The organism is Vannielia litorea, from assembly GCF_900142295.1.
Lineage (GTDB): Bacteria > Pseudomonadota > Alphaproteobacteria > Rhodobacterales > Rhodobacteraceae > Vannielia > Vannielia litorea.
In genome coordinates, this window is sequence record NZ_FSRL01000001.1 from 162,630 (window position 1) to 272,982 (window position 110,353).

The 110,353-nt window shown below is 67.7% G+C and carries 108 protein-coding genes and 2 pseudogenes (2 of these 110 only partly in view); 55 read left to right on the top strand and 55 right to left on the bottom strand.

The features are described from left to right. A protein-coding gene (locus BUR94_RS00860) for a sulfatase family protein (protein WP_074254392.1) crosses the window boundary here: on the bottom strand, nt 1-885 show its 5' portion. It extends 648 nt beyond the left edge of the window; the window shows 885 of its 1,533 coding nt (coding positions 1-885); the start codon lies at nt 883-885; the stop codon falls past the left edge of the window. Between the two features lie 146 nt (nt 886-1,031). Between BUR94_RS00860 and BUR94_RS00865 the strand changes: the two genes are divergently transcribed. The 5 genes from BUR94_RS00865 to BUR94_RS00885 are packed head-to-tail and all read left to right on the top strand — an operon-like array spanning nt 1,032 to nt 5,868. After that, the gene (locus BUR94_RS00865; RefSeq protein ID WP_175570400.1) at nt 1,032-2,219 is read left to right on the top strand and encodes an ABC transporter substrate-binding protein; all 1,188 of its coding nucleotides are present in this window, start codon (nt 1,032-1,034) and stop codon (nt 2,217-2,219) included. 59 nt (nt 2,220-2,278) lie between these two features. Further along, nucleotides 2,279-3,145, top strand: a complete 867-nt coding sequence (locus BUR94_RS00870) for a carbohydrate ABC transporter permease (protein ID WP_074254394.1) — start codon at nt 2,279-2,281, stop codon at nt 3,143-3,145. After that, nucleotides 3,145-4,026, top strand: a complete 882-nt coding sequence (locus BUR94_RS00875) for a carbohydrate ABC transporter permease (RefSeq protein ID WP_217694035.1) — start codon at nt 3,145-3,147, stop codon at nt 4,024-4,026. The genes BUR94_RS00870 and BUR94_RS00875 overlap by 1 nt, the downstream gene beginning before the upstream one ends. Next, on the top strand, nt 4,023-4,790 hold the full coding sequence (locus tag BUR94_RS00880; RefSeq protein ID WP_074254395.1) for an SDR family NAD(P)-dependent oxidoreductase: 768 nt from the start codon (nt 4,023-4,025) through the stop codon (nt 4,788-4,790). The genes BUR94_RS00875 and BUR94_RS00880 overlap by 4 nt, the downstream gene beginning before the upstream one ends. After that, a complete protein-coding gene (locus BUR94_RS00885) occupies nt 4,783-5,868 on the top strand; it encodes an ABC transporter ATP-binding protein (RefSeq protein ID WP_074254396.1) in 1,086 nt (361 codons plus the stop codon). Before BUR94_RS00880 ends, BUR94_RS00885 begins: the two co-directional genes overlap by 8 nt. Here BUR94_RS00885 and BUR94_RS00890 read toward each other — a convergent pair. Then, entirely contained in the window at nt 5,861-6,730 is an 870-nt protein-coding gene (locus BUR94_RS00890; protein ID WP_074254397.1) for an SMP-30/gluconolactonase/LRE family protein, read from the bottom strand. The two genes, BUR94_RS00885 and BUR94_RS00890, sit on opposite strands and share 8 nt — an antisense overlap. A 98-nt stretch (nt 6,731-6,828) precedes the next feature. Here BUR94_RS00890 and BUR94_RS00895 point away from each other — a divergent pair, with 98 nt between their 5' ends. After that, on the top strand, nt 6,829-7,530 hold the full coding sequence (locus BUR94_RS00895) for a GntR family transcriptional regulator (protein ID WP_074254398.1): 702 nt from the start codon (nt 6,829-6,831) through the stop codon (nt 7,528-7,530). 58 nt (nt 7,531-7,588) lie between these two features. Beyond that, on the top strand, nt 7,589-8,464 hold the full coding sequence (locus BUR94_RS00900; RefSeq protein WP_245794314.1) for an SUMF1/EgtB/PvdO family nonheme iron enzyme: 876 nt from the start codon (nt 7,589-7,591) through the stop codon (nt 8,462-8,464). Here the strand turns inward: BUR94_RS00900 and BUR94_RS00905 are convergent, their stop codons facing one another. Continuing rightward, entirely contained in the window at nt 8,465-9,874 is a 1,410-nt protein-coding gene (locus tag BUR94_RS00905) for a sulfatase-like hydrolase/transferase (RefSeq protein WP_074254399.1), read from the bottom strand. 120 nt (nt 9,875-9,994) lie between these two features. Here BUR94_RS00905 and BUR94_RS00910 point away from each other — a divergent pair, with 120 nt between their 5' ends. From BUR94_RS00910 to BUR94_RS00955, 10 genes are all read left to right on the top strand, one after another. Then, nucleotides 9,995-11,203, top strand: a complete 1,209-nt coding sequence (locus BUR94_RS00910; RefSeq protein WP_245794316.1) for a mandelate racemase/muconate lactonizing enzyme family protein — start codon at nt 9,995-9,997, stop codon at nt 11,201-11,203. 29 nt (nt 11,204-11,232) lie between these two features. Next, nucleotides 11,233-13,179, top strand: a complete 1,947-nt coding sequence (locus BUR94_RS00915) for an ABC transporter substrate-binding protein (RefSeq protein ID WP_074254401.1) — start codon at nt 11,233-11,235, stop codon at nt 13,177-13,179. Between the two features lie 66 nt (nt 13,180-13,245). After that, nucleotides 13,246-14,229 carry an ABC transporter permease gene (locus tag BUR94_RS00920; RefSeq protein WP_074254402.1) on the top strand — a complete coding sequence of 328 codons (984 nt, stop codon included), beginning with the start codon at nt 13,246-13,248 and terminating at the stop codon, nt 14,227-14,229. Then, nucleotides 14,226-15,377, top strand: coding sequence for an ABC transporter permease (locus tag BUR94_RS00925; RefSeq protein WP_074254403.1), 1,152 nt, complete (start codon nt 14,226-14,228; stop codon nt 15,375-15,377). The genes BUR94_RS00920 and BUR94_RS00925 overlap by 4 nt, the downstream gene beginning before the upstream one ends. Next, complete coding sequence (locus tag BUR94_RS00930; RefSeq protein ID WP_074254404.1) at nt 15,352-16,377, top strand: ABC transporter ATP-binding protein; 1,026 nt, start codon at nt 15,352-15,354, stop codon at nt 16,375-16,377. Before BUR94_RS00925 ends, BUR94_RS00930 begins: the two co-directional genes overlap by 26 nt. After that, the gene (locus BUR94_RS00935) at nt 16,370-17,350 is read left to right on the top strand and encodes an ABC transporter ATP-binding protein (RefSeq protein ID WP_084192861.1); all 981 of its coding nucleotides are present in this window, start codon (nt 16,370-16,372) and stop codon (nt 17,348-17,350) included. Before BUR94_RS00930 ends, BUR94_RS00935 begins: the two co-directional genes overlap by 8 nt. A gap of 43 nt (nt 17,351-17,393) precedes the next feature. Beyond that, complete coding sequence (locus BUR94_RS00940) at nt 17,394-18,827, top strand: aldehyde dehydrogenase family protein (RefSeq protein WP_074257516.1); 1,434 nt, start codon at nt 17,394-17,396, stop codon at nt 18,825-18,827. Nucleotides 18,828-18,837: 10 nt separating this feature from the next. Next, on the top strand, nt 18,838-20,001 hold the full coding sequence (locus BUR94_RS00945; protein WP_074254406.1) for a mandelate racemase/muconate lactonizing enzyme family protein: 1,164 nt from the start codon (nt 18,838-18,840) through the stop codon (nt 19,999-20,001). Beyond that, complete coding sequence (locus BUR94_RS00950) at nt 19,998-20,900, top strand: 2-dehydro-3-deoxygalactonokinase (protein ID WP_074254407.1); 903 nt, start codon at nt 19,998-20,000, stop codon at nt 20,898-20,900. Before BUR94_RS00945 ends, BUR94_RS00950 begins: the two co-directional genes overlap by 4 nt. Then, nucleotides 20,897-21,511 carry a 2-dehydro-3-deoxy-6-phosphogalactonate aldolase gene (locus BUR94_RS00955; RefSeq protein WP_074254408.1) on the top strand — a complete coding sequence of 205 codons (615 nt, stop codon included), beginning with the start codon at nt 20,897-20,899 and terminating at the stop codon, nt 21,509-21,511. The genes BUR94_RS00950 and BUR94_RS00955 overlap by 4 nt, the downstream gene beginning before the upstream one ends. A 7-nt stretch (nt 21,512-21,518) precedes the next feature. On the opposite strand, the gene BUR94_RS00960 is transcribed toward BUR94_RS00955, so the two are convergent. Next, nucleotides 21,519-22,421, bottom strand: coding sequence for a LysR family transcriptional regulator (locus BUR94_RS00960; protein WP_084192862.1), 903 nt, complete (start codon nt 22,419-22,421; stop codon nt 21,519-21,521). Nucleotides 22,422-22,573: 152 nt separating this feature from the next. Here BUR94_RS00960 and BUR94_RS00965 point away from each other — a divergent pair, with 152 nt between their 5' ends. Beyond that, on the top strand, nt 22,574-24,025 hold the full coding sequence (locus BUR94_RS00965; RefSeq protein ID WP_074254409.1) for a sulfatase family protein: 1,452 nt from the start codon (nt 22,574-22,576) through the stop codon (nt 24,023-24,025). Nucleotides 24,026-24,216: 191 nt separating this feature from the next. Here BUR94_RS00965 and BUR94_RS00970 read toward each other — a convergent pair whose 3' ends face one another. From BUR94_RS00970 to BUR94_RS01015, 10 genes and pseudogenes are all read right to left on the bottom strand, one after another. Continuing rightward, nucleotides 24,217-25,191: a tripartite tricarboxylate transporter substrate binding protein gene (locus tag BUR94_RS00970; RefSeq protein ID WP_175570401.1), complete on the bottom strand. Its 975-nt coding sequence runs from the start codon at nt 25,189-25,191 to the stop codon at nt 24,217-24,219. Nucleotides 25,192-25,228: 37 nt separating this feature from the next. Beyond that, on the bottom strand, nt 25,229-26,728 hold the full coding sequence (locus BUR94_RS00975) for a tripartite tricarboxylate transporter permease (RefSeq protein WP_175570402.1): 1,500 nt from the start codon (nt 26,726-26,728) through the stop codon (nt 25,229-25,231). A gap of 34 nt (nt 26,729-26,762) precedes the next feature. Continuing rightward, entirely contained in the window at nt 26,763-27,335 is a 573-nt protein-coding gene (locus BUR94_RS00980; protein ID WP_074254412.1) for a tripartite tricarboxylate transporter TctB family protein, read from the bottom strand. Nucleotides 27,336-27,525: 190 nt separating this feature from the next. Further along, nucleotides 27,526-27,783 (bottom strand): annotated as a pseudogene (locus BUR94_RS00985) (transposase); the annotation flags it as partial. Nucleotides 27,784-28,007: 224 nt separating this feature from the next. After that, the gene (locus tag BUR94_RS00990) at nt 28,008-28,538 is read right to left on the bottom strand and encodes a DUF2478 domain-containing protein (protein ID WP_074254413.1); all 531 of its coding nucleotides are present in this window, start codon (nt 28,536-28,538) and stop codon (nt 28,008-28,010) included. Nucleotides 28,539-28,604: 66 nt separating this feature from the next. Then, nucleotides 28,605-31,067 carry an arsenate reductase (azurin) large subunit gene (locus BUR94_RS00995; RefSeq protein WP_074254414.1) on the bottom strand — a complete coding sequence of 821 codons (2,463 nt, stop codon included), beginning with the start codon at nt 31,065-31,067 and terminating at the stop codon, nt 28,605-28,607. Between the two features lie 14 nt (nt 31,068-31,081). Then, nucleotides 31,082-31,516 (bottom strand): arsenate reductase (azurin) small subunit, encoded by a 435-nt coding sequence (locus BUR94_RS01000; protein ID WP_245794318.1) that lies wholly within the window; start codon nt 31,514-31,516, stop codon nt 31,082-31,084. A 237-nt stretch (nt 31,517-31,753) separates the two neighbouring features. Beyond that, complete coding sequence (locus BUR94_RS01005) at nt 31,754-32,968, bottom strand: sigma-54-dependent transcriptional regulator (protein WP_074254416.1); 1,215 nt, start codon at nt 32,966-32,968, stop codon at nt 31,754-31,756. Beyond that, nucleotides 32,962-34,392 carry a sensor histidine kinase gene (locus BUR94_RS01010; RefSeq protein ID WP_074254417.1) on the bottom strand — a complete coding sequence of 477 codons (1,431 nt, stop codon included), beginning with the start codon at nt 34,390-34,392 and terminating at the stop codon, nt 32,962-32,964. The genes BUR94_RS01005 and BUR94_RS01010 overlap by 7 nt, the downstream gene beginning before the upstream one ends. Then, on the bottom strand, nt 34,389-35,237 hold the full coding sequence (locus BUR94_RS01015; protein ID WP_074254418.1) for a substrate-binding domain-containing protein: 849 nt from the start codon (nt 35,235-35,237) through the stop codon (nt 34,389-34,391). The genes BUR94_RS01010 and BUR94_RS01015 overlap by 4 nt, the downstream gene beginning before the upstream one ends. A gap of 207 nt (nt 35,238-35,444) precedes the next feature. On the opposite strand from BUR94_RS01015, the gene phnD reads away from it, so the two are divergent. The 5 genes from phnD (at nt 35,445) to BUR94_RS01040 (ending at nt 39,295) form a co-directional block, all read left to right on the top strand. After that, entirely contained in the window at nt 35,445-36,395 is a 951-nt protein-coding gene (gene phnD, locus BUR94_RS01020; protein ID WP_074254419.1) for a phosphate/phosphite/phosphonate ABC transporter substrate-binding protein, read from the top strand. Nucleotides 36,396-36,466: 71 nt separating this feature from the next. Further along, a complete protein-coding gene (gene phnC / locus BUR94_RS01025; RefSeq protein ID WP_074254420.1) occupies nt 36,467-37,288 on the top strand; it encodes a phosphonate ABC transporter ATP-binding protein in 822 nt (273 codons plus the stop codon). After that, nucleotides 37,285-38,091, top strand: a complete 807-nt coding sequence (phnE, locus tag BUR94_RS01030) for a phosphonate ABC transporter, permease protein PhnE (protein ID WP_074254421.1) — start codon at nt 37,285-37,287, stop codon at nt 38,089-38,091. The genes phnC and phnE (BUR94_RS01030) overlap by 4 nt, the downstream gene beginning before the upstream one ends. Beyond that, nucleotides 38,088-38,900, top strand: coding sequence for a phosphonate ABC transporter, permease protein PhnE (gene phnE, locus BUR94_RS01035; RefSeq protein ID WP_074254422.1), 813 nt, complete (start codon nt 38,088-38,090; stop codon nt 38,898-38,900). The genes phnE (BUR94_RS01030) and phnE (BUR94_RS01035) overlap by 4 nt, the downstream gene beginning before the upstream one ends. A 50-nt stretch (nt 38,901-38,950) precedes the next feature. Further along, nucleotides 38,951-39,295, top strand: coding sequence for an ABC transporter permease subunit (locus BUR94_RS01040; RefSeq protein WP_245794320.1), 345 nt, complete (start codon nt 38,951-38,953; stop codon nt 39,293-39,295). Between the two features lie 49 nt (nt 39,296-39,344). On the opposite strand, the gene BUR94_RS01045 is transcribed toward BUR94_RS01040, so the two are convergent. From BUR94_RS01045 to arsB, 4 genes are read right to left on the bottom strand one after another with little or no spacing between them, the layout of a single operon-like run. Next, nucleotides 39,345-40,634, bottom strand: coding sequence for an MFS transporter (locus BUR94_RS01045; protein WP_084192865.1), 1,290 nt, complete (start codon nt 40,632-40,634; stop codon nt 39,345-39,347). Then, nucleotides 40,634-41,347 carry an arsenical resistance protein ArsH gene (arsH, locus tag BUR94_RS01050; RefSeq protein WP_074254424.1) on the bottom strand — a complete coding sequence of 238 codons (714 nt, stop codon included), beginning with the start codon at nt 41,345-41,347 and terminating at the stop codon, nt 40,634-40,636. Before arsH ends, BUR94_RS01045 begins: the two co-directional genes overlap by 1 nt. Beyond that, the gene (arsC, locus tag BUR94_RS01055) at nt 41,344-41,760 is read right to left on the bottom strand and encodes an arsenate reductase (glutaredoxin) (protein ID WP_074254425.1); all 417 of its coding nucleotides are present in this window, start codon (nt 41,758-41,760) and stop codon (nt 41,344-41,346) included. Before arsC ends, arsH begins: the two co-directional genes overlap by 4 nt. A 4-nt stretch (nt 41,761-41,764) precedes the next feature. Then, nucleotides 41,765-42,817: an ACR3 family arsenite efflux transporter gene (arsB, locus tag BUR94_RS01060; RefSeq protein ID WP_425445229.1), complete on the bottom strand. Its 1,053-nt coding sequence runs from the start codon at nt 42,815-42,817 to the stop codon at nt 41,765-41,767. A gap of 114 nt (nt 42,818-42,931) precedes the next feature. Between arsB and BUR94_RS01065 the strand changes: the two genes are divergently transcribed. Then, nucleotides 42,932-43,249 (top strand): ArsR/SmtB family transcription factor, encoded by a 318-nt coding sequence (locus tag BUR94_RS01065; protein ID WP_074254427.1) that lies wholly within the window; start codon nt 42,932-42,934, stop codon nt 43,247-43,249. A gap of 358 nt (nt 43,250-43,607) precedes the next feature. Here BUR94_RS01065 and BUR94_RS01070 read toward each other — a convergent pair whose 3' ends face one another. From BUR94_RS01070 to BUR94_RS01100, 7 genes are all read right to left on the bottom strand, one after another. Next, nucleotides 43,608-44,501, bottom strand: a complete 894-nt coding sequence (locus BUR94_RS01070) for a GntR family transcriptional regulator (RefSeq protein ID WP_074254428.1) — start codon at nt 44,499-44,501, stop codon at nt 43,608-43,610. Nucleotides 44,502-44,567: 66 nt separating this feature from the next. Continuing rightward, on the bottom strand, nt 44,568-45,233 hold the full coding sequence (locus BUR94_RS01075) for an RraA family protein (RefSeq protein WP_074254429.1): 666 nt from the start codon (nt 45,231-45,233) through the stop codon (nt 44,568-44,570). A gap of 3 nt (nt 45,234-45,236) precedes the next feature. Continuing rightward, entirely contained in the window at nt 45,237-46,013 is a 777-nt protein-coding gene (locus BUR94_RS01080) for an SDR family NAD(P)-dependent oxidoreductase (protein ID WP_074254430.1), read from the bottom strand. After that, nucleotides 46,010-47,041 carry a zinc-binding alcohol dehydrogenase family protein gene (locus BUR94_RS01085; protein WP_074254431.1) on the bottom strand — a complete coding sequence of 344 codons (1,032 nt, stop codon included), beginning with the start codon at nt 47,039-47,041 and terminating at the stop codon, nt 46,010-46,012. The genes BUR94_RS01080 and BUR94_RS01085 overlap by 4 nt, the downstream gene beginning before the upstream one ends. Nucleotides 47,042-47,096: 55 nt before the next feature. Further along, nucleotides 47,097-48,008 carry a sugar ABC transporter substrate-binding protein gene (locus BUR94_RS01090; protein WP_074254432.1) on the bottom strand — a complete coding sequence of 304 codons (912 nt, stop codon included), beginning with the start codon at nt 48,006-48,008 and terminating at the stop codon, nt 47,097-47,099. A gap of 60 nt (nt 48,009-48,068) precedes the next feature. After that, nucleotides 48,069-49,058, bottom strand: coding sequence for an ABC transporter permease (locus tag BUR94_RS01095; RefSeq protein WP_175570403.1), 990 nt, complete (start codon nt 49,056-49,058; stop codon nt 48,069-48,071). Then, entirely contained in the window at nt 49,051-49,824 is a 774-nt protein-coding gene (locus BUR94_RS01100; protein ID WP_074254434.1) for an ATP-binding cassette domain-containing protein, read from the bottom strand. Before BUR94_RS01100 ends, BUR94_RS01095 begins: the two co-directional genes overlap by 8 nt. 128 nt (nt 49,825-49,952) lie before the next feature. Between BUR94_RS01100 and BUR94_RS01105 the strand changes: the two genes are divergently transcribed. The 5 genes from BUR94_RS01105 to BUR94_RS01125 are packed head-to-tail and all read left to right on the top strand — an operon-like array spanning nt 49,953 to nt 53,602. Beyond that, nucleotides 49,953-50,267, top strand: a complete 315-nt coding sequence (locus tag BUR94_RS01105) for a UxaA family hydrolase (protein WP_217694036.1) — start codon at nt 49,953-49,955, stop codon at nt 50,265-50,267. Then, nucleotides 50,264-51,463: a UxaA family hydrolase gene (locus BUR94_RS01110; RefSeq protein WP_217694037.1), complete on the top strand. Its 1,200-nt coding sequence runs from the start codon at nt 50,264-50,266 to the stop codon at nt 51,461-51,463. Before BUR94_RS01105 ends, BUR94_RS01110 begins: the two co-directional genes overlap by 4 nt. An 11-nt stretch (nt 51,464-51,474) precedes the next feature. Further along, the gene (locus tag BUR94_RS01115) at nt 51,475-52,422 is read left to right on the top strand and encodes an aldo/keto reductase (protein WP_074254435.1); all 948 of its coding nucleotides are present in this window, start codon (nt 51,475-51,477) and stop codon (nt 52,420-52,422) included. Next, on the top strand, nt 52,419-53,252 hold the full coding sequence (locus tag BUR94_RS01120; RefSeq protein WP_074254436.1) for an amidohydrolase family protein: 834 nt from the start codon (nt 52,419-52,421) through the stop codon (nt 53,250-53,252). The genes BUR94_RS01115 and BUR94_RS01120 overlap by 4 nt, the downstream gene beginning before the upstream one ends. Before the next feature lie 17 nt (nt 53,253-53,269). Then, entirely contained in the window at nt 53,270-53,602 is a 333-nt protein-coding gene (locus tag BUR94_RS01125; RefSeq protein WP_074254437.1) for an L-rhamnose mutarotase, read from the top strand. A gap of 13 nt (nt 53,603-53,615) precedes the next feature. On the opposite strand, the gene BUR94_RS01130 is transcribed toward BUR94_RS01125, so the two are convergent. The 11 genes and pseudogenes from BUR94_RS01130 to rocF all read right to left on the bottom strand — a co-directional run bounded on the left by BUR94_RS01130 (nt 53,616) and on the right by rocF (nt 66,460). Next, entirely contained in the window at nt 53,616-54,776 is a 1,161-nt protein-coding gene (locus BUR94_RS01130; RefSeq protein ID WP_074254438.1) for a mandelate racemase/muconate lactonizing enzyme family protein, read from the bottom strand. Then, nucleotides 54,773-55,867, bottom strand: coding sequence for an ABC transporter ATP-binding protein (locus BUR94_RS01135; protein WP_074254439.1), 1,095 nt, complete (start codon nt 55,865-55,867; stop codon nt 54,773-54,775). The genes BUR94_RS01130 and BUR94_RS01135 overlap by 4 nt, the downstream gene beginning before the upstream one ends. Next, the gene (locus tag BUR94_RS01140; protein WP_074254440.1) at nt 55,854-56,918 is read right to left on the bottom strand and encodes a LacI family DNA-binding transcriptional regulator; all 1,065 of its coding nucleotides are present in this window, start codon (nt 56,916-56,918) and stop codon (nt 55,854-55,856) included. Before BUR94_RS01140 ends, BUR94_RS01135 begins: the two co-directional genes overlap by 14 nt. After that, nucleotides 56,915-58,951, bottom strand: coding sequence for an alpha-amylase family protein (locus BUR94_RS01145; protein ID WP_074254441.1), 2,037 nt, complete (start codon nt 58,949-58,951; stop codon nt 56,915-56,917). Before BUR94_RS01145 ends, BUR94_RS01140 begins: the two co-directional genes overlap by 4 nt. Next, nucleotides 58,948-59,769, bottom strand: a complete 822-nt coding sequence (locus BUR94_RS01150; protein WP_074254442.1) for a carbohydrate ABC transporter permease — start codon at nt 59,767-59,769, stop codon at nt 58,948-58,950. The genes BUR94_RS01145 and BUR94_RS01150 overlap by 4 nt, the downstream gene beginning before the upstream one ends. After that, entirely contained in the window at nt 59,766-60,704 is a 939-nt protein-coding gene (locus tag BUR94_RS01155; protein ID WP_084192867.1) for a carbohydrate ABC transporter permease, read from the bottom strand. Before BUR94_RS01155 ends, BUR94_RS01150 begins: the two co-directional genes overlap by 4 nt. A 1-nt stretch (nt 60,705) precedes the next feature. Further along, on the bottom strand, nt 60,706-62,007 hold the full coding sequence (locus tag BUR94_RS01160; RefSeq protein ID WP_074254443.1) for an ABC transporter substrate-binding protein: 1,302 nt from the start codon (nt 62,005-62,007) through the stop codon (nt 60,706-60,708). A 159-nt stretch (nt 62,008-62,166) separates the two neighbouring features. Then, nucleotides 62,167-63,708: a sulfatase family protein gene (locus tag BUR94_RS01165; RefSeq protein ID WP_074257522.1), complete on the bottom strand. Its 1,542-nt coding sequence runs from the start codon at nt 63,706-63,708 to the stop codon at nt 62,167-62,169. A 243-nt stretch (nt 63,709-63,951) separates the two neighbouring features. Then, nucleotides 63,952-64,165: pseudogene (locus BUR94_RS01170) on the bottom strand (IS5/IS1182 family transposase); the annotation flags it as partial. A gap of 284 nt (nt 64,166-64,449) precedes the next feature. Then, nucleotides 64,450-65,502 carry an ornithine cyclodeaminase gene (locus tag BUR94_RS01175; RefSeq protein WP_074254444.1) on the bottom strand — a complete coding sequence of 351 codons (1,053 nt, stop codon included), beginning with the start codon at nt 65,500-65,502 and terminating at the stop codon, nt 64,450-64,452. A 28-nt stretch (nt 65,503-65,530) separates the two neighbouring features. Beyond that, a complete protein-coding gene (gene rocF / locus BUR94_RS01180; RefSeq protein ID WP_074254445.1) occupies nt 65,531-66,460 on the bottom strand; it encodes an arginase in 930 nt (309 codons plus the stop codon). A gap of 129 nt (nt 66,461-66,589) precedes the next feature. Between rocF and BUR94_RS01185 the strand changes: the two genes are divergently transcribed. Further along, nucleotides 66,590-67,009: an Lrp/AsnC family transcriptional regulator gene (locus tag BUR94_RS01185; protein ID WP_245794322.1), complete on the top strand. Its 420-nt coding sequence runs from the start codon at nt 66,590-66,592 to the stop codon at nt 67,007-67,009. 35 nt (nt 67,010-67,044) lie between these two features. Here the strand turns inward: BUR94_RS01185 and BUR94_RS01190 are convergent, their stop codons facing one another. After that, the gene (locus BUR94_RS01190; RefSeq protein WP_074254447.1) at nt 67,045-68,205 is read right to left on the bottom strand and encodes a cation:proton antiporter; all 1,161 of its coding nucleotides are present in this window, start codon (nt 68,203-68,205) and stop codon (nt 67,045-67,047) included. 18 nt (nt 68,206-68,223) lie between these two features. Continuing rightward, on the bottom strand, nt 68,224-69,396 hold the full coding sequence (locus tag BUR94_RS01195; RefSeq protein WP_074254448.1) for a cytochrome C: 1,173 nt from the start codon (nt 69,394-69,396) through the stop codon (nt 68,224-68,226). Between the two features lie 111 nt (nt 69,397-69,507). Here BUR94_RS01195 and BUR94_RS01200 point away from each other — a divergent pair, with 111 nt between their 5' ends. The 9 genes from BUR94_RS01200 (at nt 69,508) to BUR94_RS01235 (ending at nt 76,366) form a co-directional block, all read left to right on the top strand. Further along, nucleotides 69,508-70,773, top strand: a complete 1,266-nt coding sequence (locus BUR94_RS01200; RefSeq protein ID WP_084192869.1) for a Na(+)-translocating NADH-quinone reductase subunit A — start codon at nt 69,508-69,510, stop codon at nt 70,771-70,773. Then, nucleotides 70,770-71,552, top strand: a complete 783-nt coding sequence (locus BUR94_RS01205) for an RnfABCDGE type electron transport complex subunit D (protein WP_074254450.1) — start codon at nt 70,770-70,772, stop codon at nt 71,550-71,552. Before BUR94_RS01200 ends, BUR94_RS01205 begins: the two co-directional genes overlap by 4 nt. Continuing rightward, nucleotides 71,539-72,333 (top strand): FMN-binding protein, encoded by a 795-nt coding sequence (locus BUR94_RS01210; protein ID WP_074254451.1) that lies wholly within the window; start codon nt 71,539-71,541, stop codon nt 72,331-72,333. The genes BUR94_RS01205 and BUR94_RS01210 overlap by 14 nt, the downstream gene beginning before the upstream one ends. A gap of 3 nt (nt 72,334-72,336) precedes the next feature. Next, entirely contained in the window at nt 72,337-73,002 is a 666-nt protein-coding gene (locus BUR94_RS01215) for an NADH:ubiquinone reductase (Na(+)-transporting) subunit D (protein WP_074254452.1), read from the top strand. Next, nucleotides 72,999-73,613: an NADH:ubiquinone reductase (Na(+)-transporting) subunit E gene (gene nqrE, locus BUR94_RS01220; protein ID WP_074254453.1), complete on the top strand. Its 615-nt coding sequence runs from the start codon at nt 72,999-73,001 to the stop codon at nt 73,611-73,613. Before BUR94_RS01215 ends, nqrE begins: the two co-directional genes overlap by 4 nt. Further along, the gene (gene nqrF / locus BUR94_RS01225; protein WP_074254454.1) at nt 73,610-74,833 is read left to right on the top strand and encodes an NADH:ubiquinone reductase (Na(+)-transporting) subunit F; all 1,224 of its coding nucleotides are present in this window, start codon (nt 73,610-73,612) and stop codon (nt 74,831-74,833) included. The genes nqrE and nqrF overlap by 4 nt, the downstream gene beginning before the upstream one ends. A gap of 50 nt (nt 74,834-74,883) precedes the next feature. Continuing rightward, a complete protein-coding gene (locus BUR94_RS20570) occupies nt 74,884-75,051 on the top strand; it encodes a hypothetical protein (RefSeq protein ID WP_175570404.1) in 168 nt (55 codons plus the stop codon). Beyond that, nucleotides 75,051-75,443, top strand: coding sequence for a CBS domain-containing protein (locus BUR94_RS01230; protein ID WP_074254455.1), 393 nt, complete (start codon nt 75,051-75,053; stop codon nt 75,441-75,443). Before BUR94_RS20570 ends, BUR94_RS01230 begins: the two co-directional genes overlap by 1 nt. A gap of 98 nt (nt 75,444-75,541) precedes the next feature. Then, on the top strand, nt 75,542-76,366 hold the full coding sequence (locus tag BUR94_RS01235) for a universal stress protein (RefSeq protein ID WP_074254456.1): 825 nt from the start codon (nt 75,542-75,544) through the stop codon (nt 76,364-76,366). A 31-nt stretch (nt 76,367-76,397) separates the two neighbouring features. Here the strand turns inward: BUR94_RS01235 and BUR94_RS01240 are convergent, their stop codons facing one another. The 5 genes from BUR94_RS01240 to BUR94_RS01260 all read right to left on the bottom strand — a co-directional run bounded on the left by BUR94_RS01240 (nt 76,398) and on the right by BUR94_RS01260 (nt 81,032). Next, the gene (locus BUR94_RS01240; protein ID WP_074254457.1) at nt 76,398-77,444 is read right to left on the bottom strand and encodes an L-idonate 5-dehydrogenase; all 1,047 of its coding nucleotides are present in this window, start codon (nt 77,442-77,444) and stop codon (nt 76,398-76,400) included. 9 nt (nt 77,445-77,453) lie between these two features. Beyond that, the gene (locus BUR94_RS01245) at nt 77,454-78,731 is read right to left on the bottom strand and encodes a TRAP transporter large permease (protein ID WP_074254458.1); all 1,278 of its coding nucleotides are present in this window, start codon (nt 78,729-78,731) and stop codon (nt 77,454-77,456) included. A 4-nt stretch (nt 78,732-78,735) separates the two neighbouring features. Beyond that, nucleotides 78,736-79,242 carry a TRAP transporter small permease gene (locus BUR94_RS01250; protein ID WP_074254459.1) on the bottom strand — a complete coding sequence of 169 codons (507 nt, stop codon included), beginning with the start codon at nt 79,240-79,242 and terminating at the stop codon, nt 78,736-78,738. 75 nt (nt 79,243-79,317) lie between these two features. Continuing rightward, the gene (locus BUR94_RS01255) at nt 79,318-80,289 is read right to left on the bottom strand and encodes a TRAP transporter substrate-binding protein (RefSeq protein ID WP_074254460.1); all 972 of its coding nucleotides are present in this window, start codon (nt 80,287-80,289) and stop codon (nt 79,318-79,320) included. After that, nucleotides 80,286-81,032 carry a GntR family transcriptional regulator gene (locus BUR94_RS01260; RefSeq protein ID WP_074254461.1) on the bottom strand — a complete coding sequence of 249 codons (747 nt, stop codon included), beginning with the start codon at nt 81,030-81,032 and terminating at the stop codon, nt 80,286-80,288. Before BUR94_RS01260 ends, BUR94_RS01255 begins: the two co-directional genes overlap by 4 nt. A gap of 111 nt (nt 81,033-81,143) precedes the next feature. On the opposite strand from BUR94_RS01260, the gene uxuA reads away from it, so the two are divergent. Both uxuA and BUR94_RS01270 read left to right on the top strand, forming a co-directional pair. Then, nucleotides 81,144-82,352, top strand: coding sequence for a mannonate dehydratase (uxuA, locus tag BUR94_RS01265; RefSeq protein ID WP_074254462.1), 1,209 nt, complete (start codon nt 81,144-81,146; stop codon nt 82,350-82,352). After that, nucleotides 82,349-83,815 (top strand): mannitol dehydrogenase family protein, encoded by a 1,467-nt coding sequence (locus BUR94_RS01270; protein ID WP_074254463.1) that lies wholly within the window; start codon nt 82,349-82,351, stop codon nt 83,813-83,815. Before uxuA ends, BUR94_RS01270 begins: the two co-directional genes overlap by 4 nt. On the opposite strand, the gene BUR94_RS01275 is transcribed toward BUR94_RS01270, so the two are convergent. The 6 genes from BUR94_RS01275 to BUR94_RS01300 are packed head-to-tail and all read right to left on the bottom strand — an operon-like array spanning nt 83,816 to nt 89,481. Beyond that, nucleotides 83,816-84,838 (bottom strand): ABC transporter ATP-binding protein, encoded by a 1,023-nt coding sequence (locus BUR94_RS01275; RefSeq protein WP_074254464.1) that lies wholly within the window; start codon nt 84,836-84,838, stop codon nt 83,816-83,818. 29 nt (nt 84,839-84,867) lie between these two features. Beyond that, nucleotides 84,868-85,716: a carbohydrate ABC transporter permease gene (locus BUR94_RS01280; protein WP_074254465.1), complete on the bottom strand. Its 849-nt coding sequence runs from the start codon at nt 85,714-85,716 to the stop codon at nt 84,868-84,870. Further along, nucleotides 85,716-86,645 carry a carbohydrate ABC transporter permease gene (locus BUR94_RS01285; RefSeq protein ID WP_074254466.1) on the bottom strand — a complete coding sequence of 310 codons (930 nt, stop codon included), beginning with the start codon at nt 86,643-86,645 and terminating at the stop codon, nt 85,716-85,718. Before BUR94_RS01285 ends, BUR94_RS01280 begins: the two co-directional genes overlap by 1 nt. Nucleotides 86,646-86,656: 11 nt before the next feature. After that, complete coding sequence (locus tag BUR94_RS01290) at nt 86,657-87,895, bottom strand: ABC transporter substrate-binding protein (protein ID WP_074254467.1); 1,239 nt, start codon at nt 87,893-87,895, stop codon at nt 86,657-86,659. A gap of 42 nt (nt 87,896-87,937) precedes the next feature. Beyond that, nucleotides 87,938-88,723, bottom strand: coding sequence for an SDR family NAD(P)-dependent oxidoreductase (locus tag BUR94_RS01295; protein WP_074254468.1), 786 nt, complete (start codon nt 88,721-88,723; stop codon nt 87,938-87,940). After that, the gene (locus BUR94_RS01300) at nt 88,720-89,481 is read right to left on the bottom strand and encodes a FadR/GntR family transcriptional regulator (protein ID WP_074254469.1); all 762 of its coding nucleotides are present in this window, start codon (nt 89,479-89,481) and stop codon (nt 88,720-88,722) included. Before BUR94_RS01300 ends, BUR94_RS01295 begins: the two co-directional genes overlap by 4 nt. Before the next feature lie 129 nt (nt 89,482-89,610). Between BUR94_RS01300 and BUR94_RS01305 the strand changes: the two genes are divergently transcribed. The 5 genes from BUR94_RS01305 to BUR94_RS01325 all read left to right on the top strand — a co-directional run bounded on the left by BUR94_RS01305 (nt 89,611) and on the right by BUR94_RS01325 (nt 93,526). After that, on the top strand, nt 89,611-90,738 hold the full coding sequence (locus tag BUR94_RS01305; protein ID WP_074254470.1) for a mandelate racemase/muconate lactonizing enzyme family protein: 1,128 nt from the start codon (nt 89,611-89,613) through the stop codon (nt 90,736-90,738). Continuing rightward, on the top strand, nt 90,735-91,856 hold the full coding sequence (locus BUR94_RS01310; protein ID WP_074254471.1) for a mandelate racemase/muconate lactonizing enzyme family protein: 1,122 nt from the start codon (nt 90,735-90,737) through the stop codon (nt 91,854-91,856). The genes BUR94_RS01305 and BUR94_RS01310 overlap by 4 nt, the downstream gene beginning before the upstream one ends. A 39-nt stretch (nt 91,857-91,895) precedes the next feature. Continuing rightward, on the top strand, nt 91,896-92,780 hold the full coding sequence (locus BUR94_RS01315) for a DUF6772 family protein (protein ID WP_217694038.1): 885 nt from the start codon (nt 91,896-91,898) through the stop codon (nt 92,778-92,780). Then, entirely contained in the window at nt 92,780-93,112 is a 333-nt protein-coding gene (locus tag BUR94_RS01320; protein WP_074254472.1) for a hypothetical protein, read from the top strand. The genes BUR94_RS01315 and BUR94_RS01320 overlap by 1 nt, the downstream gene beginning before the upstream one ends. A gap of 120 nt (nt 93,113-93,232) precedes the next feature. Continuing rightward, on the top strand, nt 93,233-93,526 hold the full coding sequence (locus BUR94_RS01325; protein WP_074254473.1) for a hypothetical protein: 294 nt from the start codon (nt 93,233-93,235) through the stop codon (nt 93,524-93,526). Between the two features lie 16 nt (nt 93,527-93,542). Here the strand turns inward: BUR94_RS01325 and BUR94_RS01330 are convergent, their stop codons facing one another. From BUR94_RS01330 to BUR94_RS01345, 4 genes are all read right to left on the bottom strand, one after another. After that, nucleotides 93,543-94,838, bottom strand: a complete 1,296-nt coding sequence (locus tag BUR94_RS01330; protein WP_074254474.1) for an O-antigen ligase family protein — start codon at nt 94,836-94,838, stop codon at nt 93,543-93,545. Then, nucleotides 94,835-96,274, bottom strand: coding sequence for a GumC domain-containing protein (locus tag BUR94_RS01335; RefSeq protein WP_074254475.1), 1,440 nt, complete (start codon nt 96,272-96,274; stop codon nt 94,835-94,837). Before BUR94_RS01335 ends, BUR94_RS01330 begins: the two co-directional genes overlap by 4 nt. A gap of 157 nt (nt 96,275-96,431) precedes the next feature. Continuing rightward, on the bottom strand, nt 96,432-96,851 hold the full coding sequence (locus BUR94_RS01340; protein WP_217694039.1) for a GFA family protein: 420 nt from the start codon (nt 96,849-96,851) through the stop codon (nt 96,432-96,434). A gap of 74 nt (nt 96,852-96,925) precedes the next feature. Then, nucleotides 96,926-97,543, bottom strand: a complete 618-nt coding sequence (locus BUR94_RS01345; RefSeq protein ID WP_074254476.1) for a LuxR C-terminal-related transcriptional regulator — start codon at nt 97,541-97,543, stop codon at nt 96,926-96,928. A gap of 232 nt (nt 97,544-97,775) precedes the next feature. Between BUR94_RS01345 and BUR94_RS01350 the strand changes: the two genes are divergently transcribed. The 4 genes from BUR94_RS01350 to BUR94_RS01365 all read left to right on the top strand — a co-directional run bounded on the left by BUR94_RS01350 (nt 97,776) and on the right by BUR94_RS01365 (nt 103,304). Next, nucleotides 97,776-99,155 carry a WecB/TagA/CpsF family glycosyltransferase gene (locus BUR94_RS01350; protein WP_074254477.1) on the top strand — a complete coding sequence of 460 codons (1,380 nt, stop codon included), beginning with the start codon at nt 97,776-97,778 and terminating at the stop codon, nt 99,153-99,155. 49 nt (nt 99,156-99,204) lie between these two features. After that, entirely contained in the window at nt 99,205-100,092 is an 888-nt protein-coding gene (locus BUR94_RS01355; RefSeq protein ID WP_074254478.1) for a UTP--glucose-1-phosphate uridylyltransferase, read from the top strand. A 100-nt stretch (nt 100,093-100,192) separates the two neighbouring features. Continuing rightward, nucleotides 100,193-100,699: a putative pterin-binding protein gene (locus BUR94_RS01360; RefSeq protein WP_074257525.1), complete on the top strand. Its 507-nt coding sequence runs from the start codon at nt 100,193-100,195 to the stop codon at nt 100,697-100,699. A gap of 49 nt (nt 100,700-100,748) precedes the next feature. Then, nucleotides 100,749-103,304 carry a PAS domain-containing hybrid sensor histidine kinase/response regulator gene (locus BUR94_RS01365; protein WP_074254479.1) on the top strand — a complete coding sequence of 852 codons (2,556 nt, stop codon included), beginning with the start codon at nt 100,749-100,751 and terminating at the stop codon, nt 103,302-103,304. 6 nt (nt 103,305-103,310) lie between these two features. Here the strand turns inward: BUR94_RS01365 and BUR94_RS01370 are convergent, their stop codons facing one another. Next, nucleotides 103,311-104,510 (bottom strand): polysaccharide biosynthesis/export family protein, encoded by a 1,200-nt coding sequence (locus BUR94_RS01370; protein WP_074254480.1) that lies wholly within the window; start codon nt 104,508-104,510, stop codon nt 103,311-103,313. Between the two features lie 200 nt (nt 104,511-104,710). Between BUR94_RS01370 and BUR94_RS01375 the strand changes: the two genes are divergently transcribed. The 4 genes from BUR94_RS01375 to BUR94_RS01390 are packed head-to-tail and all read left to right on the top strand — an operon-like array spanning nt 104,711 to nt 108,881. Then, on the top strand, nt 104,711-105,949 hold the full coding sequence (locus BUR94_RS01375) for an oligosaccharide flippase family protein (RefSeq protein ID WP_074254481.1): 1,239 nt from the start codon (nt 104,711-104,713) through the stop codon (nt 105,947-105,949). Between the two features lie 3 nt (nt 105,950-105,952). After that, on the top strand, nt 105,953-106,873 hold the full coding sequence (locus tag BUR94_RS01380) for a glycosyltransferase family 2 protein (protein ID WP_074254482.1): 921 nt from the start codon (nt 105,953-105,955) through the stop codon (nt 106,871-106,873). A gap of 23 nt (nt 106,874-106,896) precedes the next feature. Then, nucleotides 106,897-107,871 (top strand): glycosyltransferase family 2 protein, encoded by a 975-nt coding sequence (locus BUR94_RS01385; RefSeq protein ID WP_074254483.1) that lies wholly within the window; start codon nt 106,897-106,899, stop codon nt 107,869-107,871. Further along, on the top strand, nt 107,868-108,881 hold the full coding sequence (locus BUR94_RS01390; RefSeq protein WP_074254484.1) for a glycosyltransferase family 4 protein: 1,014 nt from the start codon (nt 107,868-107,870) through the stop codon (nt 108,879-108,881). The genes BUR94_RS01385 and BUR94_RS01390 overlap by 4 nt, the downstream gene beginning before the upstream one ends. On the opposite strand, the gene BUR94_RS01395 is transcribed toward BUR94_RS01390, so the two are convergent. Beyond that, nucleotides 108,878-110,077 (bottom strand): ROK family transcriptional regulator, encoded by a 1,200-nt coding sequence (locus tag BUR94_RS01395; RefSeq protein WP_074257526.1) that lies wholly within the window; start codon nt 110,075-110,077, stop codon nt 108,878-108,880. The genes BUR94_RS01390 and BUR94_RS01395 overlap by 4 nt on opposite strands. Before the next feature lie 189 nt (nt 110,078-110,266). Here BUR94_RS01395 and BUR94_RS01400 point away from each other — a divergent pair, with 189 nt between their 5' ends. Then, nucleotides 110,267-110,353: the start of a sugar ABC transporter substrate-binding protein gene (locus BUR94_RS01400; protein ID WP_074254485.1), read on the top strand. The gene runs 927 nt beyond the window's last position; only the first 87 of its 1,014 coding nucleotides appear in the window; it begins with the start codon at nt 110,267-110,269; its stop codon lies off the right edge, out of view.

Consider the following 110,353-nt stretch of genomic DNA (forward strand, 5'->3'; position numbering starts at 1 on the left):
CTTCTGGCCCCAGTCGACCCCCCCGGCGTTGTGCTCGGCGCCTTGCTTGATCGGCTTGGCGCGGTCCTCGACGAAGGCCCTGTGCCACCAGGGGCGCCTGTCGAGATCGAGCGTCGGATGCCTGGCGATCGTCACGCTGTCCCGGTCGTGCTGATCACACCATGGGCGCGGGCAGAGGAAGGGCGGGTGCGGATCGGGAAAGGAGACCCATGCCATCAGGGGCGTATCGCCCTTGGCCTCGATCATCTCCACGGCGCGATCGCCGATCCACCGGGTCGAGTGCCACTCGGAGGGAAGCGCCGAGCGCCATGTCTGGAAATGCGCCGTCTCGGGGGGCAGCGCCTCCTTGGCGAGATCCCATCGGGCGCGGCCCTCGCCGCCCTGGTCGAGCCAGTATTCATAGTGCAGTGCTTCGGGGGGCTCGCTCCACTTGGTGTGGTGGTGCGGGCGCAGCATCATCTGGACGTTGTCGAACCCCATGTAGCCGCCGCGCCAGTCGGGGCCGAAGTCGGCGGCGCTGGTGTAGCATTCCGGCCGGCCGGTGGGCTCGAAGGTCTGCTGGCTCGACAGATGCGCCTTGCCGATGAAGTGGGTGTCGTAGCCTGCGCGGCTGAACGTGCCTCCCAAACCTTGGGCCCCGAGGGCCTCGTCGAGATCACGGCCGTTGTCGCGCACGCCGTGGCTGTAGGGCAGCTTGCCGGTGAGGATCGAGGCGCGGGCGGCCTGGCACATCGGGTGGGGCGTGATGCAGGTCGAGAACCGCACGCCCGCCTCGCCCATCCTGTCGATGTTGGGGGTGGAGACGCCCCGGCCTTCCGCGCCGATGCAATCCCCCCGCTGCTGATCGGTGGAGATGAGGAGGAAGTTGGGTTTTCGCTGACGCATTGAGCCCTCCGTAAGGCGTGTGGATGAGGAGGCAAGTATGGGCCCTCAAAAATAATGTACAATACAAAAAAATAATGTACGATATAGCGAGCAAAAGGGAGAGACCTACCATGATTCGTACTTTACTCGGGGCAACTGCGCTCGCGATGGCTTGGTGCGGAGGGGCATCGGCCCAGACCGTGCTGGATGTCGTGGCCTGGAAGGGCAATGAGGCGGAGCCCGCAGGGCTGCCCGAACTGATCGAGAAGTTCGAGGCGGAGAACCCGGATATCGACGTCGACCTGACCTATGTGGCGCGCAAGGACGTTGACAAGGTGATCCCGCCACGCCTGCAATCGGGCAACCCGCCCGACGTGACCATGGTGGACAGCTCGCTGGTCGATCTCTGGGGCGGGGCGGGCTTTCTCTCCGATCTCGGGACCGACAGTGCCTGGTACGCCAGCATGGTGCCTGCGGTCTCCGAGGTGATGACGCGCGACGGCCAGATCATGGTGTTCCCGCTCGAAGTGATCGGCATGGGCAACTTCGTGAACATGGATTTGCTGGCCGAGGCCGGGATCGACGAGGCGCCCTTGACGCTCGAAGAGCTCAAAACCGCCTGCGGGGCACTGGCCGATGCGGGCATCTCGCCGATGATCTTTGCCGGGGGCTTCCCGGCCATGCTCTACGTTGGCGCCAACGGGATCGACCCGGCGGGCATCAGCGCCGCCGAGTACGGCAGCGGCGAACGCAGCTTCGTTGACGACGAGAACTTCAACGCCTCGCTCGACAGCGTGCGCGAGCTGGTCGAGGCGCGCTGCTTCGATCCCGAGTTGCAGGCCGGGCTGGACCCCTGGGCGACGGCGCCGCAGGAGTTTCGGTCCGGCAACGTGGCGATCCTGCCGCAGGGGGCTTGGAACATCGGCAATTTCTCCGATGTCGAGGGGCTGAACTACCAGTTCGCGCCGATGCCCTCGCGGTTCACCGAGGACGGCCTCGCGCTCGACCTCGTGGGGCCTGGCTGGGCGATCCCGAGGGATGCGGCCAACCAGGAAGCAGCACGCAAGTGGGTGGAGTTCTTCGCGGAGGAAGAGAACCTGAACGTGTTCCTCGAGGCAGAAGGGGCTTATAGCCCGTACACGGGCGGCAAGGCCACCATGCCCGAGTTGGCCGCGCCTTACACCGAGGCGCGCGAGAAGGGGAGCCTGATACTTTGGCCCTTCTCCACACTGGAGTTCCCCAAGCCGCTGCAATCCGAGTGGGAAGACAGCCTGACCGGCTTCCTGCTCGATATCGAGGCTCCCAATGAAGACACGCTCCAGCGTTGGGATGATGCCGTCGAAGACAGCCTGTAATCTGACCGGGCCCGGCGCGACCAGTTCGGCGCCGGGCTCATCACCTGGGAGGGGACCGGATGCGCGCGCGCAACTCGCTCTACATCTTTACCATTCCGGCGCTGGCGGTGCTGGTGCTGTTCTTCGTGCACCCGATCATCCTGACGGTGGACATGAGCTTTACCAGCTTCAAGGGGATCGGCGAGGCGAAGGACGTGGGATGGCGCAACTACGAGCGCATCTTCACCCGCGACCGCTACCTGCGCGAGCTCTGGATCACGATCTGGTACACGGTGATCGTGGTGTCCAGCCTCACGGTCACGGGCCTCTTCTTCGCGGCGATGTTGCACCGGATGCCGGCCATCCGGAACTTCAGCCGCGCCGCGCTCTATACCCCGGCCATGATGAGTTTCGTGGTTGTCGGCTACGTCTGGCAGTTTCTCTACTCGCCAATCAACGGGGGCATCAACGTGGCCCTGCGTGACCTGGGGCTTGGTGGTTGGGAGCAGAACTGGCTCGGGGATCCGGCGCTGGCGCTCTACTCGGTGGCCTTCACTCAGATCTGGATGTTCACCGGCTTTACCTGCGCGATCTTCCTGGCAGGGTTTGCGGGCATCCCGGAAGAGATCGGAGAGGCCGGGCGGCTGGAGGGCGCGAGTTCTTGGCAACGCTTCCGGTATCTCGAGCTTCCCCTGCTGGGGCCGTCGATCACGGTGTCGGTGATCCTGACGACGATCGGCACGCTCAAGACTTTCGAGCTGCCCTTCATCCTCACCAAGGGCGGGCCGGACGGCGCAACGCGGATGCTCTCCATCGAGATCATCGACAACCTCTTCGGGCAGTACAAGTTCGGCTTCGCGAGCGCGCTTGCGATCGTCATGCTGATCCTCGTGCTCGCCGTCGCCTTCATTCAGAACAAGGTCCTGCGGGATCGGGAGAGCCACTGATGAGCGCTGAAACCGAAAGTCTCGCCGCGCAACCGCGCAGGACGCTCGACATGAACCTCGTGCGCAAGCGCGCGAGATCCTGGCTCGCGCATGGGGTCGTGCTGGCCCTTGTCGTCATCATGCTGCTGCCGCTGATCTACATGGTGATGATGTCGTTCAAGACCTCGACCGAGATCGCGAACGACCCGCTCGGCCTGCCCGACAGCCTGTACTGGGGCAATTACATGGAGGCGCTGGCCTCGATGGGCTACGTCCGCTCGGTGCTCAACTCGCTGGGCATCACTGTATCGGTCATCCTGGTGGTGGTCTTTGCCGGGGCGATGGCCGCCTATCCGCTGGCGCGCCTGCAGAACCGGCTGAGCCGGGTCATCGTGATGATCATGGCGCTGGGACTGGCGACTCCCAACTTCGTGACGATCACGCCCATCTACGTCATCTTCCGCGATCTCGGCCTTCTCGACAGCTACCTCGGCATCGTGCTGGCCTTCGCGGCCCTCAAGCTGCCGCTTGCGGTGTTCTTCTACACCAGCTTCATCGCGGCCATTCCGATCGAACTGGAAGAGGCCGCGCGACTGGACAACTGCAACAACTGGCAGGTGTTCTGGCATGTCATCCGGCCCTTGCTGACGCCGGTCACCGCGACGCTGTCGCTCTTCGTGATGATCATGGTCTGGAACGACTTCATCTATCCGCTCCTGCTGCTGACGGACAAGGACAAGCTCACCGTGATGATCGCCGTCTACAAGTTCGTCGGCAACACCGGTATCGACCCTACCAAGCTGTTTCCGGCGGCGGTGCTCGGCTCGCTTCCGCTGCTGATCCTCTTCGCGGTGTTCCAGCGCCAGATCATGTCGGGCGCGACGGCGGGAGCGGTGAAATGAACCTTTCAGGGCGCCACGTGATCGTCACCGGGGCCGGGGCCGGGATCGGCCTCGGTATCGCAAGAGCCTGTCGTGCGGCAGGGGCCGAGGTGACCGGTTTCGACAGAAGCACCGAGGGATGCAATCGGCTGGAAGAGACCGGCGCGCGGTTCGTGCAGGTCGACGTGACCGATCTCGATGGTTTCGAGGCGGCAATTTCCGAGGCGCATGCCCGCATGGGGCGGCTCGATGGCATGGTCAATAACGCCGGGGTCACCATAAAGGTGCCGTTCCTCGAGATGACCCGCGACCAGATGGAAACACTCTGGACGGTGAACCAGCGGTCTGTGCTGGTGGGGTGCCAGGCGGCGGGGCGGATCATGGCCGCGGCGGGGCGGGGGGCGATCGTCAACCTGTCGTCCGTGCATGCGAGAGCCACCAACCCCGGCCATGAGGGCTACGCGGGCACCAAGGCCGCCATTGCCGCGATGACCCGCGCGATGGCCTGGTCGCTCGGGCCGGAGGGCGTGCGGGTCAATGCGATCTGTCCGGCGATGACGCGCACCGAGATCGTGGACGAGGCGATGAAGGACCCGACCAAGGACGCGCTGTTCCGGTCCTGGACCGCCGACGGCGAGGTGACGACCGTGGACGAGATCGGAACCTTGGCAGTCTTCCTGCTATCTGACGCCGGCGCGGCGCTCAATGGCTCCGAGGTGGTCGCTGACCGCGCCATGTCGGCGCTACTGGATGTATTCGACGTGAAGGGAAAGAAAGATGGCTGAGCTGGCCCTCGACAATGCGATCAAGCGCTACGGCGCGACCCAAGTGATCCATGGCATCGACCTGAAGGTGGATGACGGCGATTTCTGCGTCTTCGTCGGGCCGTCGGGCTGCGGCAAGTCCACCCTGCTGCGGATGATCGCGGGGCTGGAAGAGACGAGCGACGGGCGTATGACCATCGGTGGCCGGGACGTGACCCACGCGGACCCGGCCAAGCGCGGGGTGGCCATGGTCTTTCAGACCTACGCGCTCTACCCGCACATGACGGTGCGCGAGAACATGAGCTTCGGCCTGAAGATCGGCGGCGAGGACAAGGCCGAGATCAAGCGCAAGGTCGATGCGGCCGCGCAGATCCTGAAGCTCGACGACTACATGGACCGCAAGCCGAAAGCCCTGTCAGGCGGTCAGCGCCAGCGGGTCGCGATTGGCCGGGCCATCGTGCGCAAGCCAGACGTCTTTCTCTTCGACGAGCCGCTTTCGAACCTCGACGCCGAACTGCGGGTGCAGATGCGGCTGGAGATCGCCCGCCTGCACCGGCAGCTTGGCGCGACCATGATCTACGTGACCCATGACCAGGTCGAGGCGATGACCATGGCCGACAAGATCGTGGTGCTGCGCGACGGCCGCATCGAGCAGGCCGGCAAGCCGGTGGAGCTTTACGAGGACCCGGACAACCAGTTCGTGGCCGGGTTCATCGGCAGCCCGCGGATGAACTTCTTCGACGCGACCGTGGCGCGCCGAGAGGGCAACGTGGCGGTGGTCTCGGTCGGGCGGCTTGGTGGGGTCGAGGTGCCGATGCCCCTGAAAGACGCGCCGGCCATGGGGGCAGATGTGGTTCTGGGTCTCAGGCCCGAGCACTTCGAACCCGACGGGCCGATCCGGGCGACGATCAACGTGGACGTTGTCGAGAACCTCGGGGGCGTGTCCTATGCCTATTCCTCCGCCGACGCGGGGGAAACGCCGATCACGGTGGAGTGGCGCGGGCGCACGCGGCCCGATGAGGGCGGCGCCGTCGAGATCGGCTTCGACCCTTCCGCGGCGCTGCTCTTCGATCGGGCCAGCGGCCTGCGGATCAGGTAGATCGGTGCGGCCATCTCGCTTCGAAGCCTTCGACCCCGGGCGTGTCCATGCGGACCGCGAAGAGGCCGCCAGCGAGTGGATTGGCGGCCTTTTCTTCGGCGCTCATGCTGAAAGTGCCGGTGGTTACGTAGAGCGTGCGCAGATCGCTTCCGCCGAAGGCGCAGCTGGTGACGATCTGGCAGGGGATGTCGATGGTCTCCAACAACTTGCCCTCCGGGCTGAGGCCGACGACCTTGCCACGATCGCAGATCGCGACCCAGAGCACACCTTCGGCATCTACGGTCATGCCGTCGGGCTTGCCGAGGGTGTCGTCGAAAACGAGGAGCTCGCGCCAGCTGCCGCTCTCGCACACATGGAGCACGCCCGGCACGCTGTCGATAAAGTAGAGCCGCGCCCCGTCGGGCGACCAGCCGAGGCCGTTCGAAATTGTCGTTCCGGTCATCTCGTGAACCGGGCCCTTGGCGTCATAGCAGTAGAGCGCGCCAGACGAGCGCTTCGCCCCTTCCGACATGGTGCCCGCCCAGAGCCTGCCGTCCGGCCCGGCGATCATGTCGTTCAGGCGGTTGCCGGAAAGTCCCGGCTCGGGGTCGTGCAGGGGCGTGAGCGTGCCTGTGCGGGCATCGAAGGCGCAGATGCCCCGTGCCGAGGCGATCAGCAGCCCGCCGCCCGCCCCCAGCGCGATGGAGCTTATGAGGCAGGGCGCGTCGAAACTGGACTTCTCACCAGAGTGCGGCGCGAAGGCGTGGATCTTCTCGCCCGAGATATCCACCCACCAGAGCTGTCTGGTGCGATGATCCCAGATCGGCCCTTCACCGCATCCGGCCCGGGCTTCCCACACGCAATCCACGGCGCGCTTGCTCATGCTGTCGTCCTTTCTTGTGATATGTGTTCGAGATCGTACATGATACCGTTTGAGAATGACCGGATGGCCCCTGCCTCCGGCGAGCAAGGCAAGTGACCATGGCACCCGCACTCTCCCTGACCGCCCGGCATGACAGCGCGCCGTCCTCCAGCTCGATTTACGAGCAGATCCGGCATGACATCCTGTCGGGGGCGCTTGCCGCCAACGCGCGGCTCAAGGTCTCGGAGCTGGCGAAGGTGCACAACACCTCGACCAATCCGGTGCGTGAGGCGTTGCAGCAGCTCCGGGGCGAGGGGCTGGTGCTCTTCACGCCGAACCAGGGCGCCCGCGTGCGCCCGATCGACATGGAGTTCGTCCGCGACGTCGCCGAGGTGGGCTATCAGCTCGAGCCCTACCTGCTGAAGCTTTTCGTCGAGACCGCGAGTGACGAGGACGTGGCCGAGCTCGAACGTATCCAGGACGAAATCGAGGCTCTGAACTTCAAGGACAAACCCCGCCACACCGACCTCAACAACGCCTTCCATGAAAAGATGTACGAGCGGCATTACAACCGTGTGGCCTTCGGTGTCTGGAAGCAACACCGCGAGATCATGGGCTCGATCAGCACCCGCATCCCGATTGCAATCGGTCGGCAGGAAGCGATCCTGAAGGAGCACCGGGCCTTGATCGAGGCGATACGGGCACAGGATGTCGATCGGGCGACCAAGGTCCTGTCGCAGCATATCGGGGATGCAGGGCGTCATCTGGTGGACCAGCTCAGAATCGAACGGACACGGGCGTCGCGGGCGGCCGGTGTCTGAGACAGGCTGCTGCACTCCGGCACGAACGGCGGGCGGCAACAGGGCGGTGTCGCGGGCTGTGCGCGCCGATGCCGGGCCGCACCTGCGCGATTGTGTTCCGGTGCCGGGGGGCAAGGCCCTGCTCGGCACCGCGCACCCGCTGATCGAGGGAGACGGGGAGGGGCCGCTCGTTGAAAAACGCGTGCGGGACCTCTGGTGGGAACGCGGCGCGACCAGCATCGCCCAGTTTCGCCGCTTCGTGGACGCAACCGGACACGTGACCGAGGCGGAACGATATGGCTGGTCCTTCGTGTTTCACCTTCATGTTCCGGGTGGCGGCGAGGGAACGCTGGGTGTGGAAGGGCTGGAATGGTGGCGCCGGATCGAGGGAGCCTCCTGGGAGCGGCCCGCAGGCCCCGACGCACCGCCGGGAGCCGATGACATGCCGGCCACGCACATCGCCTTCGAGGATGCGCGCGCCTTCGCGGCCTGGGCCGGTGGTCGCCTGCCCAGGGAGGTCGAGTGGGAACACGCGGCGCGCGGCGGGCTGGGTGACGTGCGCTACCCCTGGGGCGACGACGAGCCCGACGACGCGCGGTTTTTGCCCTGCAACATCTGGCAGGGCACGTTCCCGAACCATGACACCGGTGCCGATGGCTTCGCCGGTCCGGCGCCGGTGCATTCCTTCACGCCGAACGGTTACGGATTGCATCACGTGGTGGGTAATGTCTGGGAGTGGACGGCAGAGCCCTTCCGGTTGCGGTCGGGGCGCAAGGCGGCGCGGGCCCTCAACGCGCAGGCACGCGGAAGGCGGCTGCTGAAGGGAGGGTCCTTCCTGTGCCATCGCTCCTACTGCCACCGCTACCGGATCGCCGCCCGAACCGGGAATACGCCGGACAGCAGCAGCTCGCACACCGGATTTCGCGTGGTCTACGATACACCGCCTGCGCATTGATCAGCCCTGCGGATGCTGGTGCTGTTCACCCGCATCCCGGCCATCGACGTAGCTGCCGACGGGCGGGTGGCTCCCGGGACCCGAGAGCCAGTCGTTCTCGCGGGTCATCCAGTCGAAGAGCCGCGCCTTCAGGCGCTGCCCGATGACCTGATGGGTGGGTTCGGACGCGAGATTGCGACGCTCGCCGGGATCGGCGTCAAGGTCGTAGAGCTCCTCTAGGTCATGCGGGCTCCAGGCGTATTTGTAACGGGTCTCGCGAATGCCCCGGAAGCGAAACTGTCGGCCTTGGTAGGCATCATAGGTGTAGAAGGCGGCATCGTTATCCGAACGCCAGTAGCTTCGCTCTCGCTCCGCCGCGTCCAGCAGGGTCTCTGCCCCGGCGCGCTCGATCAGGGTCGGGAAGAGGTCATGGAAGCTCACGAAGTTCCGTCGTGTTTCGCCCCCCGCGACGCCTGGCTGGCGCACCATCATGGGAATGCGCATGACCTCTTCGTAGAAAAACGGGCCCTTGTCGAACCATCCGTGCGCGCCGAGCATCTCGCCGTGGTCGGAGGTGAAGGCGAGCAACGTGCTCTCGTCCAGACCTGCCTCTGTCATTGCGGCGCGAAAGCGGCCGAAGAGGGCGTCGGTGTAGGAGCAGAAGCCCCAGTAGTGCTGTGCCGTGCGACGCCAGTCCTCGGCGCTCATGTGGGCGGTGTCGTGGACCGCGTGCCAAGGGCGGGACTGCGCGAGGGGCTTTCCGGGTTCGGCGAACTGCCTGCACCAGTTCTTCGGTACGTAATCCGCCGGGAGATCGTCGTAGAGCGCGACAAACTCCGCCGGGACGTGGTGCGGAAAATGCGGCGCGTGGAGGGAAACGACCAGGCAGAACGGCTGATCCGAGGCCGCGAGGCGCGGAAGCATCTCGATGGCCCGCGCGACCCGGATGCCGTCGAGCGGTTCGCCATCGGTGATCGTGCCGTAATAGGGCGACTTGCGCGGCTCGGCGAAGCTCACGTCGGAGGCCGCGGTCAGGGGCGTGTCGCCTCCGTCCGAGAGCACCACGTCCTCGATGCCCCGGTCGAGAATCGTCCCGTCTCCGAGATGCCACTTGCCGACGAAGGCCACGTTATAGCCGGCGTCGCGTAGCCGTTCGAGATAAGTGGTCTGCTTCGGGTGCAGCTTGCCATGCGGGTAGAACGACTTGCCCTGCACGTTGTCCGTTGTGCCGTGCTGGTGGGGCAGCCTGCCGGTGAAGAGTGAGGCGCGGGCTGGGGTGCAGAGTGGCACCGTGGTGAAGGCGTTCTCGAAGTTCGTGGCCTCGGCGCGGAAGGCCCGAAGGTTTGGCAGGATCGCCGGGTGGCCTGCCTCGTTGAGCGTGTCCCAGCGCCACTGATCGGTCAGGAAGAGGATGATGTTCTGCCGGGCCATGGTGCGGTCTCCCTGTTCTGGGCGCATGAATACATGAATCGAACAGGATATGCAAAAAATAATGTACGATTATGATTGGATCATGTTATGGCTTCCCAAAAGAAGGACAGGGAGTGAGTCGTGACGGTAGCGCCAGCCAGTGCCTTGAGGGCCGACAGCCTTGATCTTGATCGTGCAGCGGAGATCGCCTCGATCGAGTCGCTCACGGTCCGGGTCGGAGGCAGGAACCAGCTCCTCGTCAGGATCGAGAGCCGTGACGGGCTGGTGGGCTGGGGTGAATCCGGCCTGTCGAGCCGGGAGGCGGCGGTGGCGGCGGTGGTGGACGACTTCGCGCGGTTTCTCGTCGGCTCCGACTCGCGGCAGATTGGCCGGATCTGGCAAGAGAGCTATCGCAGCCAGTACTTCGAGGGTGGGCGGGTTCTGACCGCTGCGATTTCGGCGATCGACATTGCGCTCTACGACCTGCTGGGCAAACGCCTCGGTGTGCCGGTCTATCAGCTTCTGGGCGGCAAGCAGCGCAACGAGATTCCGACCTTTGCCAGCTTCCTTGCAGACGAGGTCGACACCTCCCTGGAAAAGACCCGGACACTGGTGGAGGCAGGCTGGGACTGTGTCCGGATCTACCCCGGCGGCTTCGATGGCGACGGCACTTTCGATCCGCGCAAGTCACTCGCCCGGACGGCCGAAGCTCTGATCGCGATACGGGAGCGGTTCGGGCGCAGCCTTTGCCTCGGCATCGACCTGCACCACCGCTACACGCCGGCCGAGGTCGCGAGCCTGTGTCACATGCTGCCCGCGGGTACGCTGGACTTTCTTGAAGAGCCGATCCGCTCGGAGGCACCGGAAGCCTACGCCATGCTGCGCGGAATGACGGATGTGCCCTTCGCCATTGGCGAGGAATTCGCCTCGAAATGGCAGGCGGCGCCGTTCCTCGAACAGGGGCTGACGCAGTACATGCGGCTCGACATCTGCAACATCGGCGGCTTCACCGAGTCGATGAAGGTGGCCGGCTGGAGCGAGCGGTTCTACGTGGACCTGATGCCGCACAATCCGCTCGGGCCCGTCTGCACGGCTGCGACCGCGCATATGGCAGCGGCCGTCCCCAACCTCAGTTGGGTCGAGACGCGCCAGTCGCCGGTCGAGAATCTCGGTTTTCACGATTCCACGATGTTCCCCGTTCAGGTTGAGCTCGAAGGGGCCGTCTACCCGGTGCCGGATCGGCCCGGGCTGGGCGTCGAGGTCAACGAAGACGCCCTGCGGGCCAGCCCGGCGGTTCACGTCGAATGCCCGCACCTCGCCAGGCCCGATGGGTCGGTCACCAACTGGTGACATCAACAGGAATCTCTTGGGAGGAGATCATGAAAGTACTGAACCTGCACCCCTTCGGCGGTGCGGCCCGGACCGGGCTTGCCGCGGCTCTGGCCGCCCTGCTCGGAACCACTGGCCTTTGGGCCGCCGAGTATGACCAGGCGCCCATGCTGGATGCCCTGGTCGAAAGCGGTGACTTGCCCCCGGTCGAGGACCGCCTGCCCAAAAGCCCACTGATCTTCGAAACGCTGGAGTCGATCGGCGAGTACGGCGGCACGCTGCGCCGGGCCATCCTCGGCGGTGGGGATCAGCACAACATCGTGCGCACGATCGGCCACGAGAACCTCGTCCGCTGGAGTGCAGACTGGACCGAGGTGAAGCCGAACATCGCCGAGAGCTGGACGGTGTCTGAAGATGCCACCACCTTCACCTTCAAGCTGCGCGAGGGCATGCGCTGGTCGGACGGCGCGCCCTTTACCGCCGACGACATCATGTTCTGGTACGAGGTCTTCTCCGATGAACGGCTGACCCCCTCCAAGCACGCGATCTACGTCGGCCCCGAGGGCCCGGTGGAAGTGCGCAAGATTGACGATACGACGGTGGAGTTCAAGTTCGCTTCACCCAACGGGCTGTTCATCCAGAACCTTGCCTATGGCTTCGGCTACTACCCCGTGAACTACCCGAAGCACTACCTCAGCCAGTTCCACGAAGCCTACAACCCCGATGGCATTCAGGCCCTGATCGATGCAGAGCCCGCAGCGGGTGACTGGGTGTCGCTCTTCACCCTCAAGGCCGGGCAGATGCATACGCCCGCCTTCTGGCAGAATGCCGACCGGCCCACGCTGCACCCGTGGAAACTGAAAAACGCCTACGGCTCGTCGGACCGGGTGGTGGCCGAACGCAATCCGTATTTCTGGAAGGTCGACGCGGAGGGCAACCAGCTTCCCTACTTCGACAGCATCACGTGGGATCAGGTCGAAGACCCGGAGACCATCCTGCTGAAAGCCTTCAACGGCGAGATCGACTACATGAACCGCCACCTTGGCCGGCCCGCCAACCGCGCGGTGCTGACCGACAACATGGAGCGCGGCAAGTACCATTTCTTCGACACCAACGACCTGCCGTCGAACGGTGCGATCCTGATGCTGAACCTCAACAACCCTGACCCGGTCAAGAACGAGATCGTCAACAACAAGGATTTCAGGGTGGGCATCAGTCATGCGGTAAACCGGCAGGAGATCATCGACCTGATCTACTTCGGTTCCGGACGCGCCGCCCAGACCGCACCGCAGCCGGTTTCGCCGCTCTACAACGAGCGCATGGCGACCCAGTTTGTGGAGTACGACCCCGACCTGGCCAACGAGTACCTCGACAAGGTGCTGCCGGAGAAGGACGCGGAGGGCTATCGCCTCGATCCCGACGGCAACCGCTTCACCCTGGTCTTTCTCACGGCGGATGTCTTCGGGGCGCAATTTCCCGACGTGATGGAGCTGGTCGCGGCCTATGCGGGCGATGTCGGGCTCGATTTCCAGGTTCGGGTGAGCGACCGCGCGCGCCTTCAGGAGATTGCCGCCGCCTCGGAGCACGACGCCTACATCTGGAACTGCGCCGGTGGCCAGTCCGATGCCTACACCTCGCCCGAGTGCTACCTGCCGTTCGGCCAGGCGGTCTACTGGGCACCCGAATGGGCCAAGTGGGGCGTCGACAAGTCCACCGGCATCGAGCCGCCGGAGCACATCAAGGCACTGTTCACCCAGTACGACCTTGTGAAGTCCGCGGCGACCGACGAGGCGCGCAAGGCGGAAATGGACAAGCTTCTCGAGATGTCGGCGGACCAGTTCCTGACCATCGGCCTGGTGCAGAGCGACCCGGCCTTCGGCGTGGCGCGGAACAACGTGAAGAACGCGCCCGATCCGCTGCCGATCTCCGGCCAGCTCTGGTACCCGTCTCCCTACGTGAGCCAGATGTACTACGAAGGCGGCAAGTCCCTCCCGTGACGCCGCCCTCCCGCGGCCCGGTGCGCCTCCCGCGCCGGGCCGCCACCTCCTGATCCGGACATTCCCATGCTAGGCTTCATCTACCGACGCATCCTCTACATGATCCCCACGGTATTTCTCGTGTCGGTGGTCACCTTCCTCATCGTGCAGCTTCCGCCCGGCGACTACCTCGACACGCTCGCGGCCGAATTGAGCGACAGCGGCGGGCTCGACAGCGGCACCATGCTTCTGCTCCGCGAGCAGTACGGCCTCGGTCAGCCCTTCTACGTACAGTACTGGAAGTGGATCACCGGAATCCTGCTTGAGGGCGACTTCGGACTGTCCTTCGAGAAGAACCTGCCCGTTTCCGAACTGATCTGGGACCGGCTCGGCTGGACCTTCGCCATCTCGCTGATGACGCTCCTGTTCATCTGGATGATCGCCCTGCCGATCGGGATCTATTCCGCCGTCCGCAAGTACTCCTTCGGCGACTACGCGGCCACTTTCTTCGGCTTCATCGGTCTTGCGGTGCCCAATTTCCTGCTCGCGCTGGTGATGATGTACCTGTCGTTCAAGTACTTCGGCCAGAGCGTCGGCGGGCTGGTGAGCCCGGAGTACATCGGCGAGCCCTGGACCTGGGCCAAGGTCGTCGATCTGATGCAGCACATCTGGATGCCGGTCGTCGTTGTCGGGACCTCGGGCGCGGCGGCGCTGATCCGGATCATGCGCGCGAACCTGCTCGACGAGCTCTACCGCCCCTACGTTGTGACCGCGCGGGCCAAGGGCATGTCGGAGTTTCAGCTCCTCATGCGCTACCCGGTGCGCGTGGCGCTCAACCCCTTCATCTCCACTATCGGGTGGATCCTGCCCACGCTGGTCTCCGGCGAGATCATCGTGGCCGTGGTGATGAACCTGCCCACCACCGGACCGATGCTGCTCCGGGCCCTGCTGGTGCAGGACATGTACCTCGCCGGCTCGCTGATCCTGATCGTGAGCCTCCTGACCGTGCTTGGCACGCTGATCTCCGATCTGCTGCTTGCCTGGATTGACCCGAGGATTCGCTACCAATGACCGCGACCCAGACAGACATCGCACAGCCCGAACCCGTGGAAGAGGCAGAGCGCATGCCCGTGCTGCTCGGCCCCTGGGCCATGATGTGGCGCAAGTTCCGCCGGCACAGGGTGGCCTATTTCAGCCTCTGGTTCGTCGGCTTCATCTACGTGATGGCCCTTTTCGGCGAGTTCATCACGACAACCGACATCAACGAAACCAACCGCCGCGCCCCCTTTGCGCCGCCGATGGGTATCTCGCTCCTTGTCGAAGGGACCGACGGGGGCAGGGAGTTTTTGCTGCACGCGAAGGGTCTGAAACTGGAGCTCGACAAGGTCGAGAGGCGCCGCACCTTCGTGGCGGACCCCGACAAGATCATTCCGGTCGGCTTTTTCGTGAAGGGGTACGAGTACGACCTGCTCGGCCTCATCCCGATGAACCGGCATTTCTTCGGCCCGGTGAACCCGCGGGACCGGGTGTACCTGCTGGGGGCCGACCGCCTGGGCCGCGATATCTTCAGCCGCATCGTGATGGGCACGCGCATCTCCATGTCGATCGGTCTTGTCGGCGTTGCGGTCTCTCTTGTGATCGGCGTCGCGCTGGGCGGGATGTCGGGCTATTACGGCGGCTGGATCGACAATGTCATCCAGCGCCTCATCGAGTTCATCCGCTCGATCCCGACCATTCCGCTCTGGATGGGGCTGGCCGCGGCCATTCCGCTGGGCTGGCCACCGTTGCGCACCTACTTCGTCGTCACGGTGATCGTGTCGATGATCGGGTGGACCTCACTGGCGCGAGAAGTGCGGGGCAAGTTCCTGTCGCTCCGCAGAGAGGACTTCATCACCGCGGCCCGGCTCGACGGGCTGAGCGACTGGGAGGTGATCCGCAAGCACATGGTGCCCAGCTTCTCCAGCCACATCATTGCCTCGCTCACACTGGCCGTGCCGCTGATGATCCTCGCCGAAACCTCGCTGTCGTTCCTCGGCATCGGCCTTCAGCCGCCGATCGTCTCCTGGGGGACACTGCTGAAGGAGGCGCAGAACGTGCGCACCATCATCCAGGCGCCCTGGCTGCTGATCGCGCCCGGCTCGATGATCGTCATGGCCGTGCTGGCCCTCAACTTCCTCGGAGATGGACTTCGCGATGCCGCAGACCCCACATCCCACTGAGCCGCTGGTCGAGATCCGCGGGCTCCGGACGCAGTTCTTCACCGAGGATGGCGTGGTGAAGGCCGTGGATGGCGTGGACCTCGACATCCACCCCAACCGGACGCTCTGCGTGCTGGGCGAGAGCGGCTGCGGCAAGTCGATCATGGCGCGCTCGATCCTCCGGATCGTCGACGCGCCGGGGCGGATCGTCGAAGGCTCCATCCAGTACCGCAACGCCGACGGGCGCACGCTCGACCTTGCCAAGGCACGGCACGGGTCGCGCGAGCTCCGCGAGGTGCGGGGCGACGAGATCGCGATGATCTTCCAGGAGCCGATGACCTCGCTCGGGCCGATCCAGAAGATCGGCAAGCAGATCACCGAAACGATCCTGCTGCACCGCCGGGTCTCGAAAGCCGAGGCCAGGGAGATTGCAATCGAGATGCTGGACCGGGTGGGGATTCCGCGCCCTCGAGAACGCTTCGAGGCATACCCTTTCGAGCTGTCGGGCGGCATGCGGCAGAGGGCGATGATTGCCATGGCCCTGTCCTGCCAGCCGCGCCTGCTGATCGCGGACGAGCCGACGACGGCGCTGGATGTGACGACACAGGCCCAGATCCTCGACCTGATCGCCGAGCTCAAGGAGGAGTTCCACATGGGGGTCATGCTCATCACCCACGACCTAGGCGTGGTGGCCGAAGTCGCCGAGGACGTGGTGGTGATGTACATGGGCAAGATCGTGGAGCAGGGCGATGTCTACTCCATCTTCGAGAGCCCGCAGCACCCCTACACCCGGGCGCTGATGAAGTCGGTGCCGCAGCTTGGCAAGGCGCGGCAACGGCGGCTTCCGGCGATCCGGGGCATGGTGCCCCATCCGCTGGCGCGGCCTTCGGGCTGCTCGTTCCGCACGCGGTGCGACCACTTCATGCCGGGTGTCTGCGACCGGGCCGAGCCGCCAATGGTGCCGGCCGGCCGGGGCGCGGCCGCCTGCTTCCTGCATGCGAAGGAGGGGGCCGATGTCTGAGCCGGTTCTGGAGATTCGAGGGTTGAACAAGCAATTTCCCATCGGCGGCGGGTTCTTTCGCAAGCCGACAGAGACGGTGCGGGCCGTGGAGGGCATCAGCTTCGACGTGCACCGGGGCGAAGCCTTCGGGATCGTGGGCGAGTCCGGCAGCGGAAAGACCACACTGGGGCGGTGCATCATGCGGATCCTTGCGCCAAGCGCGGGAGAGATGCGGTTCCGCGACAAGTCGGGCGAGGTGGTGGATCTCGTTTCGGCCGACAACGAGGCTCTGCGCCGGGTCTGGCAAAAGGTGCGCATGGTCTTTCAGGACCCGCAATCCTCCCTCAACCCGCGGCTGCGGGTGATCGACCTCATCGGCCAGTCGCTGAAGAAGAGCGAAGGGCTGACGGGCACGGCTCTGGCCGAGCGCGTGTCTGACTTGCTGGAACAGGTGGGCCTTCGTCGCGAGTTCCTGCACCGCTATCCCAATGCGTTTTCGGGCGGACAACGGCAGCGCCTTGGCATTGCCCGCGCGCTGGCAACATCGCCCGAGGTCATCATTGCCGACGAGGCGGTCTCCGCCCTCGATGTTTCGATCCAGGCCCAGACGCTCAACTTGCTCCAGGACCTGCAGGACGAGCTTGGCCTGACCTATGTCTTCATCGCCCATGACCTCGCAGTGGTGGAGCACTTCTGCGACCGTATCGCGGTGATGTACCGAGGGCAGGTGGTGGAGCTTTCGGAAACCGACGAGCTGTTCGCGCGGCCCAAACATCCATACACGCGGTCACTGCTCGAGGCAGTGCCGATCCCGGATCCGCGCGCGCGGAAGGTGCGGCAGCGCAAGCCGGTGGCGCCATCCCCGATCCCCATGGATGCCTGCCGGTTCTCGCCGCGCTGCCCGCATGCCACCGAGCTGTGCCGCACCAAGGCACCGCCTTCGGCGAAGACCGGCGGAGCGGATGTGCTCTGCCACTACGCAGGGGAGATATAGGGCGATGGATGCACACGCCACCGGCACCCACTCGAGGACAGTGATGAAAGACCTGAAGAGAATGTACATCGGCGGTACGCTTGTCGAAGGCGAAGGCACCGTCGAGGTGATCAGCCCCGCCACCGAGGAACGCGTGGCCACCGTGGCGGCGGCCGGGATGGGCGACGTCGAGGCGGCGCTGCAGGCGGCCAGGGCCGCCGCGCCCGGCTGGGCCGCGACGCCGGTCGCCGAGCGGCAGCGCTGGATGCTGAAGCTGCGGGACGCGGTGGTGGCAAACGAAGAGATGCTCCGCGACTGCATCCACCGCGAGATGGGCAAACCCTGGGGTGGCACCCGGGAAGACTTCGACCTGCTCGAGCGGTCGCTGAAGTTCTATGCCGAAGAGATCCAGCGCGTGCATGACGAAACGCTCCGCGACCTCGACGGCACCCACGAGCACCGCATCGTTTACGAGCCAGTGGGCGTTGTGGTTGCCTACCTCGCCTGGAACTTTCCGCTGCTGAACCTGGCCTACAAGATCGCCCCCGCGATGGCGGCGGGCTGCCCGATCATCATTCGCCCCTCCGCGGCAACGCCGGTCTCGGCCTATGCTGTGGGTGAGCTCTGCCATGAGATCGGCCTGCCGGCCGGCGTGGTGAACATCCTCACCACCGACGGCTATGCGCCATCGGACGCATTGGCCGCCTCCACCATTCCGAACCTCATCACCCTCATCGGCTCCACCAATACGGGCAAGCACCTGATGAAGGTGGGTGCGACCTCCATCAAGAAGTACTCGATGGAGCTTGGCGGCAATGCGCCGGTGCTGGTCTTCGATGATGCCGACCTCGATCTTGCCGCCGATATCGTCACCACCGTCAAGTTCAACAATGCCGGGCAGATCTGCGTGACCCCCAATCGGGTCTTCGTGGAACGCGGGGTGTACGACCGGTTCCGCGACAAGGTCGTCGCGCGGGCCCGCGCCGCAAAGGTGGGGTTCGACCGTGACGCCGACATACTGACCGGTCCTATGATCGACGGGCGCGCCTGGGCCCGCGTGAAGGGGTTGATCGACGATGCCGTCGAAAAGGGGGCCTCCCTGCTCGCGGGAGGCGACCGGCCGGAGGGGTTGGAGCGTGGCCACTTCCTCGCGCCAACCGTGCTGGGAGAGGTCACCCGCGACATGCGGATCTACCAGGACGAGATCTTCGGCCCGGTGGTCAGCCTCATCCCCTTCGACGACCGCGGCACCCTGCTCGACCTGGCCAACGAGGGCGAGGAGGGCGGGCTGGCCTCCTATGTCTTCACCGCCAACCTCGCCCTGGCCGAAGAGATGGCGCGCGGCTTGCGCTACGGCGAGGTGCAGGTCAACGGTGTGAAATACGACATCTACCTGCCGCATGGCGGGATCGGACAATCGGGCATCGGGCATGACTGCTCCCGGCTGGCGCTGAACGACTACCTGGTCGTCAAGCGCATCAGCCGCGGACTGAACTGAAGGGCGAACCATGAAGATCACCGAAATCAAAAGCCATGTCCTGCAATGCGACATGCCCGAGGAACTGGGCTACTCGCAGCAGTACTACGCCAAGCGCACCGCTCACCTCGTCGAGGTCACGACCGATGAAGGGGTGACCGGCTGGGGCGAGTGCTTTGGTCCGGGCAACGTGGCGCTGGCGAACAAGGCAATCGTTGAGCGGGTCATCCAGCCGATGGTTCTGGGAATGGATCCGCTCGATCGCGACGTGATCTGGCACAAGGTCTACAACCTGCTGCGCGACCATGGGCAGAAGGGCATGCCCATGCAGTCTCTCTCGGGCGTGGACATCGCGCTCTGGGACATCGCCGGCAAGGTCGCCGGGCTGCCCATCCACAAGCTCATCGGCGGGGCGCACCGGCGCGAGGTGCGCGCCTATGGCTACGGCATGATGCTGAAACGCGAGAGCGTCGAAGACCACGTCGCCCGGTTCAGGGACGAGGCTGCGGAGATCATCGGCATGGGCTTCACCGCAACCAAGATGAAGACCGGCCTCGGCCCCAAGGCGGATGTGCGGCTCTGCGAGGCGGTAGCCGACGGGGTGGGCGAAGCGCAGTTCATGGTGGATGCCAACCACTGCTACACCACTTCAGACGCCTTTTATGTGGGGCGGGCGCTCGACGAGCTCGGGGCCTATTGGTTCGAGGAACCGGTCGCGCCGGAGGATCACGACGGCTACCGCGAGCTGCGCGCCGGGCTGAAGGTCAACATCTCGGGTGGCGAGGCGGAGTTCGGCCGTTGGGGCTGGCGCCAGATCCTGGAGAATCGCGGGCTCGACATTGCGCAACCCGAGGTCTGCGCGCTGGGCGGGATCACAGAGTACCTGCGCATCCTGGCGCTGGCGCACGCGCATTTCACCCCGGTCATCAACCATGTCTGGGGCAGCGCGATTGCCGTGGCGACCAACCTTCAGCTTCTCGCCGCGATGCCGCCGATGCCGGGTGGGCTGCACCCCTGGGAGCCGATGCTGGAGTTCGACACCACCGAGAACCGCTTCCGTGACCATCTCCTCAGCGACCCCCTCGACATCCAGGGGCAGGTCAAGCGCAACGGCGGAATGGTGAGCATTCCCGACGGGCCCGGGCTTGGCGTGACGCCGGATCCGGAGTTCATCAAGCGGTACGAAATCGAATGACACCCGGCTTTGCGGCGGTCGACTGGGGCACCACCAGTTTTCGGCTATGGCTGATCGACGAGACAGGCGCGGTGCGTGGCCGCAGGTCCGCGCCGACAGGTATGGGTCAACTCGGTGCCGGGGAATACGCGCCGCTGCTCGAAGATCATCTCGACAGCCTGGGTGCCGACCCTTCGCTGCCGGTGGTCATCGCGGGCATGGCCGGTGCGAGGGGCGGCTGGGTCGAGGCACCTTACGCAGATATCACCCATGGAGTGGCCGGGCTTGCTGCCTCTGCCGTGCGCGTTCCGCACCCCCGGCGAGACCTGCGTATCCTGCCGGGTCTCAAGCAGCTGGAGCCTGCCAACGTGATGCGCGGCGAGGAAACCCAGATCGCCGGGTTCCTGGTGGATGCGCCGGAGCATACCGGCGTGCTCTGCCTTCCGGGCACGCACACCAAGTGGGTGCTGGTGGAGGAAGGGCGGCTCCTGCGCTTTGCCACCGCCATGACGGGCGAGCTCTTCGCCCTGCTGGCCAAGACCTCCGTCCTGCGCCATTCCGTGGGCGAGGATGGCTTGGACGATTACACCTTTCGCGCGGCAGTACGGGAAGCCGCCGACGCACCCGGCGGCCCGATGCTCCCGCTCTTCGGCGTGCGTGCCAACGCCCTGCTCCACGATGCCGGGCCGGCTGAGGGCAGAAGCCGCCTGTCGGGCCTGCTCATCGGTGCCGAACTGGCGGCAACCCGCGCCTATTGGTCCGGTCGCCCGGTGGATATCATCGGTGCGCCCGAGCTTGCCCGCAACTACCAGATAGCGCTCGCGGTGATGGGCACTGCGGCGCGTCAGCACGACGCCGAGAAGCTTACGCTTGCGGGGCTGAAGTCAGCCTTCGCAAAGATGAACAGGAGAGAGACATGAGCCGGGACATCATCGCCATCCTTCGCGGGTTGCGCCCCGAAGAGGCTGTCGAAGTCGGAACCGTGATCGTCGAAGCCGGGATTACCACCATCGAGGTGCCGCTCAATTCGCCCGAGCCGCTCAGGAGCATCCGGCTGCTCTCCGACGCCCTGTCGGATCGGGCCACCATCGGCGCCGGAACGGTGTTGACGGTTCGCGAGGCCGAAGAGGTCGCCGGGGCAGGGGGCAGGCTGGTGGTTTCGCCCAATGCCGTGCCCGACGTCATTGCCCGAACCAAGGCGCTGGGCCTGGCCTCCTACCCGGGCGTTCTCACGCCGACAGAGTGCTTCGCCGCCCTCGCCGCGGGCGCCGACGGCCTCAAATTCTTTCCGGCGTCGCTGCTCGGGGTGGATGGGCTGAAGGCCGTCAAGGCGGTTCTGCCGCGGGAAACAAAGACATATGCGGTGGGCGGGGCCGGGCCCTCGAATTTCGATGCCTGGCTGAAGGCCGGGATCACCGGGTTCGGCATTGGCTCCAATCTGTTTTCCGCCGGAATGACGGCAGGGGAGGTCGGCCGGCGCGCGCAAGAAATCGTGTCGGCCTATGACCAGGCTCTGGCGGGCATCAACTGAAACCTGATCAGGCTTGGTGTTTTGCCAGCGCCTTGGCAAAGTCGACCATCTTGCGCGCCGAGTTTGTAAGACGGTCTGGCTGGTAGACCATCTGCAGCTCTGCTGTCTCCGAGGTGTTCCTGATCGGAACGAACCTGACCGAAGGGATCTGCACGCAACTCACGCTCTCGGGAAGGATCCCAAGCCCGGCCCCGGTTCCGACCAGGCCGATGGTCGTATAGACCGTGTTGGCTTCCACCACGACCTTGGGCACGAATCCGCTCTTTGCGAAGATCCTCATCAGCTGGCTGTAGAAGGCCGGCGATCGGTGCTCTGGTGTAAACACAAAATTCTCGTCGCGGAGTGACCTCAGATCGACCGAGTCCTGTCCGGCCATTGCATGAGTGACCGGCACGACAAGGGTGAACCCCTCTCGCACCACCTGGAAGCTCTCCCATTCGGGCATTTCGACAAGCGGTCGAACGATGCCGATATCGATGCTGCCGTCGTGCAGCGCCTCCACCTGCTCGGTCACGGTCATCTCCTCCAGGCAAATCTTGACGAGCGGAAATGCCTTGCGGAAAGGCTCTACGAGTTGCGGCAGGTATCCGAGCGAGGCCGAATGGACAAAGCCCAGGCGTACCTGGCCGATCTCTCCCCGATGCGCCTGAAGCGCCATGTGCTTCGCGTTCTTGGCTGTCGCGAGAATGCTGCGCGCCTCGGGAAGAAAGGCGGCACCCGCCTCGGTCAGGCGGACACGGCGCTTGGTGCGTTCCAGAAGAAGTACGCCGAGTTCTTCCTCCAGTTTCTTGATCTGCAGGCTGAGCGGCGGCTGCGAGACGTTCTCTCGCTGGGCGGCCCTGCCGAAATGCAGCTCTTCAGCGACCGCCACGAAGTATCGTAACTGGTGCATCTCCATCTGGGCGCCCATTCATCCTTATTCGGTATCAGTTCGCTTCCAAAAAAATATTGGAGGTATTTATTCCCAGTGGCTACCCGTAAAGTGACAGGCTGCTGCTGCGCCCTCGCCAACAGCGGGCGCCTGCGTTGAGGCCGGCAGTCCGAACCCAGAGGGAGGAATGGATGGACCCCAAGAACCTGATCGTCATCATGGCCGACGAGCACAGCCGGAAGGCAATCGGCGCTTACGGCAATCCGATCGTGAAGACCCCCAACATCGACGGCCTGGCCCAGCAGGGCACACGCTTCAACAGCGCCTACACGCCGAGCCCCATCTGCGTTCCGGCTCGCGCCAGTTTTGCCACCGGCAAGCCGGTCCGCGAGATCGGCGCCTGGGACAACGCTCACCCCTATACCGGCGCCGTCGAGAGCTGGCATCACCGGCTGCGTCAGGCGGGGCATCATGTGCGCTCCATCGGCAAGCTCCACTTCCGTGGGGCACCGGAAGATGACTACGGGTTCTCTGAGGCCGAGATACCGATGCAGGTCGTCGATGGCATCGGCGACGTGCTCGGCCTTGTCCGCGACCGGACGGTCAAGCGCGGCGCAGCCGACAAGATGGCCGGCATGGCCGGACCGGGCGAGTCCACCTATACAAGATATGATCGCGACATCTCGGCCCGTACGCAGATCTTCTTGCGCGAGGAGGCCCATAAGCACAGCGACAAGCCTTGGGTGCTCTTCGTTTCCTTCGTGTCGCCTCATTTTCCGCTGACGGCGCCGCCGGAATATTACTATATGTACGATCGGGCGGACCTTCCGATGCCCAAGCTCTACGCCAAGGCGGAGCGGCCCGATCATCCCTACCTGCGCGACTACACCGACGCCATCGCCTACGATAGCCATTTCCGGTCAGAGGACGACGTGCGCCGTGCGCTCGCGGGCTACTATGGCCTGTGCAGCTTCATCGACGACCAGGTGGGTCTCATCATGCAGTCTGTCGCGGCTGCGGGGCTGGCGGACGACACGAGGATCGTCTTCACCAGCGACCACGGCGACAACCTCGGCGCGCGGGGGCTCTGGGGCAAGTCGACGATGTACGAGGAGTCCGTCGGCGTGCCGCTCATCGTCTCCGGCCCGGGCATCCCGGAGGGCGCGGTAAACGAGGGCGCTCGCTCGCTGACCGACCTGTCGCGCTTCATCCTCAGTTCCACCGGATGCGACGCGGAGGGCTTTGGCGAGATCGACCTGATGAGCGCGGAGCCCGGCGCGGTAATCTCTGAATATCACGCCACCGGTTCCCGCAAGGCCGCCTTCATGCTGCGCCAGGGGCCATGGAAATACGTGCATTACGAAGACTATCCGCCCCAGCTCTTCAACCTCGAGGAAGACCCCGAGGAGCTGTATGATCTCGCCGGCCGACCCGATCATGCCGATGATCTCCGACGGTGCAGAACAGCCTTGCTTCTGGAGTTGGACCCGTCGCGGGTCCACAACCGGGCACTGGCCGATCAGTCCGCGCTGCTCGAAAAGATGGGCGGTGTGGAGAAGGTGATCGCGCGGGGCGATTTCGGCTTCTCGCCCCCGCCTGGCGTGACCGCGAGCTTTGCTGCCTCCGGCAACGCCAAGGTCTGACGAACCTCCCGGCCGGGTGATCTCCCGCCCGGCACATCGCGAACCGCCGACGGCCTCCGTCGGCGGTTCTTTCGTCTGGGCTGCGGCCCGAAGGGTTACGCAAGACCCCGAAAACGAAACACCCGCCACGAGCAAGGCCACGCAGCGGGTGTCTGAAGTCGGGTGGCCAGTCGGGGGCCGCGACGGCAGCCCTACCGTTCGACGTACTTGCTCAGGACGGTCTTCAGATCCTCGACCTCCTGGGGCAGACGCGCACAGAAGTCGGCGCCTGACATCGCGTGGGCCCCGAAGCCGAAGTTCTCGCCGAAGGCCGTGAAACTCTCGGACTTGATGGCCTGCGAAACCAGTTCGCTCATCTTGGCTTGCACGTCTTCCGGAACTCCGGCGGGCATCCAGATGCCCCGAATAAGCGCCACTTCGATATCGGCGCCCCATTCCTTGATATGCTTGGTCGCGCGGGCCGGCTCGTAGTTGATTTCCGACATGTCACCCGCAGCGGCCAGCACGTTGAGCTCGCCGGCCTGGATCTCCGGAAGAAACACCGGAGCAAGGATGACACCTGCGTCGACCTGGTTGGCCATGACCGCCTTGCGCAGCGGGCCGCCGCCGCCGAAGGGCACGACCTTGAAGTCGGCGCCCGAGGTGCCCTTGACTGTCGAGGCCACAAAATCGGTCGCACTCAGCTTGCCGGTGGTGCCGAGGATCAGCTCGCCCGGCTTTTCCTTCGCGGCCTCGAGAAAATCGCCGAGGTCTTCGTACCCGTTGTCGGCGTGGGAGACGATCCATGCCGGCGTCTTGAAGATGGCCCCGGCGCAGCTGAAGTCTGAAAGCTCGTAAGGCGGTTGATCGCGAAAGGCGAGGGGGGCCGTCACATCCGACGAGCCATTCATCGCGATGGTATAGCCATCGGGTGCGGCATTCTTGAGTGCGAGCATCCCGTTGATCCCTTCGGAGCCTGGGATATTCTCGACCACGACCGCCTGGCCGGACACCTCCTCAAGCGCGGCACCGAAAGCGCGCGTGATCGAGTCCGAGCCGCCGCCGGGCGGGTAGGGGACGATCAGCCGTATGGTGTCGGACGGAAAGTCCTGCGCCGTTGCCGGCCCGGCGAGGGCCAGCCCGGCCATGGCCGCCGTGATGGTGGTCAGAAGGGTTCTGCGTTTCATGTGGGTCTCCTCCATTGGCAGTGATGCTCCACTCTCGTCACGAGGCGGATGATTCCTTTGCTGCGCCGGTGGCGGTGCGCCGGGCACTCGAATTGGATCTGAAGGCGTTCCGAAACTCCTTGAAGAGAAGGAAGGCGATGAAGGCGACGAGAGCCATGCGCGGCCAGGTCGAGACGAAGGTGCTCCACTCGCCGCCATCGAGGGCGAGCGCGAGGCGTACGTTGTACTCGATGATCGGGCCGAGGATCGCGCCAAGCACGATCGTCACCACCGGAAAGCCGCGGCTTTCGAGCAGGAAGCCCATCACCCCGAAGCCGATGGCCACGTAGACCGGGAAGGTCGAGTTACCGGCCGAGAAGGCACCGATCGTTGCCAGCACCAGGATGAACGGGAACAACACGTTGCGCTCTCGCTGGAGCACCCGCACGAAGACCCGGATCGCCCCCATCGCGATCAGGAACATGAAGATCGTCGAGATCAGCAGGGCCGCAAGGAGGCCGTAGACGATATCGGGGTCGTCGTTCATCAGGCCCACGCCGGGGGTCAGCCCGTGCATGATCATCGCGCCCAGCATGATCGCGGTGGATCCATCGCCCGGGATGCCCAGGGTCAACATCGGCACCAGCGCGCCGCCCGTGGTCGCGTTGTTCGAGGATTCCGGCGTGATGATGCCCTCCGGCACGCCGTTGCCGAACGCCTCCGGCGGCGGGTTCTTGGAGCTGTTCTTGACCGTCGCGTAGCTCAGCCAGGTGGAGCCGTCCGCGCCCACGCCCGGGATCGCGCCGATACCGAGGCCATAGGCACTGCCGATCGACCAGGCTCGCCAGCGCGGCAGCAGGTCCTTGAGGCGCGGCACCCGGAGCGACACGTCCTTGGTGAGCAATTCGCTGCCCCGCGCGGTCATCGAGATATCCGAGAAGACAACGGCGAAGCCGAAGATTCCCACGAGTACCGCCTCGAAGGGCAAGCCACTTTCCAGGATCGTCAGGCCGAAGGTATAGCGCATGACCGCATCCTGCTGGTCGATGCCCACCGACGAGATCATCAGCCCGATCAACACGCCCGAGAGGCCTTTCACGATCGAACCGCGCGCAAAGGCCGCTACCATCGTGAGCCCGGCCACGCCGACCAGAGCGATATCGGCGGGCGCGGAGTGCAGGGCCACGCTGGCCAGCAGGGGAATGGCGCAGACCGCGCCGACCCAGCCCAGCACCCCCCCGATGGTCGAGGCCATCGTGGCGTAGCCAAGGGCCAGCCCGGCCTCGCCGCGCAGCGCCATGGGATAGCCATCAAGCGCCGTGCAGGCCGAGGCAGGCGTGCCCGGGGTGCGCAACAGGATCGCCGAGAAAGATCCGCCGAGCTTTGTGCCCACGTAGATGCCGATCATCAGGGCAAAGGCCGGGAGGGTCTCCATCCGGAAGGTGATTGGCAAGAGCACGATGATTGCCATGGGAGAGGACAGGCCCGGAAGTGCGCCCACCAAGAGGCCGAGTGCGGTGCCCAGGAAGATCAGGGTCAGGTTTCCAAGGCTTCCCATTTCCAAGAAGCCCTGTAGCAGTCCGTCGAGCATGTCAGGGTACCAGTATCTTGATGAGGCCGAGCAGGGCCGGGGTCAGCGGGTCGAAGACGTCACCCTTCAGATTCAGCTTCAGGATCGGCACGAAGAGCGTCCAGAGCGCGAGCGCGCCGCAAAGAGAGATGCCTGCATCTCCAAGGATCGGGCCGCGCTTGTAGAGACGAAAGAGCAGGAACAGGAAGGCCGGCGCCACCATGGCGAAGCCCACGACCTTGAGCAGCGACACGAAGCCGAGCAGCAGGCCGAGAGTGCCGACACGTCTGAACAGAACGATCCGCGTTTCAGAATCGACCGGAGCCACCTGCCCGGTGGCCAGGTCGCGGCGAAGCTTTGCGACCGACTGGATGACGTAGATCACCGACAGGGCGGACAGGAGAGCGGCATAGATGAAAGGCAGGGTGCGCCATGTGAGGCCACCCGCGCCGGGATAGATCGACGACCCGTTGGGATTTATGAAGACGAAGCCGCCAATGGCCGCGCAGAGCAGCGCGACAGCCGTGACCAGGTCCTTCCCGCCATCAGTTCGCCACCAGGCGGCCTGCCCGGGTGCAGGTTCGATATTCGACATGTCGCACTCCTCCCTGGTGGCAGGCTATCGGACAGCAAGAAATACCACAAATATATGTTTGAAATCGTTTTATGAGTGAATCAGTATCAGTTTGCCGTCCTTTGAGATGGGATCCCGAGCACACGGTTTGACAGCTTAACCCATCTTCCGGGCTGAATGAGCCGCTAGGCTCCAGACTCGTTAACTTCCAAAGCCAGAAGGTGACAATTGCGGCGAGGGTTATGGCGGGCAGAAAGACCTTCGGGCACCTGTCATAGCGGGTCGCAACGCGTCGCCAGTCCTTGAGCTTGCCGAACATGATCTCGATACGGTTGCGCCGCTTGTAGCGGCGCTTGTCGTATCTGACGGGCCTAAATCGGGACTTCCGGCCAGGGATTCATGGCTTGATGCCCTTGTCCTGCAAGGCTTCGCGATACCAGTCGGTGTAATAGCCCCGATCGGCCATCAGACGGCCGCCCTCTCGGGGCGAAAGCGGGTCAAAGTCATTTACATACATGCCAGGCGAGAAGGACAGCTTGATCCTCGAGTACGCTCGGCCGCAACTGATAGCCTCGTCGAAGCTCGGGGCAAGATTTGGGCCCGACTGTCAGAATAATAGCGTTCTGCAGTCACCTCTCTCTGTTACCCCTTTGTGCGCTCGAGGTGGCGGATGCGCCACGGACGTTGTGCAGGTCAACTGGGCATGGGAAGACCGGCTCGCGCCTTCGCTGAGGTTTGTCTTGCCCAGGTGCGCAGGGTGTCGAGGCTGGGGGGTAGGGAGGTCGCCATACCGTCCGAGAACTCGAGAAAATCGTCGAGGTTCATGGCGTTGACGCCCACCAACACCGGAATGTCTGCATCAAGAGCCTGCGTCATTGCGGGGCAAAGGCCGCGTCCCTGCGCCTCGAGCTTGCCGAACTTGTTGACGATCAGAAGGTCCGTTCGATCAAGGCGCGTTTCGACGTCGGAGGCGATGGCCTCGATGACCCCGCTGTCGAGCCGGCAGCCCCGAGCCCCGGGTCCCAGTGACTGGCTGATACGGTAGTCCGGCCCGTCGGGCAGGATACGCAAGTCCATGTCGCAGGGGTGGCCGGCGGGCGCGGGGGCTGCTGCGCGTACGGTGCCGCACAGGCGCAGCCCGTCCCGCATCAGGGCGTGGGCGGCCTTGGCGATGAAGGCGTCGGTCCGGCCGCGCCCTTTGAGCGTGATGTAGGCAAGCGTCATGAGCCGGTCCCCTGCGCAAGACGGCCGCGGCACCCGGAGAGCCGCGGCCGTTGGATCATGCAAGCCCTAAAGCTCGACTTCCCAGGACTTGAAGCTCTGCTTCTTCGTGGCCGGGGTGGCATCGGCGATCTTGCGGATGTCCGCCCATGTCTGCTTGTAGTTGGGAATGACCAGCTCGTTCACGCCGCCGTTGATCACGTTGCCCTGTGTGCCCGAGGGCGCGCCGAACAGCATGAAGGTTTCGTTCCGGCGGGCAGTGGGCTCGAGGTAGACCATCGCCTGGGTCGCCCCTGCGGTGTTGTAGACCTCCACCAGATCCCCGTTGCCGACGCCGAGCTCGGCGGCGTCCTCGGGGTTGATCTGGATGAAGGGCACCGACCAGCGGTCCATCGCGAAGTCGTTGTCCTGATCGAGGAACCAGTTCTGCCAGTTGAGGTTGGACCGTCCGTTGTTGATGAGGAAGCGGTGGTTGGCGCGTTGCTGCGCCTTGCCGGCGGCCTGCAGGCCGCGCCATGCAGCGTGGCAGAAGAGCGCCTTGCCGTCCTCGCGGCCATGCCGGGTAAAGACGCCGTCGGTGTAGAGGCGGGGCGTGCCGATCAACTCGCCGTTCTCGTAGCCGACGACCGGCTCCTGCACGCCGTTGGTGCCGGCGGCGGAGAGGCGCTCGTAGGTCACCTCTGGATGGGCGGTGTTGTAGCCGTCCATGAAGGCGTCTTCCTCGGTCTCCCAGTCGTAGCCCTGGAACTGGGCCGCATATTCGGCGCGGCCCTCCTCGGTGAGCACGGCTTCCATCGCCTGGGCCAGCTTCGCGGCGATCAGGCAGTCCGGCAGGGCCTGGCCGGGGCCGTCCATGTACTTCTCGGTGAGGCGCAGGCGGCGCTCGCCGTTCATGGAGGTGAGGTTCATCTCGCCGGATTCGACGGCGGGCAGGATGACGTGGGCGGCCTGACCGATCTGGGTGTGGATGATGTCCACGTTGACCGAAAACAGACCGCCCGAGCGGATCGCGCCTTCGATGGCATCCACCAGCTCCTCGCGGGTCGCGCCGATCGCATTGTCCATCGCTTCCTTCACGATATTGGTGCGGCGGTTGTACTCGCGCTTGAAGGCGGAGGCGTTGAGGGTCGTCTTGTAGTGGTCGCAGGCCCAGATGTGGTGCACCGCGCCGCCGCCGTTGATCAGCAGCTCGTCGAAGTAGGGCGCGGGGCGGCCAACGTGGCCGTCACCGGGGCGGAAGTAGCCCTCCTGGTGGCCGCCGAGCCGACACACGCCGCCGCCCTCGCGGCCGATGTTGCCGGTGGCGAGACCGAGGTTCACCAGCGCGCCGATGGTGCGGTAGTTGTCGTTGCCCCAGATGATGCCCTTCTCGTAGGCGATGACCGCCTTGCGGCGCTCGCCTTCAAGCGGCTGGGCATACCACTCGGCGGCCTTGATGATGTCAGCCTCGGCGATGCCGGTGATCTCGGCGGCCTCGGCAGGCGAAAGGCGGATCGCCTCCAGCGCGGCCTCGAAGCTGCCGAGCGCGGCGGGGTGCGTCTCGCTCTGCGGCACCTCGGTGGCGTTCTGGATGGTGGATGCGGCGATGAAGTCGCTGTCCACCCATCCCTGGTCGGCGATGTGGGTGAGGATCGCGTTGAAGAGCGCGAGGTCGGTGCCGGAGTTTGGCTGGAGGTGCAGCACGTTTTCCGCCCCCGCTGCCTGCTCGCAGGCCCGCACGGTTACGGTGCGGCGTGGATCGACGATCACGACCTTCGCGCCGCCCTGCATCCCAGGCATCATGTGGTTGAGGAAGAGGTTGGTCTGGGTCTCGATCGGATTGGCGCCCACGATCATGATGGTGTCGGTGAGCGTGTAGTCCTCGTAGGCATAATTCAGTTCGTCCACGCCCATGTCGCGCGAGGAATGAACCTCGGAGTTATAGGCGGGCCGGTTGTGGATGCGGCAGTTCTTCACCTTCATCGAGCCGAAGTAGAGCTTGCCGGTGCCCCATGTGTTCTCGTAGCCCCCGGCGCTGCCGCCGTGGTCGAACATCGACACGTAGAGCTGATCTTCGTCGTCGGCCTCCACGAAGCGGGCGGTGACGCGGGCCACGAGGTCGAGCGCGTCATCCCAGGTGGTGGGCTGCCAGGTGCCGTAGCGCCAGACGAGCGGGTCGGTCAGGCGCTGCTGCTGGGTGCCGGTGACATCGGAGCGGCGGTTCTCGGCCATGCGGGCGCCGCGGATCGAGCCGAGGCCGGAGTTCACCACGCAGTTCACGTCGGGCTTGATGACGAGGTGCACGTCCGCGCCGTCCTGCTTGACGACGTTGTACATGGACGGCGCATACCAGGCCTCGGTGTCGGTGTACTGCTGCTCGCTCAGGTCGACGCCGAACTTGTTCTGCGAGGGTGCGGTGCCGCCCTGCTTGTTGAGCGGCCAGGTGTAGGCTTTGTAGCCGCAACCGACGATGCAGTAGTGGCAGGTGACGTTGTGCTCCTTGGCGTCCGCCGGGACGATGGGGAGACGGTCGGTGAATCGTTTATAAGCCATCTTTCTCTTCTCCCTCAGCTTTCCAGCACGTTCGACAGGCGCCCGTAGAGCAACTCGTCGACGCCGTGGGCATGGATATCGCCCGCACTGTCCACCGAGAGCTCGAACTGCGGCAGGTTCTGGGTGGCATGGCCCCAGGTTTGCTGGCCGCCTGCCTCGCAGTCGAAGCGGGAGTAATGGCCCGGGCAGTTCAGGGTGCGGTCGCCCGCGTTGTAGCTCAGGTACCAGCCCTTGTGCGGGCAGAGGGTCGAGAAGGCGACGATGTCGCCGTCGGGGCCCACGCCGCCGGGCACCGCCGTGCCGAGCTTGAGCAGGACGCCGGGGCTTTCATCGTCGGGGTAGGTGATGTCGAGCGGCTCGTTTTCCACCAGGTCCGCGATGTTGGCCAGGCGGTTGGGCGGGTATTCGACCCGCGCCAGGCCCTGGGCCTTGGCCTGTTGCGTTGACATGACGGTTGCGGCAGCCGCCCCCGCGGCGCCGGCCAGGCCGCCGCGCAAGAACTGACGCCGCCCGGCATCAACCAGTCGGTTGCATTTCATGGCTAGGTTCCTCCCTCGCTGTATCGAGGCAAGTCTAGGCCAGAGCCGTCGCCTGTTCTGAACTGCCGGGGCGACTTTTCAAGGCTGCAAGGCATTGACAAGAATGAATTTTCTCGCACGTTCGGAAATCCGAACAGAACGGGCGCCTCATATTCCCAGTTTCTGCATCTTTTCCCAGAGCGTCGTGCGGGAGACCTTCAGAACCCGTGCCGCCTCGCTGACCTGCCCGCCTGTCTGGTCCAGCACCTTGATGATCTGCCGCCGTTCCGCGTTTTCCCGGGCCTGCGACAGGGTCTTAACTTCGGCGCCGTGCTCGGTCAGTTCGGGAAACACATCGGCCGGGAAGATCCAGGCGCCCTCTGCGGCCCTCAGCGCCCGCTGCATCCGCGCCCGCAGCTCACGCCCGTTCCCCGGCCAGTCGTGGTCGCGCATCGCCGAGAGGGCCAGGTCGGAGATGCCCCGCAGGGGTGTTTCGCGCCGCGCGTTCATCGTCTGGAAGAACTGCCCCGCGAGCCAGACGGTATCTTCCGGGCGCTGCGCCAGCGACGGCACGACGATCTCGTTGGCGATCAGTGCAAAATGCAGGTCGCCCCGAAAGCCGCCGGCCTCCACCTTCTCGCCGATCCGGGTGCCCGACGTGGCGATCAGCCGGAAGGGTGCACGTTCCAGCCAGTCAAGCAGCAGGTCCTGGCTCTCGGGGGCCAGCCGGCCAACCCCGCTGAGAAAGATCGTGCCCTCGCCCACGTCTGACATCGCCTTCTTCAACGCGGCGTCAGGCGCCTCGTCGCGCAATGCGTTGACCGTGATATAGGGCGCGGCCCGCCTGTCTGAGAGGCCATGGATGCGCTCCGCGAGCAGCGCCTTGCCGAGGCCGCGTTCACCCCGGATGAGCACGGGCGCGTCGCTCGCTCCGGCCTCCGCCACCTGCCGTTCGACCTGGCGCGCCAGCGCCGAGACCCCAACCTGGGGAGGCAGGCTCTGGGGCGTGTCGGGGCGCAGGATGAGCGCCAGCCGGTCGAGGAAGGCGGCAAGTTCGAAGGGTTTGGTCATGTAGTCCGCCGCACCTGCCCGAAGCAGCCGGACGGCTTGGTCGATCTCGCCCTGACCGGTAATGAACAGAAAAGGCGGTGGCGTGATGGAGCCGGTGACGGTGTTGAAGATGTCCTCCCCCGAGCCGTCCGGCAGGCGGATGTCGCAGATCACCGCGTCGACCGGACGGCGCGGCGTGCGTACGGCCGCCACGCCCCGCGTCGCCTGCCGGACCCAGGTGACGTCTGCGCCTTCCAGCTCGAGCCGTTGAAGGAGCGAGTGGCCCATGATGGGGTCATCCTCGATGAGCACGACGTGGCGACCTGTCAGCATGGGGTCTCTTCCATCGCAGGCAGCCGCACCGTGATTTCCGTCTGCGCGCCCACGCGGTCGCTGCTCACCTCGCCACCGAGCCCGGCCACCACATCGCGCACCAGCCGCAAACCGACACCGCCGCCGGGCTCGACCGGCGTTGCCGAGAGGAGCCGCGCCCTGGCTGCTTCCGACAGGCCCGGCCCGTCGTCGGTGACCTTCAGCACGAGGGCGCCGTTCTGCAGGCGGGCGGACAGCCCGACCGCTCCGCCCTGCGGTGCGGCCGATGAGGCGTTCAGAAGCAGGTTCAATGCGATCTGTCGCACAGGGCCCGAGGGAAAACTGCCAAACCGGGCCGCTTCGCCGTCGATCACCCAGTCGAGCCGCTGCTGGCGGTGACTGGTTTCAGGCTCGAAAAGCAGCCGCAGGTCCTCAAAATCGGTGGGCGACAGCATGCGGCTGGACCGGTCGATACGGTTCTCTTCAAGGATCGCCCGGCTCACGTCGCGCAGATGGCGCAGGCCCCGGTCCAGCAGGTCGACCGACCGGTGCACCACCTCCGGGCGGTTGGCATAGGCGCGGATCGTGTCAGTCGCGTTCAGCAGCCCGCCAAGCGGGTTGTTGACCTCATGAGCCAGCGAGGAGGACAGTCGGCCAAGGCTGACAAAGCGCTCGCGTTCGGCCAGTCGCCGTTCGGCCTCGGCCCGGGCGTCGATCGCTCCGGCCATGCCGTTGAAGCTGCGCAGGAGTTGTGCCAGCACCGTATCTGATCGCGGAATAGCCGCCTCCGGGATCGGCCGGGGCTGACCGCCCGCCTCGCCCATGTGCCGCGTGAGGAGCTCGACGGGTTTCAGCATACGCGCCACAACGAACGCCCCCGCAAGCCCCAGGATCAGGGTCGCCAGCGCGTTGCCCGCCAGGAGGGCCAGGGCGGTGGCGCGCCGCTGCGCCAGGAGGTCGCTCACGTCGAGCTCGGTCACGATGCGGCCCACGTCACGGCCCTGCACCGTGAGCGGCGCACGCACCCGCACGACCGAGCTGCCGCTGAGCGCCGTAACCTCACCCACCAGAACCGCGTCGGCTGCAAAGATGCCGATGTCGCTGTCGACCGGTGCGCGGTTCGGATCCGTTGCGGCCAGCACACGGCCATGATCATCGGCCACGACGGTAAACAGAACCCGCCCGCCCGATGCGCTGGTTCGGGCGCGGTCAAGGGTGTCATAGACCTCCCAGACATCGCGGTGCAGAGCGAAGGGCCCCAGCGCCACGGCAAGGCCCTCCACGTGCAGCCGTGCGAACTCCTGCAGCCGGGCGCTCTGCAGGCGCGCGAGGGTGGAGAGCACCTGCTGCGAGGCCACCAGCCCCAGCAGGACCATCAGGCAGGCCGTGGCCAGTGCGACCCGGATGGTGACGGGCCATTTTCCGGGGCGAAGCACCTTGCTCATCGGCCCGGAACATCGGCCATGCGGGCGGCGATGCCATCGAAGAGGGCGGGGCTGCCCGCGTCGATGCGGTCGAGAAAGAGAAGCCGAAGCGCATCGCGTCCGGCCTCTGTATCACCCAGCCCGCGAAGCGCCGCGCCGAAGCGCTGAACCTGGCTGTCCTCGGCCCTGTCGGCCCGCGCGGCAAGCGGCGGAAAGCCCAGCCACTCGGATCGGGTGATGACACGCGTGCGCTCGGTCAGCGCGGGCTCGACGCTGGAGAGAACCTCCCAGACGTATCCATCGACGCTGCCGGAGCGTGTCAGCCCGTCGGCCACCGCGCGCACCACGTTGCGGTGGCCGTAGGTGAACACGGATCGCGCGAAGAACCTTTCGGGCGTCATGCCCATCCGGGCCAGGTCGGAGGCCGTCACGAGGTAGCCAGAGTTGCTGTCGGGGTCCGAAAACGCGTGCACATGCCCGTGCAGGTCCTCGAGCCCTTCGGCCGGGTCGTTCTGCCCGACGATGAGGTAGGACTGGTAGAGGGGCCGACCGCGCCAGACCGGCACACCGAGCAGCGAGAGGGTGTCGCGCTGCTGCAGAAAAGGGTAGCCGCATATCCAAGCCGCATCGACCGATCCGTCGAGAATGGTGGCCGTGATTTCCTGGTAGGTGCGGCGCTGGATCAGCTCCACCGGCTCTCCCATGGCAACCGATAGCGCGGTTCGGATGCGGTCGATCACGATGGCATCGTTGTCGAGAAACACCGGCGTGAGCCCCAGTCGAAAGCTCCGGGCCGCACGCAGGCAAACCGGAGCCCCAAGAACCGCCAGGCTGCTCACTCCCGCGACAAAATGCCTTCGGTCCATGTATCTGCCCTCCCTGCGTGCGATGCGAGCCCCCGCGCGGATAACGACTGGCGTCATCCGCATCCCTCCGACCCGCAGGCACTCTCACGACGACCGAGTGTCCGACGCTGCACGCCGGATGCAAGCAAGGAATATGCCATTTCCATATTTCATGAAATTGTTAGGTTCAGCATCTAGGCACCCGGTGTCTGAACAATGGGAGACGACATGACTATCCGCACCACTCTTGCTGCCGTCGCAGCACTCGCACTCGCCAGCCCCGCCGCCGCCGAATTCGCCCTCGACGAGCGTTTCACCGATGCCGATGGGGACCTGGTCGCCGACATCCCCACCGACGAATCCCAGCTTGTCGATCCCGACACGCTGATCTTCGCCTATACCCCGGTCGAGGATCCGGCGGTCTACGCAGAGGTCTGGCAGGGCTTTCTCGACCACATGTCCGAGGTGACCGGCACGCAGGTGCAGTTCTTCCCGGTCCAGTCCAATGCGGCCCAGATCGAGGCCATGCGGGCCGGGCGTCTGCACGTCGCGGGCTTCAACACCGGCTCCAACCCGCTCGCCGTGGCCTGCGCCGGTTTCCGCCCGTTCACGATGATGGCGGCCGAAGACGGCTCCTTCGGTTACGAGATGGAGATCATCACCTACCCCGACTCCGGCATCGCCGAAGTGGCCGATATCGCGGGTCAGAAGATGGCCTTCACCTCCGAGACCTCCAACTCCGGGTTCAAGGCGCCCTCCGCCATTCTCGCAGCCGACTTCGGCATGAAGGCGGGTGAGGACTTCGAGCCGGTGTTCTCCGGCGCGCATGACAACTCGATCCTGGGCGTGGCCAACAAGGACTACCCCGCCGCCGCCATCGCCAACTCGGTGAAAGGCCGCATGATCGAGCGCGAAGTGGTGACCGAGGATCAGCTGGTCACGCTCTACACCTCGCAGACCTTCCCCACCACGGGCTACGGGATCGCGCATAACCTCACCCCCGACCTGCAGCAGAAGATCCAGGACGCCTTCTTCAGCTTCGACTGGGAAGGCAGCGCGCTGGAAGAAGAATTCAGCAAGTCCGGCGAGGCCAAGTTCATCCCGATCACCTTCCAGAAGGACTGGGAAGTGATCCGCAAGATCGACGATGCCAATGGTGTCGTCTACGACTGCAACTGAGCCTACGGCACTGCCAAGAAACCCGCGGGCGGCCTCGCGCCGCCCGCAACCTCTTTTGAAAGACACCTGCCATGCTGACCCTTTCCGCCCTGTCCAAGACCTACAAGACGGGCGATGCCGCGTTGTCCGATGTCAGCCTGACCGTGCCCGAGGGCCAGATCATGGGGCTGATCGGCCCCTCCGGTGCAGGCAAGTCCACCCTGATCCGCTGCATCAACCGGCTGGTCGAACCCACCGGTGGTGAGGTCCGGCTGGGCGATGTGAACCTTGTCGCCCTCGGCAAGAGGGAACTGCGCCGCCAGCGCCGCCGGATCGGGATGATCTTTCAGGAATACGCCCTCGTCGAGCGGCTCACGGTGATGGAGAACGTGCTGTCGGGGCGGCTGGGCTACGTGCCCTTCTGGCGCAGCTTCCTGCGCAAGTATCCCGGCGAGGATATCGCCCGCGCCTACCAGCTGCTCGACCGGGTCGGGCTCATGGAACATGCCGACAAGCGCGCCGATGCGCTCTCGGGCGGGCAGCGCCAGCGCGTGGGCATCGCGCGGGCGCTGGCGCAGGATCCCGAGCTGCTGCTGGTGGATGAGCCCACCGCCAGCCTCGACCCCAAGACCAGTCGGCAGATCATGCGGCTGCTCACCGAGATCTGTGCCGAGCGCGGGCTGCCGGCCATCGTCAACATCCACGACGTGCCGCTGGCCCAGCAGTTCATGCAGCGCATTGTGGGCCTGCGCGCCGGGCGCGTGGTGTTCGACGGCCCGCCCGAGGAACTGACCGAGGCCGCGCTCACCACGATCTACGGCGAGGAAGACTGGAACGCGATGCGCCGGGGCGACGAGGAACAGGCGGCGGCCGAGGCCGATGCCCGCGACCGGATGGAAGCCCTCGCCCAATGAGCGCGCCGGCCTACCCCACCACCTGGCGCCGCCCGCCCCAGATCATCAAGGACCGCCGCTGGCGTATTGCGGTGCAGGTCGGCATTCTCGTCTACCTCGTGCTCGCGGTCGGTACCGTCGATGTGAACTGGGCCCGCGTCTACGACGGGCTGGAGCGCGGCCAGCGCTTCATCATGGGCTTTCTGCAACCCGATTTCACCAGCCGTTGGAAGGACATCAGCCAGGGCCTCGTCGAGAGCCTGACCATGACGCTCACCTCCACCGTGGTGGGGGTGGCCATCTCGGTGCCGATCGGCATCGGAGCCGCGCGCAATCTCGCGCCGCGCTGGATCTACTACATCTGCCGGGGGATCATCGCCGTCAGCCGGGCGTTGCAGGAGGTGATCATCGCCATCTTCTTCGTGGCGATGTTCGGCTTCGGGCCCTTCGCAGGCTTCGTCACCCTCTCCTTCGCCACCATCGGCTTCATTGCCAAGCTGCTGGCCGACGACATCGAGGAGATCGACCCGACCCAGGCCGAGGCGATCCGCTCTACCGGCGCCTCATGGTTGCAACTCGTCAACTACGCCGTGCAGCCGCAGGTCATGCCCCGGCTCATCGGCCTGTCGCTCTACCGGCTCGACATCAACTTCCGCGAAAGCGCGGTGATCGGCATCGTCGGGGCGGGGGGCATCGGCGCCACGTTGAACACTGCCATCGACCGCTACGAATACGACAGCGCGGGCGCCATCCTGCTGATCGTCATCGCCATCGTCATGGTGGCCGAATACGGCTCCTCCTACCTGCGGAAGTTTCTTCAATGAGCGATCTGTCACATTACAGCCAGGTCTGGACCTATCGCAGCCCGCGCGGTCGGCTGCTGCTCTGGGGTGGCTGGCTGGCGCTCGTGGCGCTCTTCGTCTTCTGCTGGCAGCTGATGACGGAAAACACGATCTGGTTCTTCGTCACCGACGCCCCCAGCCAAGCCGCCGACATCGGCAGCCGAATGTGGCCGCCGCGCTGGAGCTACTTGCCCGAGCTCTGGGGCCCGCTCTGGGACACGATCAACATCGCCACGCTGGGCACTTTGGGCGGGGTCGTCATGGCCGTGCCGGTGGCGTTTTGTGCCGCGCGCAACACAACGCCCTCGGTGCTGGTGCTGCGGCCCGTTGCGCTCTTCATCATCGTCGCCTCCCGCTCGATCAACTCGCTGATCTGGGCGCTGCTGCTGGTGGCGATCATCGGGCCGGGGCTGCTGGCGGGCATCGTTGCCATCGCGCTGCGCTCCATCGGTTTCGTCGGCAAGCTGCTCTACGAGGCCATCGAGGAAACAGACGCCACCCAGATCGAGGCGATCGAGGCCACCGGCGCCAGTGCGGCGCAGGTGCTGAACTACGGCATCGTGCCCCAGATCATGCCCGCCTTCTGGGGGATCACCGTGTTCCGCTGGGATATCAACATCCGCGAAAGCACGATCCTCGGGCTGGTCGGGGCAGGAGGGATCGGCCTCAAGCTGCAAGCCTCGCTCAACACCCTCGCGTGGAGCCAGGTCTCGGTGATCCTGCTTCTGATCCTCGCTACAGTCGTGCTCAGCGAATGGGTCTCTGCAAAGGTCCGCCACGCGCTGATCTGAGCCAGGAGGCGCGCGCACAGCGCGCGGCCGGACAGTCGCTAGGTCTCGACGTGTCGCCCAACACCGCGCTGGCCGCAGTGACGGGTGTGATGCTCATCCCCCTTATGTCGTCCTTCGCCGATGGCGCCATGTCGGCGGTGCCCCAGTCGCTCAAGGACGGTGCCCTGGCGCTCGGTCCCACGCGCGGCGAGACGATGCTGAAGGTGGTCTTCCCCGCGGCCATTCCGGGCATCGTGGGAGGCGTGCTGATGGCTGAGAGCCGCGTGATCGGGGTCACTCAGCCGGTTGTCCCTTCAGGCCGAACTGGACGAGATCGGCGGCGACGACAGGGAGCAAACCGCGGTAGCGAGCCACGTTGCATCAAAGGGTTGAGGCGTCTGTTTCCCGCGCTCTGAGCGGCACGGCGGCGGCGCTCCTCGCACGGCAGGGCCTCCGCCCGGGCCGTCACTCGTCCCGGTGTGCCGCGGCACGCCGTTCCCGCAGGATCAGCAGAGAGAGCGCAGCCAGTGCCAGGGTCGCGAGCCCGAGCGCGACGCTCAACGCAAGGTCGTAGCCGGACATCTGCCAGAGCAGCGCGGCTGCCTGCGGGGCGACGGCCCCGGCAATCAGGAACGGCACCGCCATGAAGCCCGCGATCATGCCAAAGCCACGCCGCCCGAGGATCTCTGCCATGACGACGGGCTTCAGGATGCTGATGACCCCGAAACTCGCCCCGAAAAGCAGGGCGAAGGCAAAACCCGCTTCCGGCATGGATGGGACCAGGAAGAAGAGCACCGCAATCGCGGCCGTCACGCCGACAAAGGACATGGCGGCAACGGTCGAGCCCGACACCCGATGCCCGGCCGCCATCATCGCCAGCCGCCCGGCCACCTGCATCGGCCCGAAGAGCGAGGCCGCCAGAACCGCCTGGCCCAGGCTCAGCCCCCGGTCGGTCAGGATCGGCATGACATGGGTGACGACCATGGCATAGGCGAGGCCGATCAGCGAGAAGGCCGCGAGGATCAGCCAGAACTCCGGCCGTGCGCGCGCGGCGACAAATGCGGCGCGGTCCCCGGCCTTTCGTTCGGGCGTCTCTTGGTCTTCGGGGCAGCACTCGAGCATGGTGGCGCCGGCGAACATCGCAGGCAGCCCGATCAGAACGGCCGCCCCGGCAAAGTACAGAACCGCGCCGCGCCAGCCCAGGGCTTCGGCCAGAAAGGCGCCCGCGGGATAGGCGAGGGTCGAGGCAAAGCCCGCCACCAGCGTGATCCGCGTGATGCCCTTGCGGGCGCGCTCATGGGTGGTGCGGGTGACGAAGGCAAAGCAGGGTTCGTAAAGGCACAGCCCCTCCGCCACACCGAGCCCCAGCCAGGCCAGGAAGAAAACCGCGTAGCTCTGCGACCCGGCCAGCACCAGCAGGGCCCCCGTGCCGATGGCCATCCCCCCGGTCAGCAGCCAGCGCCCCTTGCCCGCATCCACCATGCGGCCGGCAAAGGGCGATACCACGGCGGCCATCAGCGTGGCGCACATGAAGGCGAAGGCCAGCCAGCCCTTGCCGTAGGGCAACGCCTCTTCCCAGGCGAGCAGCAGCGCCGCGAAGATGTAGAAGAACGCGCCATACCCCACGGTCTGCGCCACGCCCAAGAGCCAGAAGGCAAGCCGCTCGGCCCGTTCGGGGTGGGCCTGCGCAAAGCGATGCGGATCGAGCCCGAGGGTCGCGAAGGCCCGGTCGATCCCGGAGGCCAGGCCAGCCATCACACAGCCTTGGCCTGGTTGACCCGCGCCGAGAGGGCTGCGCGGTCCTCGACCCGTTCGGAATAACGATCCACCAGGTGCTCGCGGATATCGCGGGTCAGCAGGGTGAACTTCACCAGCTCCTCCATCACGTCGACGATGCGGTTGTAGTAGGGTGAGGGCTTCATGCGGCCCTCGTCATCGAATTCGTCCCAGGCGCGGGCGACCGAGGACTGGTTGGGAATGGTCAGCAGCCGCATCCAGCGCCCGAGAATGCGCAGCTGGTTCACCGTATTGAAGGATTGCGACCCGCCGCAGACCTGCATCACGGCCAGGGTCTTGCCCTGCGTGGGGCGCACGCCGCCGAGCGACAACGGGATCCAGTCGATCTGGCTCTTCATGATGCCGGTCATCGCGCCGTGCCGTTCGGGCGAGGACCAGACCATGCCTTCGCACCAGTTCACCAGGTCGCGCAACTCGGCCACCTTGGGGTGATCCACGGGGGCGCTGTCGGGAGCGGGCAGGTCGCGAGGATCGTAGATGCGCACCTCGGCCCCGAACCGGCGGAGGATGCGCCCGGCCTCCTCGGCGGCAAAGCGCGAGTAGCTGCGATCGCGGAGGGAGCCGTAGAGGATCAGGATGCGCGGGGCGTGGGTGCTGCGCGCGGTGCCGAAGAGGGCATCCGGGTCGATCGGCGCAAAGGCGGACTCGGTGATCTGCGGTGTGTCTGTCATGTGCGAGCACCTGTCTCGTCGATCACCACCTGTCCGTCCTCCTTGCAAAGCGGCCCCAGTGGCAGCGCGTCCAGCAGGTCGAACACCGTCTCGGACGGGCGGCACAGGCGAGTGCCCCTGGGGGTGCAAACGATGGGCCGGTTCACCAGGACCGGGTGCCCGATCATCGCATCGAGGATCCTTTCGTCGGAGACGTTCTCTTCCATCAGTCCCAGGTCCCGGGCCGGAGATTTCGTTTCACGCAGAGCCTCGCGCGGGCTCAGGCCGGCGGCGGCGAAGAGCCCCAGGAGCTGCGGGCGGGTCCAGCCTTCGGCGAGGTAATCGATCACGACAGGCTCGCAGCCCGCAGTACGCAGAAACGCCAGCACATTGCGCGAAGTGCCGCACTCGGGGTTGTGGTGAATAACGATCACGCGTTCAGGCTCCGTCTTCGGCTTCGGGAAACCCTGCCCTTGTGCGGTTGGCAAAGGCCACGAGGCTCAGCATCACCGGCACCTCCACCAGCACCCCCACCACCGTGGCCAGCGCCGCGCCGGAGTTGAGGCCGAAGAGGCTGATGGCCACCGCCACGGCCAGTTCGAAGAAGTTCGACGTGCCGATCATGGCGCAGGGCGCAGCGATCCGGTGCGGCACCTTCAGCAGGTAGGCCGCGCCATAGGCCAGCGCGAAGATACCGTAGCTCTGGATCAGGATCGGCACGGCGATCAGCGCGATGACACCGGGGCGTGACAGGATGGTATCGCCTTGAAGGCCGAAGAGAATGGCCACCGTCGCGATCAGCCCCATCATCGACAACGGTTTGATCCGCGCGGTGAAGGCGGCAATGGCCGCGTCGGACCCCAGCGCGCGGCGGGTCAGCAGCCCGGCGAACAGCGGCAGCACCACATAGAGCACTGTCGCCAGCACCAGCGTGTTCCAGGGTACCACGATCTCCGTCACGCCCAGTAGCAGCGCCACGATGGGGGCGAAGGCCACAACCATGATCAGGTCATTCACCGAAACCTGCACCAGCGTATAGGTGGCATCCCCCCGGGTCAGCTGGCTCCAGACAAAGACCATCGCCGTGCAGGGCGCCGCGCCAAGCAGGATCAGCCCGGCGATACATTGCGCTGCATCCTCCGGCGCGATCCAGGGGGCGAAGACATGCTCGAAGAACAGCACCGCCAGAAACGCCATGGTAAAGGGCTTGATGAGCCAGTTGACGACCAGCGTGACCAGCAGCCCCTTGGGTTGACGCGCCACCCCGGCCACCGAGCCGAAATCGACGCTGACCATCATCGGGTAGACCATCGCCCAGATCAGCACCGCCACGACAAGGTTGATCGAGGCCACCTCGGCCGCCGCCACGGCGTCAACGAGGCCTGGGGCCACGGTGCCGATGACGATGCCTGCCACCATGGCGATGGCGACCCAGAGGGTCAGCAGGCGTTCGAAGCGGCCCATGGGGGCAGGGGCGGCGGTATCGGACATGGGGCACTCCGGGTCTGTCATGAATTCTTCATTTCGCGTATTCACGAATTGAAGTCTGATTAGGACCGACTCGCCTTGCTTGTCAACACGCCTCATTTCGCGTATTGACGAAATATGGATCAACCCGCCGCCATCGACGCCTTCAGCGCCCTTGCGCATGACACCCGGCTGCAGATCTTCCGCCTGCTGGTGCAGCGCGGCCCGAAGGGCACGCCCGCGATGGAGATCGGCCGCCTGCTCGACATCAAGCCCTCGACCCTGTCAGGCCACCTTGCCACGTTGAAGCGCGCCGGGCTGGTCAATGCCCAGCGTCAGCACCGTGAAATCCAGTATGCACCGCGGTTCGACGCGGTGAACGGGCTGGTCCGCTTTCTTCTCGAAGATTGCTGCGGCGGCGACGAGGACGCCTGCGCGGGCGTCGGATTGCCATAGTTGCCGCTGATGCTCGGGTTGCACTTCAGCCCAGCAACGATTGGAATGAAAGCAACCTCACCCGTCGAGATTTCGTTCACCGCTCCGGAAGACCAGGGTCAGGACCCTTTGATTGGCGGCGGGTGGGGAATGCCTGAGAATACACCGCGCAGCCGTTCAAGGGGAAGTCCCTGCGCAAGTCGGCCCGGATGAGCCATTCGGGCAAGGAGGGCTACACGCTGTGCAAGGGCGGATCGTTCCTTTGCCATCCCAGCTCCTGCCATCGCTACGGGATCGCCGCGCGGACCGGGACCAGCCCGGACAGTTCGACCTCTCACCGGGGTTCAGGCTGGTCTACCGGGCCTGAACGCGGCGCCGGTCACTCCCACAGGGCCGAGGCAACCATCGTGCGCCGGGCATTGCCGAGGTGGGCGCGGAACGCCTCCGAAGCCGCCTGCGTATCGCCCGCCTCCAGCGCCCGGATGATGCGCAGGTGTTCGTGGATTGCGTCGAAGTTGCGTTCCTTCTCGTCCCCCCGGTTCCAGCGGTAGTGGTAGTGAAAGACCATCGCCACGACCTCGAAGAAATCGGTCATGAAGCGGTTGTCGTAGGCCTCGACCAGCGTCCTGTGAAAGCGCTCGTCGAGGCGCGGGAAGGCGAGGTAATCGTCGTCGATCCGCTTCAGGATTGCCTCGTGCTGCGGGGCGAGGGCAATCAGTTCGGTCTGGGCCGGCGATCCCGGGCCGGCCTGAAGCGCCGCCTCGAAGGCGCGCAACTCGAACATCTCGCGCACCTCGAACAGCTCTTCGGCGAAGTCGAGCGTGAAGCCGCGCAGCACCCATGAATGGTTGCGCTCCTTGGTGATGAGGCCGAAGCGCGAGAACTTGATCAGGAACTCGCGGATCACCGAGGAACTGGTGTCGAACCGCTTCTTGAGATCGGATTCATGCAGCGCGCTGCCCGGGGCGAGGTTGCTGTTCAGGACGTATTCCATGAACCGGGACGAGACCTTTGCCGTCGCGGAGGCGGTTTCGGCCTTGCCGAAGTAATCGGACTTCTTCGGGGTCCGCAGGACTCTCTTGCTGCGCCCCTCCCATGCGATGATCCCGGCCTCGTCCAGCCCGCCGAGGATGGCGCGCACCGTGGTGCGCGAGACCGAGAGCGACCCGGACAAGGCGCTTTCCGTAGGCAGGGCGCCGGGCACGCCGATGTCCCGCACCAGATCGAGAGCCTGGTTGTAGCTTTCCTTGAACGTGCTGCTGTCACGCGACATGGCCGGACCCTTCTGATCGTGGCTCGTGTTATCGCAGCCCTGCCTCTGCCAAGTCCAGTGCCGCGCCTACATCACGCCGAAGGTGGCAAAGGCCTCCTGACTGCTCATGCCGCCGCGGATTGCCTCGGCCACCCTGTTTTCCGTGGAGGCCTTTTGGAAGGCGGCGGCGATGGCCTCGTCCTCGACCGCGCGGGGGACGATCAGCACCCCTTCGTCGTCGGCCACGATCATGTCGCCGTCGCATACCTGCACACCGCCGATCGTGATGGGGGTGCGGAAATCGAGCACCTTGCCCCTGACACCCTGATCCTGGGCATAGGCCCCGCGGGAGAACACCGGAAAACCCAGTGCGCGGATTTCGGAGGTATCGCGAACATACCCGTCGAGGATGGCCCCTGCGGCGCCGAGGTGCCGGGCCCGCGTGGACATCAGTCCGCCCCAGAGCGCGAAGTCGAGCGCGGCGCCCGAGGCGATGTAGATCTCGCCGGGCTTGAGGTCGTCCAGCGCCTGGAACATGACGCCGAAGGGCTTGTCCGCGAGCGGGCCGGGGCCGGCGCCTTCGGGGTAGGGGGCCTCGAGCACCGGCATCGCCCGCCCGACGATCCGGGTGCCGGGCTCGAGGGGCAGCAGGCCAGGCGGCAGGAACTGCCGGCGGTATCCCAGCGCGTCGAGCGCGTCGCCGATGACAGCGGTGAAGAGGTCGCGCCGGATGCACTCGAAAAGGTCTGACATGGCTTAAAACCCCGTTGCGCCGCCGCCATCCACGAGGATGACCTGGCCGTTGATGTATTTCGCGGCCGGCGCGGCAAGGAAGGCGCAGGCCCAGCCGATGTCCTCGGTCGTGCCGAGGGTCTGCATCGGGATGCGGCTCATGATCTTCTGCTTGCGGGCTGGATCGCCGTCCGTCGCCCGGCGGAAGATGTCGGTGTCGATCCAGCCGGGGGCGACCCCGTTGACCCGGATGCCCCGCGCCGCGAATTCCGCCGAAAGCCCGCGAATGACCCCGTCGATCGCTGTCTTGGAGATTGTGTAGCCATGCACCAGCGGCTGGCCGATATAGGCGGTCATCGAGGAGATGAAGGTCACGGTGCCCGGCCGTTCTTCGGCCAGCAGCCGCCTGATGACCTGGCGGGTCAGTTCCAGAGCGCCGCGCACGTGCACGTCGAAGACCTGGTCGAAATCGGCCATGTCACTGTCTTCAAAGGGCTTTTTCAGCGTGTTCCCGGCGTTGCTGACCAGCAGGTCGATGGTGCCGAAACGCTCGGCAATCGCGGCCTCGGCGGCGGGCAGGCCGGCGATGTCGGTCACGTCCAGCGGCGCGGCGGCGCAGCCGTGCCCGATCTCGGCCGCCGCGGCCTCCAGCACATCGGCGCGCCGGCCGGCGATGACGACCTTTGCACCGCTCTGGGCGAGGCAGCCCGCGATGGCCTTGCCGATCCCCGACCCGCCGCCGGTAACCAGCGCGGTCCGGCCCTCGAGTCCGTAGGTCCGCGAGAGAATGTCGTTGGTCACAGGTCGTCCTTTCCGAAGTCGATCATGATCTTGAAGGTCTCGTCCCGGTGGGCGGTCCAATGGTCGAACGCCTCGGTCGCCCGATCCCAGGGAAAGACCTTGGAGACCAGAAGGTCGGCAAGGTCCTGATGCAGTTCGAGGTAGGCGATCACCGCGTCGAAATCGGCCCGGGTGGCGTTGCGCGAGCCGCGGATGTCCAGTTCCTTGAGGTTGAAGAACTTGGTCTCGTAGGCGACTTCGGTCTTGGTGTAGCCGATGTAGACGATCCGCCCGGTGAAGGGGGCGAGGTCCACCGCCTGCCGGAAGGTCTGGGCGACGCCGGCGGCCTCGATGATCACATCGGCGCCGCGTCCCCCGGTCAGGTCGTCCAGTCTGGCGGCCAGGTCCTCCTGCATCGGGTTGATCACCGCGGCGGCGCCCAGCTGGCGCAGGACCTCGGACTTGGCTGCCGAAATCTCGCTCACGATGACCCGGGCCCCGCGGGCGAGGGCGCCCAGCACCGCGCCGACGCCGATCATGCCGCCGCCGAGGACAAGCACGGTATCCGCGGCCTCGACCTCGCCGCGGGCGACGGCGTGGAAGCCGACGGAGAGAGGTTCGACAAGGGCGAGCTGCCGCAGGCCGAGGCGATCGTTCGCGATCAGCCGGTCGGCGGGCAGGACGATCCTGTCGCAGAGCCCGCCGTCGCGCTGCACGCCGAGGGTCTGGTTGAACTGGCAGGCGTTGGGACGCCCGCGCCGGCAGGCCGGGCAAGTGCCGCAGGCGGTATAGGGCACGACGACGACATGGTCGCCGGGGCGCAGGTCGCGTTCGACGCCGGCGCCGGTCTCGAGCACCGTGCCGCCGATCTCGTGGCCCGGCACGCGGGGCAGTTCGACGAGCGGGTTGGCCCCGTTGAAGGTGCTCAGGTCGCTGCCGCAGAGCCCCACGATGCGCACGTCGACCAGCACCTCTCCGGGGCCGGGGGTCGGCGCGGGCCGTTCGAGAAAGGTGGTGTGGCCGACCGTGTCGATGGCGAGGCTTTTCATGCGGTGTCCCCCGGGGTGGTTCGGCGGGCGCTGCGTCGCGCCCGCCGGTGTCAGGTCACTGGTATTCGGCGACGTTGTCGGCGGTGATCAGGATACCGTCGATCGGCACCACGGCGGGAGCCTCCTCGCCGTTGATGACGGCCAGCAGGTTGCGGACGGATTCGGTGCCCATCCGGGTATTGTCCTGCTTGATGGTGGCGGACTGTTCGCCCTCGGCGATGGCCACGAGGTTGGCCGGGTTGCCGTCGAAGCCGACGATCACGAGGTCGTCGAGCCGGCCGAGCGCCTTGGCGGCGGAGACGGCGGCAAGCGCGCCCGGATCCCATGCCGAGAAGATGGCGGTGATTTCCGGGTCCGACTGCAGGAAGTTGGTGGTGGTCTCGAAGGCGCAGGCGTCCTGCCAGTCGCAGATCTGGAAGATCACTTCGTGGCCCGCGGCTTCGGCCGCGTTCAGCACGCCGTCGCGGCGCGCGTTGCCGGTCTGGTGCCCGGCGGAGCCGCCGAGGATCAGCACCTTGCCGCCGTCGATCTGGTCCACGATGTAGTCGCCGGCGATCCCGGCGGCGGCGAGGTTGTCGGTCTGCACCAGGCTTGACACATGGGGGTGGTCGATGCCGGTATCCACGGCGACCACCGGGATCCCCTTGGCGGCGGCGGCCTCGAGAGAGGCGTCGAAGGCCCGGTTGTCGACCGATCCGATGATGATCCCGTCGACGCCCATGTCGATGGCGCGGTCCACCGCGTCTCTCTGCGCCGCGCTGTCGGGCGACGAGGCGGTCATGTCGATGAACTCGACGTCCTGCGCCTCGGCCTCGGCGGCGGCGGCATTGGCAACGCCGATCCAGAAGGTGTTGTCGGTGGAATAGCCGGTGTAGGCGATGCGCAGGTCCTGCGCGACCACCGCCGAGCCGGAAGCCAGCGTCAAAGCGCCGGCAGCCAGCGCGGTCTTGAGTTTCGTCAGTTTCATGTCGGGTCTCCTCCCAGGGTGGTTGCGCCCCGTCTTGCGGGGGCTTTCCGTCGCGGCGGTCTACCGCGTGGATCTGCGCCAGACGTCCCAGTAGACGGCAGCGATGATGATGATTCCGATGGCGATGCGCTGGTAGGACGTGCCGACGCCCATGTAGGACAGGCCCACGGTGATGGTCTGCATGATGAGCATGCCGATCAGCGTCTTGCCGACGCCGCCGCGCCCGCCGAAGAGGCTGGTGCCGCCGATGACCACCGCGGCGATGGCGAAGAGCTCGTAGCTCTGCCCGCGCGCCGGCATGGCGAAGTTCAGCTTGGCGACCTCCATGATCGCGGCGAGGGCAGCCAGCAGCCCGCCGAGCATGTAGTAGCAGACCCGGCTGCGCTTGACCGGCACGCCGGCCAGCCGGGCGACCTCTTCGTTGCCGCCGATGGCGAAGGCGCGGATGCCGAGCCGGGTCCGGGTCAGGAACAGGCCGGTCAGAAGGGCGGCGGCGAACATGATCCCCATCGGCACCACGTAGCCGGACCCGAGGGCCTGGAACCCGTCCGGAAAGCGGGACAGGTCGCGCCCGCTGGCGAGGATCTCGGCCACGCCCTTGTAGGCGGTCAGCCCGCCGAGGGTGACGATGAAGGCGGGTACGCCGGTGGCTACCTGCACGATCCCGTTGAGCGCCCCCAGCGCCGCGCCGATCCCCAGCCCGCCGAGGACGGCGAGCCAGACCGGCAGTTCCATCTCGGCCAGGAGGATGCCGACGCAGACGCCGACCACGGCGAAGATCGATCCGACGGACAGGTCGAGCCCGCCCGAGATCAGCACCACCGTCGTGCCGCAGGCCAGCACCGCGAGGATCGCGGCCTGCCCGAAGATCGACAGCAGCGTGTCGAGGCTGCGGAAGGGCGGGGAGAGCAAGAAAAACACAAGATAGATCAGCGCCAGCGCCGCCAGCACCTGCCAAATCTGCATGAATTCGTGCCGCAGCCGGTCGAGGCTGCGCGAGGTGGCGCCGGGGTTGGACACGGCGGTTGAGCTGTTCCGGGTATCAGCCATCCTGTGCATCCCCGTCGATGGTGCCGGTGATGAGGCCGACCAGCGTGTCGCCGTCGACCTCTTCGACCCGGCGCACGGCCGTCAGCCGGCCCAGCCGAAGGACCATCACCCGGTCGCAGTAGTTCAGCACGTGCTGCATGTTGTGGGTGATCATGATGACCGAGAGGCCGTGGTCCTTGAGCGAGCGGACGAGGTCCATCGCCATCTGGCTTTCGCGCACGCCGAGCGCGGCGGTGGGCTCGTCCAGAATGGCGACCCGCTTGCCGAACATCACCGTCTTGGAGAGGGCCACCGCCTGCCGCTGACCCCCGGAAAAGGCCTGCGCGTCGCGGTAGATGTCGGTGATGCGGATGTCGAGCTTGGCAAAGAGCTCGCGGATCTCGCGGTCCATGCGCTTGAAGTCGAGCACGCCGAAGATACGGCCCAGCCAGTCGTCGCGGACGATCTCGCGGCCCAGAAAGACGTTCTGGGTGATCGGGATCTCGTTCACCAGCGCGAGGTCCTGGTAGACCGTTTCGATCCCCGCCGCCTTGGCGTCGGTGGGGCTGTCGATCTGCGCCTCGCGCCCGTCGAAGCGGATGGTGCCGCTGGTCCGGGGGATGGCGCCGGTCAGGGCCTTGATCAGCGTCGACTTGCCGGCGCCGTTGTCACCGACCACAGCAAGGACCTCGCCCTCATTCAGGGTCAGATCGACGTTGTCGAGCGCGACGATGCCGCCGTAGTGCTTGGATATGCCGCGGGCCTCGAGGACCGGATGTGTCGTCATGCCGGTCCTCCCAACCCGCAGTGCGCCCGGCTTCCACGGGCGAAATCTGTCGTAAATCGGTAAAGAACCAATCTACGGCTTGTCAACGGTTTTTTATGCATTTAACACATTCGGCGGGAGGACGGATCATGAGCGACCAGATCGGCATGGCGGCAGGGGGGCTGTTGCACCTGCACCCGGGCGACAACGTGGTGGTGGCGATCCGACCGATCGCCGGCGGAGAGGAGATCGAGGTCGGCGACACAAGGCTGGTGGCGCCCCGAGACCTGGGTCTTGGGCACAAGCTGGCCCTGACCGCCATCGCGGAGGGCGAGGATGTGACCAAATACGGCGCTCCCATAGGCCGCGCCTCCCGCGACATCGCCCCGGGCGAGCATGTGCACCTGCACAACCTCGCCAGCCGCTACACCGTGATCGAGGATATCGAGGGGACAAACGCATGACCGCCGCCACCATGACCGGCTGGCCCCGCGCCGACGGGCGCAAGGGTATCCGCAACGTCGTTCTGGTCGCCTACCTCGTGGAATGCGCCCACCACGTCTGCACCCGGATCGCCCGGCCCTTCGACGAAAGCGACGTGCAGGTGATCGGCTTTTCCGGGTGCTTTCCGTCGGACTACGGGCAGGAGATGTTGGCGGCCCTGTGCACCCATCCGAACGTCGGGGCGGTGCAGCTTGTCTCGCTGGGCTGCGAGAATTTCCGCAAGCTGGAGCTGGCCGAGGCGGTGCGCGCCTCGGGCCGTCCGGTGAACCTCGTCACCATCCAGTCCACTGGCGGCACCGCGGCGGCGATCGAGGCGGGCCGGACCTGGGTCGCGGAGCAGGTGGACGCCTTGCAGGAGGCGCCGCGCGTCGCGATGGACCCCTCGGAACTGGTGATCGGGACGATCTGCGGCGGCTCGGACGCGACCTCCGGCCTGACCGGCAACCCGGCGGCGGGCCGCGCCTTCGACCGCTTCGTCGCCGAGGGGGCGACCTGCATCTTCGAGGAAACCGGAGAGCTGATCGGCTGCGAGCATATCATGGCCGACCGGGTGAGCGACCCGGCCCTGCGGCCCGGCATCCTGGCCACCGTCGAGAAAGCCGCCCGCTACTACGCGCAGATGGGCTACGGGTCGTTCTCGAACGGCAATGCCCTTGGCGGGCTGTCCACCATCGAGGAAAAATCGCTGGGGGCCTATGCCAAGTCCGGTTCGAGCCCGATCTCGGGGATCATCAAACCCGCGCAGCAGGCCCCGGGCGCCGGGCTCTACCTGCTGGACGTGGTGCCCGAGGGCGCGCCGAGGTTCGGCTTTCCCAACATCAACGACACCGCCGAGATCATCGAACTGATCGCCTGCGGCGCCCATGCGGTGATCTTCGTCACCGGGCGGGGGTCGGTCGTGGGGTCGGCCATCTCGCCGGTGCTCAAGGTCTGCGCCAACCCCGAGACCTACGACCGAATGGCCGCCGACATGGACGTGAACGCCGGGCGCATCCTGCGCGGCGAGGCGACGCTGGACGAGGTGGGCGACGAGATCCACGACAGGATCGTGGCCCTGGGGCAGGGGGGCCGGACCCGGTCCGAGATCCTTGGCCATACCGAGTTCGTCCTGACCTACAAGACAGCCCGCGGCCCCGAGCCGGGCTGCCACGTCTGAGGAGATCCGCGATGCTGCGAGAAGACCACCGACTGTCCTTTGGCACCGGCGGGCTGGGCGGCCTTTATCGCCCGGTCGGCGAGGCCGAGGCCGAGGCGGTGCTGGAAGCCGCATGGGAGGCCGGCATCCGCTATTTCGACACCGCGCCGCACTATGGACACGGCATGGCCGAGCATCGGCTGGGCCGGTTCCTGCGCGGGCGGGAGGGCTGGCTGCTGTCGACCAAGGCGGGCCGCATCCTGACGCCGGACCGGGACCCGCCCGCCGTGGTCAACGGATTTCACAGCGCGCTGCCGTTCCGCCAGCGCTTTGACTTTACCTACGACGGGATCATGCGGTCGGTGGAGGACAGCTACCAGCGGCTCGGTCTGAACCGGATCGACATCCTCTATGTCCACGACATCGGCGATGCGGACGCGGGCACCGACTCGGCGGAGCACCGCGCGCAATTGCTGGACAGCGGGGTGCGGGCGCTGGAAGAACTGAAGTCCTCGGGCACCCTGGGCGCGGTCGGCCTCGGGGTGAACACGGTCGAGATCTGCGAGGAGCTGATCGGCCGCATGCCCATCGACCTGATCCTGCTGGCCGGGCGCTACACGCTGCTGGACCGCTCCGCCACCGCGCGGCTGTTCCCGCTGGCCGAGGCGCATGGCATCCGCTTTGTCATCGGCGGGGTGTTCAATTCCGGGATCCTCGCCACCGGTCCGGTGGAGGGCGCGCATTACAACTATGCGCCCGCGCCGCAGGACATCCTCGACCACGTCGCGCGGCTGGAGGCGGTCTGCGCCGCCCACAGCGCGCCGCTGGCCAGTGCCGCGCTTCAGTTTCCTGACCGGCACCCGCTGGTGGTGTCGACCCTGATCGGCACCGGCAAGGTCAGTTCGCTGACCCGCAACGTGGCGCAGTTCGCAGCGGACCTGCCGGATGCGCTCTGGTCGGAACTGGAAGGCGCCGCGTGAGGATCGACGCGCATCAGCATTTCTGGACCCTGTCGCGGGGCGACTATCCGTGGCCGAACGAGAGCGTCGCCCCGATCTTCCGCGATTTCGGGCCGGACGATCTGGCGCCGCTGCTGGCGGCAGCGGGGATCGACCGGACGATCCTCGTTCAGGCGACGGATACGGTGGAGGAGACCGGCTTCCTGCTGGACCTTGCCGCAGGGGCCGATTTCGTCGCCGGGGTCGTGGGCTGGGTCGACCTGACCGCGCCGGACGCCATGGCCACGATCGATCGGCTGCGCGCCGATCCGGCGCTGAAAGGCCTGCGGCCGATGCTTCAGAACATAGGGGCGACGGACTGGATATTGCAGGACGCGGCCGCCCCCGCCCTTGCGCATATGGAGGCGACGGGCCTGCGGTTCGATGCCCTGATCCAGCCTCGGCACCTGCCGGTGATCGACACCCTCGCGGGCCGCTATCCCGGCCTGCCCATCGTGATCGACCACATCGCCAAGCCCGTGATGGGCGGCGGAGCGGCGCCGGATGCGGCGTGGCTGGAGGGGATCGGCCGGCTGGCGGCGCGGGCAAACGTCTGGTGCAAGCTGTCCGGAATGGTCACGGAGGCGGGGCCGGAGTGGACCGACGCGGACCTCGCCCCCTTTGCCGCGCATGTACTGGACGCCTTCGGGGCGGGCCGGGTGATGTTCGGCAGCGACTGGCCGGTGCTCACCCTTGCCAGCGACTACGCGACATGGGCGCAAACGGCCGATCGGCTGATCGCGGAGCTGCCCGCGCCCGAACAGGCCGAGGTTCGCGGCGGCACGGCCGCCCGGTTCTACGGCATCGACTGACAGGAGAAGGACCGCACATGGCACAGCGCATGGGTTTCGTCATCGGCATCAACCCCGCCGACATCCCGCGATACAAGGAACTTCACGCCGCCGTCTGGCCCGGCGTGCTGGCGCGCCTGAAGGCGTCGAACATCACCAATTACTCGATCTTCCTGCGCGAGCCCGAGAACCTGATGTTCGGCTACTGGGAATATGCCGGCGAGGATTTCGAGGCGGACATGGCCGCCATCGCCGAGGACGAGGTCACGCAGGAATGGTGGGCGGTCTGCGGGCCGATGCAGCGCGCGCTGGAGACCCGCGCCGAAGGCGAGTGGTGGGCCGCGATGGAGCAGGTGTTCTACCTGGAGTGAACGGCCCCGGCGCCTACCAGTTCGTCACCCCCCCGTCCGGGCGGCGCAGGCGGGGGCAGCCCACCTCGCCGACCGGGGCGGGGTCGGCCAGCCTGGTCTCGTCGACCTCGACCCCCAGCCCGGGCCCCTCCGGCACCGGGTAGCCGGCCCCGTCGAGCGCGATCTGCCGGGTGAAAACCTCGGGCACGTCGAAGCCGCAGGCCTCGACCGGGGTGTCCCGGCATTCGAGGTAGGCGAAATTGGCGATCGCCGCGCCGAAATGGACCGAGGCGGCGGTGCAGATCGGCCCCAGCGGGTTGTGGGGCATGATGTCGACGTAATGCGCCTCGCACCAGCCGGCGATCTTCATCGCCTCGGTCAGGCCGCCGACGAGGCACAGGTCGATGCGGATGAACTGGGCAAGGTCGCGTTCGACGTAGGGCAGGGCCTGCCACTTGTTGGCGAACTCCTCGCCGATGGCGAAGTTGACATTGGTCTGGGCGCGCAGGGCGGCATAGGCCTCGGGCGTCTGGTTGCGGATCGGCTCTTCGAGGAAATCCAGCGTCCCCGGCGGCATCATCTGACAGAACATCGCCGCCTCGGCCACCGACAGCCGGTGGTGATAGTCAAGCCCGATCATCGGGCCGGGCCCCAGCGCCTCGCGGGCGCGGGTCATCCATTTCGCGGTTTCGGCGATGGAGGACCGGGCGTCGAAGATGTCCTTGGTATAATGCTGCGCGGGGGACAGGCGGAAGCAGGTCCAGCCCTTGTCCACCAGCAGCCGGGCCTCGTCGATCATCACCTCGTCCGGTTCGCGCGCGGTGGAGGCGAAGCCGGGGACGGTATGCCGCTGCCGGCCGCCCAGAAGCTCGAACACCGGCACCCCGAGGCATTTGCCCTTGATGTCGTGCAGGGCAATGTCGACGGCCGAGATCGCCGCCCCGGTGACGACGCCGCCTTCCATGTACTGGCTGCGGTAGAGTTCCTGCCAGATGCGGCCGATGAAGAACGGGTCCTTGCCGACGAGGATCGGGGCGAAGTGGTCGAGCATGCCCTTCACCGCCAGTTCGCGGCCCGTCAGCCCGCTTTCGCCCCAGCCGTAGGTGCCGTCCTCGAGCGTGATCTTGAGCAGCAACCGGTTGCGGTTGCCGATCCGGGCGTGGATCGGGCGCACCTCGGCGATGGTCCGCCTCATGCCGCGGCCATTGCGCCGAGGGTGCCGCGCAGGCGGGCGCCCGAGGCGTCGAAGGCCAGCAGGTGCTGCGGCGCAGCGGTCAGGGTCACGGTGCTGCCGGGCTGCGGCGGGCGGGGGTCGCGGGTTTCCGCGATGACCGGCTGGCCGTCCGTCAGGGTGCCGTAGATGTAGCGGGTGCCGCCGAGGTTTTCGACCACGTCGACGCGCGCCGTCACCTCGATCGCGCCGCCGGTGCCGGGAGACAGGTGCTCGGGCCGGACGCCGACCTTGACCGGCGCGCCGTCGTCCCAGCCCGGGGCATCGGCGCCGAAGGACAGGTTGGCCCCGGGGTCGAGCGCGACCGCGCCGCCCGTGACCCGGCCCGGCAGGAAGTTCATCCGCGGGCTGCCGATGAAACCGGCGACGAATTCGTTCGCCGGATCCTCGTAGAGCGTCATCGGGCTGCCCTGCTGTTCGATCCGCCCGTCCCGCAGCACGACGATCTTGTCCGCGAGGGTCAGCGCCTCGGTTTGGTCGTGGGTGACGTAGATCATCGTCGCCCCGATCTCCTGATGCAGCTTGGCCAGTTCGACCCGCATGGCCACCCGCAGTTCGGCATCGAGGTTCGACAGGGGTTCGTCGAAGAGGAAAAGCCGCGGTTCGCGCACGATGGCGCGGCCGATGGCGACGCGCTGACGCTGGCCGCCGGAAAGCTGCGCCGGTTTGCGCTCCAGCAGCGCCTCGATCTGGAGCGACCGGGCGGCCTTGAGCACCCTGTCGTCGATCTCGGCCCGCGGCACACCCAGCATCTTGAGCCCGAAGCCGATGTTCCTGCGCACCGTCATGTGCGGGTAGAGCGCGTAGTTCTGGAACACCATTGTCACCCCGCGTTCGACCGGGTTGGCCTCGTTCATGCGCTGGCCCTCGATCAACAGATCGCCGCCGGTGATCTCTTCCAGTCCCGCAATCATCCGCAGCAGGGTGGACTTGCCGCAGCCCGAGGGGCCGACGAAGACGGTGAAGGATCCTTCCTCGATCTCCAGATCGATGCCGTGGATGACCTCGACTGCGCCGTAGTTCTTGGTGAAGCGTTGAAGTTCAACTGCCGACATCTGGCCGGACTCCTTTGGTTTGCGCCTTGGGCGGCGGGGCGACCGAGGCCCGTTCGATGAGGGTGCAGGGCAGGAACTCGTTCGGGCCGGTCCCGGTCCCGGGGGCATCCTTGCCGCAAATGTCCGCCACCCGTGCGGCCAGCGCCCGGGCCATCAGGTCGATCGGCTGGGCGACGGCGGTGATGGCGGGCGAGCCGAGGCGGAAGATCTCGGCGTCGTCGAAGCTTACCACCGAGATGTCCTGCGGCACGCGCAGCCCGCGTTCGCGCAGGACCGAAATGGCGCCGATGGTGCTGCGGTAGTTGGCGCCGAAGATGGCGGTGGGCGGGCTGCCCAGGTCCAGCAGGCGGCCGATTGCGCGGGCGCCGCCGGCCCGGGTCCAGTGCGCCTCTTCGATCAGCTCGGGCACGGGGTCCAGCCCGGCGGCCTGAAGGGCCTGCCGCCAGCCTTCCAGCCGGTCCCGGCCGGTCTGGTTGACGCTGCTGCCGGCGAGGATTCCGATGCGCCGGTGCCCCGCCTCGATCAGGTGCCGGGTCGCGGCGTGGGCGCCGGCGACGTTGTCCACCACCACGCCGTTCAGGGCGAGGCTGTGCTGGGGGTTGTCGTAGGTGATGACCGGGGTTCCACTGTCGATCAGCGCCCGGATCGCCGCCACATGGGCTTCCGCCCCGCCCATGACCAGCGTGTCGACCCGGTAGTTGCGGAAGAAATCCAGCGCGGCGGCGACGGTTTCGTCGGAGTTGTCGTGGCAATGGCTGACGCTCATCAGCCCGATCCCGCGCAGTTCGGCGGTCAGCCGGGTGACCAGCGTGCTGTGAAATTCGTCTAGGTTGGGCACCAGCACCCCGATCAGCCCGGTGCGCGCGGCCTTCATCGCCGTGGCCAGCGCGTTGCGGCGATATCCCAGCTTGGCGATGGCCGCGGCGACCGCGGCGTGGTTGCGCGGCTTGACCGGAAGGTCGTTGAGGAATCGCGACACCGTGCCGATCGAGACGCCCGCCGCCTCGGCCACGTCCATGATCGTCACGGGGCGCTGGCGCGGGGTCTTCATGTGGCCTCGAACGCGATGGCGCGGTGGATGTGCAGACCGTCCAGTCGAACCGTCGCGCGGCCGTCCTCCCATGTCCAGTCCAGCGGCGTGCCCTCGGGCACGCTGACCGCGCGGGCCGGCCTGTCCTCGAGAGCGACCGAGGCGGTGAGGGGCCCGAGGCGGGGGATGTCCTCGATCATCTCGATGTGGCGCAGACCGTGCTGCAGGTCGTCCACCGCCACGCCGCGCACCTGCGGGCCGCCGTAGAGCAGGTGCAGGACGGTCCGCCCCTCTTGCCGGGTGACGCTGGCGCGGCCGCCGGAGGGCAGGTCCGTCACCAGCCGGCGGCGCGGCAGCAGCCGGTCGATCAGGGCGAGGACGGCGTATTTGTAGATCGGCTGACCGATCCGCTTGTAGGCGTCGAAGATCGGCCAGGCGATGTATCCGGTCCGGTCGGTCGCCACGATGCCGGGGCCGAGCGCCGGGGCGGCGGGATCGTTGGGAAAATGCTGGTGCGAGCAGAAGGCGCGCCAGCTGCGGTTGGCGTAGGGCGCCGCGACCTCGCCCAGCACGGTGCCGCCCTCGGCTGTGACCACGCGGGCGGGCGCATAGACCACCACCGCGCTGCCGGGGATCCGCGGGTCGAGGCCGGGGGCCGACAGATAGGTCGGGTTCAGCGCGGTCTCTTCGCCGCCGTCGGCGATGCCGAGGTGCAGGGCGACCCCGCCGTCCGGCGACAGGCCGGAGCGGTGCGAGGCGATGAGCTTGCCGCCGCCGTCGAGATAGGCCCCCAGCCGCGTGGCGAGGGCGGCATCGACCGGGATGTCGTCGGGAAGGATCAGAAGCGGGTAGGCCGAGAAGTCGGCATGGCTGTCGAGGATGTCGAAGGGAATCTGCGCCTCGAGCATCATCTGCGCCGCGCCGTCGTCGGCGTGGTTGTTGCGGCCCATCCCGTGGCTGCCGAAATGCTCGACCGACAGGATGCCCACGTCCGACAATTGTCGCGCGCCCCTCAGCCAGGGCTCCATCGCCTTGATCCGGGCATAGGCCGGGGTCAGCCGGGCGTAGGTGTCGGCGTTGATCGCGCCGCTGGGGTGGAGCTGGTCGCCGATCAGGCACTTGGTGCCGAGCGCGGCCATCTGGGCGCACTCGTAGTCCAGCGACTGTTCGGACTTGAAGCCGCCGAATTCGCCCCAAAGCGTGTGGAACTTGCCCGTCTGCCCCAGCGTGTCGAACCCCTTGGGCACCGCGTAGCGCGCGTTGGAGGGGAAATGATCCCAGCCCCAGCCGCCGGTGGGCAGGCTTTCGATCTCGAGGTGCGAATAGGTGTCGTAGCGACCGGGGTCGCGTTTGTGGATGTGCCCGGCGTTGTAGAAGATGCGCAGCTCCGGGAACTCGGCCCAGAGCGCCTCGGACACCTCGCTGCGGAAGCTGTCCAGCGTGCGTTTGTCGTTCTCGGCCCGGTCGGCGGGGTTCTCGGGGTCGAGGCCGGCGCCCTGCATGGACCGGACGCAGGCCGGACAGACGCAGTCGAAGGTGCTGACGATGTCGAAGAACAGCCCCGGCGGCGCGTATCTGCGCGCCACCTCCTGCCCCGTTGCGAGCACGTAGTCGCGGAACCCCCGATGCGACAGGCAGACGGTATGCCATGTCGCGGTCAGCTGGCGCGAGGCGGAGGCGTCGTCGCTGGGATGCTTGGATGCGTTGCTCGCGCTCATCACCCGCCATTCGGGGTGTTCGCGCGCGATGTGTTCGTCCCACTGCACGGTGATGTAGATCGGCGTTTCGATGTCGCGGGCGCGGCAGGCCTGCACCATTTCGCCCAGCAGGTCGGGACGGGCCAGCCCGGGATGCGCCGGGCCGACCTCGCTGGGGTAATAGCTCCAGCCGTGGTGGCAGCGGGCGAAGACGGTGATGCTGTCGACGTTGGCCGCAACGAGGGTATCGGCAAAGACCTCGGCGTCGAAATCCGCACCGACGCTGTCGATCGCCTCGGAGGTGTGAAAGTCGAGGTGGATCTGGCGATAGCGCAGGGGGGGAAAGGTGCGGCTCATTCCTTGCTTCCGGTCTTGGTCTGCGCCCCGGCGGTGAAGTAGCGCTGGAACACCACGAAGATGGCCAGGGGCACGATTGTGGTGATGATCGCCGCGACGGCGACCTGATCGAAGTTGTTGTCGTAGACCCCCTGCACCCGGGCCAGCAGGGCGGGCAGGGGCAGTTCCTCGCGCAGGAAGACGACCGGTAGCAGCAGGCCGTTCCATGTCCACATGAACTGAAGGATCGCCACCGCCGCGATGGGCGTGAGCATGTTCGGCAGGACGATGTGGAAGAACCGGGCGACCGGGCCGCAGGCGTCGATCTGGGCGGCTTCGATCAGGTCCTTGGGAAAGTCCTCGAGGTAGTTCTTCACCAGGAAGACGGACCACGCAAAGCTCAGGCCGGCGAAGGGGATGATGACCGACCACATGTTGTCGATCATGCCGAGGTCGCGCCAGAGCAGGAACAGCGGGATCACCACCACCTGATTGGGCAGGACGAAGGCATTGACGATGATCAGCAGCAGCACGCGCCGCATCGGAAAGCTGAGGTAGTGGAAGGCATAGGCCGCCGCCGGGGCCATGATCATCGGGATCAGGGTCGAGATCACCGCGATCTTGGTCGACACCCAGGCCGCGTAGGCAAGGGGGAACCGGTCCCAGACGTTGCGCCATGCATCGAGTGTGAAGCTGATCTCGCCCACCGACCACCAGCCGAGGGTGGTTTCGGACAGGGGCCGGATCGAGATCGCCACGAGGCCGACCAGCGGCACGATCCAGATCAGCGCGACCAGCGCGACGACGGGGAGGACCCAGGCGGGTGTCTTGCCGATCATCGTGCCGCCCTCGTGCGCTGAGCGATCAGCGGGGTGGAGACGATGAGCACCGCCAGCAGCAGCACCACCGTGCTCGCCGCCCCGTAGCCGAGTTTGAAGTTGAGCATGGATTCGCGGAACATGAAGAAACCCACCGTCTCGGTCGTGCGGACGGGGCCGCCTCCGGTCAGCATGTAGATCAGGTCGAAGGCCTTGAGGCTTTGCAGCAGGTTGATGAAGATCGCGACCCGCACGCCCGGAAGGGACAGGGGCATCACGATGTGCCGCATCATCGACATCGGCTTGGCCCCGTCGATGTAGGCGGCCTCGAAGTAGCTGCGCGGGATCGACTGGATCGAGGCGAAGCAGGTCATCAGCGGCAGCCCCACCTGTGTCCAGACGTAGGCGACGATCACCGCCGTGAGCGCGGTGTCGGGGTTGCCCAGCCAGGCCTGTTGCAGGTGTTCCAGCCCCAGCCCGCCGAGGATGCCGTTCAGCAGGCCGTAGTCCGGCCGATAGATGCCCAGCCAGATGAAGCCGACCACTGCCTCGCTCACCCCGTAGGCGGCGAAGATCAGCACCCGGAAGATCATCGTCTCGCGCGGCTTGAGCGCGCAGGCCATGGCGAGCGCCCAGCCGATTGAGACGGAAAAGAAGGTTGCGCAGAAGGACCAGTAGAAGGTCACGCGGAGGGCGCGCAGGAAATTCTCGTCGCCGAGCAGCTTGACGTAGTTGTCGAAGCCGACGGCCTTGGGCGGCGCGAGGCCCTTGATCTCGAAGAAGCTCAACCGGATCGTTTCGAACACCGGGTAGAGGACCGAGACGCCGAAGAAGATCATCAGCGGCCCGAGCAGGATCAGGGCGGCGGCGCCCTGGCTGAACTGGCGCGGCGCGCGCAGGGCGCCGTTGGGCAGGCCTTTCGGCCCGCCCAGGGTATTTGCGGTCGCGTCGGCCATCTCAGTAAGAGGCGTTGGCGACGTCTTCGATCTTCTGGACCGCGGCGGCGATGGTCTCGTCCGAGGGATCCTGAAGGAACTTCTGGATCTGGATGCGGTACTCGTGCACCAGATCGCCCGGCAGCAGGTCGCCGAGCACGAACTGCACCTTGCTGGCCTGCGTGACTTCGCTGACCGCGCGCTGGACCACAGGGTCATAGATCGACGGGTCGACCGCGCTGGAGGGCGAGGCAAGGCCGTAGTCCGCCATGATCTGCGCCGCGTCCGCCGTCAGCATGTAACCCATGAAGGCATTGGCCGCCTCGGGGTTCTGCACGGTGGCGAGGACGTTGAACTCCTTGGCGTCGACCATGGACTGGTCGTCGTGGCCCAAGCCGAAGGCCGGGAACTGGACGATATCGAAGTCGGTGCCGGGCTCGAGCCCGTATTCCGCCTTGGCGCGGGTGTTCAGCCACATGCCGATCAGCATGTAACCGCTTTCCCCGGTCTTGAGCGTGGTGTCGGCCGAATCCGTCCAGACCGAGGCCAGCATGGTGTTGGCATCCGTGCAGCAATCGGCGTTCAGCATCTCGGCCATCTTCTCGAAGGCGGTGACCACCTCGGGGCTGGTCCAGGGCACCTCGTGTTTGGCGAGCTGGGTCATGAAGTCGGCCCCCGCGACGCGCAGCAGGGTGGATTCAAACCATTCTGCATGGGCCCAGATCTTGGCGGGGACCGAAATCGGGGTGATGCCCGCCGCGTTCAGGTCGTCGAATCCGGCGATGAAGTCTTCCCATGTCTCGGGCGGGGTGATGCCGGCCTTTTCGAGCGTGCCGGTGTTGTACCAGATCGCCGAGCGGTCGCCGAAGGTGTAGGTGACGCCGTAGTTGACGCCGTCGATGCTCGACAGCTCCTTCCAGCTGTCGGCCAGCAGGTCGGACCAGTTGTTCTCTTCCCAGGCCTCATCCACGGGAAGGATCATCCCGGCTTCGAGAAGCTCCTGCCGGAACGCCGGCCAGGTGTTGATCAGAAGGTCGGCCTGCTCCCCGCCCAGAAGGACGGTCCGGATGCCGCCGCGTGTATCGCCCGAGCTGGTGGGAACGATGTTGCGAAAGGTGACCTCGGGGTTCTTTTCGATGAAGTCGGCCTGAAGGGCCTCCATCATCTCGGCCTGGGAACCGGCCAGCCAGTTGATCATCACCAGCTCGCCCGAGACATCCTGCGCCTGCGCCGCGGTGAAGCCGAGGGGGCTGAGAATCGTGCCGGCGGCCAGCGCGCCGAGAATCGAGCGCCGTCCGACGCGTGAAGTCAGTTTGGGTGTCATTTTCTCTCCTCCGAGACGGCGAAACTCCGGCGCTGCGTCCTGCCGCCGCGTCCTTCTTCCTGCCGTCGGCATAACGTTATGACCAGAGGCCAAGGTCGTAAACTGTTTTTTATAGGTTTAAGACATTTCGCATGGAGAAAGTTCGAAAATCAAATATTTTCAGAGTTTTGCGGAGAGGGTTCGGTGCTCCGGGATGTCTCCGATCTCGAGCATCCGAGCCTCGAGCGCGGATTGCATCCGCTTGCGCAGGTCGGACTGCGCCGGGTCGTCCCAGAGGTTGTTCAACTCGAAGGGATCCGATTCGAGATCGAAGAGCTCCCACTCGGGCGGATCGCTCTTCAGCCCGGCCCCGGTGTGGCCGAGCCCGTCGTTGTACCAGTGGATGATCTTGTAGCGGTGATCGCGCAGCCCGTAATGCGCGAAGGCCTGATGGCTGTTGTCCCGGTGCATCCAGTAGCGGTGGTAGACGGACCGGGGCCAGTCCTCGGGCGCGGCGCCTTCGAGACAGGAACGGAAACTGCGGCCCTGCATGTAGCTGGGCACCGGCGCGCCGGCGTAGTCCAGCAGGGTGGGGGCGAAATCGACGTTGCAGACCATGTCGCGGCACACCCCGGGGGCAAGGGCCCGGGGATAGCGGATCAGGAAGGGCATGCGCAGCGATTCCTCGTACATGAACCGCTTGTCGAACCAGCCGTGCTCGCCGAGGAAGAAGCCTTGATCGGAGGTGTAGATGACGATGGTGTTGTCGGCCTGTCCCGTCGCCTCGAGATGATCGAGCAGACGCCCGACGCCCTCGTCCACCGAGGCGACGCATTGCAGGTAACGCTGAATGTAGCGCCGGTACTTGAACAGGGCGAGGTCCTGCTGCGTCTGAAAGGTGAAGACTTCGCCGGTGTTCACGTCGAAGAGGCGCAGGTCGCGGGGATCCTCGGGGTGGGGGACCTTGCGGCCCGGGCGGCCTTCGAAGTGGATCGCGCCCACCTCGGCGCCCCCCTCGGGCTGGGCAAGGCCCAGATCCTCGTATTCGAAATCGTCGCGCACCCGCATTCGGGCCTCGTGCGCGGCGCGGGACCGGGTGGCGTAGTCGTCGTCGAAGGTCTGCGGCACAGGGATGTCCACGTCGGCGTAGAGGTCGCGGAACTTGGGGTGCGGGGCGAAATTGCGGTGTGGCGCCTTGTGGTGGCACATCAGGAAGAAGGGGCGGTCGTCGTCCTGCCCCATCCAGTCCAGACACTTCTCGGTAATCAGGTCGGTGACGTAGCCGGGTTGGCGCGCACGGCCTTCAGGGCCGATGAACTCGGGGTCGAAGTAATCGCCCTGTCCGGGCAGCACGGACCAGTGGTCGAAGCCGGTCGGCTGATGATCGGGTCCTTCGCCCAGATGCCACTTGCCGATCATCGCGGTGCGATAGCCGGCCTGCTGCAGATGCTTGGCCAGGTGCGGGCGGCGGGAATCGAAGGGCGTGTTCAGCGTGGTGACACCGTTCACGTGGTTGTACTGGCCGGTCAGGATCGCCGCCCGGCTGGGCGTGCAGATCGAATTGGTGACAAAACAGTTGTCCAGCCGGATCCCGCCTTCCGCGATGCGGTCGATGTTGGGCGTGCGGTTGAGCACCGACCCGTAGGCCCCGATCGCCTGCGCGGCGTGGTCGTCGCACATGATGAAGAGAATGTTCGGGGCGCGGCGGCTGGTGGCGGGCATGTCGGGGTCCATCTGGCAGGGTGTCGGTCGGCGGGACGGGCCCGCCGCGACGACATTAGCTTTTTATGCATTAAATGCAATTACTGCGTCGCCGCGCCCTGCGAGGGGACGGTCAGGACAGAACGGCATGGTGGCAGGCCACGCCGCGCCTGTCCTCCAACCGGCGCAGCGGCGGGCTCTCGGCGTATTGCACAGATCGGGGCGTGATCGCAGTTCCCCTTTCCCCGGACGGATCTGTTTTGCGGGCACGGTGACAGGCATGCCGAGGGCAGTGTAGCCGTTGAGCGACCTGGCGCGCGAAGTCTCGAGCCATCAATGACTGACCAGGCAGTTTGACGCAGTTCATCTTGGCCTCGACCCGGCTTCGGCGGTGATATCCACTCCACCGACGCCAGAGAGCGCGTCCCAGGTACTTCGAAGCGCGCAGGGCTTCGTTGCGCGCCACGTCTCTGGCGCTCGGCCTCCCGTCACGGAAGCTGCAGGATAAGTCTGTCCGGGGAACGGGGAACCCCGGCCATCAGCTCTTTTGGGCAGCATAGTCGGCCTCTGCCATGTGCAGGGTCCCGAGCGGCGGCTTTCGCCGGAGATGCATCGGGCGCGGGCGCAGCGAGACTGCGATCATGTGTGGGCAGAGCGTTGGGCGCGTGCCTAGGAGAGGCGGTTGCCTGGCGCGGCCCGCCGGGTAGGGGGCGGCGGGCGCGATGGTGGCGGGCCCCCGGCGGGCGGTGCAAGGCGGTTGGGTCAGCTTCTGGAGCGTTCGAGCATTCCGAACAGGTCGCGCGGGTCGTCGGGGTCGGCCAGCATGTCGAGGCGCTGCGCGTAGTCGGTGCCCTGCACCTTGGCGTGGACGAAGCGGAGCGCCGAGAAATCCTCGATCGCGAAGCCGACGCTGTCGAAAAGGGTGATCTGCTTGTCGTCGCGGCGCCCGGCGGCCTCTCCGCGCATCACCTGCCACAGCTCGGTTACCGGGTGATCCGGGGCGAGCTGCTGGATCTCGCCTTCGATGCGGGTCTGCTCGGGGTATTCGACAAAGATGTCGGACCGCAGGAGGATATCGCGGTGCAGCTCGGTCTTGCCCGGGCAGTCGCCGCCGATGGCGTTGATGTGCTGCCCGGCTCCAACCATGTTGTCGGTCAGGATGGTGGCAAACTGCTTGTCGGCGGTGCAGGTGGTGATGATCTGGGCGCCCTCCACGGCCTCCTCGCCGGAGCGGCAGGAGACAACCTCGAAGCCCTGCGCCGTGAGGTTGCGCCGGGCCTTGCGCGTGGCCTCCGGGTCGATGTCGTAGAGCCGGAGCCTGTTGACGCCGAGGAGCGCGCGAAAGGCGAGCGCCTGGAACTCGCATTGCGCACCATTGCCGATCATCGCCATGACCTCGCTGTTCTGCGGGGCGAGGTAGCGGGCGACCAGCGCCGAGGTCGCGGCGGTGCGGAGGGCGGTCAGCACGGTCATCTCGGTGAGCAGCAGCGGGTAGCCGTTGGCGACCGACGAGAGGACCCCGAAGGCGGTGACGGTCTGGTAGCCCTCGCGCATGTTTCCGGGGTGGCCGTTCACGTATTTGAAGCCGTAGTTCTCGGCGTCGGCGGTGGGCATCAGTTCGATCACCCCTTCCGCCGAGTGGCTGGCCACGCGGGGGGTCTTGTCGAACTCCGGCCAGCGCTTGAAGTCCTCTTCGATGAAGCCCGCCAGCTCGGCGATGAAGGGCTCGACCCCGATGGCGTTGACGAGGCGCATCATGTTTTCGACCGAGACGAAGGGCACGTAGGCCAGGGGAGAGGGGGCGGGGCTTGTCATGCAGGTGGTCCTGTTTCGGAGGGGGGCGTCAGCCGTAGCTGCGGGTCAGGCGGTCGAGCACGCGCCGCCCCATGAGCGAGCCGGTCAGGTCGCAGAGCAGCTGGGCGGTGCGGCCGCGTTCGTCGAGGAAGGGGTTGAGCTCGACCAGCTCGAAAGAGGTGACGAGGCCGCTGTCGCAGAGGGTTTCCATGATCAGATGCGCCTCGCGGAAGGTCGCGCCGCCGGGGACGGTGGTGCCGACGGCGGGCGCGATCGAGGGATCAAGGAAGTCGACGTCGAAGCTGAGGTGGAGCAGGCCGTCGGCGGCGCGCACCCGGTCGAGAAACGCCCTGAGCGGCACCAGCACCCCGGTCTCGTCGATGGCGCGCATGTCGTGCACGTCGATCCCCAGCTCCGCGATCAGCCGGTGTTCGGCGGGATCGACCGAGCGGATGCCCATCATGCAGATGTTGGCCGGATCGACGGCGGCCTGCAGGGGCGGGTATCCCTCGAAGGGGCCCTGGCCGGTATAATAGGCCACCGGCGTGCCGTGCAGGTTGCCGCTCAGGGTGGTTTCGGTGGTGTGCAGGTCGGGGTGAGCATCGAGCCAGAGCACGAAGAGCGGGCGGCCCAGGGTTGCGGCATGGCGCGCGAAGCCGGGCACGGTGCCGGCGGCCATGGAGTGATCGCCGCCCATGAAGATGGGCAGGTCATAGGCCTGGGCAGCATCAAAGGCGCGGGCCTCCAGCGTCTCGATCCAGGCGCGGGTTTCGGGCAGGTGGTGGATGGCGGGATTGGCATGGGCCGACGGGTCTTGCGGAGCGATCCGGCAATCGCCGAGGTCGGTGACCTGCCAGCCCAGCTCCTCGATGGCGGCGGCGATCCCCGCCGTCCTGAGGCTGGCGGGCCCCATGAGGCATCCGGCCTGCGATGCGCCGGTTTCGACAGGGGCGCCGATCAGCGCGGCTGTGCGAGTCATGGCTGTATCCTTTTGCGTTTGCGCGGAGGATGCAGGAACGAGATGCGCGCCATAAGCAGCGATATTGACAGTTGGGATGGAAAAATCTTCCATAGTGACACATTGAATGAACAGTTTGGAAAGAACCTCGTGTCAGCCACCGACCGCACCCTGATCGCCGCCCTGCGCGCCGATGCCCGCCTTTCGATCACCGAACTGGCCGAACGTGCCGGGGTGTCCCGCGCGACGGCCAGGGCACGGCTGGATGCGCTGATGGCCGAGGGTCGCATCCGGCGTTTCACCATAGAGACGGATACCGACCTTGACGGGGCGGTTCGTGCGATCACGCTGATCGAGCTTCAGGGCAGCATGTCGCGAAAGGTCATCCGGGCGCTGTCGAACATCGCCGAAGTCTGGCGGATCCACAGCACCAACGGGGCCTGGGACCTGGTCGTGGAAGTAAGGACCGAAACGCTCCCGGACTTCGACCGGGTGCTGCGCGAGATCCGCGAGGTGCCCGGTGTTCTCAACAGCCAGAGCTCGATCCTGCTGTCACGGGTCAGCGGCTAGCAGGTGCGCGGGCCTGCGGGGGCAGGCGGCGCGGTTCAGGGGGTTCGGCGCGCGAGCCAGTCGAGGGTGGCCGAGAGCGCCGGCGGGCCCAGCACCTCGAACACCACGGTGGCGGCGATGGTCACGGTGAGCACGGGGCCGGCGAACTCCGGCAGGGTTTCGGCCGCCACCAGCGCCATGCCCACCGCCACCCCGGCTTGCGGCATCAGTGACGGCCCGTAGGCGTGGCGCTCGGGCGCGGGCACCCCGGAGAGCGCGGCGCCGAGTTCGCCCGCGAGGATCCGGGCGAGCACACGCAGGCCGAGATAGCCGAGGCCGACCCAGCCCAGAGTGACCAGAACGCCGAGGTCGAAGGAGGCCCCGGCCAGCAGGAAGAACAGCAGCATGAAGGGCCATTCGATGTGTTCGATCTCGTGGAAGGCGCGGTCGTGGTGGCGGGCGACATTGGCGATGATCGCCCCGGCGGTCATTCCGGCGACGAGGTAGGAGACCTCGAGCCAGAGCGCGACTCCGGCGGTGAGCATTACGATGCCGAGCGCCTCGGCCTGAAGCGGCTCGCCCGGCTTGAGGCGCCCGGTCAGCAGCGCGGCGGGCAGGCCCACGGCAAGGCCGAGCAGCACCGCTCCACCGATCTCGACCCCTGCCGCCGCCAGCGCGCTGACAGAGCCGCCGTCATGGCCCACCAGCGCGAGGCAGGCGCTGAACACCATGATGCCCCAGACATCGTCGATGGCGACGATGCCGCTGATGGTTTCGGTGAAGCCGGTCTTCACGCCCTTCTCCCGGAACACCTCGGCAATCGCCGCCGGGTCGGTTGCGGTGGCGATGGCGCCGAGCAGCAGGGCGAGGCGCGGGTCTACCCCGAGCGCGGTGAGGCCGGCCCAGGTGACGATCACGGTGAGGAGGGTGACGGTGAGCGAGATCACCAGGATCGGCCTGCCGTGGCGCCGCAGGTTCTCGCCGGTCAGCTCGCCGCCCAGAAGGAAGGCCACCATGGTGAGCGCCACCACCGAGACCAGCTCGAACCAGCCCGCCGCCTCCGCAGGCAGCAGCCGCAGGCCCGACTGGCCCACGGCGATGCCTAGCAGCAGGAGCATGGTCACGCGCGGCAGGCGGGTGAAGCGCCCGAGCGTATCGGCCAGCAGCCCGGCGAGAAAGAGCACGCCGAGCGTGATGAGAAAGCTTTCGTGTTCCACGCCCGCGGCGTCTCCCGGTCAGCGCAGAAGGCCGAGCTCGTCCATGTCCACCCCCAGCGGGCCGGAGAGCGCCTCGATCGAATCGTGCAGCAGCTCCAGCGCGTAGGCCGGGTTGTGGGCAAAGTTGCCGGGATCGGAGGTGACCAGCTTCCAGTTGTAGGCGGCCTTCAGCATTCGCGGCGACCAGGCGTTGTAGGCGATGGCCTTGCCTTCGGCCTCGTCGATCGCCCCGTCGCCATTGGCGTCGGCGAAGAAGTAGGGGTAGCGGTGGCCCTCGTAGAGGATCGGCACGCCGATCACCGTGGCGGCGTAGTCGCGGACCATGTCGAGCAGAAGCGCGGCGTTGGCGTCGATATCGGCCTTGATGCCCTTGGAGGTGTCGCCGCTGCCGTCATAGCTTTGCCGCGAGATCCGGATCGCCTCGGGCGCATCGCCCTGGTGGCAGGTCAGGCAGGGCTCGAAGGCCACCTCCAGCGTGTGCGGCTCGTGGCAGGAGTTGCAGGTCGAGACCGGGCGGGCGTGGAAGAACCGGCCGGAGTAGGCCTTGCCTTCGAAGTGAAAGCCCGCGCCGCCATAGCCGCCCAGCCAAGTGGCCCCGGCGGTGGCGTAATGCGGGTTGATGAAGGAAAGGTCCGGGTTGGGGGCATCCTCTTCGAGCCCGGTCACCTTGGCGGCCACGGTGCTGCCCGCGGTGCGGCCCTGGTGGCAGGTCAGGCAGGCCGCCTCAACGCCCTGCACCGGGTGCATCAGCCCGGAGGGAAAGGCCACCGCCTCGATCTCCGCAAGCCCGGCGTTGTGGCAGGTGCCGCAATCGACCACGCCGCCGGTGGGCACCGGCGTGGCGGGCAGCCCCGGCGCGCTGCCGTCGAGCCCGTGGAAGGCCCGAAAGCCCTCGCCCGCGTGGCAGACGGCGCAGACCGGCGCGATCTCCTCCTCCTCGTCCCAATGCCGGAACGCTTCTGCCGCCTGGTCGGCATGGGCCGAGCGATACCAGTTTGCGATCGCCTCGTTGTTGGCGATGTTGATCTGTTCGGGGTGGAACGGCCCCGACTTCGGCAGGACGTAGGGCACCTCTGCCTCCTCGGCGGGCTCGGTGCCGCTCTGGGTCGCGCCGGGCGCGACGGCAAGCGTGACGAAGCCGGCGACCATGAAGGAAAGAAGGACAAGGTAGGAAATGACGTTGCTGCGCATGGCTGCGTGGCTCCTTGCTTTGCGCGCGTCGTTTCCCTGAGAAAAACCATAGACACCCGGAGCGAATTGCGAAAGGTTCGTTTGCGCGCGACATGTGAAACTGGATGATCCATGCCCAACCTTGCGTCCTCCGCAGGGCTTATGCCGCGCTTTTCATCACCTCCCCGCTCCGGGTCCGAGGTGCCGGAGGAGATCACCGAAGAGGCCGGCGTGACCGGGCCGGAGGGGCCGGCGCTGCGAATCGTGCCGCTGGTCGAGGAGGGCGCGGTGGTGGCCCAGGGCGCGCCGCTTGCGCATCTGCGCGACCAGGAGGGCCTCTGCCTTGTCGCGCCGATGGCCGGGCGGGTGGCGCGGCTGCGGCTGCTGCCCGGGCGGCGGCTTTCGGAGATCGTGCTCTTCCGCGAGCCGGGGGGCGACCGGCACCGGCATGAGGCCAAGGGTGCCGAGGCCGACCCGCGCGGGCTGATGCAGCACGCCGGTCTCTGGCCGCTGCTGCGCCGCCGGCCCTTCGGGGGCATGCCCCCGCCCGGCGAGCGCCCCGCCGCGATCGTGGTGATGGCGGCCGACAGCCGGCCGCTCGCGCCCGATCCGCGGAGTGCGCTGGAGGGGCGCGAAGAGGCCTTCGGGCGCGGTCTGGCAGCACTCGCCGGTCTGACCGACGGGCCGGTGCATGTGGTGGCTGGCGCGGGGCCTGCGCTCCTCGAGCCCGGCCTTGCCGGCGGGCGGGTGCAGGCGGCACGCTGCGGTACGCGCCATCCGCAGGGGCTGGCCGGCTGGCAGGTGCATGGCCTTGCCCCGGCCCGTATCGAGGCCCCGGTCTGGGACATTCATGCCGAGGACGTGGCGACGCTGGGCGCCCTGCTGGAGACGGGGCTGGTGCCCGAAACCCGGCTCGTGCATGTCGCCGGGCCGGAGTTGCGCGAGAGCCGCCTGCTTTACACCCAGCCGGGGGCCGACCTGCGCGGCCTGACCCACCGCATCGCCCTGCCGGGCGGCCATGCGCTGCTTTCGGGCTCGCCGCTCTGCGGGCGTCCGGCGCATTGGCTCGGCGCGCGCGACCGGCAGGTGAGCGTGATGCCGCGCGAGGCCGGGCCCGCGCCTGTCCACTGGCTTCGCGCGGCGCTGACCCGCTCGGCCACGCCGCCGCCGGTGATCCCGACCGCCGCGCTCGACCAGGCCTTCGCCGGGGCTCTGCCGGCGGCTGCCCTGATCCGCGCCCTGACGGCGGGCGACGAGGACACCGCGATCGGGCTTGGCCTGCTCTCGCTGCTGGAGGAAGACCTTGCCCTGGCCGACTACATTCTCGGCGGCACCGCCCGGCTGCGCGCACTGCTGCGCGCCATGCTCGACCGGATCGAGACGGAGCGCGCCGCATGAGCCGGGGGCTGTGGGACAGGGAGACGGTTGCCCTGCTGCTGATCGCGGCCTGCCTGCCGCTGGCGGTGATCTGGCTTGGCTACGGCGGCACCGGGGCGGCGCTGCGGCTGGTTTCGGTGGGTCTGGTGCTCGCGGGCTGGCAGCTGGTGTTCCTCCTGGCCCGCGCCCAGCCGCCCTCGCTGGCCGCCGCCGTCACCGCTCTGGCCATCGCCATGCTGGCGCCCGAGGAGCTGGGCCCCCTCCGCATGGTGCTGGGCGTCAGCTTCGGCGTGGTGATGGGAGAGCTGGTGTTCGGTGGCTGGGGGCGCAACGTGGTGCATCCGGCGACGGTGGCGCTGGCCTTCCTGGGCTTCGGCTTTCCCGGCGTGGGCTGGCCCGAGATCCTGCTGCCGGTGGCCTGGGCCGCGATTCCGGCGGCCGCCCTCGGCATCGCGCTGGGCGTGATGCACTGGCCCGTCATCGCCGGTGCCGTACTGACCGGCGCCGTCACCACCCAGCTCGGCCACGTCCCCGCCGCGACACTTCCGGCGGCTGCGGTGGCGCTGGTGCTGCTCGTGGCCGACCCGGTGACCAGCGCCACCACGCCGCTCGGGCGCTGGCTCAACGGCGGGCTCTACGCGCTGATGCTCACCCTCTTCGCCAGCCATTGGGCGGGGGCGGCGCCGGTGCAGATCGCGGTGTCGGCGGCGCTCTTCGCGGCGCTCGCCGCCCCCTTGCTCGACGAAGCCGCCATCGCGCTCTGGCGCGCAAGGAGAAGGAGACGGCATGGCCAGCCCTGACCGAAACCCCTGGCGGCGCTTTCTGGCCCTGCCCAACACCAGCCGCACCAAGACGCTGGTGGTGGCCTTCCTGGTCTCGGCGATCTGCGCTGTCCTAGTGAGCGGGGCGACCGTGCTGCTGCGCCCGATCAAGGCGGCCAACCGCGCCGCCGAGGAGCAGGCCCGCATCGCCGCGCTGGTGCGGGGCGTGCCGGGCATGGCGGAGCTGCTGGAGCGCGCGGGCGGCACCCTGTCGACCGTGGTGATCGACCTCGACACCGGCCGCGCCGCCACCGGGGTCACCCCCGACACGCTGGAGGCCACCCTGGCCGATGCCGCCAACTGGACGGCGCTGGAGACGGGCGAGGACGTGGCCGGCATCGGCCACCGCCCGGATTTTGCGCAGATCTACCTGCTGCGCGAGGGCGAGACCGTCTCGCTGGTGCTGCTGCCGGTGGCCGGGCAGGGGTACAACGGGCAGATCGAGGCGATCCTTGCGCTGCGGGGCGACATGAACACCATCGCCGGGATCGCGGTGACCGGCCACGCCGAGACTCCCGGCCTCGGTGCGCGGATCGAGGAACCGGCCTGGCAGGCGGGCTGGCCCGGCAAGCTCTTGCGCGACGAGGCCGGCACGCTGCGCTTTGCCGTGGCGCGCGGTTCGGCCACCAGCATCCACGAGGTCGACGGCATCACCGGCGCGACCCGCACCAGCACCGCGATGACCCGGATGGTGCGCTTCTGGCTCGGGCCCAGGGGCTACGGCCCGCTGGTCGAGGCGATCCGGCGCGGGGAGTTCTGAGCCATGGCCGCCCGGTTCGACATCTGGTCCACCCTGACCGCGCCGCTGGTGCAGCAGAACCCGGTGACCCTGCAGATCCTCGGGATCTGCTCGGCCCTGGCCGTCACCACCTCGCTCGCCACGGCGCTCACCATGGCCGCCTCGCTGACCGTGGTGCTGACCCTCTCGGCGGGGATCATCAGCGGGATCCGGCGGCACATCCCCGACACGATCCGGCTGATCGTGCAGATCATCATCATCGCCTCGCTGGTCATCGTGATCGACCAGGTGCTGCAGGCCTGGTTCGCCGAGATCAGCCGGGCGCTCTCGGTCTTCGTGGGGCTCATCACCACCAACTGCCTCGTGCTGGGCCGGACCGAGGCCTTTGCCCGCCACAACCCGCCCCTTCCGGCGATGGTGGATGCCTTCGGAAACGGGCTGGGATACTCGCTGGTGCTTCTCGTCATCGGCGCGGCGCGCGAACTCTTCGGCAAGGGCGAGCTGATGGGGTGGCAGGTCTTTGCGCTGGCCGAGAACGGCGGCTGGTTCACCCCGCTCAGCCTGATGCTGCTGCCGCCTGCCGCCTTCTTCCTGCTCGGGCTGCTGGTCTGGGCGATCCGCACGGTGCAGCCCGAACAGGCGGAGGCGCCCGACCATGTCGCGCCGCTCGCGGGAGAGCCTGCGGAATGAGCGAGCTGTGGTCTCTCTTTCTCTCCGCGGCCTTCGTCGACAACATGCCGCTCGCGCTCTTTCTCGGGCTCTGCACCTTTCTCGCCCTGTCGAAACGGCCCGAAAGCGCCATCGGCCTCGGCGTGGCGATCACCGGGGTGATGGGGGTGACGGTGCCGCTGAACCAGCTCATCTACAGCCTGCTGCTGGCCCCCGGGGCCTGGGCCTGGGCCGGGCTGCCGGAGCTCGATCCCTCCTACCTCGCGCTCATCGCCTTCATCGGGGTCATCGCGGCCACGGTGCAGTTTCTCGAGATGCTGCTCGACCGGTTCTTTCCGGCGATCCACGCGGCCTTTGGCGTCTTCCTGCCGCTGCTGACGGTGCAATGTGCGATCCTTGCGGGCAGCCTCTTCATGGTGGAGCGCAGCTTCACCCTGCCCGAGGCGGCGTTCTTCGGGCTGGGCAGCGGCGCGGGCTTTGCGGTGGCGGTGGTGATGCTCAGCGCGGTACGGGCGCGGCTTGCCTATGCCGACCTGCCCGCCGGGTTGCGGGGCTTGGGCATCACCTTCGTGCTGGCCGGGCTGATGTCGCTCGGCTTTGCCGCCTTCGCGCAGATGGTGGCCGCGCAATGACCGAGATCGCGCTGGCCAGCCTGACCATCGTGCTGCTCGTCACAGGGCTGGCCCTCGGTCTGCTGGCGGCGCGGCGGCGGCTGATCCCGGAGGGCGGGGTGGAGGTGGTGGTGAACGGCGCCACCCGCCTGCACGCGGCGCGGGGCGCCCGGCTGCTGGCCGTGCTGCATGACGGGGGCATCCGTATTCCGGCGGCCTGCGGCGGCTCGGGCACCTGCGGGCTCTGCCGGGTGAAGGTGGAGGGCGCGGGCGCGGGCGAGGCGCAGGCCACCGAGCGCGGGGTGCTCTCGCCCCGCGAGCGGCGCAACCACCTGCGGCTGGCCTGCCAATGCAGCCTGCGCGGCGACTGCACCGTGGAGGTGCCCGACGACATCCTCTCCGCCGGCGGCGGGTTTACCTGCCGCGTCGCCTCCACCACCATGCTCGCCCCGCTCATCCGCGAGATCGCGCTGGAGCTGCCCGAGGGGCATGACACCGGCTTTCGCGCGGGCGACTTCATGCAGCTGACCGCGCCGCCCTACAGGATCGACTTCACCGACCTGGAGCTGCCCGAGCCGTTTCGCCCGGCCTGGGAGAGCGCCGGGTGGCGGCAGCTGGAGGCGCGCTCCGATGCGCCGGTCACCCGCGCCTACTCGCTCGCAACCCGGCCCGAGGATCGGGGCAAGGCGGTGTTCGACATCCGCCTTGCCGTGCCCCCGGCAGGCCGCGAGGGCGAGGTGCCCCCCGGTCGGGTCTCCTCCTGGCTCTTTTCGTTACAGCCCGGCGACGAGGTGCAGGCCTCCGGCCCCTTCGGCGACTTCCACGTCCAGCCCGGCGGGCGCGACATGGTCTTTGTCGGCGGTGGGGTGGGCATGGCGCCGCTGCGCGCGATGATCCACCAGCAGCTCGGGCAGGGCACCACGCGGCGGATGTTCTACTTCTACGGCGCCCGCAGCGCCGCCGACCTGTTCTACAGCGCGGAGTTCGACGCGCTGGACGCGGCGCATGACAATTTCAGCTGGACGCCCGCGCTGTCGGACCCGGCGCCGGGCGACCGATGGACCGGGGCCACCGGCTTCATCCACAATACCCTCTGGGACGCGATGCGCCGCCACCCGGCGCCGGAGGAGTGCGAATTCTACCTCTGCGGCCCGCCGGTGATGATCTCGGCGGTGCTGGCCACGCTGGAGCGGCTGGGCGTGGAGCCCGGCGCGATCTACCACGATGACTTCGGAGTCTGAGCGATGCGACATGGAGTGACACGACTGGACCTCGGAAAAGCGGGGCGGCCATGACCGAGGTGCTCCTTGCCATCGTCATCACGACCCTCGCCGCGGCGGGCATGGCGCTTGGGCTGATGCTGGGGCGCGGCCCGGCCAGGACGAGTTGCGGCGCCAGCGAATGTCTGCCCCGGGGCCGCTGCGACGAGTGCCCGATGCGCCGGCGGGAGGCAGGCTGATGGCGCAGTTTCCCGTGGCCTCGATCCTGCGCGCCGATGGCCCGACGCTCACGGCACCCATGCCGATCCGGCAGGCGGTGGCGCTGCTGGTGGAGGCCCGCGCCGCTGCCGCGCCGGTGCTGCGCGACGACGGCAAGCTGGCCGGCATCCTGAGCCAGAAGGACTGCTTCGGCCCCGCGCTCCACGCCAGCTACCACCAGGAGTGGGCGGGCCGGGTGGCCGACTACATGTCGGAGCGCGTGGTCACCCTCGATGCGGGGGATGACGTGGTGCGGGCCGCCGAGATGTTTCTGGCGCATCCGCATCGGGTGTTTCCGGTGCTGGAGGAGGGGCGGCTTGCGGGCATGCTCTACCGCTCCGACGTGCTGGCGCTGCTGGCGCGGATCGGATGAGCGGCCCGCCCGTTGCTGATGCAATCGTGAAGCCACGCAGGCCGGCCCTGCGCTAGGATCGGGGCGGAAGCGCGCATCAACCCGATGAAGGTGGGAAGATGCCGATAAAGTCGATCCTGATTGCCTCCGATCTCTCGGAGCGTTCCGACCGTGCGATCAAGCGCGGCCTGATGCTGGCCCGGAGCCTCGGCGCCGAGGCGACGCTGGGCTGCATCGTGGATGACGACATGCCCGAGGACATGGTGTCCGAGCGGGTGGAGCGCAGCGAGGCTCACCTCGAGGCGTCGATGAAGGAGCTTGGCGGGGGCCTGAGCTGCCAGGTGGCCGTGAGGGTCGGCGAGCCGGTGTCGCGGCTGGTCTCCCTGGTCAACGGAAAGCACCACGACCTCGTGGTGGTCGGCCGGCACCGCACGCGCGAGATGTTCGACGGCCTGCGGCGCACCACGGTCGAGAGCGTGGTCTCCCAGTCGTTGAAGCCGGTGTTGCTGGTTGCCGGGCCGGTGCACGGTCCTTACGAGCGGGTGCTGGCGCCGGTGGCCTTTTCGATGGCTTGCCGGAGCGCCGTTGCCCTGGCGCGGGAGGTCGCGCCGGGGGCCGGGGAGCGTGTGTTTCATGCCTGGATGGCACCCTTCGAGGGCCTGTCGCGGGGCGGAGACGACGGGCTGAAGAAGGCGGTGGAGCGGGAGATCCGGGAGCAGGCGCGCACCTGGGCCGCGGGCCTCGATCCGGCGCCGGAGGTAAAGCTGCGCCACGGCGGTGTGACGCCCCGGCTGGAGGCGGAGCTGCGGGCCTTCGTACCCGACCTGCTGGCGGTGGGGGCGAACACGCGGGCGCTGTCCTTCACCGGGGTCGGGGCCTTTACCTCGGAGCTGATCCGCCACCCGCCGACCGACCTGCTGATCAGCCGCGCGACCACGCCCTGAGCGCCCGGCATCCGGGCGGCCGGGAAACGCCTCAGGCGTCCGCGAAGGAGAGCTGCACCTTCACCGCGCCCGAGCGGTCGCCGGCCTGGGTGAAGGCCTCCACCGCGCGCTCCAGCGGGAAGCTGCCGGTGATGATCGGCGAAACGTCGATCCGCCCGGCCCCGATCAGCGCCACCGCCTCGGAGAACTCGCCGGCAAAGCGCTGGGTGCCGTGATAGGCGATTTCCTTGCCGACCAGCATGTTGAGCGGGATCGGCACGTCGCCCGACACGCCCACCTGAACCAGCCGCCCGCGCGGGCGCAGGCAGGTGATGGCGGTCTTGATCGCGGGGGCGGCGGCAGAACATTCGAAGGCCACGTCGAACTGGCCCTTGTTCTCGGCGTAGGGCTCCAGCGCGGCGGCGTCGGTGGCCACGTTGACGGTGCGGGTCGCGCCCATCCTGGCGGCCACGCCGAGGGTGAAATCCTGCAGATCGGTCACCACCACCTCCGCCGCGCCGGCCTCTGCGGCGGCAGCGGCGCAGAGCGCGCCGATGGGGCCCGCGCCGGTGACCAGCACCCGCTTGCCGGCGAGCTCGCCGGCCTGGTTGCGGGCGTGCAGGCACACCGCCAGCGGCTCGGCACAGGCGGCCTGCGCGAGGCTCACGCCGTCGCCCACCGGCACGCATTGCGCGGCGCTCACCACCATCCGGTCGCGGAACAGGCCCTGCTCGTGCGGCATCCGCATGGCCGAGCCGCTGAAGCGCATGGAGAGGCAATGGATCGGCAGGTCCTGCTGGCAGAAGCTGCAGCTGCCGCAGGGGCGGCTGGGGTTGATCGCCACCCGGTCGCCCTCGGCGAGGCCGCGCACGCCCGGACCCAGGGCCAGCACCGTGCCCGAGGCCTCATGGCCAAGGATGATCGGCTCGCGCACCCGGATCGGGCCGAAGCCGCCGTCCTGGTAGTAATGCAGGTCCGAGCCGCAGATGCCGCCCGCGGCCAGCGCCAGCAGCACCTCGCCGGGGCCGGGCGCGGCGAGGGGGGCGGTTTCGATCCGGATGTCGTTCTGGCCGTAGAGGCGGCAGACGCGGGTTTCCATGGGCGGCTCCTAGGGGATGAGGACCGAGGGCAGCCAGGTGGCGAGCGGCGGGATGTAGGTGACCGCCAGCAGCACGAGGATGTTGGTCAGCAGGAAGGGGAGGATTGCCACCACCACCGGCGCGAGCGGCAGCCGGGCGATGTTGGCACAGACGAAGAGGCACACGCCCACGGGCGGCGTGGTGAGGCCGATCATCAGGTTCAGAACCGCCACTGTGGCAAAGTGGATCGGGTCGATCCCCACCGCGTTGGAGAGCGCCAGCAGCGGCACGAAGAGGATGATCAGCGCGGCGATGGTCTCGAGGAACATGCCGACGAACAGCAGCAGCAGGTTGATCAGCAGCAGCACGAGGAACTTGTTGTCGGTGATCGAGAGCACGGCGTCGGCAATGGCCTGGGGGATCCGCTCGGAGACGAGGATCCAGCCGAAGACATTGGCGAAGCCCACCAGCGCAAGGATACCTGCGGCGGCCACGGCGCTGTCGACCACGATGCCGGGGACGATGCGCAGCGGCAGCTCGCGGTAGATGAAGGCCCCAACGAGGAAGGCATAGACCGAGGCCACAACGGCGGTTTCTGTCGGTGTTGCGAGGCCGGAGAGCAGGCCGTAGATGATGAGGAAGGTCATCGCCAGCGCCCAGATCGCCCCGCCGAAGCTGCGGGCGACCTCGCCGAAGCCCTGCCACGGCTGGTGCGGAAAGTTCTTGCGGCGGGAGATGATGTAGCATGTCACCATCATGGCGAGGCCCATCAGGATGCCGGGGATCGCGCCCGCCAGAAACATCTTGCCCACCGAGATGCCCGAGAGCGCGCCGACGATGATCATCGGCACCGAGGGCGGGATGATCGGGCCGACGGTGGAGGAGGCGGCGGTGACGGCGGCCGAAAAGTCGGCCGGGTAGCCCGCCTTCTTCATGCCGGGGATCATGACGCCCCCGATCGAGGCCGCATCGGCCACGGCGGTGCCGGTGATGCCGCCGAAGAGCATGGAGGCGGCGATGTTGGTCAGGCCCAGCCCGCCCCTGATCCAGCCCACCAGCGCATTGGCGAAGCGGATGATCCGCTCGGTGATGCCGCCGCGGTTCATCAGGTTGCCCGCAAGGATGAAGCCGGGGATCGAGAGCAGCACGAAGACATCCATGCCGGCATACATCTTCTGCGGCATGACCACGGGCGGGATGCCGGCGTACGCGAGGTAGGCCAGCGACGACAGGCCCAGGGTGATGGCCACGGGCACGCCCAGGGCGAGGCCGAGCACGAAAACGGTGAGGAGAATGGTCACGTCCATGAGGTCACTCCTCCTCGGCGGGTTTCACGGGGGTGCCGTCCTCGGCACCCGAGAGCATGGCGACGCAGCGCAGCAGCCCGAAGAGGGCGAGGCCGGCGAGCAGGATGAAGACGGTGAGATGCGCCCAGGTCATGCGGATGCCGAGGGCAGGGGCGGTCTGCATCTGGCCGATGGTCACGTATTTCCAGGCGTGGGGCAGCAGGTAGAGGGCGAGCGCGGCGGTGGCGGCGGCGGCGACAAGGCGCAGGATCCACGGCAACTTGCCGGGCAGCGACTCGCTGATGACATCCACGTTCACGAGGTCGCCGGTGCGCAGGCTGAGGCCCGCGCCGAAGGCCACGAGGTAGAGCAGGGCGAAGCGCGTCAGCTCTTCGGTCCAGACCGGCGACTGCCCGGTGCTGCGGCCCACGACCTGCACCAGCACGGTGACGATCAGCACCGCAAAGGCCAGCCCCGCGCCGAGGCGGGCGATCAGGGTGAGGAGGCGAACAAGGGTTTCGGCAAGGCGCATGGCGGAGGTCTCCGGACGGATGAAAGGTGGCCGGCGCGGGGGAGAACCACGCCGGCCCTGTGCCCGAGGGCGAGGTTACTCTGCGAAGAGCCCCTCGACGATCGGGCGGATCTCGTCGCTGACGTTCGACAGCACGGCATCCTTGGCCTTGGCGGCAAAGGCGGCGCCGTCGACCTCGACGAAGGTCATGCCGTTGGCCTCGAGCCAGGCGCGGTCATCGGCCACGCTCTGCTCGAACAGGCCACGCTCGTACTCCTGCGCCACGGCGGCGGCGGCCAGCACGGCCTCTTGGTCGGCTTCGGAGAGCTTGGCCCAGGTGCCTTCGGCGATGGTCAGGTAGATCCACGAGCGAACGTGCTCGGTGAGGTTCACGTGGCTCTGCACCTCGTTGAAGCTCGCCGAACGGATCAGCGCGAGCGGGTTCTCCTGCGCCTCGATGGTGCCGTTCTGGAGCGAGGTGAAGACTTCGGAGAAGGCCATCGGGCCGGGGGCGGCGCCGAGGGCGGACCACACGTCGATGAAGAGCGGCACGTTCGGCACGCGCATCTTCAGGCCGGCGAGATCGTCGGGCGTGGTGATCGGGCGGTTCGAGGTGAGGTTGCGCGGGCCGCGGGCAAAGTAGGCGATCGGGCGGATCTGCGCGGTGGCGATGATCTGGGCCTCGATCTGGTTGCCGATGTCACCGGAGGCGACCTCGTCCATGTGCTCGATCGACTTGTAGGCGTAGGGCACGGCCAGCAGGGCGGCCATCGGCGCCCAGTTCTGAAGGCTCTCGCCGGTGATCGTCATGTCGACGGTGCCGAGCTGCATGCCGTTGATCAGGTCGATCTCCTTGCCGAGGCTCTCGTTGGGGAAGACCTCGACCACGATGCGCCCGTCAGTGCGCGCGGCCAGCTCCTCGGCGAATTTCACCGAGGCGAGGTGCCAGGGGTTTTCCTCGTTGGCGAGGTGGCCGAGCTTCAGGGTCATCTCCTGAGCAAAGGCGGGCACGGCGGTCAGCGCGGCCATGGCCACGGCGAGAACCGGCTTTTTCCAGTTGAAAGTCATGCGTCTTTTCCTCCTTGCATGGGTGCATTGACCGGCTCGGGAATTTCCCCGTCCGGCACGTCGAAAAACTCTGGCCGCGCCGCCTGGATCTGCGGCAGGTCGATGAGGACCTCGCGCAGATGGGTGCGGACGGCGGCATTGGCGGCGCTCATGTCGCCCTGCTCGATGGCATCGACGATGGCGCGGTGCTGGCTCACCAGCTTGACCACCGGAAAATGGCCGAGCGACAGGAAGCGCACCCGGTCCATCTGCGATTTCAGCCCCTCGATCAGCCGCCACGCGCCGCGCTTTCCGGCGGCATCGGCGAGGGTGCGGTGGAACTGCTCGTCGAGCCCGATGAAATCCTGCGGGCTGCTGGAGGCCACCGCCTCCTGCGCCTCGAGCTGGGCGCGCAGCTCGGCGATCAGGGCCGGGTCGGGGCGCTGGGCGAGGATCCTGGCGATGTCGGCCTCGATGGCCTCGCGCAGGAAGCGCGCGTTCAGCACGTCGGAATAGCTGATCCGGGTCACGATGGTGCCGCGCTGGGGCAGCACGGCCAGAAGGCCCTCGCCGGCGAGCCGGATGAAGGCCTCGCGCACCGGCTGGCGGCTGACGCTCCAGCTTCGGGCGATCTCGGTCTCGGAGATGCGGTCGCCGGGGGAGAGGCGGTTGCGGATGATGGCGTCACGCAGATGCGCATAGATCTGCGGCGTGATCGGCGATGCCGGATCCAGCGCGGCGGATGTGATGCGGTTGTCCGTCATGATTCGGCCTCCTCCCGGCGCTTACCTACCATACTTCCATACTTCCATACTAGTCAGGATCGCACGGGTCTGATAGCTTGCCCCCGACAGACGACTCGGGAGGCTCCTTTCATGAAACAGACCTGGCGGTGGTTCGGCCCCCGTGACCTGGTATCCATCGACGACACGCTGCAGGCGGGGGTGCAGGGCATTGTCTCGGCGCTGCACCATTTGCCAACCGGCGCCGTCTGGACGCCCGAGGAAATCGCACAGCGGCAGCGCGAGATCGGCACCATGGCGGATGGCGCGCCCTCCGGCCTCGGCTGGGACGTGGTCGAGAGCCTGCCGGTCTCGGAAGACATCAAGAAACAGCAGGGCGACTGGCGCTCGCACATCGCCAACTACCGCACCAGCCTCGAGCACCTCGCGGAGGCGGGCATCGAGGTGATCTGCTACAACTTTATGCCGGTGCTGGACTGGACCCGCACCGACCTTGCCTGGCGGCTGCCCAACGGCGCCACCTGCATGCGCTTCGACCTCACCGACTTTGCCGCCTTCGACCTGCACATTCTCGCCCGCCTCGGCGCGGCGGAGGATTACGACGAGGCCCTGCGCAGCGCCGCCTCCAGGCGGTTTGCCGAGATGTCCGACGCCCGCAAGCAGCAACTCGCCAAGAACGTCGTCTTCGGCCTGCCCGGTGCGGCAGAGAACTTCTCGCTCGACGACGTGCGCGCGCATCTGGCCGAATACGCCGCGATGAGCGAAGAGACCCTGCGCAGGCATCTGCTCGACTTCCTTGCAGAGGTCGTGCCCACCGCCGAGCGCCTTGGCCTGCGGATGTGCTGCCACCCCGACGATCCGCCGGTGCCGCTGCTCGGCCTGCCGCGCATCATGTCGACCGAGGCGCATTACCGCGCGCTGGTGGAGGGCGTCGACAGCCCCGCCAACGGCATCACCCTGTGCTCCGGCTCGCTCGGCGCACGGCCCGACAACGACCTGCCGGGCATGATGGAGCGGCTGGGCGACCGGGTGCACTTTCTGCACCTGCGCAACGTGAAGCGCGAGACCGGAGAGATCCGCGGCGACTTCCACGAGGCTGAGCACCTGGGCGGCGACACCGACATGGTGGCGCTGGTCGAGGCCGCGCTGAAGGAAGAGGCCAAGCGAAAGGCCGCCGGTCGCGCCGACTGGAGCATTCCCTTCCGGCCTGATCACGGGCAGGACATTCTCGACGACCTTAAGCGCACCGCGCAGCCCGGCTACCCGGCGATCGGACGGCTCAAGGGGCTGGCCGAGCTGCGCGGCATCATCGCCGCGCTCGAACCCCGGATCAGCGCATGAGGCTCGCGGGCCCGGACGGCCTGCCGGATACAGTCGCGGGGCCCGGCTACACGCCCGCCGACCATGGCACCGGCATCGTCCACCTCGGTCTCGGGGCCTTTCACAAGGCGCACCAGGCCGCCGCGACCGATACGGCGCTGGCGGCGGGTGGTGACTGGCGCATCTGCGGCGTCAGCCTGCGCAGCCCCGAGCCCGCTGCGCAGCTTGGCCCGCAGAACGGGTTCTTCACCCTGATCGAACGCAGCGCCGAGGGCAGCCGCGCGCGGGTGATCGGCGCCATCGGGCAGGCGCTCTGCCTCGGGCCGGACCGGGCCGGGGTGCTGGCCGCGCTCACCGCACCCGCCACCCGCATCGTCAGCCTCACCGTCACCGAGAAGGGCTATGGCATCAGCCGCGCCACCGGCGGGGTGGACGAGGGCCACCCTGCCATCGCCCACGACCTCGCCACGCCCGAGGCCCCCATCGGCGTGGCCGGCCTGCTCGTCTGGGCGCTGAAGGCCCGCCGTGCGGCCGGTGTGTCGCCCTTCACCGTGCTGTGCTGCGACAACCTTCCCGAGAACGGCCGGCTCCTGCGCGGCCTGCTGGTGGATTTCGCCCGCCGGACTGCGCCCGAGATGGCCGGGTTCATCGCCGGGGAGGTCGCCTTTCCCTCCACCATGGTCGACCGCATCACGCCGGCCGCCACGCCCGAAACGCTGGCCGCCGCCGAGGAGATGACAGGCTTCCGCGACGAGGCGGCGGTGGAGACCGAGGCGTTCTCGCAATGGGTGATCGAGGATCGCTTTCCCACCGGGCGCCCGGCCTGGGAGGCGGCGGGCGCGATGTTCGTGGCCGACGTGAAGCCCTATGAGGAGATGAAGCTGCGCATGCTGAACGGCGCACATTCAATGCTGGCCTACGCGGGCTTTCTCGCCGGGCATCGCCATGTCTCGGACGTGATGCAGGATGCCCCGCTGGCCGCGCTGGTGCGCCGCCACCTGGCCGCCGCCGCCGCCACCCTGCCGCCGCTGGAGGGCGTGGACCTTGCGGCCTATGCCGAGGCGCTGGCCGCCCGCTTTGCCAACCCGCACCTGAAGCACGCCACCTACCAGATCGCGATGGACGGGACCGAGAAGCTGCCGCAGCGCCTTCTCGCGCCTGCGGCGGACGCATTGGCGGCGGGCCAGCCGCTTGGCCCCTACGCCTTCGCGCTGGCGGCCTGGATGCGCTATGCCATGGGCACCACGGAGGCGGGCGAGGCCTATGCCCTGCGCGATCCGCGGGAGGCCGAGGTGCAGGCCCGCGCCACCGGTGCGAGCGACACCGCGGAGATCGTCGAACGCCTGATGGCTCTCCCCGGCCTCATGCCGCCGGTGTTGCGCAACAACGCTGGGCTGCGCCGCGAGATCACCGCGCGGCTCGCCGCCATGCGCGACGGTGGCATGGCCGCCGCGATCCGGGCCGAGGCCGCCGGGCTGGCCTAATCAGGCCGCCGGCCGCTCCAGCACATGGGCCAGGGCCGGGTCGATCCCGATGGAGAGCTGCGCGCCGGGTTCGGGCGTGTCGGCCCCGGGATGCACCAGCAGAAGCACATCGCCGCCGGGCAGCTCGACATGGAGCAGGCTGTCGGCGCCGGTGTATTCCGAAGTGAGAAGCTGGCCGCTGAGGATCGCCTGATCTGGCGCGACGATCTGCAGGTGCTCGGGCCGCAGCCCGATCAGCGCACCCTCGGGCACCGGGCGCCCCAGCGCCGCCATCCGGTCGGCCACGGCCTCGGCCGCCACCAGGTTCATCTTGGGGCTGCCGATGAACTGCGCCACGAAGGCGTTGGCGGGCCGTTCGTAGAGCTCGCGCGGCGTGCCGACCTGCTCGATCCGCCCGTCGCGCAGCACCACGATCCGGTCGGCCAGCGTCATCGCCTCGATCTGGTCGTGGGTGACGTAGACCATCGTGTTGCCCAGCCGCCGGTGCAGTGCCGCGATCTCGGCCCGCATGTGCACGCGCAACTCGGCATCGAGGTTCGAGAGCGGCTCGTCGAACAGAAAGACCTGCGGCGAGGCCACGATGGCCCGGCCGATGGCGACCCGCTGGCGCTGCCCGCCCGAAAGCTCGCGGGGGTAGCGGTCGAGCAGGGCGCCGAGCTTGAGCACATCGGCGGCCTCGCCGACCTGCCGGGCGATATCGGCTGCAGGCACCTTCCGCACCTTCAGGCCGAAGCCCATGTTCTGCCGCACCGTGAGGTGGGGGTAGAGCGCGTAGGACTGGAACACCATCGCCACGCCGCGCCTTGCGGCCTGCACGTCGTTCATCCGCTGTCCGCCGATCATCAGGTCGCCGCCCGACACATCCTCGAGCCCCGCGATCATCCGCAGCAGGGTGGACTTGCCGCAGCCCGACGGGCCGACGAAGACGACGAATTCGCCCTCCTCCACGTCGAGGCTGACACCGCGGATCACGTCGGTCTTGCCGAAGGACTTGGTGAGGTTTCTGAGAGTGAGGCTGCTCATGGTTCAGGCCTTTCGGGTGGCGGTGGGCATCAGCCCTTCACGCCGGACATTGCGAAGCTTTCGATGATCTGCCGCTGGGCGATCAGGTAGACGATCAGGATCGGCACCACCGCCAGCGAGGTCGCTGCGAGTTGCAGGTGCCAGAGCGGTGCGCCGTAGGGATCGGTGAAGTTCGACAGCGCCAGCGGCAGGGTGAAGTTGGAGAGGCTGGAGACAAAGACCAGCGGCTCGAGAAAGAGGTTCCACGAGAAGAGGAAGGTGATGATCGCGACGGCGGCGAGGGCAGGGCGCGACATCGGCAGGGCGATCTTCCACCAGATGCCCAGGCGCGAGAGCCCGTCCATCTTGCCCGCCTCCTCCAGCTCCTTGGGCAGCGAGACAAAGTATTGCCGCATCAGGAAGGTTGCCATCACCCCGTGCGGGCCGAAGACCGGCAGCAGGATGAGGGGCACGTGGGTGTCCATCACGCCGAGCCACTTCATCAGGAAGAAGTTGGGCAGGATCGTCACCTCCTCGGGCACCATCAGCGCCGAGACCAGAAAGAGCATCAGCAGCCCGGCCCCGGCAAAGCGCATCCGTGCCAGCGCGTAGCCGGCGAGCGACGACAGCACGAGGGTGATGACCGTGACCGTGCAGGCGATGTAGATCGAGTTGAAATACTGCCGCGCGAAGGGCTGGTAGGTGAAGACCTCGAGGTAGTTGCCCCAGCGCCAGGTGTCGGGGATCAGGCTGAGCTGGCCGAAGATCTCGGTGGCCGACTTGAAGCCCGAGGAGATCATCCACAGGAACGGAAAGACGAAGGGCACCGCCACCACGCCGAGCGAGAGCGCCCAGCAGATCCGGGTGACGGTGCGGCTCTGGCTGCGGGTGAGGGCCATCAGGAGGAGCCTTTCTGCCGCAGCAGCAGCTGCACGATGGTGAGCGCCAGCACGATGACGAACATGATGATCGCCAGCGCCGCGGCATAGCCGATGTTGAAGAACTCGAAGGCCTGTTCGTAGATGTAATAGGCCAGCACCAGCGTGCCGTTCTCGGGGCCGCCGCCTGTCATCAGGTAGATGTGGTCGAAGACCTTGAAGGAGCCGATGGTGGTGATGACCATGATGATGAGCGTGGTCGGCGCCAGCAGCGGCCAGGTGACCATGCGGAAGATCTGCCAGCCGTTCGCGCCCTCGAGGCGGGCGGCCTCCTCGTAGTCGCGCGGCACGGCCTGCAGGGCGGCGATGTAGAGGATCATGTTGAGCCCGACCATCTTGATGACGCGGGTGACGATCACGGCAAACATCGCCCAGTTGGGCTCGCGCAGCCAGTTGGGGCCGTCGATGCCGATGGTGGCGAGCATCTGGTTGACCGCGCCGGCCTCGCCCTGCAGCAGGAACTTCCAGACGATGGCCCAGGCCACGGCGGAGGTGATGACGGGGGCAAAGAAGACGGTGCGAAAGAACACCACGCCCCGGCCCGGCCGGCAGAGCGCCATGGCCAGCGCGAGGGCCAGGGCCATGTTCAGCGGCACGAGCCCTGCGGCGAAGATCACCGAGTTGCGGATGACATGCCAGAAATCGGGGTTGTCGCGCAGGGCGTTGGTGTAATTGGCCAGCCCGACATAGGTGCTCTTCTGGCTCAGCAGGTTCCACTCGGTGAGCGAGTAGAAGACGACGGCAATGAGCGGGCCGAGAAAGAAGATCAGAAAGCCGATGAGGGTGGGGCTGACGAAGAGCCAGCCCTCGATCGCCTCGCGCCGGCGGAGGGTGAGCCACGGCGCGCGGGGTTTGCGCGCCGTGGTCTCGGAGGTTTGGGTCACGGCCATCTAGCGGGCGCTCACAGGTTGCCCTGGATCGCGTCGCAGACGGCGTCGAGCGAGGCCTGCACGTCGGCATCGGCACGCCAGAGCGCATCGAACCTGGGCTTCAGCGCCGCGCCGATCTGCGGGCTGTTCTGGTGGCTCGGCAGCACGTTGCCCTCCTCGATGGCGGCAGAGACATTGGCCATCTGCTCGGCGGGGATGAGCTTGTTGGCCTCGGTGAAGGCGGCGCTCCCCAGCACCGACTTGCGCGCCGGCGGGAAGAACTGCGCCATGACCGCCACGTTCTCGGCATTGGTCATATGGGCAATGAACGCCTTGGCCAGCTCCGGCTGGTCGCTCTCGGAGAACACCACGAGCCCGGCCTGCCCGATGATCGGCGAGGCGCCGGCGGGGCCGGTGGGCAGCGGCGCGATGCCCCAGTTGAAGCCCGCCTCCGCCATCCGCGAGGCGCGGCTGATCTGGTTGATCGTCATCGCCGCGCCGCCCGAGAAGTAATCGCCCTGCTCGCCCGGCGGCACGATCGAGCCATCCTCGAAGACCATCTCGTGGAGCTGGGTGATCGCGGCCACGGCCTCGGGCTTGTTGAAGCCGCATTCGCCGTCCTTCCAGGCGTAGCCGCCATAGGCGCGGATCGGCGGCATGATCGCATGCATGATCCGCGTGTCGTAGCCCTGGCCGTCCTTGAACTCGAAGCCGTAGGGCGCGCCCGAGTCCTTCAGCGCCTTCGCCACCTCGCGGAACTTGTCCATGTCCCACTCGCCCTTGGCGGCGAGCGCCAGCGGGTCTTCGAGCCCGGCGGCGTCGAACATGTCCTTGTTGTAGTAGATCATGAAGGGCGAGGTGGAGAAGGGAACGCCGTAGATCGCGTCGCCGTCCTTCCAGAGGCCCATCGCCGGCTCGGAGAAGTCGGCGAGGTCGTAGCCCTCGGCGGCCTCCAGCGCGGGTGTCAGCTCCTGCACCGCACCGGCGGCGACGAAGGCGGGCATGCTGTCTTCGAACATCCAGCCCAGATCGGGCGGGTTGCCGCCGGCGAGCTGGAAGGTGAGCTTCTGGATGTAGTCGCCCGCCGGGATCGTCTCGAAGGTGACGGTGGCCTCGGGGTGGGACGCCTTGAAGCTCTCGGCGATGCCGTTGAGCATGGCGAGGTGGGCGTCGTTGCCCGTCCACACGGTGAAGCGCAGCTCCTCGGCGGCCAGTGGGGCGGCCAGCACCAGCGCGATGGCTGTGGCCGACAGGCTCTTTCTCAGTGTCATGGTTTCCTCCCTTGAAATGTTGGTCTTCCGGTCTTGTCGTCGTCAGCTTGGCCCCGGCAGCGCGGACATCGCGTCGCCGATGCCCCACCCGCCATCGACCGGGATGTCGGCCCCGGTGATGTAGCCGCCGCCGTCGGAACAGAGCATGAGCACCGGCGGCACGATGTCTTCAGGGGTGCCGGGGCGCGCGGCGGGGATCTTGGCGGTGACGGCGGCCACGAAGGCCGGGTCGTTGTAGCGGTCGGCCATGCGTTCGGTGCGGATCGCGCCGGGCGAGACGGCGTTGAGCGTGACCCCCTGCGCCGCCACCTCGCGCGCCAGCGCACGCAGGGCGGTGAGCTGGGCCGATTTCATCGCGGCATAGGCCAGGGTCTCGGCCCGAGGACGGGCCTGCATGATCGAGCCGAGGCAGACCACGCGCCCCCAGCCCCGCGCAGCCATGCCCGGCACGAGACCCTGCAGGAGCGCGATGAGCGACAGGAAGTTGGCCTGCACATGGGCCTGCACGGTCTCGGCGGGCAGGGTCTCCCAGGGGCCGCGGCGCTCGATGGCGGCATTGGCGATGAAGATGTCGACCGGGTGCCCTTCGAGCGTGTCCAGCAGCGCCGCAGCCGCACCCGGCGCGGTGAAATCCCCGGTGACGATCCGGGCCTCGCGGCCCAGTCCGCCGATCTGCCGGGCGACTTCATCGGCCGCCTCCGGCTGGCCGTGGTGATGCAGAACCAGATCGGCGCCCGCACCGGCCAGCCCGAGGGCGATGGCCCGTCCGATGCCGGAGCTTGCGCCGGTCACCAGCGCCCTGCGGCCGGTGAGGGAGCCCCCGGTCACGCCCGTGGGCCTCCGGGCCCGGGGTCGCCGGCCACCTCGAGCGAGGCGAGGTCTGCGGCCTCGTAATGCGCCTCGATGCTGGCGCGGGCGGCCTCCACCGCGCCGGCGCGGATGGCCTCCAGCACCGCCTCGTGCCGCGCGATGGTGTGCTCCCAATCGGCCTTCGTGCGGTTGGAGCGGCGCGAGAACAGCTCCGACACCTCGCGCTGGATCGAGCCGAGGCCCTCCATCTGCACCTTGATCATGCTGTTGCCGGTGGCCGCCGCCATGCCGAGGTGAAAGGCGATGTCGCATTCGGTAAAGCCGCCCGGCTCGAGAATGGTCTCGCGCATCAGCTGCGTGGCCTCCTCCATCCGGGCAATCCCCTCCGGCGCGCGGCGCTCGGCGGCGAGCTGGGCGATGCCGGTCTCGACCACGCGGCGCATCTCGTTGGCCTCGCGCAGGCGCTTGAGGCTGGAGCGCACGGCATAGCCGTAGAACCTGTCGAGCGGTTCGCCGTTCAGCGCCTTGGCGCGGGCCACCTTGCCCTGTTGGGTGTGGATCAGCCCCACGCCCGCCAGCTGGCGCAGCGCCTCGCGGGCGATGGGCTTGGAGATGCCGAACTCCCTGGCGATCTCGCCTTCCGAGGGCAGCGCCTCGCCCGGCGCGATCCGGCCTTCCAGCAACGCCCCGGCGATGGATTGCGACACCGCATCGGCCAGCCGCCCGGTAGGGGGCATCGCTTCGAAAAGGGCTTCGGACTTCCGCTTGTCGATCATCTCGGCCTCTCGCTGTTGGAGTGACGTTAGGCGAGGCCTCCCAACTTAGCAACTAGGTTTTTTAGTTGTTATGTTTTTCAAATCTGCTACCCCTTGCCGGAGATCGGATGCGACGGAGGAGCACAGCGCATGGCGGGCGAAGGGGATCACAAGATCTCGGAAATAAGGGTTTTTCCGCTGGTTCAGCGGCTGCCCCAGCCGACGCGCACCTCCTGGGGCACCTACGACTCGGTCTCGATCCTGCTGGTCGAGGTGCGCACCTCCTCCGGGCTATCGGGCGTGGGCGAGGCGCTGGCGCGATTCGCCCCGCAGGGCTACGCCGAGCTGATCGAAAGCGCCCTCGCGCCCCGGCTGCTGGGCCGGGATGCCACCGCCATCTCCGCCCGCTGGGCCGACATGCGCCGCGCCCTCTCGGGCCGCGCGGGCGGCATGCTGATCGAGGCGATCTCGGCCGTCGACATCGCGCTCTGGGACATCCTGGGCAAGGCGGCCGACCTGCCGGTCTGGCAATTGCTGGGCGGTGTCGGGCGCAGCCATGTGCCGGTCTACGGTGCCTCGATCCGCTGGGGCGACGATGCGCAGGCCGATGCCGATGTGGAGGCCATGCTGGCCCGCGGCCTCACCGACATGAAGGTCAAGATCGGCGGCCCGGTGGAGGCCGCCTGCGCCCGCATCGCGCGGGTTCGCGCAAGGGCCGGGGCGGAGATCACCCTCACCGCCGATGCCAATTGGGCCTACAGCCTCGACGAGGCCGTGCAGGTCGCCCGCGCGCTCGAAACCCACGGCTATGCCTGGTTCGAAGAGCCGCTGCGCCCCGAGGACGAAGCGGGCTACCGCAGCCTGCACCGCCACACCAGCGTGCCGCTCGCGGCGGGCGAGAGCAACTATACCCTCGACCAGGCCATGCCGCTCGTCCGCGACCGGGTGCTCTCGGTCCTTCAGCCGAATGTCACCCGGTCCGGCGGGATCACCGAGGCCCGCCGCATGGCCGAACTGGCCGCGATGCATGACATCGCCTATGCGCCGCATGTCGGCATGTCGGGCATCGTCTGCGAGGTGGCGAGCCTGCACCTGGGCGCGGCCATGCCCAACACCCGCACCATGGAATGCGCCGCCAGTCCCAATCTCTTCCGCGACGGGCTGGCCGATATCGTCCCCGGCCACGCGCGCATCGAGAACGGCCGTGTCGCCGTGCCCAACGGGCCGGGGCTGGGCCTCACCCTCGACTGGGACGCGGTCAAGGAGCTTGCGGCATGAGCGACGCCACGATCACCGATGTCATTGCCCATCCGCTGACCCAGCAGATGCGGCGGCCCACCGTCACCTCCTGGGGCACCTACAGCGAGGTGTCGATGGTGCTGGTGGAGGTTCGCACCGATGCGGGCATCACCGGCGTGGGCGAGACCCTCGCCCGCTTTGCCCCCAGAGCCTATGCCGAGGTGATCGAGACCTTGCTCAAGCCCCGGCTCCTCGGCCGGCCCGTCGCCGACATCGCGGCCCACTGGCAGCAGATGCGCCGCGCCCTCTCGGGCCGCGCGGGTGGCATGCTGATCGAGGCGATCGCGGGCGTGGACATCGCGCTGTGGGACATCATGGGCAAGCGCGCGGGTCTGCCGCTGGCCACCCTCCTCGGCGGCTGCAACCGCAGCGAGATCGACGTTTATGCCGCGGCGGTGAACTGGGGCGACGACGCCCAGGCCGATGCGGAGCTGGAGCGCTTCATCTCGCGCGGGTTCCCCCGGATCAAGGTCAAGATGGCCCGCCCGGTGAAGGAGGCCTGCCGCCGGATCGAGCGGATGCGGCAGCGCGCCGGTGACGGCATCGAGCTTTGCGTGGATGCCAACTGGGCCTATGGGCTCGACGAGGCCATCGAGGTGGGCCGGGCGCTCGCGGCCAACGGGTACTTCTGGTTCGAGGAGCCGCTGCGGCCCGAGGACGAGCAGGGCTACGAGCAGCTGCGCGCCCGCTGCGACGTGCCGCTGGCGGCGGGGGAGAGCAACTACACCGTCGACCAGGCCATGCGGCTGGTGAGCAACCGCACGCTGTCGATCCTGCAACCCGATGTCGCCCGCGCCGGCGGCGTGACAGAGACCCGGCGCATGGCCCTGCTCGCTGGGGCGCATGACGTGGGCTACGCCCCGCACATCGGCATGTCGGGCATCGTCTGCGAGACCGCGAGCGTGCACCTCTCGGCGGCCATGCCGAACTTCCGGGTGATGGAATGCGAGGGCGACGAGAGCCCCTTCAAGGTGGATATCGCCGATCTCAAGCCCGGGTGCCTGCGCCAGCAGAACGGCACGCTCGACGTGCCGCGCGGGCCGGGCCTGGGCCTCGAGATTGACTGGGACGCGGTGGCACACCTGCGCAGCAACTAGAAACGGCGCCCCGGCCGGGGCAAGGAAGGACGCGATGCAATGACAGACCAGACCGAGGCCATCCGGCAGGGGATGCTGCTGGCCAACCCGCAGCTCAGCCGGTTCGACCCGATGCGCCGGATCATCTGCCACGACGACTTCAGCCGCGGGCATTGCGGCTGGTCGCAGCTGGTGGGCAACTACGAGGGCAGCCTTGACACCATGCTGCCCGGCTACGCCCAGCACACCAGCGCCATGCTCTCCACCCTGGCCCATTGGGATGCGGGCTCCCACGGCGGCTACGACAGCTCCTATGCCCTCAAGATCGCCACCCGCCCGCGCCCCGGCGCGCAGAACGTGGCAATCAAGCGGCTGACCATGCGCCACCGCGGGCCGATCCGCTTTGAGGCCTATGTGACCTGCAAGCCCGAGGCCACCGAGCTTCGGCTGGGCGACAATGACGTGCGCTCCTGGGGCTTTCTCTTCGACCTTCAGGCGGGCGACAAGGTGGCCGAGCGGCGGGTCATGCCGCACCTGCGCTTTCTCAACGCCGACCAGGGCGAGACCCTGCGCAAGTGGCAATACAAGCCCGGGCAGACCCGGTTCACCGACATCGGCAGCGAGAAGAAGACCGCAAGCCACTATCACCTCTCGCCCGATGGCTGGGTGGACCTGCCGGGCGGCGACCAGCTGATGTGCTACAACGAGATCGCGACCAAGGTGAACTGGCACTACATGTGCTTCGATTTCGACCTCGAGACGATGCGCCCCCTGGCGTTTCGGGTGAACGACCGGGAGTTCGACGTGACGGGCTTCGAGTCGATCGAGATCCCCGCCATGCCGAACCTCTGGAACATGCTCAACTTCGCCTTCTTCGTGGAGACGGACGCCGCAAAGCGGGCGTTTCTCTACATCGATTCGGTCTGCATTTCGGGGGATTTCTGATGCTGCCCGAGAACATCACCGCAATTCTGGCCCGCAACGAACGCTGGGAGGGCGCGGCGGCGACCGAGCCTTTCGAGGCCGGATGGGCGCGCGAGGCCGTGCTCTTCGTCCGCTCGCTGAAGGCCCCCGAGGGCGCGCAGCCCGCGCTGAGGGTGCAGATCTCGCCCGACGGGATGCACTGGCTCGACGAGGGCGCGACGGTGCAGGTGCCCGCCGAGGGCGCGCTTGCGGCGGTGCGGCTCGCGCACTTCGGCAACTGGCTGCGGCTGGCCGGCGATTTCGAGGCCGGAAGCGCCGCAACGGTGCTGGTTACCCTGCACCTGAAGGCCTGAGCGCCGCCCCTGCGATCGGCGTGCAGTCGGCCACTGCCCTGTCGGGACGCCGGTGACACCCGATCGGCGGGAGATGGACGCCCGGCCAGCTTCTGCTGCCCGTTCAACTCCACCGCCGAGATGCTGGAGCCGGTCTCCGCCGTCGACCGGCTTGAGCTGCGCAGCACCCCCGGCCTCTTCCACACCCAGATCGGCGAGGGAGGCAGCATCCGCGGGTGCGAGGCCCGCCCGACCCGGATCGGCGAGGTGCGGGTGGCCGACAATCCGGGCCGCTGCGAGCCCGGCACCGGCGAGATGAACCACCCCGCCACTGTCCGCGCGCGCGACGTGATGGGCTACGCCTGCCTCTCGCGCCTGGCGGGCGACCCCGAGGCCGCGCCCGGGGCCTTCCGTGCCGCCTTCGGCCCGCAGTGAGCCCGTCCGGCCCGGCTCAGGCGCACAGGGCAGGGGGCGCGGTCTCTGGCTCCGGGCTGCGTGCGCTGACCTCGCGCAGGTGCACCCCGAGAAGCACGAGGCCCGGCCAGAGCATGTAGGCCTCGATCTCGATGTTCTCGCCGAAGGAGAGCAGCACCATCGTCATCAGAATGCCCAGCGGCAGCCGTCCACCGGGGTGGCGTGCGGCGTCGAGAAGGGCGAAGCCCACGTGCCAGGCCATCGGCACCAGCAGCGCGAAGAACCCCACCAGCCCCTTCACGAAGAGCAGGCCGAACCAGGTGTGGTGGCTGCCGATCGGCATGTATTCCACCGCGTGCGAGCCGGGATGCACCGTACCGTGCCCGAACCAGGGCGCCTCGTTCTCCCAGCGCTCGCGGGCGATCCGCTGCAGGGTCTCCCGAACCCGCGTGCTGTCGGCCCGCGCGCCCTTGAAGGCCGAGACGGCATCCTGCGCCAGCGTCACCAGCGTGGTGCCCACCACCGCGAGCGAGGCGGTGAGCGCCGCCGTGACCTGCCACGCCCAGCCGCGCAGGATCAGCGGCAGCATCCGCGGCCCCACCGTGCAGGCGACGAGGCCGACGAGCCCCATGCGGGACTTGGAGGCGAGGATCATCAGCACCCCCGCCGCCACGCCCGCCGCCATCCAGCGCCGGTCCTTCTCTTCCAGCGCGAAGAGCACCATGATGACCCCGAGCAGCGCCGCGAAGGGCGACCAGGGGGCGTAGAACTGCCAGCGCGGCGTCCAGCTTGCCGGATCCCAGGTGAAGAAGAACACGCTGAAGTACTCCGGCCCCGGCCCGCCGATGGCCTTCAGAGGCGAGGTGAAGATGCGCTCGGGCAGGCCGATGTAGGGGGCGGCCAGCAGCACCGGCGCCAGCGCCAGCGTCCAGAGCCCGACCACGCATTGCCCCCGGATCAGCACCTCCCGGCGGATCTGCAAGACCGCGCCAGCGAGCGGAAACAGCGCCAGCAGCGCCCAGCCCTTGGCCCAGCCGATCGAGCTCTTGATCGTCTGCTTCAGCCCCAGCCCCCAGTCGAGGTGCCCGGCCCAGAGCGCGACGAGCATCACCGCCATGCCGATGAACCAGGCCCAGACGAGGGGCGGCACCGGGCCGGTCGGGCGCAGGTCGTCGCGCAGCGCCGGGCCGAGGTAGAGCGCCAGCGCCGCCAGCCCGCCCAGGAGCCAGGCCAGCACCGGCCCCACGACATAGAGCGCGCCCAGAGCGTAGAATGGCCACGTCCAGATCAGCGCCTTGTAGACCATCCGCTCGGGGCCGGTGAGCCCGGTCATGCACCCGGCTCCGGGCGGGCCAGCAGGCGGCCGATCAGGGCGCCGCGCATCCAGCCCAGCAGCAGACCGAAGAGCATCATCAGCGTCGCCGCCACCCCGGCGGCCAGTGCCAGCTTGCGGTTGGGAGACGAGGGATCCTCGGGCAACGAGGGATTCTCCAGCACCTGCACCAGCGGGTAGGAGGCATAGACGTCGGACTTGGTGGACTGGGTCCGCGCGATGGCGCTGGCGAAGACCGCCTCCGCCACGCTGAAGTCGCGCTGCAGGTCCTGCAGACGCGCGGCCGGCGCGGCCAGCTGCTTCTGCCTGGCAAGCTCCCCGGCCAGCCGCTCGGAGAGAGTGTCGTGCTGCCGGGCCACGCCCGCGCGCTCTGCCTCCATCCGCACCAGCTGCGCCAGCAGCTCGGCGCGGGCGCCGTCGGGCGCGAGGTCGAGCGCGGCCAGATCGGCCTCGCCCAGCCCGGTCACGCCCACCGCGCGGGCCAGGATCGCCTCCCGCGCCGAGCCATGGGCGGCCCGGGCCACCTGAACCTTGGGATGCCCCTCGCCATAGGCCGACCGTGCCTCGGCCAGGGTTGCGGCATGGGTGGCAGCCTCCTGCGTGAGCGCGGCGAACTCGGCATCGGCATAGAGCTTCAGCGTTGCGGCGGCGGCCCGCGCCGGCAGGCCCAGCGTGGCCTCCAGCGCGGCGACGCTCTGCGTCTTCTCGCTCAGCGTGGCTTCCACGTCGCGCACGCGGCTCTGCAGCTGGCGGGTTTCCTCCACCATCGCGTCATACTGGTCGGCCGAGATCAGCCCCGTCTCGCCCTGCAACGTGGCAATGTCCTGCCGGGTCGCCGCCACAGAGCTGCGATATTCCGAGATCGCGGCCAGCCCGCTGTCCTCGCGGGTGGCCATCTCGTCGGCCCGAAGCGCATCGATCTCGGCGAAGAAGGCCGCGATCAGGGCATCGCCGCGTGCCTGCGCCGTCTCCGGGCTGCCGCCCGCCATCTCCACGTGGATCAGGCTGGTCTGGTCGACGAGGTTGATCCGGGGCGCGCCGAACTCGCGGCGGGTCATCCCCATAGCGCCGGCGGCGGCATCCACGATCCGGTCGGCCCCGATCAGGCGCTTGTAGGTCTCGGTCGGGCTCACCGCGTTGCTGGCGAAGGCGGAGTTGGCATAGGACGAGGCCTGGCCGATCCCGTTGAGGTTCATCGAGGCCGAGGCGCCCGAGCCGGGCAGGATCAGCGAGGCGGTGGACTTGAAGGTGAGCGGCGCGGTCCGCAGGTAGCCCGTGACCGGCGCCCAGATCGCCGCCCCGCCCATGAGCGCGAAGGCAAGATACCGGGGGAAGCGGCCCAGATCGCCAATCCGCCCGCCCAGCAGGATGCGCTTGCCGGTCAGGCGGCGCTTGCGGGCAGGCTTGGCGGGTTGAAACGTGTCTTGCAGGGTCATCGGGCTTCTCCTTTGGCGAGGACCATAGAAGAAGCAGCCCTGCCTCGCCGCCGCGCGGGCGGGGAGGGCCGTGGGGTATCAGGGGGTGGGGGCTATCCGATGGGGTAGGGTGGGGGGCGTGCCTGCGGTCCGTGTGAGCGCGCCGCCGGATCAAGGGTCAACCGGGGAGGCCGTCGATCGTCTCGAGGGCGGCAAGGTCGTCGTCCCAATCCGCGCGATCGGCGAAGCAGATGTGCGCGTTGGGCTTCATTCCGATCAGGCCATCGAGTGAGCCTGCCGGCACCACAACCATGCCATCGTCTGCCTGCTCAAAGGGCAGCGCGGACCCGCACCTGGTGCAGAAGCACTTTGCGTGTCGCGACCCGGAAAGCCGGAAGCTTCTGACACTTGCCTCGCCCGACAGCCAGGTGATCCTGGCCGCCGAGAAGAACAGGTTTGCCGAATGGGCTGACCCGGTATCCTTGCGGCAGCGCGAACAATGGCAAAGAAAGAAGGCTTCGAAAGCGCCGGATATGGAGAACGTCGCATCGCCACACAGGCACTGCCCGGTCGCAGGGTCGGTCATCGGAAAATCCATCAGAACTCAAGCATCAAGTCGCCCGCAAGATTTGGATTGACGGGCGGCCTGCCCGCGCATCCCCCACACCCCCCTCAAAACAACCCCGCCTCCCGGGCCATCAGCGCCGCCTGGGTGCGGTTCGAGGCGCCGACTTTCCGGTAGAGGGTTTTCATGTGCAGCTTGATCGTCGGCTCGGTGATGTCGAGGTCGCGGGCGATTTCCTTGTTGGATTTGCCCTCGGTCAGCCCTTTGAGCACCTGCAACTCGCGCGGCGTGAGCTTGTCGGCCATCGGATGGGTGGGGGTCTCGTCGGCGGCGGTCATGAAGTCGATGGGGGCGTATTGCTCGCCCATCGCCATGAACTTCACCGCGTTGATCATCGACTTGGCGGGCAGGGTCTTGGGCACGAAGCCCGCCGCACCCGCCTCCAGCGCCTTCTCCGCGATCTCCTTGGTGGCCTCGCCCGAGAGCAGTGCCACGCGCTGGCCGGCCCCGAGGGCCAGCGTTGCCTTCAGCCCGTCGAGTCCGTTCATTCCCGGCATGTTGAGGTCGAGCAGCACGAGGTCGAAGGGCTCGTCGGCCGCTTCGATCAGTTTGTGGGCCGCGGGCAGGTCGGGCGCGGTCTCGGTCTTGATGTCACCCTGGCTCTGCAGGAACATCACGAGGGTGTCCCGCAGAAGGTCGTGGTCATCGGCAATCAGAACGCGCATCGGAGGCTCCCGGGTATCCGCACTGGTAGAACGCTTCCCTCATATCTAACCCGCGGGCGAACGGAAAGGCACGGCGAATTCGGCCAGACTTTATCCCCTTCGGATAGGTTTTCGCGCCGCAGGTAATAGCCTGTTAACCAACGCGCCGCGCACCTCTCCTCCCGCTCCGTTGAGCCGGGAGGGGGGCGGGGGGCATGAGAGGGCAACTTCCTGAACCACAAGGATTTGCCTGATGAAAGCCGCCACGTTCGACCTGCCCCTCACCGCCGTCACCCCGGCCCTCCCCACCGCCAGGCTGGCCGCGCTGGGCCTCGACCTTGTCGATGCCACGCCTGCCCGGACCATCGCCGCCCTGCTCGCGCCGGGCCGCCGCCGCGCCTTCTTCATGAACGCGCATTGCTGCAACGTCCATCGCCGCAACCGGGCCTACCGCGAGGCGGTGGCCGGTGCCGACGCGCTGCTGCCCGACGGGATCGGCGTTGAGCTGGCGGGCCGGATGACCGGCCAGCGCCTCACCGCCAACCTCAACGGCACCGACCTTGTGCCTGCCCTGCTCGAGCAGGCCGCCGCGCAGGGCAAGTCGGTCTATCTCTTCGGCGGCAAGCCGGGCACCGCCCGCGCCGCCGCCGCCGCCCTCCAGGCCCGCATCCCCGCGCTGACCATCGCCGGCACCCGTGACGGCTACGACGGCGCCGCCGATGCCGATGCCGTGGTCGACGACATCAACGAGAGCGGCGCCGACATCGTGCTGGTCGCCCTCGGCGTGCCGATGCAGGAGCTCTGGCTGCACCGCCATGCCGGGCAGCTGAACGCGCCGCTCACCCTCGGCGTGGGTGCGCTGTTCGACTTTCTCGCCGGCAACGTCAGCCGCGCCCCCGCCTGGCTCCGCAAGGCCAGGGCCGAGTGGGTCTGGCGGCTGGCGCAGGAGCCGCGCCGCATGGCCCGCCGCTACCTTGCCGGCAACCCGGGCTTCCTCGCCCGCGCCGCCCTCAAGGCCTGGGGCCCCGAGAGCCTTGCCGCCGCGCAGAGCCGCCTGCTCGACGTGACCCTCTCCTTCACCGCGCTGGTGCTTCTCTCCCCCGTGCTGGCCGTGACCGCGCTTGCGATCAAGATCGACAGCTCCGGGCCGGTGCTCTTCCGGCAGACCCGCGTCGGCCACAACGGTCGCCCCTTCACCATGCTGAAGTTCCGCTCGATGGGCGTGGATGCCGAGGCCCGCCGCGCCGCGCTCCTGGCCAGCTCCGACCGCGAGGGCGTGTGCTTCAAGGCCAAGGCGGATCCGCGCGTCACCCGCGTCGGCCGCTTCATCCGCCGCTTCTCGATCGACGAGCTGCCGCAGATCATCAACGTTCTGAAAGGCGAGATGGCCATCGTCGGTCCGCGCCCGGCGCTGCCGGTCGAAGTGGCCGCCTATCCGCCCCGCGCGCTGGGCCGCCTCGCGGTCAAGCCCGGCCTCACCGGCGTCTGGCAGGTCTCGGGCCGTGCCTCCGTCGGCTTCGACAAGATGGTCGAGATGGACCTCTCCTATGCCGCCTCGCGCACCCTGCTGCTCGATCTCTCCCTCATCGCCCGCACCTTCGGCGCCGTGCTCGGCGGCCGGGGTGCCTACTGACCCCAACCTGACCCCACACCACCCCCAGCTCTCACAAAGGACCACCCCCATGACCCACGTTCGCAAAGCCGTCTTCCCCGTCGCCGGAATGGGCACCCGCTTTCTGCCCGCCACCAAGTCGATCCCCAAGGAGATGCTCCCGCTGGTCGACCGCCCGCTGATCCAATACGCGGTGGACGAGGCCCGCGAGGCCGGGATCGAGGAGTTCATCTTCGTCACCGCCGCCGGCAAGGGCGCGCTGGAGGATTACTTCGACACCGCCGCCGCGCTGGAGCAGCGCATCGAGGCCGCCGGCAAGGCCGATGCCCTGGCCGCGCTGGAGCGTACCCGGATGCCCGAAGGTGCGCTCAGTTTCCTCCGCCAGCCCAACCCGCGCGGCCTCGGCCACGCCGTCCGGCTGGCCCGCAAGCTGGTGAGCGACGAGCCCTTTGCCGTGCTGCTCCCTGATGATGTGATCCGCGCCCGCCGCGGCGCGCTGGCCCAGATGGTCGAGGCCCACGCCCGCACCCGTGGCCACATGGTCGCCACGATGGACGTGCCGCGCAGCAAGGTCTCCGCCTACGGGGTGCTCGATGTGGCGCGGCGGGACGGTCGCGTTGCCGTGGCCCGCGGCATGGTCGAGAAGCCCCGCGCCGAGGCGGCCCCCTCCACCAGCGCCGTGATCGGGCGCTACATTCTCGAGCCCTCGATCTTCGACAAGCTCGAAACCCTGGGCCCGGGTGCCGGCGGCGAGTTGCAGCTGACCGATGCCATCAATGCCGACCTGCCCCGCGCCGGGGTTTGCGGCTACGCCTTCGAGGGCGAGCGGTTCGACTGCGGCTCGATCCAGGGCTTCGTCCAGGCCACCGCCGCCTTCGCGCTCGATCGCCCCGAGCTGGCGGGCGAGCTGCGCGGCTTTCTCGCCGAACGCAGCGCGCCCCTGCGCCAGGTGGCCTGAGCCGACCCTATCCCGAAGGATAGGTCCCTATCCGCCTGACCCATTGGGTCGGGCGGGTGTTCCGTGGGATAGAGTTCTACAGGAAACCAAGGAGCCCATGATGCTGCGCAGATTCATCCCGTCGCTGGCGATTGCCGCGTTCGCCGCCCTGCCGCTCGCCGCGCAGGAGCTCGCCGCGCCTGAGGGCGAGGTGATCCTCACCCTCTCCGGCGAGATCGCCACCACCAACGCCGGTGACACCGCCCAGTTCGACCTCGCCATGCTCGAGGCGCTCGGCACCGAGACCATCGAGACCACCACGATCTGGACCGAGGGCACCAACACCTTCGAGGGCGTCTCGCTCAAGGCGCTGGCCGAGGCCGCCGGCTTCGAGGGCGGAACCCTGCGGGCCACCGCGATCAACGACTACGCCGTGGAGATCCCCGTGACCGATGCCGTCGAGGGCGGCCCGATCGTGGCCTACCGCATGAACGGCGCCGAGATGTCGGTGCGCGACAAGGGCCCGCTCTGGATTGTCTACCCATATGACGCCAGCGCCGAGTATCGCACCGAGGTGATCTACTCGCGCAGCATCTGGCAACTCGACCGCATCGTCGTGACCGACTAAGGCTGAACCGGCCCGCGCCGCCCGCGCGGGCCCGACCCAGGAGCCGCACATGTCCGGCAGAAAGCGCCGCAACAGCCACCCGCGTTTCATCGCCTCCGCGCTCGCGGGGGCGTTCTGCCTTGCGGCGCTTGTCTACCTGTCGATCAACGTGGCGCGCGACCTGCGGCTGCTCAACTCGGCCAGCTCCGACAACGTGCAATGGACCCTGTCCCAGGCCGAGGTGGAGTTTCTCGAGTTCCAGATGCACCTGGCCGCCCTGGCCGGGGCCGATGCCGAGGAGCTGCGCACCCTCAGGCGCGAATACGATATCTTCTACAGCCGCATCACCACGCTTGAGCAGAGTTCGATCTATGGCGGGCTGCGCGATGAGCCGGAGTTCTCCCGCAACCTGCGCATCGTGAAGACCTTTCTCGACCGCACCGTGCCACTGATCGACGCGCCCGACGATGCGCTGGCCGCCGCCGTGCCGGAGCTTCTGGCGCGCACCGAGGCCGTGCGCATCAACGTGCGCGGGCTGGCCAACTCGGGGCTCAACTACTTTGCCGTCGAGTCCGACCGGCGGCGCGACAACGTGGCGGTCACCCTGACCCAGCTCGCCGTGGGCGTCACCTTTCTGGTGCTGGCCCTGCTCGCCTTCGCCGCCTACCTCAACCACCTCAACCGCCTGAACATCCGCCGCCGCCGCGAGGTGCTGGAGAGCGCGCGCCGGATGAACGTGGTCACCTCCACCGCGCTCGACGCGGTCATCGTCGTCGACAAGACCGGCGCCGTGCTCGACTTCAACGCCGCCGCCGAGCAGATCTTCGGATACCGGGCCGCCGAGGCTCTGGGGGCCAACCTGGGCGAGCTGATCGTGCCCGAACAGTACCGCGCCGCCCATGACGCCGGGATGCAGCGGATGCGCGATGGCGGCGAGCCTCGCGTGGTGGGCAAGGGCCGGGTCAAGCTCGAGGCACGGCGCAAGTCGGGCGAGATCTTTCCGGTCGAGTTTGCCGTCCAGTCGGCCGAGACCGACGCGGGCACTGTCTTCATCTCCTTCCTGCGCGACATCTCGCACCGGGTGAAGGCCGAGCAGGAGCTGGTCGAGGCCCGAGACCGCGCGCTGGCCGGCGAGAAGGCCAAGACCGATTTTCTCGCCACCATGAGCCACGAGATCCGTACGCCGCTGAACGGCCTGCTGGGCAATCTCGAACTCATGCAGGACACGCCGCTCAGCGCGCGCCAGGCGCGCTATGTCCGCAACATGGACACCTCCGGCAAGCTCTTGATGAGTCACATCTCCGACGTGCTCGACATCACCAAATACGACGCCGGCAAGCTCCAGCTCCGCCCGGTGGCGATGAACCTCTCCACGCTGCTGCAGGATATCGTCGACAACCAGAGCGGCGCCGCGCTGGCGCAGGATACCACGCTCGAATGGGGCTGGTCCGGGCCCCGGCTCGACTGGATCAGGGCCGACCGCGACCGGTTGCAGCACGTGCTGATGAACATCATCGGCAACGCGGTCAAGTTCACCCGCGGCGGGCGTGTGAAGGTCGAGGCCGAGCGGTTCGACGGGGCAGGGGGGGCGGAGTTGCAGATCACCGTCAGCGACACCGGCATCGGCATGGATGCGGGGCTTCAGGCCCGCATCTTCGACGATTTCATGACCGGAGACGCCTCCTATGACCGCGAGGTCGGCGGCACCGGCCTCGGGCTGGGCATCGCCAGGCGCTTCGTCACCGCGCTGGGGGGCACGATCGAAGTGGAGAGCGAGAAGGGCCAGGGCAGCAGCTTCCTGATCCGCCTGCCGGTCGAACCCATCGCCGCGCCGGGGCCGGAGATGGCGGCCCGCAAACCGCGCGGCACGGCAGCGGCCAGCAAGGTGCTGCTGGTCGAGGACAACGAGATCAACCGCGTGGTCGCCCGCGAGATGCTGGAGGCCTCGGGCCACAGCGTGACCCTGGCCCACAACGGGCACGAGGCGGTGGAGCGGGCCGGAAAGGAGCGTTTCGATCTCATCCTGATGGACATCTCCATGCCGGTGATGGACGGGCGCGAGGCCACCCGCACCATCCGTGCAGGCAAGGGCCCCTGCGCCCGCGTGCCCATCGTTGCCCTCACCGCCAATGCGATGGCCGAGGAGCAGGAGGCCTTCCTGAAGGACGGGATGGACGACATCGTGACCAAGCCGCTCTCCCGCGCCGCGCTCGACAGGGTGCTGGCCGACCACGCGGGCGCCGACAGCCCCGAGCGCGCCCCCGAGAACCCCGCCGTCGCCGGCAGCTACCTCGACGAGCTGCGCGAGACTCTGGGGGTCGAGGCGCTGGGCGGCCTGCTCGACCGCTTCGGCACCGAGGTGGAGGCGCTGCTCGCCTTTCTGGGCAGTTCCGCCGGGGAGGATCTCGCCGAGACCGCCGCCCGCGCCCACAAGATCGCCGGCAGTTCGGCGACCCTTGGCGCTGTGGCCCTGCGGGCTGCGCTGGTGCGGGTCGAGGAGGTCGCCAAGGCCGGCGAGGTCGCGGTCATGCAGGAGGCCATCGCGGCCCTGCCGCAGGTCTGGGCGCAAACCCGCGCCGCGCTCGTGGCCGAGCGCCGCAGGGCACCCCGCCCGGCGGCGCAGTAGGCCGCGTCAGGGCCGGACCAGCCCCAGCACCCGCCCGATCTCGCCCACGTTGGTGATCGTGCTGTCATAGCAGGCGATGGAATCGCCCGGCAGCAGGAAGGGGTCGTAGTCGTCGCGGTCGGCGCGGCGCAGAAGGTTCTCGATATCGCGCTCGATCACCACCGAGACCTTCGTGATCGGGTTGCGCGAGAACAGCACCGAAGAGCGGTTGGCGCTGGTCGCCCGCGCACCGCCCACGCAATTGGTGTTCACCACCGCCTGCAGATAGCGGGTGCCATAGGGCACCTCGCGGGTCTCCCGCCCGATGGCGGAGGGCGCGTTGCCGGTGGCGGGCTGGGTGAGGTTCGACAGGAACAGCGAAATCCCCGGCGGGCTGATCGGGCTCGGGCGCATCAGGTCTTCCTGGAAGCAGCCCCGGCTCGGCACGTTCACCTCGTCGCCGGTGAGCAGCATGATGTCCACCGCGTTCTGCCCCTCGAACACGCCGCGCATGTCGAGCGTGTAGAGCGTGCCGCCCCGGCGCACCTCGACGGCGGAAATGTCGGCATCGGGCCGCACGCCCCCCGCCGCCCGCAGCGCGGCAGAGAGGTTGCGCCCCTCGGTCGAGGCCCCCAGCGCCTGCTGGCGGCGGCTGTCGACCTGGTCGCCCGGCACGCCCCCGATCTCCACGGCCTGGGGCTCGAAGACGGCGCCCGAGACCCCCACGGTCACGGAGGCGAAATCGGCAACCCGCACCGAGATCCGCGGTGTGTCGGCAAAGAAGTCGCCGGCCAGCAGCTGGCGGGCGATATCGGCCTCGATCTGCGAGGTGAGCCGCCCCTGCGCCGAAATCGGAGCGAGGAAAGGCAGCTTCAGGGTGCCGTCGCGCGACACGACGTAATCGCCGTTGAAGGTTTCGTCGTCTCCGACGCGGATATTCACCAGGTCGTTGCGGGTGAGCCGCTCGCCGCGCAGCGCCGAGGCCGCCGCCGCGCCACTGCCCTTGCCGCCCGCGCCGCCGCGCGGGGCGCGGCATTTCTGGGCGTTGAGGGTGGCCGAGCGGAGAAACTGCGCCTCGCCCCGGCTCACGTCGGGCTGGCGATACTGCGCCTGGTAGGCATCGCCCTGGTCGACCGGTTCGAGGTTGTCGGGCGTATCGAGCGCGGCGCAGGCCGTCAGGGCCAGCGCGGTAACGAGCGCCGTGGAAGATTTGAAGACCTGCACCATCACTGCTTTCGCCTTGTCACCTGCGGTTGAGTGATTGTTATTGCCTTGTCTCGCCCCGGTCGAGAGAGCGTCGGTCGCGGACACCCTATCCGTTGGGATATGATGCACAACTGTTGCGCCTTTCGCCTCTCCTTGGGCGCGCAAGACGGCGGAATGCTGCTGGCGTAGACCTTGGCCACCAACAGCCAAGGGACCAACAGATGCTTACCACTCACGGAACATCTCGTATCGTGCAGAACCTCCTCGCCTACGGCGCGTCGGAGGTTGCTGCCAAGGTCTCGCGGCTGTTGGTGGTCGTCGCCGTCGCCCGAACGCTCGATCTCGAGCAGATCGGTGTGGCGGCGGCGGCTCTTGCGGCGGCCGACATCCTGAAGGCGCTCACCGAGAACGGCGTCGGCCAGCGCATCATCGCTGCCCGCGACGACGAGCTGGAGGCCACCTGCGCCACCGCTCACCGGATCTTCTGGGCCTGGTGCCTCGGCCTCTTCGTGCTGCAATCGGCGGTGGGTTTTGCGCTCTACGCCGCTGGCGGCAGCCTGACCCTGCTGCTGCTGATCCTCCTGCTGGCGGGCGAGTACCTCTTCATGCCCGGCGGGCTGGTGCAGACGGCGCTGGCCATGCGCGCGGGCAAGCTGCGCCAGACAGCCGCCATCTCCGGCGGCCAGATCGTGGCGGCCAACTTCATGTCGGCGGCGCTTGCCCTGGCCTGGCCCTCGGCACTGGCGCTGATCCTGCCGCGCCTGCTCACCGCGCCCTTCTGGCTCGTCGCCATGCGCCGCCTGCACCCCTGGACGCCCGATGTCACCGCCCCCCGCGCCCCGCTCGCACCCTTCGCCCGCTTCGGCGCGGCGGTGCTCGGGGTGGAGCTGGTCAAGGCCCTGCGCCTGCAGGCCGACAAGCTGATCGTCGGCACCCTCATGGGCGCCGAGGCGCTGGGCCTCTACTTCATGGCCTTCAACGCGGGCCTCAGCCTCGCAACCTCGTTCTCCACCGCCTTTTCCACCGTGCTCTTTCCGCACCTCTGCACCAGCACCGACCGGGCGCAGGCGCTGCGCCAGGCGATGCTGCTCGGCCTCGGCCTCATCACCCCCGCCGTGCTGGCCCAGGCGCTGCTGGCCCCGGTCTATGTTCCGCTGCTCCTGGGCGCGGGCTGGGAGGAGCTACCGCAGATCGTGTCGATCCTCTGCCTCGTCGCCATCCCCACCACCCTCTGGGCCGCCGCTGCCGGCTGGATGCGGGCGCAGGGCCGCGCCGGGGCCGAGTTTCGCGTGACTGCGCTGATGACCGCCGCGCTCATGCTCAACACCGCGGCCCTCGCCCCCTTCGGCTTGCTGCCCGTCGCCACCGGCTACGCGCTCACCGCCACCGTGGTGATGGTGCTGGCCTCGCTTCCCGCCCTGCACGCGGCCTTCGCCCGCCCCAACCTCGCAAAGGTCTGACCCATGCCCGCGATCTCCATCGTCATCCCCTGCTACAACGCCGAGGCAACCATCCTCGCCACACTCGAAAGCCTGCTGCGCCAGAGCTTTGCCGACTGGGAGGCCATCTGCATCGACGACGGCTCGACCGATGCCACCATGACCCTGGTGCGCTCCGCCGCCTGGCAGGATCCGCGCATCCGCCTCGTGGTGAACCTCGGCAAGGGCCCCAGCGTGGCCCGCAACGCGGGCGTTCTGCGCCATGCCACCGCGCCGCTGGTGGCCTTCTGCGATGCCGATGATCTCTGGCACCCGGAGAAGCTGGCCCAGGTCGTCGCCGCCTTCGACGACGAGACCACCGAGGCCGTCTATGGCCAGATCGAGTTTTTCCGCCAGGCGCCGGGCGATGGCCGAGTGCGCTCCACGGTGCCCGAGGGGCCGCTGACCATTCCGATGCTGCTGGGCGAGAACCCGGTCTGCACCATGTCCAACCTCTCGGTCCGGCGCGAGACCTTCGCGCAGACCTGCGGGTTCGACAGCGCGATGGTCCACAACGAGGACCTCGAATGGCTGATCCGTCTGGTGGGCGACGGCGCCCGTGTGGTGGGCCTGCCCGCCCTGCACACCTACTACCGCACCAGCCCGGGCGGGCTCTCCACCGACCTCGCCGCCATGACCGCAGGCCGCGCCACCGCGCTCGAAACCGCCGCCCGCTACGGCTTTTCTCCTGACGCGGGCAACCACGCCCGCCACGAGCGCTACCTCGCCCGCCGCGCGCTGCGCCTCGGCGCGCCCGCCCGCGAGGCCCTGCGCCACGCCCTGGCCGGGCTGCGCCACAGCCCCGCCGGCTTTTTCTCGCCCGCCCGCCGCGGCGCGCTCACCCTTGCGGGGGCCGCGCTCGCCCCGCTTCTGCCGCGCCCCCTGCGCCGCGCCCTCTTTTCCTGATCGCCCGCCAGAAAGGCCACGCCATGACCCTCGCCTCCATCATCGTCCCCGCCTTCAACGTCGAAGCCACTCTGGCCGAGACCCTGACCGCGCTGCTTGCCCAGACCTACCCCGACTTCGAGATCATCGTGGTCGACGACGGCTCGACCGACCGCACGCCGCTGATCGCGCAGCGCTTTGCGCGCGACGCCCGCCTGCGCATCGTCCAGCAGGGCAACCGGGGCCTCGCCGGGGCCCGTAACTCCGGTATCCAGGCCGCACGGGGCGAGATCATCGGTTTCTGCGACGCCGATGACCTCTGGCACCCCGAAAAACTCGCCCGCCACGCGGCCCACCTCGCGGCCAACCCGGAGGTCGGCATCAGCTACTCCGGCTCGGCGCTGATCGACGAGGCCTCCCGCCCGCTCCGCACCGCACAGCGCCCGCGCCTCGCCGGGGTCGACGCCAGCACGATCTTCAAGCGCAACCCGATCGGCAACGGCTCTGCCCCGGTCATCCGCCGCGCCGTCTTCGACGAGATCGGCTACTGCCCCCGGCAGGAGCCCTCCCGTATCTGGTATTTCGACGAGACCTTCCGCCAGTCGGAAGACATCGAGTGCTGGCTGCGCATCGCCCTCTCCACCTGCTGGCGCTTCGAGGGCATCGAGGGGCTGCTCACGCGGTATCGGGTCAACTCCGGCGGCCTCTCGGCCAACACCGCCCGCCAGCGTGCCGCATGGGAGCGGATGGTTACCAAGCTGACCCCGCTCAACCCCGCCTTCTTTGCCGTCAACACGCCCGCTGCGCGGGCCTATCAGCTGCGCTACCTGTCGCGCCGCGCCATCTCCGACCGCGACGGTGCCCGCGCATGGGAGCTGCTGCGCGAGGCCATGGCCGCCTCCCGCCTGCCGCTGCTGGAAGAGCCGGTCAAGACCGGCGTCACCTGCGCCGCCGCCGCCCTGCTCAATGCCGCCGGCCGCCTCGGCAAGGCCCGCATCGCCGGGGAGCAGGCCCGATGACCCGCCTCCGTGTTCTCCATCTCGTCGACGACACCACCGCCGGCGGCGTCATGCGGGTGATCGACCACCTGCTGACCGCCCCCGAACTGGCCGCGCAGGCCGACCACGAGCTGCGCACCGTCGCGCGCGGCGGGATCGGGCCGGGGCGGCTCAAGGCCGATGTGATCGTGTCCCATCTCGCCGTCAGCTGGCGCGCGCTGCCGATGCTGGCGCTCCTGCGCCTGTGCAACCCGCGCGCCCGGCTCATCCATGTCGAGCACAGCTACACCGAGGCTTTCGTGGCCGAATGCGTGCCGCGCAAGGGCCGGTTCACCCGCCTCCTGCGCACCGCCTACCGCCTGTTCGACACGGTGGTGGCGGTGAGCGCGGCCCAGGGCGCATGGCTTGCCCGCATCGGTGCCGTCAGGACCGGTGCGCTGCGGGTGATCCGCTCCACCGTCGACACCGCGCCCTTCCGCGCGCTGCCGCGCCCCGCCGGTCCGGTCCGGGTGTTCGGTGCCATCGGGCGGCTCGACCGTCAGAAGGGCTTTGACACGCTCATCGCGGCCTTCCGGCAGGTCGAGCGGGAGGACATCGCGCTGCACATCTACGGCGAAGGCCCCGAGAAGGCCGCGCTCGAGGCGCTCGCCGGGGCGGACCCGCGCATCCGCTTCATGGGCTTCGCCGCCAATCCGGCAGAGGCCTTTGCGGCGGTGGATTGCGTTGCCATGCCGTCGCGCTGGGAGGCCTATGGCCTCGTCGCGCTGGAGGCCCTCGCCGCGGGTCGCAGCCTGCTGGTCAACCCGGTCGACGGGTTGCAGGACCATGTCGCCACCGGCGCTGTTGCCGCCCGGGCACCCTCCGCCGAGGCCTGGGCCGCGCTCATCACGTGCACCGCCGAAAGCCGCGAGGCCCGGCCCGACGCCCCGATGCCCACCTCGCTGCCGCTCTGGCAGGCGCTCATCGCCGGGACAGACACGCAGGCAGGGCAGGGGGCCGGTGAGCCCTCCGCCGGGCCGCGCGCGGCCTAGAGCGAGGTCAGCCCCGCGTTCGCGTTCAGCAGGAACTGCGAGAAGATCGGTGCGCTGGCCGCGCCGATGCCCCGCGCGATCTGCCCGATGCTGCCTGCCTCGATGCGCGGCTCGATCAGCCCGCGCGTGTCCTGGTTCACCAGGTAGCGCCGCACCCGCGCCACGAGGTCGGCCCGCACCTCGGGCGGAAAGGCCCCGTCGATCACGATGGCCTCGAAGTCGATCACCGAGCAGATCGAGAGCGAGGCCTTGGCCAGCTCCTGCGCCGTCTGCGCCAGCCACGGGTCCACGTAGCGCGCCAGCATCGGCCAGTCCTGCGGCTTTTGCCACAGCAGGCGCGGGTCCACCCCCGCCTCCGTCAGCCGCCCCTCGAGCAGGTGAATGGAGGCCACGTCGATCATCTGCCGGCTCTCGCCCATCGGCCCGGTCGTGCGCAGCGAGCCCAGTGCGCCCGCATTGCCCTGGTTGCCGGCAAAGACCGTGTTGTTCAGCACCACCCCGCCGCCGATGAAGGAGCTGACGAAGAAGAAGGCGTAATCCCTGAACTCCTTGCCGCGCCCGTAGAGATGCTCGGCCTGGCAGGCGGCGGTGCCGTCGTTCAGCATGAACACCGGCAGATCGCTGAACCGGGCCACCTCGGCGGCAAAATCCACGTCCTTCCAGGAGCGGAACTTCTCGGCCATCTCGCCGGTCAGGTCGTGCCACTTCCAGAGTTCGAAGGGCGCGGCGATGCCGATGCCGCAGAGCCGCCCGCGCGCGTCGGGCGCCAGCGCGTCGAGAAACCCGGCGATGCCGCGCTCCAGCAGGCTGAACACCGCCTCGGGGAAGGGGTAGTCGTAATGCTCCTGCAGCTGCTGGCGCACCTTGCCGTCGATGCCCGTCAGCACCAGGTCGGCGCTGCGCCGCCCGATCTTGAAGCCGATCGAGAGCACCCCGTCGGGGTTGAGCCCCATCGGGATCGAGGGCTTGCCCACCCGGCCCCTGCTCGGGGTGCCGCGCAGCACGATGCCGTCCTTCTCGAGGCGGCGCAGGATGATCGAGATGGTCTGAGGCGAGAGGTTGACGAGCCGGGCAATGTCGCTTCCGGCCATCGCGCCGCGACGCTGCAAGACAGAGAGCAGCAGGCGCTCGTTGTAATCGCGCACGCCCGACTGGTTCACACCGCCGCTCAGCCCTTTGATCTCGCTGCCGTCCATCCCCTTGGCCATACGCACATTCCCGCTCTCGCGGAAGTAGGCCCGCTGCCGATTAATAAATCAAGTTTATTTATTTATTGACAGGTTCGTGAGAATCGAGCTTTCCTTCGCCTCACCCCGAGGCAGAGGACGGCCCCGGGGCGGATCAATGGGAGATCCGACCAGGTCAATGATCCCAGGGAGGACATCATGAAGAAACTCGTCGCAACCACTGCGCTCGCGCTCTGCGCCACGGCCACCACCGCCGCGGCCCAGGATATCGGCGCGTGCCTGATC

Excerpts from the sequence above, each read along its gene's own strand:
- BUR94_RS00865 (WP_175570400.1), top strand. The coding sequence starts at position 1,032 with ATGGCTTGGTGCGGAGGGGCATCGGCCCAGACCGTGCTGGATGTCGTG.
- BUR94_RS00870 (WP_074254394.1), top strand. The coding sequence starts at position 2,279 with ATGCGCGCGCGCAACTCGCTCTACATCTTTACCATTCCGGCGCTGGCG.
- BUR94_RS00875 (WP_217694035.1), top strand. The coding sequence starts at position 3,145 with ATGAGCGCTGAAACCGAAAGTCTCGCCGCGCAACCGCGCAGGACGCTC.
- BUR94_RS00880 (WP_074254395.1), top strand. The coding sequence starts at position 4,023 with ATGAACCTTTCAGGGCGCCACGTGATCGTCACCGGGGCCGGGGCCGGG.
- BUR94_RS00885 (WP_074254396.1), top strand. The coding sequence starts at position 4,783 with ATGGCTGAGCTGGCCCTCGACAATGCGATCAAGCGCTACGGCGCGACC.
- BUR94_RS00890 (WP_074254397.1), bottom strand. The coding sequence starts at position 6,730 with ATGAGCAAGCGCGCCGTGGATTGCGTGTGGGAAGCCCGGGCCGGATGC.
- BUR94_RS00895 (WP_074254398.1), top strand. The coding sequence starts at position 6,829 with ATGGCACCCGCACTCTCCCTGACCGCCCGGCATGACAGCGCGCCGTCC.
- BUR94_RS00905 (WP_074254399.1), bottom strand. The coding sequence starts at position 9,874 with ATGGCCCGGCAGAACATCATCCTCTTCCTGACCGATCAGTGGCGCTGG.
- BUR94_RS00915 (WP_074254401.1), top strand. The coding sequence starts at position 11,233 with ATGAAAGTACTGAACCTGCACCCCTTCGGCGGTGCGGCCCGGACCGGG.
- BUR94_RS00920 (WP_074254402.1), top strand. The coding sequence starts at position 13,246 with ATGCTAGGCTTCATCTACCGACGCATCCTCTACATGATCCCCACGGTA.
- BUR94_RS00925 (WP_074254403.1), top strand. The coding sequence starts at position 14,226 with ATGACCGCGACCCAGACAGACATCGCACAGCCCGAACCCGTGGAAGAG.
- BUR94_RS00930 (WP_074254404.1), top strand. The coding sequence starts at position 15,352 with ATGCCGCAGACCCCACATCCCACTGAGCCGCTGGTCGAGATCCGCGGG.
- BUR94_RS00935 (WP_084192861.1), top strand. The coding sequence starts at position 16,370 with ATGTCTGAGCCGGTTCTGGAGATTCGAGGGTTGAACAAGCAATTTCCC.
- BUR94_RS00940 (WP_074257516.1), top strand. The coding sequence starts at position 17,394 with ATGAAAGACCTGAAGAGAATGTACATCGGCGGTACGCTTGTCGAAGGC.
- BUR94_RS00945 (WP_074254406.1), top strand. The coding sequence starts at position 18,838 with ATGAAGATCACCGAAATCAAAAGCCATGTCCTGCAATGCGACATGCCC.
- BUR94_RS00950 (WP_074254407.1), top strand. The coding sequence starts at position 19,998 with ATGACACCCGGCTTTGCGGCGGTCGACTGGGGCACCACCAGTTTTCGG.
- BUR94_RS00955 (WP_074254408.1), top strand. The coding sequence starts at position 20,897 with ATGAGCCGGGACATCATCGCCATCCTTCGCGGGTTGCGCCCCGAAGAG.
- BUR94_RS00960 (WP_084192862.1), bottom strand. The coding sequence starts at position 22,421 with ATGGGCGCCCAGATGGAGATGCACCAGTTACGATACTTCGTGGCGGTC.
- BUR94_RS00965 (WP_074254409.1), top strand. The coding sequence starts at position 22,574 with ATGGACCCCAAGAACCTGATCGTCATCATGGCCGACGAGCACAGCCGG.
- BUR94_RS00970 (WP_175570401.1), bottom strand. The coding sequence starts at position 25,191 with ATGAAACGCAGAACCCTTCTGACCACCATCACGGCGGCCATGGCCGGG.
- BUR94_RS00975 (WP_175570402.1), bottom strand. The coding sequence starts at position 26,728 with ATGGGAAGCCTTGGAAACCTGACCCTGATCTTCCTGGGCACCGCACTC.
- BUR94_RS00980 (WP_074254412.1), bottom strand. The coding sequence starts at position 27,335 with ATGTCGAATATCGAACCTGCACCCGGGCAGGCCGCCTGGTGGCGAACT.
- BUR94_RS00990 (WP_074254413.1), bottom strand. The coding sequence starts at position 28,538 with ATGACGCTTGCCTACATCACGCTCAAAGGGCGCGGCCGGACCGACGCC.
- BUR94_RS00995 (WP_074254414.1), bottom strand. The coding sequence starts at position 31,067 with ATGGCTTATAAACGATTCACCGACCGTCTCCCCATCGTCCCGGCGGAC.
- BUR94_RS01000 (WP_245794318.1), bottom strand. The coding sequence starts at position 31,516 with ATGTCAACGCAACAGGCCAAGGCCCAGGGCCTGGCGCGGGTCGAATAC.
- BUR94_RS01005 (WP_074254416.1), bottom strand. The coding sequence starts at position 32,968 with ATGCTGACAGGTCGCCACGTCGTGCTCATCGAGGATGACCCCATCATG.
- BUR94_RS01010 (WP_074254417.1), bottom strand. The coding sequence starts at position 34,392 with ATGAGCAAGGTGCTTCGCCCCGGAAAATGGCCCGTCACCATCCGGGTC.
- BUR94_RS01015 (WP_074254418.1), bottom strand. The coding sequence starts at position 35,237 with ATGGACCGAAGGCATTTTGTCGCGGGAGTGAGCAGCCTGGCGGTTCTT.
- phnD (WP_074254419.1), top strand. The coding sequence starts at position 35,445 with ATGACTATCCGCACCACTCTTGCTGCCGTCGCAGCACTCGCACTCGCC.
- phnC (WP_074254420.1), top strand. The coding sequence starts at position 36,467 with ATGCTGACCCTTTCCGCCCTGTCCAAGACCTACAAGACGGGCGATGCC.
- phnE (WP_074254421.1), top strand. The coding sequence starts at position 37,285 with ATGAGCGCGCCGGCCTACCCCACCACCTGGCGCCGCCCGCCCCAGATC.
- phnE (WP_074254422.1), top strand. The coding sequence starts at position 38,088 with ATGAGCGATCTGTCACATTACAGCCAGGTCTGGACCTATCGCAGCCCG.
- BUR94_RS01045 (WP_084192865.1), bottom strand. The coding sequence starts at position 40,634 with ATGGCTGGCCTGGCCTCCGGGATCGACCGGGCCTTCGCGACCCTCGGG.
- arsH (WP_074254424.1), bottom strand. The coding sequence starts at position 41,347 with ATGACAGACACACCGCAGATCACCGAGTCCGCCTTTGCGCCGATCGAC.
- arsB (WP_425445229.1), bottom strand. The coding sequence starts at position 42,817 with ATGTCCGATACCGCCGCCCCTGCCCCCATGGGCCGCTTCGAACGCCTG.
- BUR94_RS01065 (WP_074254427.1), top strand. The coding sequence starts at position 42,932 with ATGGATCAACCCGCCGCCATCGACGCCTTCAGCGCCCTTGCGCATGAC.
- BUR94_RS01070 (WP_074254428.1), bottom strand. The coding sequence starts at position 44,501 with ATGTCGCGTGACAGCAGCACGTTCAAGGAAAGCTACAACCAGGCTCTC.
- BUR94_RS01075 (WP_074254429.1), bottom strand. The coding sequence starts at position 45,233 with ATGTCAGACCTTTTCGAGTGCATCCGGCGCGACCTCTTCACCGCTGTC.
- BUR94_RS01085 (WP_074254431.1), bottom strand. The coding sequence starts at position 47,041 with ATGAAAAGCCTCGCCATCGACACGGTCGGCCACACCACCTTTCTCGAA.
- BUR94_RS01090 (WP_074254432.1), bottom strand. The coding sequence starts at position 48,008 with ATGAAACTGACGAAACTCAAGACCGCGCTGGCTGCCGGCGCTTTGACG.
- BUR94_RS01095 (WP_175570403.1), bottom strand. The coding sequence starts at position 49,058 with ATGGCTGATACCCGGAACAGCTCAACCGCCGTGTCCAACCCCGGCGCC.
- BUR94_RS01100 (WP_074254434.1), bottom strand. The coding sequence starts at position 49,824 with ATGACGACACATCCGGTCCTCGAGGCCCGCGGCATATCCAAGCACTAC.
- BUR94_RS01105 (WP_217694036.1), top strand. The coding sequence starts at position 49,953 with ATGAGCGACCAGATCGGCATGGCGGCAGGGGGGCTGTTGCACCTGCAC.
- BUR94_RS01110 (WP_217694037.1), top strand. The coding sequence starts at position 50,264 with ATGACCGCCGCCACCATGACCGGCTGGCCCCGCGCCGACGGGCGCAAG.
- BUR94_RS01115 (WP_074254435.1), top strand. The coding sequence starts at position 51,475 with ATGCTGCGAGAAGACCACCGACTGTCCTTTGGCACCGGCGGGCTGGGC.
- BUR94_RS01125 (WP_074254437.1), top strand. The coding sequence starts at position 53,270 with ATGGCACAGCGCATGGGTTTCGTCATCGGCATCAACCCCGCCGACATC.
- BUR94_RS01130 (WP_074254438.1), bottom strand. The coding sequence starts at position 54,776 with ATGAGGCGGACCATCGCCGAGGTGCGCCCGATCCACGCCCGGATCGGC.
- BUR94_RS01135 (WP_074254439.1), bottom strand. The coding sequence starts at position 55,867 with ATGTCGGCAGTTGAACTTCAACGCTTCACCAAGAACTACGGCGCAGTC.
- BUR94_RS01140 (WP_074254440.1), bottom strand. The coding sequence starts at position 56,918 with ATGAAGACCCCGCGCCAGCGCCCCGTGACGATCATGGACGTGGCCGAG.
- BUR94_RS01145 (WP_074254441.1), bottom strand. The coding sequence starts at position 58,951 with ATGAGCCGCACCTTTCCCCCCCTGCGCTATCGCCAGATCCACCTCGAC.
- BUR94_RS01150 (WP_074254442.1), bottom strand. The coding sequence starts at position 59,769 with ATGATCGGCAAGACACCCGCCTGGGTCCTCCCCGTCGTCGCGCTGGTC.
- BUR94_RS01155 (WP_084192867.1), bottom strand. The coding sequence starts at position 60,704 with ATGGCCGACGCGACCGCAAATACCCTGGGCGGGCCGAAAGGCCTGCCC.
- BUR94_RS01160 (WP_074254443.1), bottom strand. The coding sequence starts at position 62,007 with ATGACACCCAAACTGACTTCACGCGTCGGACGGCGCTCGATTCTCGGC.
- BUR94_RS01165 (WP_074257522.1), bottom strand. The coding sequence starts at position 63,708 with ATGCCCGCCACCAGCCGCCGCGCCCCGAACATTCTCTTCATCATGTGC.
- BUR94_RS01175 (WP_074254444.1), bottom strand. The coding sequence starts at position 65,502 with ATGACAAGCCCCGCCCCCTCTCCCCTGGCCTACGTGCCCTTCGTCTCG.
- rocF (WP_074254445.1), bottom strand. The coding sequence starts at position 66,460 with ATGACTCGCACAGCCGCGCTGATCGGCGCCCCTGTCGAAACCGGCGCA.
- BUR94_RS01195 (WP_074254448.1), bottom strand. The coding sequence starts at position 69,396 with ATGCGCAGCAACGTCATTTCCTACCTTGTCCTTCTTTCCTTCATGGTC.
- BUR94_RS01200 (WP_084192869.1), top strand. The coding sequence starts at position 69,508 with ATGCCCAACCTTGCGTCCTCCGCAGGGCTTATGCCGCGCTTTTCATCA.
- BUR94_RS01205 (WP_074254450.1), top strand. The coding sequence starts at position 70,770 with ATGAGCCGGGGGCTGTGGGACAGGGAGACGGTTGCCCTGCTGCTGATC.
- BUR94_RS01210 (WP_074254451.1), top strand. The coding sequence starts at position 71,539 with ATGGCCAGCCCTGACCGAAACCCCTGGCGGCGCTTTCTGGCCCTGCCC.
- BUR94_RS01215 (WP_074254452.1), top strand. The coding sequence starts at position 72,337 with ATGGCCGCCCGGTTCGACATCTGGTCCACCCTGACCGCGCCGCTGGTG.
- nqrE (WP_074254453.1), top strand. The coding sequence starts at position 72,999 with ATGAGCGAGCTGTGGTCTCTCTTTCTCTCCGCGGCCTTCGTCGACAAC.
- nqrF (WP_074254454.1), top strand. The coding sequence starts at position 73,610 with ATGACCGAGATCGCGCTGGCCAGCCTGACCATCGTGCTGCTCGTCACA.
- BUR94_RS20570 (WP_175570404.1), top strand. The coding sequence starts at position 74,884 with ATGACCGAGGTGCTCCTTGCCATCGTCATCACGACCCTCGCCGCGGCG.
- BUR94_RS01230 (WP_074254455.1), top strand. The coding sequence starts at position 75,051 with ATGGCGCAGTTTCCCGTGGCCTCGATCCTGCGCGCCGATGGCCCGACG.
- BUR94_RS01235 (WP_074254456.1), top strand. The coding sequence starts at position 75,542 with ATGCCGATAAAGTCGATCCTGATTGCCTCCGATCTCTCGGAGCGTTCC.
- BUR94_RS01240 (WP_074254457.1), bottom strand. The coding sequence starts at position 77,444 with ATGGAAACCCGCGTCTGCCGCCTCTACGGCCAGAACGACATCCGGATC.
- BUR94_RS01245 (WP_074254458.1), bottom strand. The coding sequence starts at position 78,731 with ATGGACGTGACCATTCTCCTCACCGTTTTCGTGCTCGGCCTCGCCCTG.
- BUR94_RS01250 (WP_074254459.1), bottom strand. The coding sequence starts at position 79,242 with ATGCGCCTTGCCGAAACCCTTGTTCGCCTCCTCACCCTGATCGCCCGC.
- BUR94_RS01255 (WP_074254460.1), bottom strand. The coding sequence starts at position 80,289 with ATGACTTTCAACTGGAAAAAGCCGGTTCTCGCCGTGGCCATGGCCGCG.
- BUR94_RS01260 (WP_074254461.1), bottom strand. The coding sequence starts at position 81,032 with ATGACGGACAACCGCATCACATCCGCCGCGCTGGATCCGGCATCGCCG.
- uxuA (WP_074254462.1), top strand. The coding sequence starts at position 81,144 with ATGAAACAGACCTGGCGGTGGTTCGGCCCCCGTGACCTGGTATCCATC.
- BUR94_RS01270 (WP_074254463.1), top strand. The coding sequence starts at position 82,349 with ATGAGGCTCGCGGGCCCGGACGGCCTGCCGGATACAGTCGCGGGGCCC.
- BUR94_RS01275 (WP_074254464.1), bottom strand. The coding sequence starts at position 84,838 with ATGAGCAGCCTCACTCTCAGAAACCTCACCAAGTCCTTCGGCAAGACC.
- BUR94_RS01280 (WP_074254465.1), bottom strand. The coding sequence starts at position 85,716 with ATGGCCCTCACCCGCAGCCAGAGCCGCACCGTCACCCGGATCTGCTGG.
- BUR94_RS01285 (WP_074254466.1), bottom strand. The coding sequence starts at position 86,645 with ATGGCCGTGACCCAAACCTCCGAGACCACGGCGCGCAAACCCCGCGCG.
- BUR94_RS01290 (WP_074254467.1), bottom strand. The coding sequence starts at position 87,895 with ATGACACTGAGAAAGAGCCTGTCGGCCACAGCCATCGCGCTGGTGCTG.
- BUR94_RS01300 (WP_074254469.1), bottom strand. The coding sequence starts at position 89,481 with ATGATCGACAAGCGGAAGTCCGAAGCCCTTTTCGAAGCGATGCCCCCT.
- BUR94_RS01305 (WP_074254470.1), top strand. The coding sequence starts at position 89,611 with ATGGCGGGCGAAGGGGATCACAAGATCTCGGAAATAAGGGTTTTTCCG.
- BUR94_RS01310 (WP_074254471.1), top strand. The coding sequence starts at position 90,735 with ATGAGCGACGCCACGATCACCGATGTCATTGCCCATCCGCTGACCCAG.
- BUR94_RS01315 (WP_217694038.1), top strand. The coding sequence starts at position 91,896 with ATGACAGACCAGACCGAGGCCATCCGGCAGGGGATGCTGCTGGCCAAC.
- BUR94_RS01320 (WP_074254472.1), top strand. The coding sequence starts at position 92,780 with ATGCTGCCCGAGAACATCACCGCAATTCTGGCCCGCAACGAACGCTGG.
- BUR94_RS01325 (WP_074254473.1), top strand. The coding sequence starts at position 93,233 with ATGCTGGAGCCGGTCTCCGCCGTCGACCGGCTTGAGCTGCGCAGCACC.
- BUR94_RS01330 (WP_074254474.1), bottom strand. The coding sequence starts at position 94,838 with ATGACCGGGCTCACCGGCCCCGAGCGGATGGTCTACAAGGCGCTGATC.
- BUR94_RS01335 (WP_074254475.1), bottom strand. The coding sequence starts at position 96,274 with ATGACCCTGCAAGACACGTTTCAACCCGCCAAGCCTGCCCGCAAGCGC.
- BUR94_RS01340 (WP_217694039.1), bottom strand. The coding sequence starts at position 96,851 with ATGGATTTTCCGATGACCGACCCTGCGACCGGGCAGTGCCTGTGTGGC.
- BUR94_RS01345 (WP_074254476.1), bottom strand. The coding sequence starts at position 97,543 with ATGCGCGTTCTGATTGCCGATGACCACGACCTTCTGCGGGACACCCTC.
- BUR94_RS01350 (WP_074254477.1), top strand. The coding sequence starts at position 97,776 with ATGAAAGCCGCCACGTTCGACCTGCCCCTCACCGCCGTCACCCCGGCC.
- BUR94_RS01355 (WP_074254478.1), top strand. The coding sequence starts at position 99,205 with ATGACCCACGTTCGCAAAGCCGTCTTCCCCGTCGCCGGAATGGGCACC.
- BUR94_RS01360 (WP_074257525.1), top strand. The coding sequence starts at position 100,193 with ATGCTGCGCAGATTCATCCCGTCGCTGGCGATTGCCGCGTTCGCCGCC.
- BUR94_RS01365 (WP_074254479.1), top strand. The coding sequence starts at position 100,749 with ATGTCCGGCAGAAAGCGCCGCAACAGCCACCCGCGTTTCATCGCCTCC.
- BUR94_RS01370 (WP_074254480.1), bottom strand. The coding sequence starts at position 104,510 with ATGGTGCAGGTCTTCAAATCTTCCACGGCGCTCGTTACCGCGCTGGCC.
- BUR94_RS01375 (WP_074254481.1), top strand. The coding sequence starts at position 104,711 with ATGCTTACCACTCACGGAACATCTCGTATCGTGCAGAACCTCCTCGCC.
- BUR94_RS01380 (WP_074254482.1), top strand. The coding sequence starts at position 105,953 with ATGCCCGCGATCTCCATCGTCATCCCCTGCTACAACGCCGAGGCAACC.
- BUR94_RS01385 (WP_074254483.1), top strand. The coding sequence starts at position 106,897 with ATGACCCTCGCCTCCATCATCGTCCCCGCCTTCAACGTCGAAGCCACT.
- BUR94_RS01390 (WP_074254484.1), top strand. The coding sequence starts at position 107,868 with ATGACCCGCCTCCGTGTTCTCCATCTCGTCGACGACACCACCGCCGGC.
- BUR94_RS01395 (WP_074257526.1), bottom strand. The coding sequence starts at position 110,077 with ATGGACGGCAGCGAGATCAAAGGGCTGAGCGGCGGTGTGAACCAGTCG.